This is a genomic window from Plantibacter sp. LMC-P-059a (assembly GCF_030209505.1).
GTDB lineage: Bacteria > Actinomycetota > Actinomycetes > Actinomycetales > Microbacteriaceae > Plantibacter.
In genome coordinates this window covers 57511-169409 of record NZ_JARVRZ010000006.1, presented here as the reverse complement: position 1 = coordinate 169409, position 111899 = coordinate 57511, and the positions used below count along the sequence as shown (strand labels likewise).

The window sequence follows — 111899 nt, the reverse complement described above, 5'->3', positions numbered from 1 at the left end:
TGAAGACCCCCAAGCTCCGGTTGCCGGGGTTCTCCTCCACACCGGAGGAGCGCGAAGCCAGGCGCGCCAAGCACGAGCAGGCGAAGCAGGAACGGGCTGCGAAGGCGGCGGCGTCCTCACCGCCCTCCGCCGCGGTGGTCGCCGCCCTGCAGCCCTCGGCACCGAGCGTCCGGATCAACGCGTTCCGGATCGGCCTCGTCGGCGGTATCGGTGTGCTCGTCGCGCTCGTGCTGGGCAGCATCGTCACCCAGTTGAGCACCACGCTCATCTACGTGGGCGTCGCCCTGTTCATCGCCCTGGGTCTCGACCCGCTCGTGTCGTGGCTGGAACAGAAGCTGCCCCGCGGCCTCGCGATCGCCGTCGTCTTCCTCGCGGTGATCGGTGCCTTCGTCGGGATCATCTTCGCCATCGTCCCGCTGCTCGTGACGCAGATCACCAACTTCGTCAACGACTACCCGCGGATCTCGCAGCAGTTCTTGAACAGCGACTTCGTCGGCTGGGTCCAGAACACCGTGGGCAACACCCTCGACATCGACTCCGCGCTGAACGACGTCTTCGCGTTCTTCAAGGACCCGAACAACCTGCTGAACATCGGCGGCGGCATCGTCGCGGTCGGCGCCGGCGTCGCATCGGGGATCACCGGTGCGATCATCGTCCTCATCCTGACGCTGTACTTCCTCGCGTCGCTCCGTTCGATGAAGGCGGTCACGTACCGCTTCCTCCCCGCCTACCGACGCGAGGGCTTCGCGCAGGTGCTCGAGGAGATCACCCAGGCCGTCGGACGATACGTCGTCGGCCAGGTCGGGCTCGCGCTCGTCAACGGGGTGCTGAGCTTCATCTTCCTCAGCATCATCGGCGCCCCGTTCCCGCCGCTCCTCGCGCTCCTCGCCTTCATCGGATCGATGATCCCGCTCGTCGGAACACTGAGCGCGTCGATCGTGAACAGCGCGCTGTGCCTCTTCGCCTCGCCGGTGACCGCACTCATCGCGATCATCTACTACCTGATCTACATGCAGCTCGAGGCCTACGTCCTCAGCCCGCGCATCATGAACAAAGCCGTCGCCGTGCCCGGCGCCCTCGTCGTCATCGCGGCGTTCGGTGGCGGTGCGCTCGGCGGCATCCTCGGTGCGCTCGTCGCGATCCCGGTCGCCGCGTCGATCATCATCATCGTCCAGAAGGTCGTCTTCCCGAGCCAGGACGCCAAGGTCGTCCCGGAGCAGAAGCTCGGGGACGCCGAGACGGCGGCCGTCGGCACGAGCGCGGCGGCCAAGTGATGGGGATCGCGACGTTCCCGGTCCTCGCCGCCGGCGCGCTGGTGCTCTCCAGCTCTACCGGTCTCGTGGCCGAGTCGCTCCGGACGGCCGGAGACCTCGACCTCCCGTCGATCTCCGTCACGCCGTACCAGGCCATCGGCATCCCGATCGCCCTCGTCGGCGCGTTCTTCCTCGCGGTGGGGACGCAGCTCCAGTCCCGTGGCGTCGGCAAGGTCGAGGCAGCATCCGCCGCCTTCGGTCTGAAGCAGCTGCCGCAGTTGCTCGGGCGTCCGTCGTGGCTCATCGGCACGGCGCTGCTGGGGCTGGCGATCGTCTTCCAGCTCGTGGCCCTGGCCTTCGCGCCACTCATCGTGGTCCAGCCGCTCGGCGCGATCGCCCTCGTGATCACGGCCCTGCTGAACGCCAGGGTGACGAAGGTCCGCGTCACGAAGGAGCAGACCCGCGCGATGGTGCTCTGCGTCGCGGGCATCGGGCTCTTCGTGATCGTCGCGGCCCTGTACGCGATCGAGGAACCCATCCGCCAGCCGCAGCTGATCATCATCCTGATCATGCTCGCGGTCGTGACGCTCGCGCTCGCCGGCGCCTACGCGCTGTGGCGCCGGAAGTTGCACACCGTGTTCTACGTCGTCGCGGCCGGGGTGCTGTACGGCTTCGTCGTGACACTCGCGAAGGTCGTCATCAACCGGGTCATCACGCAGAACTTCGAGGGCCTCACGGTGGTCGGCATCGTCGCGCTGCTCGTCGCGGCCGGCTTGGGCGGCTTCTTCGTCCAGAAGGCGCACCAGAGCGGTCAGCCCGACCTGGTGGTCGCCGGCCTCACCGTCGTCGATCCGCTCGTCGCCGTCGGTATCGGCATCGTGGTGCTCGGCGAGGCCTCGAGTGCCCCCTGGTACGCGCTCGTGCTGTTCGTCGTCGCCGGAGCGATCGCGGTGTTCGGTGTCTGGAAGCTCGCGATGCGTCCGGTGCCGGCTCCCGGAGAGACCCCGAAGCGCCCACGCGTGCAGTGACCGGTGGCATGAGAACGGGCCCGGCGGGTGGATGTCCACCCGCCGGGCCCGTTCGTCTGCGTTGCCCCGCTGCGGCTCAGAAGAGGTCGGGCGACGGCGTGCTGGCGTAACGGATCGAGACGTCCGCGTGGCGGTCGAAGCGGTAGCCGACCCCGCGCACGGTGCGCACGATGTCCTCGTAGCGGCCGAGCTTGGCGCGGAGACGGCGGACGTGGACGTCGATGGTCCGCTCGTTGGGTACCTCTTCGTCGTCGCCGGCCCGCCACAGGGACGAGATGAGCTCGGCCCGTTCGATGGTGCGACCCTCGCGGAGGACGAGGTACTGCAGGAGCTCGAACTCCTTGTAGGTGAGGGCCGCCGGCTCGTTGTCGAGCACGAGGCGCTTGCGGGAGATGTCGACGACGACGCCGGCGTGGGCGACGTCCTGCTCCTCCTCGTCGACCTCGTCGCGGTGGGCTGCGAGGGCCGACGGGTCCTGGAGGGCGAGGCGGACGACGTCGAGGTCGCGTCCGCCGGCACCGCGTGGTGCGAGGGCGACGGCGGCATGCGTCTCGGCGTCAGGGGCGAACTGGGCGGTCAGGGCCTTGATGGCTTCGACGATCTCGCCGAGGCTCGTACCGGCTGCCTGCGCCTTGGCCTCGTCGAGTCCGACGTAGAGGACGAAGCCGCGGGCTTCGGGCCCGGCCGGAACGGCGCGGACGTGCGGCGTCGCGGCACGAGGGGCGTCCTCGACGGCGGCGAGCTGGCGGGCGGGGCGGGTGGTCTGAACGGCTGCAAGAGACATGAGTGGGAAGTCCTCGGGGTGATGATGCTGCGGCGGATCGTGCGCGGTGCGCTCGGGGTGATCCCGCCTGCCGGTGGGCAGTGGCGGTCCCGCGATCCGGGAGGGTGGCGCGTCGGCCGGGTGCGGACGGGGTGCGTCCGGGAGTCGGCTCACCGGGTGGGGGAGCGGCGGACTCTGTCGTGCTGGAGCAGTGGAGCGGATCCTTCTGGACCGCTACCGATGCTGGAGGTGTCGGATCAGCGACACATTCGGCAGCACATGACCGCGCGGCCGGGCATCATCATGCCGGCGTCCCCAGGGGCCTCGAAGGAGGTCAGGGTGGGCGCGTTGGTCGTCATAGTCCGCAATACAACAGGAACGGCCCGGATCCTGTCAAGTATCTGCGCCAGATGACGGTTTGTTGCGTGGGGGTGTTGCAGGTGCCCGTGGAACGGTTCGAGGCGGACCGCCGCCCGTCAGGACGCCGATCCGCCTCGGATGAGCGGGAGGTCGCGGCTCAGACGACGCCGTAGAGGCGGTCGCCGGCGTCGCCGAGGCCCGGCACGATGTAGCCGTTCTCGTCGAGGCGCTCGTCGAGGGCGCCGAGGACGATGGTGACGTCCTTGCCGGCGGTCTCGGCCTCGAGGCGCTCGAGGCCTTCGGGTGCGGCGAGCAGGCAGATCGCGGTGACGTGGACCGCTCCGCGCTGGAAGAGGAAGTCGATCGCCGCAGCGAGCGAACCACCGGTGGCGAGCATCGGGTCGAGGACGAAGCACTGCCGGTCGGAGAGGTCGTCCGGGAGTCGCTCGGCGTACGTGGTGGGCTCGAGGGTCTCTTCGTTGCGCACCATGCCGAGGAATCCGACTTCGGCCGTGGGGAGCAGCTTCACCATGCCCTCGAGCATGCCGAGTCCGGCGCGCAGGATCGGGACGACGAGCGGACGCGGCTCACTGATCTTGACGCCGACGGTCTCGGTGACCGGGGTCTGGATCGTGATCTCTTCGACGGTGACGCCACGGGTCGCCTCGTAGGCGAGCAGGGTGACGAGTTCCTCGGTGAGGGCCCGGAACACGGGCGACGGTGTCGTCTTGTCGCGGAGCACCGTGAGCTTGTGGGTGATGAGAGGGTGGTCGGCTACGTGCACTCGCATACGATCAATCTAGTCGCTCGCGTGGTGACGAGGATTTCGGGGAGATGACGGATGCACGCACCGGCCGAGTTCGTCGCCTGGATGGACCTCGCCCTCGCCGAGGCGGAGGCGGCGCTCGAGACCGACGACGTCCCGGTCGGCGCCGTCCTCGTCGCTCCGGACGGAACCGTCGTCGCCGCAGGCCGCAACGAGCGGGAGCTGCACACCGACCCGACGGCCCACGCCGAGGTCGTCGCGATCCGCGCGGCCGCGAGCGCGCTCGGCGACTGGCACCTGACGGAACTCACGCTCGTCGTCACCCTCGAGCCGTGCGTCATGTGCGCCGGAGCGATCCTGGCGGCGCGGATCCCGCGCGTCGTGTTCGGTGCCTGGGACGAGAAGGCCGGAGCGGTCGGTTCGGTCTACGACGTCCTGCGCGACCGGCGGTTGCAGCACCGCGTGGAGGTCTACGCGGGTGTCGAGGCCGACCGCTGCTCGACGCTCCTCACCGACTTCTTCCGCGGGCCGAGCGGCGTCACAGCTCCCTGAGCCGCCTATGGTCCCTGAGCCTGTCGAAGGGCTCCCAGCACTTCCGGAGGCCACTGTCGGACGGTGATGGCAGGATCGCAGGATGCAACCCGGCGTGATCCTCGACATCGTCCTCGTCGTCATCCTGATCGTGTTCGTGATCCGCGGGTGGCGCGCCGGGCTCCTCGGGAGCCTCGGCGGACTGGTCGGGCTCGTGGCGGGTGGCGTCGGCGCGTTCTTCGCGATCCCCCTCGTCGCCTCCTGGGTTCCCGACACGGCCTGGCGGGGCTGGGCGGCCGTCGCCGCAGCCGTCGTGCTCTTGAGCATCGGGTACACGATCGGCGCCGTCATCGGTGGTGCCGTCGGTTCGGTCGTCCGGAAGACCCCGCTGCGTGGGCTGGAGCGACTCCTGGGAGCCGCCCTCAACCTGGTCGTCACCGCGCTCGTGCTCGTCACCGCGGCGCTCGGTGTGGGGTCACTCGGCATCCCGCTCCTCGCGCAGGCCGTGGGGTCCTCGGCCGTGATCGGCACGATCGACCGCGTCACGCCCGTCCAGGTGAAGAGCACGCTCGCGCAGCTGCGGTCCACGGTGGTCGACGGCGGTGCGCAGCGCGTCATCGAGGCCTTCGGTGGAACGGCGGACGTCCCGGCGGCCCCGCAGCTCGACACCTCGACGCCGGCGCTACAGACGGCGTCCGAGTCCGTCGTGCGCATCAGCGGCACCGCCGAGTCCTGCGCGCGGAGCCTCACCGGCAGCGGCTTCGTCTTCGCCGACGACCTGGTCATGACGAACGCGCACGTCCTCGCCGGTGTCAGCGAGCCCGTCGTCGAGGTGCCGGGGTCCATGCCCAAGCCGGGGCGGATCGTCTACTTCGATCCGGTCGACGACCTCGCCGTCATCCGCGTCGACGGGCTCGGCGCCCGGGTGCTGCCGCTCGCCCCGAACCCGGCGCCAGGGGCGAAGGCGGTCGTCGCCGGCTACCCGTTCGGCGGCCCGTACACCGCGGGCGGCGCGCAGGTCATCGTCGTGGGCCCGAGCCTCGTCGCCGACATCACCGGAGCGAACCCCACGAGCCGACAGGTCGTGACGCTGTCGGGGACGGTGCAGCCGGGGAACTCCGGTGGTCCGCTCCTCACCGAGTCCGGCGAGGTGGAGGGTGTCATCTTCGCCCGGGACGCGGACTCTGCACCGATCGGCTATGCCTTGGCGATGGACGAGATCCTGCCGGTCGTCGCGCTCGCGACCTCCCTCCAGTCGGCGGTGCCGTCGGGCGCGTGTCTCGCCGATTGAGCCGACCCGGGCAGGTGCCGACGAGCACGCGGGTCCCTAGACTCGCAGGGTGAGTGAAACGATCAGCCTGCCCAGCATCGCCATCCTCGGAGCCGGTTCGATGGGAGGGGCCGTGTTGCGTGGCCTCGTCCAACCGGGGGTCGAGGTCGACGGTGGCATCACCGTCACGAACCGGACGATCGCCAAGGCGGAGGCCCTGGCCGAGCTGCCGGGGGTCACCTCGATCGCGCTCGAGCAGGATGCCGACGGCAACCGCCGGGCGGCGGCCGCGGCGAAGATCCTCCTGATCGGCGTGAAGCCCTATATGGTCGCCGACCTCCTCGCCGAGATCGCCGACGCGCTGCAGCCGGGGACGATCGTCGTGAGCCTCGCCGCAGGCATCCGCGGAGCCGCGTTCGAAGCCGCCCTTCCGGCGTCGGTGTCCGTGCTGCGGTCCATGCCGAACACCCCGTCCTACGTCGGCCTGGGGGTCACCGGGCTCGCCCCGGGCACCCGCTCCTCCGACGAGGACCTCGCTGTGGTGACCTCGCTCTTCGAGACGGTCGGCCAGGTCGTCGTCATCCCCGAGTCGAAGATCGACGCGCTGAGCGCCATCTCCGGGTCCGGCCCCGCGTACGTCTACTACCTCGTCGAGGAGCTGACCCGCACGGCGATCGGCCTCGGCTTCACGCCGGAGCAGGCGTCGCTGATGGTCAACGGCACCTTCCGGGGTGCCACGGAGTTGCTCGCGACGACGGGGGAGAGCGCGGAGCAGCTGCGCATCAACGTCACGAGCCCGAAGGGGACGACGGAGCGGGCGCTCGCGGTCCTCGCCGAGGCGGGCTTCAGTGAGACCTTCGACCGTGCCGCGGCCGCCGCGATCGCACGTGCCGAGGAGCTTTCGGCTTCCTGACCCGCCGAGGACCCGATCAGTCCAGCGACCGCACGAAGCAGTCGAGGCCGGGTCTGTCGTCCCAGGAGGCGACCGCGACGAAGCCGGACCGCCGGTAGAGGGCTATCGCTGCGGAACGCCAGTGCCAGACGGAGAGACGCACCGTGTCGTCGCCCCGTCGCCTGGCGGCGGTCGTCGCAGCCTCGAGCAGGGTCCCGGCCACACCGCGGCGGCGGGCGCGGGGGTCGACCCAGAGGCGCTTGAGCTCCGGCGACGGGCCGTCGGTCAGCACGACGCAGCCGAGCACCTGATCGTCCTCGACGGCCAGGAGGATCTCGTCGGCGGCGAAGGCGGTGCCCGGTTCGGTGATCTCGGCCTGGTAGCGCGCGGGGAGCGTGGTCGTCGAGAGGGCCTCGTCCGCACGCGGCTCCCGGCCGAGGAGTTTCTCGTGCTCGGTCCGCCGGTGGTACTCCTCGAGGAGCTCGGCGAACCGTTCGCGGTGGTGGGCGGTAGCCTCCGCCCATCGGTGGACGACGATCATGCGTCGCTCAGCTCGTCGAGCCCGAGGGCGAGCAGCAGCCGGTCCAGCCCGGCGAGCTGGGCTGTGGCGTCGTAGTGGTCGTCGTCGGCCGTGCTCAGGGTGCTCACGCCCTCGATGAATCCGACGATGACGGTGGACGTCGCCGCGACCTCGTCCGCGCTCAGCTCGGGCCGGATCTCGGCGACGAGGCGCCGGGTGCGGGCGACGAACACCGCGTGACCCGCGCGATGCCGTTCGGCGAGCACGTCGTCGTCGAGCGCCGCTGCGAGGTACCCCAGCCAGACCCTGGCCTCCTGGCGGGTCTCCTCGGTGAGGGAGAGGGCTTGGCGGAGGACGGCACGCAGGGCGTCTCGGGGGGTGTCGGCGGCCGCTTCGAGCGCGGCGGTGCGCGCTGCGGTGCGTTCGTGGAGGAGGTCCCGTGCGTGCAGCAGCAGCGCGAGCTTGTCCGGGAAGCGGTGGAGGACGAGACCGGTCGTGCACCCGGCCCGGTCTGCGACGGCGCGCAGGGTCAGCCCCTGCGGGCCGTGTTCGCCCAACACCTCCCAGACCGCGTGGGAGATGCGCGCCTGCGCCTCGGGATCCTTCGTTCTGGCCATGTCCGTCTCACCTCGTGACAGATGTTACCGTAATGAACGTTACGGAATGACGGGATGTGGGATGACGATCACGATCGAGCGGGTCGACTGGGCCGACGAGGCCGGAACCGAACTGCGCCGAGCACAGCGCGCCGAGCTCGACGCCCGCTACGGCAGCGACGACCATGAGCCGGGAACACCGCCGTCGGTGGACGACATCGCGGTCTTCCTCGTGGCGAGGGATGAGGCGGGCACGCCGATCGGCTGTGGAGGCCTGCGGCTCCTCGGGGAGGGGCGTGCGGAGATCAAACGCATGTTCGTGGCTCCGCAGGCGCGTGGCGCCGGCGTCGCGGTCGCCGTGCTCCGGGCGCTCGAAGCCGAGGCAGGGTCGCTGGGCGTCGTGGAGATGCTCCTTGAGACGGGGACGGCGCAACCCGACGCGATGCGGTTCTACGAGCGCGAGGGATACGCGCCCATCGCCGTGTTCGGGCCCTATGTCGACGAACCCCTGTCGCGCTGCTACGCGCGTCGGCTCGACTGAGTCGTCACCCCTCGAGGGACGCGAACCGCTCGATGTCGGCCGAGGTGCCCGACACGATGATCAGATCGTGGTTCGACACGACGGTGTCCGCGGTCGCGTAGGTGAACGGCTTCCCGGGTGACTTCACGCCGACGACCGTGATGCGGTACTTCGTGCGGACGCCCGACTCCGTCAGGTTGAGGCCGCGGATGGGCTTCGGCGGGTACATCTTCACGAGGGCGAAGTCGTCGTCGAACTGGATGAAGTCGAGCATGCGTCCCGACACGAGGTGTGCCACGCGTTCGCCGGCCTCCCGCTCGGGGTAGATGACATGGCTCGCGCCCACGCGGGCGAGGATCTTGCCGTGCGACTGGGAGACGGCCTTGGCCCAGATCTGCGGGATCTTCAGGTCGACGAGGTTCGCGGTGATGAGCACGCTCGCCTCGATCGAGGACCCGACGGCCACGACGGCGACCGAGAAGTCCTGGGCGCCGATCTGGCGGAGGGCCTCGATGTTCTTCGCGTCGGCCTGCACGGTGTGGGTGACCCGGTCGGACCACTTCTGCACGAGGTCCGAGTTGTCGTCGATCGCGAGCACCTCGCGGTCGAGTCGGTCGAGCTCGCCGGCGCAGGCGGCGCCGAACCGTCCGAGTCCGATGACGAGGACCGGGGCGTCGTGCTTGATGCGGTCAACCAACGATGGGCCTCTCTTCGGGTCGCTTGAACAGCTGGCCGCTCTGGCTCGCGGCCACGGCTGCAGCGAGTGTCACTGTACCAACGCGGCCGAGGAACATGGTGACCGCGAGGACGTACACCCCGGCGTCGGGGAGGTCGGAGACGAGGCCGGTGCTGAGGCCGACCGTCGCGAACGCCGAGATGACGTCGAAGAGCACGTGGTCGAGCGGTGCCTTGGTCATCTGCAGGATGACGATGGTGGACAGGGCGACGATGGTCGCACCCCAGAGGACGACGCTGACCGCGACGCGGAGCACGTCCTGCGGGATCCGGCGCCGGAAGACCTCGACCCCTTCGCGGCCCCTCGCCTCGGCGAACGCCGCCAGGAACAGGACGGCGAGGGTGGTCACCTTGATCCCGCCCGCGGTGGAGGCGGAGCCGCCGCCGATGAACATGAGCATGTCGGCGACGAGCAGGGTGGAGCCGTTGAGGTCACCGATGTCGACGGTCGAGAACCCGCCCGACCGGGTCATCGCGGACAGGAAGAACCCTTGGAAGATCGTGTCCCACAGGTTCCACTTGTTCCACGTCTCGGGGTTGTTGAACTCGAGCAGGATGAAGGCGAGCGCGCCGGCGAAGAACAGGATGATCGTGGTCACGAGGGTGAGCTTGACGTGCAGCGACCACCGGCTCGGGCGGCGGAAGTTGCGGCTCAACGCGTAGATGACGGGGAAGCCGATGCTGCCGAGGAAGACCCCGAGCATGAGGATGCTCAGGAACCAGTAGTCGTTCTCGAAGGCCGCGAGGCCCTCGGCGTTCGGCGTGAAGCCGGTGTTCGTGAACGCCATGGCGGCGTAGTAGACGCTGTTCCAGGCGGCGTCCCACGGGTTGATGCCGTCGAGCAGCATCCGCGGGAACAGGAGGACCGCGAGCGCAGCCTCGATCACGAGGGCGCTGACGGCGACGGTGACGAGGAGGTTGCCGATCTCACCGAGGCGGACGGCCTGGCCCTCGGCCACCGGCCCGTGGTGCGACCGCAGCGGGTTGGTGTCGCTCGCGGCCATGAGCTTCTGGCGCAGTCCGAGTCGTCGCGCGATGACGAAGCCGAGGATCGAGGCGAGTGTCAGGACGCCGAGGGCTCCGATCTGGACGCCGATGAACACCAGGACGTGACCGAACAAGGACCAGTGCGTCGCCATGTCGACGGTGGAGAGCCCGGTGACGCAGATGACCGACACCGCGGTAAACAGGGCGTCGGCGATCGGGGTGACCTCGCGGTCCGCGCTCGCGATGGGGAGCGAGAACAGCATCGTGAACACGAAGATCAGGAAGCTGAACACGAGGATGGCGAACCGGGAGGTGGACTTCGCCGCGAAGTCGCTGACGGCCTCCCTGACCCGTGCGAGTCCGTGCCGGACGATGATCTCGGGACGACGACCCATGGCATTGCCGCTCATCTGACCCCTCAACACCTCAGGACTGCGCCGGAGGCAATGGTACTCCGCGCGATCGATCACTATCGTTGGACCATGGCCGACATTTTCGACGTGATCGCTGACACCACCAGGCGGGACATCCTCGCACTGTTGCTCCAACGGCACGGCGGAGCGGGGACGAGTGTCTCCGAGATCGTCGCGCAGCTCGGCCTCAGCCAGCCCACCGTGTCGAAGCACCTGAAGGTCCTCCGCGAAGCCGAGCTCGTCGAGGTCCGCGAGGAAGGCCAGCACCGCTACTACAGCCTGGACTACGCGCCCCTCGAGGACGTCGAGGACTGGCTCATCCCGTTCCTCAGCGTCGATTACGCGGACGACGACGTCGACTTCGCCGCCCTCTCCCTCCCCGAGCAGGCGAAGGCGGTCGCGGGCTCGGTCGGAAAGGTCGCGGCGGACGTCACGCACGCGGTCCAGTCGGTGACGAAGAAGCTGCGCCCGTAGATCTGCCGGTTCCATACCGTTCACCCAGGGGATGTACAGGTGGTCGTCGTCCCTCTAGAGTTGCCATGCGGCGATCCGGACCTCGGACCGCCGTTCCAGAGTGTTCCCAGGCGTACCGGAGGGGTTCGATGACGCAGGATGCTGCAGACGTCCGCTTCCTCACCGTGGCCGAAGTCGCCGAGATGATGCGCGTGTCCAAGATGACCGTGTACCGACTCGTGCATTCCGGGGAGCTCCCCGCCATCCGGTTCGGGAAGTCGTTCCGGGTTCCGGAGACGGCTGTCGAGGCGGTCAGGCAACGTCCCGTCGCCGACGTCGGCTGAGCGGTCTCCCGCTCCTACCAGCCTGCAGGCGAACGACGTGTGAACGACGCGCGCCGTAATCGGCTAGACTGGCCCCAAGACTTGTTCTCTTCGGTCGCGATCCCTGCGGCCAAGCCCCCCAATTCTGTGAGGTAAATCCGTGGGTTCTGTTATCAAGAAGCGCCGCAAGCGTATGGCGAAGAAGAAGCACCGCAAGCTGCTTCGCAAGACCCGTCACCAGCGCCGCAACAAGAAGTAGCGGGCCGCTCCGTCAGGAACGCTCAAGGACATCGCGTCCACCGGAAGCGCCGGCCCTCGAGGGCATGGCGCTTTCTGGCGTTGGCGTGGTGATCGGGCAACGCTCGCGCTGAGGGCGACGACGCTCCTCCACAAGCGAGCCAGGCAGCGACCGGTCCACAGCACGTCGCGGCACGCGGCCCCTCGGCCCGAGATCGTCGGCGGTCCTTCGTAGCGTCGTCCCATGACCCGTGAACTCCCGCCCATCGCCCGCCGCAACCGTCGCGAACCCGCCTACCGGGTGCCGTTCATCGTCGAGCGGGACGACGCCCCGCGCTACCGACTGCGGAACGTCAGCGACGAAGCCGTCCACTGGGTCGTCCTCCGGATGATCGGGCCGGGTTTCCTGTCACCGCTGCAGCCGTGCCGGTTGACGCCGGGCAGCGCGCTCGAGTTCGAGGTGCTCGGCAGCACGCTTGCGCGGGCGAGCAGTGTGCAGGTGTCGTGGTTCCGCCCCGGAGGTCACCAGTACCTGTGGCCCATCACCTTCTGACGGGCGTCACGAGGGTGAGTCCTCAGCGCTCCTGGTCCCGTCGTGCCGCGAGCAGGTCGCGCGCGGTCAGCTTGTGCGTCCGTCCCGGGTACATGTCGGCGTCCAGACCGGTGACGAACTGCGCCGGGTCGAGGTCGAGGGCGGTGCTCAGGCGGACGAGGGTCTCGACGCTCGGGTGCACCTGCCCGCGCTCGATCTTGCCGATGTTCGTCCAGTGCATGCCGGCGAGCACGCCCAGGTCCTCGAGGGTCAGCTGGCGCTCGTTGCGGGCGGCGCGGAGTCGCTCGCCGAGGATGGTCGCGGCTTCAGAGTGTGCAGGCATCACTCAATGACAACGGACCTCGACCGGCCGATGCCAGAGCGTCTGGCACCGATGCTTTCGACGCCAGTGCTTCCGTCGCTGTCCGTCTCCTCGCGTGGCACCCGAGCATCGTCGCAGACACCCGCCGAAAAAGCGACAGATGTCGTGGAAGGACCGCGGCCGGGCCGTGGGCCACCCCGTACAGTGGACGTGTGTCCTCTCTGCATCTCACGCTCATCGGCAAGCCCGGTTGTCACCTCTGCGACGATGCACGTGCCGTGATCGACGAGGTGGTCGCGGGCCTTCCCACCGACGCTCCGGCGATCGAGCGGGAGGAGCTGTCGATCCTCGACGACCCGATCCTGCACGACCGCCACTGGGAGGAGATCCCCGTCGTCCTCATCGACGGCAAGGTCCACAACTATTGGCGCATCGATCCCGACCGCTTGCGGGCGGCCCTGCTCGCCGGCTGAGTCGTCGGCCCAGCCGCAACCGTCCCGACCCATTGGAGTCCCCGTGACCATCCGCCACATCGTCAGCTGGAAGCTGGCCGCCACCGACGAGACCGAGCGCGACGCCGCCTTCGCCACGATGCAGGCCGAGCTGGAAGGCCTCGCCGCGGTCATGCCGGACGACATCGAGAGCCTGCAGGTCGGGCGCAACATCGCGTACCCCGAGAGCAACTGGGACGTCGTCCTGGTCGGCGACTACCCCAGCCTCGAGGCACTGGAGCGATACCAGGTGCACCCGGAGCACGTCCGCGTGGTGCAGATCGTGCGTCAGCTCGTCGTCGAGCGGTCCGCCGTCGACTTCGAACTCACGCGCCCCTGAGCCCTCAGCGACGGACCCCCTCGACGGCCGTGCCGTCGAGTTCATCGTCGCGCCGGATGACGGCCGAGTAGCCCGCCGACTCCATGAGTCCCGCCGTCCGCTCCGCTTGACGCGTGCTGGTCTCGACGACGAGGTGGGCGCCGACGGGGAGCCACTCCGGCGATGCTGCGATGAGTCGCCGCTGGACGTCGAGGCCGTCCGCGCCGCCGTCGAGTGCGATCGCCGCCTCGTGATCACGAGCCTCCCTCGGCATCAGGGCGATCGAGGCGCTCGGCACGTACGGGGCGTTCGCGACCAGGACGTCGATGGACCCGTGGAGGTGGTCCGGCAGGCCTCCGAAGAGGTCGCCCACCACCACGGTCCCGCCGAGCGGCTCCAGGTTGCGGCGGGCGCTCCGTACCGCGACCGGGTCGATGTCCGACGCCCAGAGCTTGAGGCGGCCCGGCCACTCCGCGAGCAGCGCAGCGCCGACCGGGGCGACACCGCAGCAGAGTTCGACCACCGTCGCGCCCTCGTGCAGGCGTGCCGACGCGAGCTCCACCAGGAGGCCCGTCCGCTGACGCGGCACGAAGACCCCCTCGTCGACGACGAGCCGATGGCCGCGGAACGCCACCCAGCCGAGGAGCTGTTCGAGCGGACGTCCGTCGACCCGGGCACGGATCATCGCCTCGAGCTGCTGCGGGTCACTCGCCTCGGCGAGGAGGAGAGCCGCCTCCTCTTCGGCGAACACGCAGCCCGCGTCGCGCAAGCGTCGGACGACGGCGTCGGTCGCTGCACCCATCACATCGCACCCCTCGATCAGATGATCGAGGTTACCCGGCCGACGGTGTCCGAGCCACGGTCGGGACCGTCGGACTCGTTGCGGCTGTGGTCAGAGCTGTTCGGCTGCCGCGAGCACGCCGGGCAACCAGGCGAGGGCGACGTCCTTCTTGCGTTCGAAGCCACCGTCGTCGTGGAGCCCGAACTCGCCGAAGCGGGTGGCCCCGTTCTCCGTCAGCAGGGCGTCGAGCAGGGAGCTGCCCTGGTTGTAGGTGTCCTCGTAGCTGCTGTCGCCGAGCCCGAAGATGGCGTAGCGGATCCCGTCGAGGTCGGTGCCCGACTCCTCGAGCGCCTCGTAGAAGATCTGGCCGGTCTCACCGAGCAGACCGTCGCCGTAGGTCGAGGTGATGAAGATGTGGATCTCGTCGGCCGAGAGTTCGTCTGGGGACACGTCGCCGAGGTCGACGACGCGCCACTCGTGCTGCGACCCGATGGCCTTGCCGAGGTCGTTGGCGAGCCGTTCGGCGTTGCCGGACTCGGTTCCGTAGAGGATGACGATCTTCATGGGTGTCCTCTCTACGGGGCGAGGCGGGTCGGGCCGCGGAACAGGTAGGTCACCTCGCGGATCGAGGTCTCGTGCAGCATGAGCATCAGCACGCGCGCGAGGCCCATGCCGAAGCCGCCGTGCGCCGGGACGCCGTAGCGGAAGAAGTCGAGGTAGAACTCGAGCTCCTCGGGCTCGAGGCCCTTCTCCTTCGCCTGCTCGATGAGCACCTCGACGCGGTGCTCGCGCTGTGCACCCGTGGAGATCTCGACGCCGTTGTAGATGAGGTCGTAGCTGTTGGTGAGCGAGCCGTCTTCGCTGTTGCGCATGTGGTAGAACGGCCGGATGCTCGAGGCGTAGTCGGTGAGGAAGACGAACTCGTGGCCGTAGGTCTCCTTGACGTAGGCCGCGATCTGGCGCTCGCCCTCGGGGTCCATGTCGTCGTCGGCGCGCGGCACCTCGTAGCCGCGCTCGGCGACGATGCGCTTGGCCTCGGCCAGCGGGATGCGCGGGAACGGGCGGGAGGGGACCTCGAGCTCGATGCCGAAGAGTTCGGCGATCTGCTCGCCGTGCTTGGCCTTGACCGCCGTGAAGCCGGCGACGAGGAGTTCCTCGTGCAGCGTCATGACGTCCTCGTGCGAGTCGATCCAGCTGATCTCGGCGTCGACGCTCGTGAACTCGGTCGCGTGACGGCTCGTGAACGAGGGGTCGGCGCGGAACGCGGGTCCGACCTCGAACACCTTGCCGAAGCCGGCGGACTGAGCCATCTGCTTGAAGAACTGGGGTGACTGCGCGAGGTACGCCTTGCCCTCGAAGTAGTCGACCTCGAAGAGCTCGGCGCGCGACTCGCTCGCGCTCGCCATGAGCTTCGGGGTGTGGATCTCGATGAAGTCGTTGTCGATCCAGTACTGACGCAGCGCGTGCTCGAACGTGGTCTGGATGCGGAAGATGAGGGCCTGCTTCGGCTGGCGCAGGTCGAGGAAGCGCCAGTCGAGGCGCTTGTCGAGCGAGGAGTCCGCTGCGATCGGCGTCTCGGGGTTCGCCGCGGTCACGACGTCCAGGGTGGCGACCTTGACCTCGATGCCACCGAGCTTGACCCGCTCGTCGTGCTTGAGCTCGCCGGTGACGGTGATGAAGGAGCCGTGCGCGAGGGCGGAGATGGCCTCCGTGGTGGCGAGGCGCTCCGCGGAACCCTCGACCTCGGGGTCGAGCTCCCGGACGGCCGGGTTCACCAGTTGCACGGCGCCGCTCTCGTCCCGGAGGACGACGAACTGCACCTTCTTCTGGTCGCGGACGGTCTCGACCCATCCGGAGACGGTGACGGGACCGTCGGACAGGGCGGCCAGGTTCTTCACAACGACGCGTTCACTCACCCCGACAGCTTAGCCGTCGCTCGTCGTTCGGATCCGGACGGAGGTCACGGTGAATCCGCAGCTTGGGGAAACGTACACTTGGAGGGTGGTAGCCGACCAGATCCATCTCGTGCGTCACGGCGAGGTGCACAACCCTTCTCGTGTGCTCTACGGTCGACTCCCCGCGTTCCGGCTGTCAGAGCTCGGCGAGCGCATGGCTCAGGCCGCTGCCGACGACCTCGTGGGCCGCGACCGCCCGATCGGCGCCCTGTACGCGTCGCCGCTGCAGCGCACCCAGGAGTCGGCCGCCCCGGTCGCCGCCGCCTTCGACCTCACGATCGTCGCCGAGCCCCGGGTCATCGAGCCGTTCAACGAGTTCGAGGGCAAGCGGATGAGCCGTGCGCTCAAGAACCCGCTCAACTGGTCCAAGCTCCGCAACCCGTCCCGGCCGAGCTGGGGCGAGCCGTACGCGTCGATCGTGAACCGCATGACGGCCGCGATCGAGGACGCCTGGCGGGCGACGCCCTCGGGCGATGTCGTCCTCGTCAGCCACCAGTTGCCGATCTGGATGATGCACAGCTCCGTGGTGGGTGCGCCGTACCGCCACGACCCGCGCCGACGCCGGTGCGCGCTGTCGAGCATCACCACCTTCGAACGCACCGAGCACGGCTTCCAGGAGGTCGGCTACGTCGACCCGGCAGCGCGTCTCGCGTCCGGCGCCACCGACGTCGGGGCCGTCTGATGGTGCGTAGATCGAGGACGTTCGCCGTCGCCGCCGTGTTGGCGGTCGGGGCACTCCTGCTGACGGCCTGCGGCAGCGACCCGCTCGCGGACCAGTACCGCGAGGGCAGCAGCAAGGGCTACGTCGCGGGTGACGGCAGCGTGACCGAGGTCGCCGTCGACGACCGCGGCGAGGCGATCACCTTCTCGGGTGTCGGCGAGGACGGCGAGCAGATCGCCTCCTCGGACTACGCCGGCCAGGTCATCGTCGTGAACTTCTGGTACGCCGCCTGCGCACCGTGCCGTGCCGAGGCGAAGGACCTCGAGTCGCTGAACGCCGACTACACCGGCAAGGGTGCGACGTTCATCGGCGTCAACGTGCGCGACACGGCCGACACCGCGAAGGCCTTCAACGGCACCTTCGGCATCACCTACCCATCCATCCTCGACGTCGACAGCGGCGAGGCGAAGCTCGCGTTCACCGGCAACGTCCCGCCGAACGCGGTGCCGACCACCATCGTCCTCGACGCCGAGGGGCGGGTCGCCGCGCGCATCCTCGGGCAGCTGCAGGACCGCACCATCCTCGACACCCTCATCCGAGACACGATCGCCGAGAGCTCCGCAGAGTGAGCCCGGGCGAGCTCGTCTACGGCGGCCAGCTCCTCGTGGCGATCCCGATCGCCATCGCGGCCGGTCTGCTGTCGTTCCTCTCCCCGTGCGTGCTGCCACTCGTGCCCGGCTACCTCGGGTACGTCGGCGGCATGACGACGGTCGAGGAGGGCCGGTCGGCGGCCGGCCGACGACGCGTCCTGCTCGGGGTCAGCCTCTTCATCCTCGGATTCACCGTCGTGTTCGTGGCGATCGCCGCGTTCGTCGGCACCGTCGGCGCGTGGGTCGTCGAATGGGAGGGCGTGATCACCCGCGTCCTCGGTGCGGTCGTGATCCTCATGGGGCTCATCTTCATCGGGCAGTTCTCCCGGCTCCAGCGCACGGTCCGCACGAGTTGGGCGCCGGCGACAGGCATCGCGGGTGCGCCCCTCCTCGGCTTCGTCTTCGCCATCGGGTGGACCCCCTGCCTCGGCCCGACGCTCACCGCGATCAGCGCCCTCTCGCTCTCCGGCGGCTCCGCCTGGCGAGGCGCCCTCCTCGGGCTGTTCTACTGCCTCGGTCTCGGCATCCCCTTCCTCCTCGTCGCGCTCGGACTCGGTTGGGTCACGGGGTCGTTGGCGTTCCTCAAACGGCACATCCGTACGATCAACATCGTCGGCGGCGTGCTCCTCATCGTGATCGGCGTGTTGATGGTCTCTGGTCTCTGGTCCGCATGGATGTACTCGTTGCAGGGGGTGATGAGCGGCCTTGTCACGCCCCTCTGATCACATCGATTCCGTCGCCCCGGCTCCGGCCGACGGCGTGAACCAGCCGAAGCTCGGCTTCGTCGGGTGGCTCCGGTTCTTCTGGCGCCAGCTCACGAGCATGCGCACGGCGCTCTTCCTGCTCCTCCTCCTCGCGATCGCCGCGGTGCCCGGCTCACTCGTGCCGCAGCGGTCGAGCGACCCGAACGGGGTCACGCAGTACTTCACCGACAACCCGGACCTCGCACCGATCCTCGACAAGGTCCAGGCCTTCGACGTCTACAGCTCGGCGTGGTTCTCCGCGATCTACCTCCTGCTGTTCATCTCGCTCATCGGCTGCGTGATCCCGCGGACGAAGCACCACTGGCAGGCACTCCGGTCCCGCCCGCCCCGCACCCCGGCGCGCCTGTCCCGCCTCTCCGCCTTCGAGCGCCGCAGTGACGACAGCGGGGCGACCCCCACCGAGCTCATCGACGACGCGACGAAGCAGCTGAAGCGCCAGGGCTACCGGGTCGAACGCTACGACGCCGAGGGCTCGGCGTCGGTGTCGGCCGAGCGCGGTTTCCTCCGTGAGACCGGCAACCTCGTCTTCCACTCGGCGCTCGTCGGCATCCTCGTCACGGTCGGCTTCGGTGGCGGCTTCGGGTTCTCCGGGCAGCGCGTGCTCGTCGAGGGGCAGACCTTCGTCAACACCCTGCTCGACTACGACTCGTTCAACCCGGGCCGCTTCTTCAACGAGTCGGAACTCGCGCCGTACAAGCTGACGCTCGACGAGTTCGGCGTCACCTACGAGACCGAGAACCTCGACGCCTACGGTCAGGCGATCGACTACCGTGCCAAGGTCACCGCGACCTCGCCCGGCGGGAAGCCGCAGGACGCGACGATCAAGGTCAATGACCCGCTGCGGTTCGAGGGCACCGACGTCTACCTCCTCGGCAACGGCTACGCGCCGACGATCACCGTCCGCGACCCCGAGGGCAAGGTCGTCTTCAGCGACTCCATCCCCTTCCTCCCGCAGGACGCGCAGCTCACCTCGCTCGGCATCGTCAAGATCCCGGACGGGCTGGCCGAGCAGCTCGGCATGATCGGCTTCTTCTACCCGACGCAGGCCGCTTCCAAGCCGCCGTTCTTCTCGTCCTACCCGGACCTCGCGTACCCGGTGCTGACGCTCAACGTCTACTCCGGCGACCTCGGTATCAACGCCGGCGCCCCGAAGTCGGTCTACGCGCTGGACGTCGACGACATGAAGCAGCTCACCGGTGGCGACACCGGGGTCGAATCCATCGAGCTCTCGCCCGGTCAGATCACCGATCTGCCGAACGGGCTCGGGACGGTGTCCTTCGACAACGTGGCCGCCAACCCGTCGACGGAGAACTACGCCGGCTCGGTCAAGCGGTTCGCCTCGTTCGACGTCCACCACGATCCGACCCAGCTGTGGGTCCTCGCGTTCGCCATCCTCGCGTTGTCCGGCCTGATCACCTCGCTGTTCGTCGCCAGGCGCCGCGTGTGGGTCAAGGCCGTGGCCGGCGCCGACGGCACGGTCTCGCTCGAATACGCCGGCCTCGCCCGTGGCGAGGACCCCGGCCTCGAGGCCGCCGTCGAAGCGATCGCGGAAGCCCACAGCCCAACGCCTGTCCCGTCCGAACCCGAAGGTAGAATCGCCCCGTGACCCTCGTCGAAATCTCGAACCTCTGCCTCTGGTCGGCTGTCGCCGTCTACGCGCTGGCGTTCATCGCCTTCACGTTCGACCTTGCGCGCCGAAGCGCCGAGGTCACCGCGGCGATCGACGCCGCTGAACGCGAGCACGTCGAGCAGGCCGCCGCCGCCCATGAGCGCGTCGGCGCCCTCGCCAACGCGAGCGGCGGCTCGGTCGCCCCGATCAGCACGAGCGACGGCGTCGTCCGCAAGTCCCGCCGCCCGGCGGACGAGCCCGAGCAGCAGGCGTCGCGCAAGTCGCCGAGCCTCCGGGTCGGCGTCTCGCTGACCGTCATCGCCTTCCTGCTCCATCTCGTCGCCGACGTCACGCGAGGAATCGCCGCCGGTCGTGTCCCGTGGGCGAACATGTACGAGTTCGCGATGACGGGCACGCTGCTCATCGTCGCCGTGTTCCTCGTCGTCATCACGCGCGTCGACCTCCGCTTCCTCGGCAGCTTCGTCATCGGTCTCGTCACGGTCCTGTTGGGCCTCGCGACAGCCAACTTCTACGTCGAGGTCGTCCCGCTGCCACCGGCGCTGCAGTCGGCCTGGTTGGTCATCCACGTCTTCGTCGCGAGCCTCGGCACGGCCTTCTTCGCGATCGGGTTCGCGCTGAGTGTCGTGCAGCTCCTGCAGGGACGCCGTGAACGCCGACTGGGGCTCGTGCAGCCCGCGCAGAGCTCAGGCCCCCTCCGCTTCCTGCTCACCCTGCCGAACGCGGAACGCCTCGAGAACCTCGCCTACCGCGTGAACATCATCGGGTTCATCTTCTGGACCTTCACCCTCATGGCGGGCGCCATCTGGGCCGAGCGGGCCTGGGGCCGGTACTGGGGTTGGGACACCAAAGAGGTGTGGACCTTCATCATCTGGGTGATCTTCGCCGGGTACATCCACGCCAGGGCGACCCGCGGTTGGCGCGGCTCCCGGGCGGCGACGCTCGCGATCATCGGCTTCAGCGCCGTGATGTTCAACTTCGTCGTGGTCAACGTCTTCTTCAAGGGCCTGCACGCCTACAGCGGCCTGTAAGCGGAACCGGTCGTCGGATTCACCCTTGACCGGTTCCTGATTCCCTCCACCGGTCCCTGATTCCGTCCACCGGTCCCTGAGCTTGTCGAAGGGCGGGCGTCAGCCCAGCAGTGCGTGCGTGCGTCGCAGGCGGTCGAGCCACCAGGCGGTGCGTTCCGGTGACGCAGTGAAGTGGTCGAGGAGGTCGACGTCCACCTCGACGCGTCGCACCGCGATGCCGCCGTCCACCGGGTCGAGCGGGCTGGTCGTCACATCGCCGCCGAGCAGCGCGGTGGTCGCGAGCCCGCAGTCGTAGTCGAGCTCGGGCAGTGCGGCTGCGAGGTGGGCGCCCATCGAGATCCCGACGGACGTGTCGAGCGCGCTGGACACGACGATCGGGAGCCCTGCCTCCCCGGCGATGCGGAGTGCCGCGTGGACGCCTCCGAGCGGCTGGGCCTTCACGACGAGCAGGTCGGCGGCTCCGGCCCGCGCGACGGCCAAGGGGTCCTCCGCTTTCCGCACGCTCTCGTCGGCCGCGATGGGGACGTCCAGCGAGGAGACGCGCTCGCGGATCTCGGCGAGCTCGGCGACGGTCGCGCAGGGCTGTTCGACGTACTCGAGGTCGAACGGTTCGAGGGCACGGATCGCGTGCTCGGCCTCGTCGACGTTCCAGTTCGTGTTGGCGTCCACCCGCAGCCGACCCTCCGGTCCGATGGCCTTCCGGACGGCCGCGACGCGCGCGACGTCGTCGGCGAGGACCTGGCCGCGTTCGGCCACCTTCACCTTCGCGGTCCGGCAACCGGGGAAGCGGGACAGGATCGCCGCGACGTCGTCAGCGCCGACGGCGGGGACGGTGGCGTTGACGCGGATGCGGTCCCGGTTGAGCGGCGGCGACGCCGACCAGCCGAAGTCGATGGCGGCTCGAAGCCAGGCGGTGGCCTCGTCGTCGTCGTACTCGACGAAGGGGGAGAACTCCGTCCATCCCTCCGGCCCGCGGAACAGGACGGCTTCGCGGGTGTCGATGCCGCGGAAGCGGACGCGCAGCGGGATCGAGACCACGCGGGCTGTGGCGAGGACATCGTCGATGGTGGCGAGCATGCCCCTATCCTGCACCCTCCGATGCGCGGCCCCTGGGGGAGCCGGTGGACGGTCGTGACACAATCGGACGCGTGCCGCTGTTCTCCCGACGCAAGCCGACGCCCGGTGGTGGCCGTGGTGTGCCCGCGGACGAGCCGGGGACGTTCAGCGTGCCGGAGCCGATCTTCGAAGCCGTCGCCGAGCCCGAGCCCGTCGAGGTGTCCGATGGACCGGTCGAGGTCGACGCCGAGGCGTCCGGGCCGCGCGACCCGAACGCCCCGCCGGTCCCCGACGGCTCGCCGGCCCCACCGCTGACGAGCCCGCCCGCCGTCGAGCCGGGATCCGCGTCCGAACCGACGGGGGAGGACCTCGAGGCGGCGACCGCCCGCTTCCGACGTCCGGGTTCGCCCGGGCGGCAGAAGCGCGCGAGCCCCTCGGCTCGCCGCGCTCGGAGGGCCGCTCGGTCGAAGGCCGCGCGCTCGAAGGCAGCCGTCGTCGTTCCGAAGGCCGTCGAGGCCGAGGAGGCGGCTCCGGGCCGGAGTGACGTGACGGCGCCCGGCGCGAGTGCGTCGCGGCCGACACGAACGGGAGGCTCGGCCTTCTCTCCACCGATGTTGCTGCTGGCGGTCGTCGCCGTCACGCTCCTCGCCGCTCTGCTCGCCGTCGTGTACCGACCGGGCGAGGGCGCTTGGGCGGTCGTCGCGGCACTCGTCGTCGTCGGTCTCGTCCAGCTCGTGCTGGTGTTCGCGAGCATCGTCGTGATCCGGCGGAGGGCGCGACGACTGGGCGTCCTGGCGCTCGTCCTGCTCCTCGTCGTGAACCCGGTCACGGCGATGACGGTCGGCGGTCTCGTGTTCGACCGGTCGGGCGACCAGTCCGCTGCCGGTGGAGCACGCGAGGAGGACCACGACCCCATCTGGGACACCTATCCCGGCTCCGCCTACGTGGACGCCAAGGAGACCCTCGACGGACCGAGCTACGAGGCGTTCGTCGACCGCTCAGAGACGATCCTCGCCGACATCCGGACCGCCCTCACCGCCGAGTTCGGCTTCGAGTGGGTGGAGCGACAGCCGGCCGAGAGCGAGCTCGACCACAACGGCTACGGCGGCGATTCGATGCTCTACGAGTACGCGGCGCCGGTGTGGCAGACGACCACGACCGTCCGCACCTTCGACGAGAAGTCCCGGGTCGTCGAGATCATCCGCGGGGTCCTGTTGCGCTCGGGCATCGCGAACCTCTACCTCCAGAACGCGCCGTCGTCGTGGCGCGAACCCGGCGAACTGACGGAGCAGTACGGCGGCGAGACGCTCGACACCCAGGCGCTCTGGGACCTCCACACCTACGGCGCCATCACGAGCGCTGGGAGCTTCAGCGCGAGCATCGTCGACCTCACCCTCGACAGCGCGGGGACGGTCGAGAAGGATCGCCAGTTCGACGTCACCTCCGGCATGGCCCTCGAGGGGATCGAGCTGCACCTCGACGCCTACGCGCTCCTCAAGGAGGCCGACCGCGCCGACTTCCTCGCGGCCCTCGAACCGTATGCGGACCTCGACAAGCCGAAGTAGTGCCTAGGCTGGACGCATGAGCGATCGTGTGTCCGAACTGTTCGACCCGGAGATCTGGGACGTCGTGCCGGGGTTCGAGGACCTCACCGATCTGACGTACCACGTCGCGCGGGAAGGCGGCTTCGTCCGCATCGCCTTCGACCGTCCCGAGGTGCGGAACGCCTTCCGCCCGCACACCGTCGACGAGTTGTACCGCGCGCTCGACCACGCCCGGCAGAGCCCGACCGTCGGGGTCGTGCTGCTCACCGGCAACGGGCCGAGCGCGAAGGACGGCGGCTGGGCGTTCTGCTCGGGCGGCGACCAGCGCATCCGAGGCCGCGACGGGTACCGCTACGCGAGCGACGACGCCGCCGACGACGAGACGGCGAGCGGCATCGACGCCGCACGCAACGGCCGACTCCACATCCTCGAGGTCCAGCGACTCATCCGGTTCATGCCGAAGGTCGTCATCAACCTCGTGCCAGGCTGGTCGGCGGGCGGCGGGCACTCGCTCGGCGTCGTGTGCGACCTGTCGATCGCGAGCCGCGAGCACGCGCGCTTCAAGCAGACCGACGCCGACGTCGGCTCCTTCGACGCCGGGTACGGCAGCGCCTACTTCGCCCGCCAGGTCGGGCAGAAGTTCGCGCGCGAGGTGTTCTTCCTCGCGCAGGAGTACGACGCGGAGCGGGCGCTGCAGGCCGGTGCGATCAACGCCGTGGTCCCGCACGCCGAGCTCGAGCAGACGGGCGTCGCCTGGGCACGGACCATCCTCGGCAAGTCGCCGACGGCGATCCGCATGCTGAAGTTCGCGTTCAACGCCGTCGACGACGGGCTCGTCGGCCAGCAGGTCTTCGCCGGGGAGGCCACCCGGCTCGCCTACGGCACCGACGAGGCGGTCGAGGGGCGGGACGCGTTCCTGGAGAAGCGCAGCCCTGACTGGGCGCCGTTCCCCTGGCAGTTCTGAGTCGGTCGCGCGACGCGGCACCCGGCGTACGCTGAGGGCATGACCCGTCCGCTGCACCCCGTCGAGGCGACCGCGTCGGCGATGTCCTCGGCGCTGGAAGCCGCGCTCGACGGTTCCGGACCGGCGGTCCTCCCGGTGCAGACCGGGGACGTCGCGCCGCCGCCCACCGCCGCACCGGTCTCGGTCGACGACCGGGTCGCGCTCGTCATCGAGACCTCGGGGTCGACCGGTGTCCCGAAGCGGGTGGCGCTCACGGCGGACGCCCTGCTCGCGAGCGCGAGAGGCTCCGCGGTCGCGCTCGGTGGAGCCGACGCCGACCGACGGTCCTCCCAGTGGATCCTCGCGCTGCCCGTGCACTACATCGCCGGCGTGAACGTGCTGCTCCGGTCCGTCGTCGCCGGGACCACACCGATCGAGCTGCCGGCCGGATCGTTCGACGCCCACGTGTTCTCGCGGCACGTCGAGGCGATCGCAGCCGACGCCGGCTTCGCCGCGCTCGTCCCGGCACAGCTGCGGCTCCTCGTCGAGGCGGCGGAACAGAGCGCCTCGATGCGCGACACCCTCCGTGGCCTCGCTGGGCTCCTCGTCGGCGGCCAGGCCACTCCGCGACCGCTGCTCGAGCGATCGGCGTCGCTCGGCCTGCGCGTCGTGCGGAGCTACGGCTCCAGCGAGACCGCCGGCGGCTGCCTCTACGACGGGGTGCCGTTCCCCGGCGTCGAGGCGCGCCTGTCGAACGGCGAACTCCTCCTCGCCGGGCCGGTGCTCGCAGAGGGATACCTCGGCGAGCCCGACCGCACGGCCGCCGCGTTCCCACACGAGGGCGGGCGCCGGTGGTACCGCACCGGGGACACGGCCGAGCTCGCGGACGGCGTCGTGCGGGTGACCGGTCGCGCGGACAACGTCATCATCAGCGGCGGCGTCAACATCTCCCTCGACCGCGTGCAGGCGGCCGTGCGGTCGGTGCCCGGCCTCGCTGAGGCGGTCCTCGTCGGCATCCCCGACGAGCGGTTCGGTCAGGCCTCGGTGATCGTCGCCGAGCGCGACACCGCCGTCGAGGGACGGACGGACGACGCGCTCCTCGAGGCAGCCAGGAGCACGGTGGCCGAGGCGGTCGGGCGCCCGGCACGTCCAGCGCGGCTGGTACGTGTCGACGAGCTGCCCCTCCTGGCGAGCGGCAAACCCGACCTGGTCGCGCTCCGCATACAGCTCGGCTGAGAGCGCTCCCCTGATCGCTCCCCGCCGCGCCGTGGCGACGGTTTGCGAGTGGTTCTCGCATACGGCAAGCTCTCCCATGCGCGTCGACGAGCGGCCGCAGCCGGGGGACGACGACAGGTGACATCGACGAGCGACACGGGCACCACGCCCACCAGACCGACGGCGGCGTTCCGCGCCGACATCCAGGGCATGCGGGCCCTCGCGGTGACCGCCGTGGTGCTCGCGCACGCGACCGGGTGGCCGACCGGTGGGTTCATCGGTGTCGACGTCTTCTTCGTGATCTCGGGGTTCTTGATCACCGGCCTGCTGCTCCGTGAGCACGAGCGGTCCGGGCGCATCTCGCTGCCGGCCTTCTTCGGTCGGCGCATCAAACGGATCCTGCCGGCAGCGCTCGTGGTCCTCGCTGCGACCGCCGCCTTGGCGTCGTGGCTGTTCAACACGCCCCGGGCGATGTCGACCTGGTGGGACGCGGTGTCGGCCGCCCTGCTCGTGTCCAACTGGCGGTTCGAGGCGTCGGGGACCGACTACTTCCACGCCACGGACGCGGCGTCACCGCTGCAGCACTTCTGGTCGCTCTCGATCGAGGAACAGTTCTACCTCGTCTGGCCGCTGCTCCTCCTCATCCTCCTGGCCGTCGCGGCCAAGGGCGCCCGGCCGGTGCTCCGCTCACGCCTCGTCGTCGGGATCGTCCTCGTCCTGATCGTCTCGGCGTCGTTCGCCTTCGCCGTCTGGCAGTCCGCGGCGGCACCGCAGGCCGCCTACTTCGCGACCGGTGCACGAGTCTGGGAGCTCGCGGCGGGCGCGCTCCTGGCGGTCTGCGCCCCGCTGCTCGCGCGCATCCCGATGGCGGTCCGCGTGGTCGCCGGGTGGGCCGGGCTCGCGGGCGTCGTCGCGTCCGCCCTGCTGATCACCGGGTCGATCGGCTTCCCCGGGCCCTGGGCGCTCGCCCCCGTCGCGTCGGCGCTGCTGCTGATCGCCGCCGGGACCGGAGCCGGGCCGGCCTACTCCCGATGGATGTTCCCCCTCGCCAACCCGCTGAGCCGCGGTCTCGGGGCCATCTCGTACTCCGTCTACCTCTGGCACCTGCCGATCCTCGTGTTCGTCCCGATGCTCGTGTCCGGCACCGCCCTGAGCACGGTCCCCGGGATGCTCGCGCTCATCGGCTGCATCTCCGTCCTGTCCTTCCTGCTCGTGGAGCAGCCCTTGCATCGGATGCCGCTCGTCGGCACGTTCCGCGGCGACGCCGAGCGGCGAGCGGCCGCCTGGACCGCGTGGCGGGACCGGTTCGGTCAGCAGTTCCTGTACTCGGCCGTCGGTCTGGTGATCGTCGCTGGACTGGCCGTCATCGTGCTCGGGCCCGCACTGCGCATGCCGGTGGCCGCCGGAGGGCCGGCGGCCGTGGCTGCACCGGTGGGGGATCCGTTGCAGAGCATCGCGGGGGAGCTGCAGCTCGCGACCGAGGCGACGAGCTGGCCGGACGACCTCTCACCGAGCCTCGACGACGCGATCAGCGCGACCTCGAGCACGAATCCGGCGCGGGCGTGCTTCGACATCGGCGCGACGCCCGACGCTGGATCCTGCACCTGGGGCGACGCCGGTGCCCCGAAGCACGTGTACCTCGTCGGTGACTCGACGGCGCTCGCCTACGCCCCGGCGTTCCGAGCCATCGCCGACCAGAGCGGTGGAGCGTTGCGGATCACCACGATGGGGCTCTACGGGTGCCGGTTCACGCAGGACCTCGTCCAGAACAGCGGCGCAGGCGTCATGGACGACTGCCCGACCCGGAAGCACGACATCGCCGAGCGCATCGCCGCGGACCAGCCCGACCTCGTGATCGTCTCGAACGCGTTCGCCGACGGCCGCTCGACCGACGGACGCGCCTTGGACGCGACGGCGATGGTCGCGTCGACGCTCGCCGAGACGACCGCGTACCAGGTCCCCGGCCGGGTCGTGCTCCTCGCGCCGCCGCCGCTCGGCGCCGAGCTCGGATCCTGCTACTCGCGGGTCTCGAGCCCGCAGGACTGCGCCGTGGGGGTGGACACCGCATGGACCGACTTCGCGACCGCCTCGGAATCGGCCGCGGCGGCAGCGGGCGAGCGGTTCATCTCATCGCTGCCCTTCAGCTGCGTCGACGGCGTGTGCCCGGCCTTCGCGGGGACGACGCCGACGAAGTACGACCGGGTGCACCTGACGCCGGCCTTCGCCGAGCACATCGCTCCGGCCGTCCTCCAGACGCTCCAGGCGGCCGGCGCGCTGTGACGAGATCCGCCGGAGGGCTCCGCGGGTAGACTCGCCGTCGTGGCACATGGAGCACGGCCGGCAGCGCCGAAACAGCAGAAGACGTCCGCACAGCGCCCGACCGCGGGACGCGGGGCGAACGGTGGACGATCCGGCAACCCGGCGCGTGGCGGCGGGCGCAAGGTCCCGCTCGCGAAGCCGGCGACGTTCCGCGACTGGGTCGGAGCGGCGCGGATCCGCACGCTCCCGATGGCGGTCGCGCCCGTCCTCATCGGTACCGGTGCCGCGTCGATCATCGCCGGCCCCGGCGTCTACCACCCGGTCCGTGCGCTGCTCTGCCTCGTCGTCGCCCTCGCGCTGCAGATCGGCGTCAACTACGCCAACGACTACTCCGACGGGGTCCGCGGGACGGACGACCAGCGGGTCGGCCCGAGCCGCCTGACCGGCTCCGGCGCGGCGAAGCCCAAGGCCGTCCTCGCCGTCGCGCTCGTGTTCTTCGGCATCGCCGCGGTGGCCGGCATCGTCCTCACGATCCTCACGCAGTTCTGGTGGCTGCTGCTCGTCGGCGCCGTCGCGATCGTCGCCGCCTGGTTCTACACCGGAGGCAAGCGCCCCTACGGGTACTTCGCGCTCGGCGAGGTCTTCGTGTTCGTCTTCTTCGGCCTCGTCGCCACGCTCGGCACGACGTTCGTGCAGGTCGGCCGCCTCAACCAGGAGGCGTGGTTCGGGGCGATCGGCGCCGGCCTCATCGCTTGCGCGGCGCTCGTCGTCAACAACCTCCGCGACCTCGAGCAGGACAGGGCGGTCGGTAAGCGCACGCTGTCCACCTTCATCGGTCGTATCGCGTCGAAGGTGCTCTACTGCGTGCTGCTGCTCGTGCCGTTCGTCATCGCCGGCTTCCTCGCGCTGTTCTACCCGGTCGCGTGGCTCGCGATGTTCGGCCTGCTCGCCGCGCTCCCGGCCTGCGTCATCGTGCTGTTCTCGACGACCGCGAAGGAGCAGATCCTCGCGCTCAAGCTGACGGGACTCGTGCAGCTCGTGTTCGGCGTCGTGCTCGGCCTGGCGTTCTTCTACACCCCGGGCATCGCCGCCTGACGAGGTTCGGACGCTAGCGTCCCTGCTGCTCCTCAGGCGTCGACGCCGATGGTGCTTCCGCAGCCGTGGCATCCTCGGCTCGGGGGGTGCGCACGGTGTCGGCGTCGAGCGCCGCGTCCTCGGCGTCCTCGTCGTCGTGCGGGACCGGCTTGTCGCCGTGCCGACGGGCGAAGAGTTCCTGTGCCACCGTCTCGCGCGGGGTGCGCAGGAAGATGTAGGAGACGCAGAGTCCGATGATCGCGGCGATGATCGCGGCGATCCAGGGCTGCAGGCCCGTGAGGAAGACGAGGAGCAGGAGCGGCACCGCGAACGCCAGCAGGCGGAGGACGGTGTACCGGACGGCGGCGGGAACGCGATTCACCAGACAAGTCTAGGCGTCGTCCCTGAAGGCAACCCCAGGCAATCACGTCACCTGGCGTTTACGATGGAGACATGGTTCGTCTCTGGATCGGCCTCGCCGTCGCGGCAGTCGTCTTCATCGTGTATTCGGTGGTCGACTGCGCAACGATGCCGCGGGACCGCGTCCGGGGCATCTCGAAGCCGTCGTGGATCATCGCCATCCTCCTGCTGCCGGTCATCGGCGGTCTGCTCTGGTGGATCATCGGCCGCGTCCGCGCCCAGAAGGCGGCGCCACGCGGCTCCGCTCCCGACGACGACCCCGACTTCCTCAAGAAGCTCGACGCGGAGCGCAACCAGGCGAAGCGCATCCGCGATCTTGAGGACGAGCTGAAGCGTTTCGACGACGAACCCGGTGGCACCGGTACCGGAAGCGGCTCCCACGACGACCCGGCACCCGAGTCCGACACCCCTGACGACGGCCCCGGTCGGAAGCCGCCCGGCGCACCGAGCGCCTCGTGACCCCGCCCGCAGCACCCGAGCCCGCGGGCTCGGCCCCTTCGGCGAGCCCGGCGAGCGCATCGGCGTCGGCGCTCCTCGGGGCGTTCGTGGCGGCTGGCGTCTCAGACATCGTGGTGTGTCCCGGGTCGCGCTCGCAGGCGCTCGCGCTCGCGGCGGCGGAACTCGCGGCCGCGGGACAGGTCGCCCTGCACGTGCGGATCGACGAACGGGTGGCCGGATTCCTGGCGCTGGGCCTTGGCGTCGAGACCGGCCGGCCGGCTGTCGTGATCACCACCTCCGGGACTGCGACCGCGAACCTGCACCCCGCCGTCCTCGAAGCGCACCAGTCGCGTGTGCCGCTCATCGTCCTCACCGCCGACCGGCCGACCGAGGCCCACGGGGTCCGCGCGAACCAGACGACCCGACAGGACGACCTCTACGGTTCCGCGACACGCCTCGCCGTGGTCGCCGAGGCCCCGACGGGTGCCGAGGGTGAGCAGCGGGCGGCGCGCGAGCTCGCGCGCGAGGCGTACGACGCGGCGACGGGCATCCTGGATCCCGGTCCGGTCCACCTCGACCTCGCGTACCGTGAGCCGCTGTCCGGTACCTTCGAGCCGGAGCCCGTTGTAGACGCGGAAGCCGAGCCGACGGCCGCCCCGAGCGCCACGGCCGACGACCACCCGCTCTACCCGGGACGTCCCCGGCTCGTGCTGGAGCGTGGACCGAGGACCCTGGTGGTCGCCGGGCACGACGCCGGCCCTTCGGCCGAGCAGTTGGCGGCAGACGGCGGCTGGCCGCTCATCGCCGAGGTCTCGAGCGGGGCCAGGTTCGGACGCCAGGTCATCGCCGCCTACCGCGAGCTGCTGCGGGAGGACGAGTACCGCGAGGCGGTCGAGCGGGTCGTCGTGTTCGGCCACCCGACCCTCAGCCGTGAGGTCCCGCTCCTCCTGCAGCAGGACCGGGTCGAGACGATCATCGTCGCCCCCGCGGGAGCCGAGGTCTACAACCCCGGGCGACGTGCCGACCACATCGTCTCCTCCGTCTCCGTCGAGCCCGGTCCCGCCGACCGCGCCTGGCTCGGTGCCTGGGTCGTCGGATCCCGGGAGCGCGTCGTGGACCCGTCGCCCGCGGCACCCGACCTCGCGGGCCTGCATTCGACGACGCCGTCCGAGCGCCTCGCCTCGGTGCGGGCCGAGCTCGATGCGGTCCGTCTGCCGGTCACCCGCGAGGTCCTCGTCGACGCCGTCTGGCGCGCGACCTGGCCGCACGACCGCCTCGTCGTCGGTGCGTCGCGACTCATCAGGGTGGCCGACGGGCTGGTCCCGGGACGCAAGATCAGTGTCCATGCCAATCGCGGTCTCGCCGGGATCGACGGCACCATCGCCACCGCCACCGGGATCGCGCTGGCGAGCCAGGCCGACGGCGGACCCGGTGTCACGCGCGTGCTCCTCGGCGACCTCGCGTTCCTCCACGACGTCGGCGCACTGTTGCTCGAGGACGGCATCGCGCCGCGCCTCCAGGTGATCGTCGGGAACGACGGCGGCGGCACCATCTTCGACGGGCTCGAAGTCGCGCGAAGTGCGCCGAGTGAGCTGTTCGACCGGGTGCAGTACACGCCGCAGCGGGTCCGCCTGGAGTCGCTCGCGACCGCGTACGGCTGGGAGTACCGCTCGGCGACGACGCGGGCGGAGCTCGACCAGGCGTTCACCGCCCCGGTGACCGGACCGGTCCTCATCGAGGTTCCGCTGCCGCGAGCCTGAACTGGCCGCCTGCGGGAGGGTCGACTTCCGAGCCGAGGTCCGGCCACAATGGGCGGATGAGCGCATCGAAGCACGCATCGACCTGGACGGCACCCCCTCGAGACACGCTCCGCGTGGGGGAGGGCTTCCGGCTCGCCGACGTCGACCCCGCATCGACGCCCGGGTTCGACGGTGACAAGCGCCAGGGGGTGCACGAGCTGGCCGCAGGGGTGCCCGAGCTGTCCGAGCTGCAGGAGCGGCTCTTCGCGGCGAGCACGCAGGGAGCCCCGGACGCCGTGCTGCTCGTTCTGCAGGCGATGGACACGGCTGGCAAGGGCGGCATCGTCAAGCACGTCGTCGGTTCCGTCGATCCGCAGGGGGTGCATCACCATGCCTTCAAGAAGCCGACGGACGAGGAGCGCGCCCACGACTTCCTCTGGCGGGTCGAGTCCCAGGTCCCGATGCCGGGGCAGATCGGGGTCTTCGACCGCTCGCACTACGAGGACGTCCTCATCGGCCGGGTGCGGCAGCTGGCGGAACCTGCCGAGATCGAACGCCGCTACGGGGCGATCAACGACTTCGAGGCCGAGCTCGTCGCGGGCGGCACGCGCATCGTGAAGGTCATGCTGCAGATCAGCTCCGACGAGCAGAAGGCCCGTCTCGCGGAGCGTCTCGAGCGGCCGGACAAGCACTGGAAGTACAACCCGGGCGATGTGGACGAGCGGGAACTGTGGCCGGCCTACCAGGAGGCGTACCAGACGGTCTTCGAGCGGACGAGTACTGACGCCGCTCCCTGGTTCGTCGTGCCGGCGGACCGCAAGTGGTACGCGCGGATCGCCGTGCAGCGCCTGCTCCTCGACGCCCTCGAGGACATCGACCCGCAGTGGCCGGCGGCCGACTACGACATCGCCGTCGAACAGGCGAGGCTCGCGGCAAGCTGACGCACGCGGCCTCGGTTCAGGCGCTGCTCCGGTTCAGGCGCGGCTTCGCCTCAGGCGAAGGCCTCGACGATCGGGCGGAACTTCATCTTCGTCTCCAGGAGCTCGGACGTCGGGTCGGAGTCGGCGACGATGCCGCACCCCGCGTACGCCGTGATGTCGCCGTCCGGAGCGATCTGCGCGCAGCGCAAAGCGACCGCCCACTCGCCGTCACCTGAGGCGTCGACCCAGCCGACCGGTCCGGCGTAGCGGCCGCGGTCGAACGGTTCCAGCTCGCGGATGAGCGCCACAGCGTCCCGGGTCGGCGTGCCTGCGACGGCGGCCGTCGGGTGGAGGCCGTCCATGAGGTCGAGCGACGAGGAACCGTCGGACAGGCGGCCCTCGATGTCCGTCGCGAGATGCCACAGGTTCGGCAGCTTCAGGGTGAACGGCGTCTCGCCGCTCCGCAGCTCCGGACTGTGCTCCCGGAGGGCGGACAGCACCGAACGGACGGCGAAGCGGTGTTCGTCCTGGTCCTTCCGGCTCGTCGCGAGCGCGAGCGCCTGATCGCGGTCAGCGTCGGCGTCGAGTCCGCGCGAGATCGTTCCGGCGAGGACGCGGGCTGAGACGGCTCCACGGTCCACCCGGACGAGCGTCTCCGGGCTGGAGCCGATGAACCCGTCGACCGCGTAGGTCCAGCAGTCTGGGTACCCGAGGGCGAGGTCGTGGAGGACCCGGCGGCGGTCGGCCTCCGCGGGGAGGTGTCCGGTGAGGTCGCGCGCCAGCACGACCTTGCTCAGCTCGCCGGCCTGGATGCGGGCGATCGCCTGCTCAGCCGCGCCGACGTAGCCGTCGCGGGACTGCTCGCCGGGGACCAACTGGATGCGGTACTCCGGGCCGTACCCGGTGGTGTGGGGTTCGACGTCGTCGGCGTCCCCGCTGAGTCGGACGCGGGTGATGAAGCTGGCGTCGGCGTACCGGCCGATGATGGTGCGTGGCACGATCAGGACGCTCGTCGCGGAGGACTCGTCGTCGAACGCGAACGTCCCGAACGCGACGAGGCCGGTGCCGGGTCGCCGCACCTCGTCGGTCACGTCCGCGGCGGCGCACACCTCGCGCCATGCGGCTGCGGCGCTCGCGAAGCGGTCGGGGCCGGAGAACTCGAGCCGCAGCGCCTCACCGAGTCCGACCAGGCCGTGGCCCTTTCGCACCCAGAGGAGCGGGGACGTCTGGTCGGCGAAGGGGAGGAGCTGGCGCGGGTCGTCGATGGCGACGGTCTGGGCGACCAGTGACGAGGTCAGGGGAATGGTCACCGTTCAACCCTACGCCTGTGGGCGGGCCGTCCCTCCCCGTCCACGGCGCTCGCTCGACCCCGTCCGGTCACGCCGGTCTCGGCCCGAGTTCAACCGGCCGACGGGGCGAGTTCCTGCAGGCCGGTCACCCCGAGGAGGGCGAGTTTCTCGGCGTCCCGACTGCCCGGGGCCGCCGTGTAGACGACGATGCGCAGGTCGGCGCCCGGCGTGGACAGGACGTCGCAGTCGACGGTGATGGGGCCGACCGCGGTGCGGGTGACCGTCTTGCGGCTCGCCCGATGCTCCGCGACCCTCGCCTCCGACCAGCGTCGCTCGAACTCGGGCGACACCGACCGGAGCCGCGTGACGAGGCGGCCGAGTTCAACGTCGTGGGGGTATCGGCCGACGGCGGCGCGGAGGTCTGCGGCCAGGTCGCTCGCGAACTCCTCCTCGTGCTGCTCGTCGAAGTCGGTCCCCTCGTGGCCGGACGTGAAGTACCGCCACACGAGGTTGCGGTCGGCGACGCTGAGTGCGGATGGGTCGCCGTTCACCGCGGCCCAGAGCGGGTTCCAGAGGAGGATGTCGTGGGCTGCGGAGAACACCGCCAGCGGGACGTCGGACAGGCGGTCGACGATGCGCTGGACGCCGGGGCCGATGTGCCGGGGGACGACGCCGGCCGCGGGTGGTGCCGCCCCGGCGACCCGGTAGAGGTGGTCGCGTTCCTGATCCGACAACCGGAGAGCGACGGCCAGCGCTCGCAGCAGCTGGGGCGACGGGTTCCTGGCGCGGCCCTGTTCGAGTCGGACGATGTAGTCCACGCTGATCCCCGCCAGTGCGGCCAGTTCCTCGCGCCGCAGGCCCGCGGTGCGTCGCCCCGGTCCGGCCGGGAGGCCCACCTCGGCGGGGGAGACGCGCTCGCGCCAGGCCCGGAGTACGCCCGCGAATTCATCCATCCCGCCATTGTGCCCCCGGTGGCGTCCCGCATCGTGGTACTGCCGGTCCTCCTGTCGACGGGGGCCTGGTGGGCCGGCGACCGCGGGCCCAGCATGGACGCATGACCACCACACTGATCACCGGGGCCAACAAGAGCCTCGGTCTCGAGACCGCCCGCCGACTCCTCGAAGCCGGCCACACCGTCTACGCCGGCATGCGTGACGTGAGCCGCGGTGACGCCGTCACCGCTCTCGGGGCGCACCCCGTCCAGCTCGACGTCACCGACCAGGCGAGCGTCGACACGGCGTTCGCCTCCCTCCCGGAGCTCGACGTCCTCGTGAACAACGCCGGTGTCCTCGGCACCTCCTTCGGCGTCGACGACCTCACGCCGGAGTCGATGGAGGAGGTGCTCGACACGAACGTCGTCGGCATCGTCCGCGTCACCCAGGCGGCGTTGCCGTTGCTTCGCCGCTCGGCACGCCCCGTCATCGTCAACGTCGCGTCCGGCGTCGGGTGGCCGCGCTTCCTCACGACCGAGGGCGCCGACGAGTACGCAGTCCCCACCATCCCGTACGCCGCGTCGAAAGCGGCCGTCATCGCGCTCACCGTCCAGTACGCGAAGAACCTGCCGACCTTCCGGGTGAACGTCAGCGACCCGGGTTACACGGCGACCGACTTCAACGGGCACGGCGGTCACCAGACGGTCACCGAGGGCACGGACGCCACGGTGGCGCTGGCGCTCCTCGGTCCGGACGGACCCACCGGTGAGTTCCACAGTCGGCACGGACGCATCGCCTACTGAGCACTTGTCTGGGAGCCGTTCCCGAACGGCCGGCTCCCAGGGCGGCGGACGTAGGATGGAGAGGTGAACCGCGCCGACCTCTCCAAGCAGCCCGAGCAGGTCTCGGCCATGTTCGACGACGTCTCGACGAAGTACGACCGCATGAACGCGGTCCTCTCCGTCGGGAACGACGCCCTGTGGCGGATCGCCACCACCCGCGCCGTCGGGCCGGCGGCCGGGGAGCGCATCCTCGACCTCGCTGCGGGGACCGGCACGTCGTCAGCGGCCCTCGCACGCAACGGTGCCGAGGTCGTCGCCGCCGACTTCTCGCCCGGCATGATCGCCGTCGGGCGCGAGAAGTACGCCGACCGGTCCGACATCCAGTTCGTGGAAGCGGACGCGACCGCGCTGCCCTTCGCGGACGAGGAGTTCGACGCCACGACCATCTCCTTCGGCCTGCGCAACGTCGTCCGCCCGAAGGACGCGCTCGCCGAGATGCTCCGCGTCACGAAGCCCGGTGGCCGGATCGTCATCTGCGAGTTCTCGACACCGACGTTCGCCCCCATGCGGGCCGCGTACAACCTCTACCTCGAGAAGGTCATGCCGATCGTCGCCGGTGTCGCGTCGTCCAACGCCGAGGCCTACACCTACCTCAACGACTCGATCCGCGCCTGGCCGTCCCAGCCGGAGCTCGCCGCCTGGCTGCGCGAGGCGGGGTACGAGCACGTCGCCTACCGGAACCTCACCGGTGGGATCGTCGCCCTGCACCGTGGAGTGAAGCCCGCCTGATCGACCGATCGGTCCGCGTGTTCCCGCGTCCCGGTCGATGAAACGGTACCGATCCCGCTGCCCAGGAGGGCGTTGATCGACGGATTCCGTCGTGCCCGCCCGAACGGGAGCATTGACACGCGGGTGCGCCCGGCCCTACCGTTCCGTCATGACAGCACAGGACACGGACCGCGCTTCGCAGTCGGGACCGCCCACCGGCGGGAAGGGGCTCGCCACCGGCACGCTCGGGCTGTTCGGCTCGGTGATCATCGGTCTGGCCTCGACCGCTCCGGTGTACTCGCTCGTCGCGACCCTCGGGTTCGTCGTCCTCGCCGTCGGGGCTCAAGCGCCGATCGCCTTCATCGTGGCCTTCATCCCGATGCTGTTCATCGCCTTCGCCTACCGCGAGCTGAACCGCGACGTGCCGGACTGCGGCACCACGTTCACCTGGGCGACGAAGGCCTTCAACCCCGTCACCGGCTGGATCGGCGGGTGGGGCGTTGCGCTCGCCGGCATCGTCGTGCTCGCCAACCTCGCGCAGATCGCCGGGCAGTACCTCTGGTTGCTCATCGGTGACGGCTCGCTCGCCTCGAACGTGCCGCTCGTCACGGCGACCGGCGTCGTCTTCATCGCCCTCATGACCTGGGTCTCGTACCGCGGGATCGAGCTCGGCGAGCGGATCCAGAACATCCTGCTGGCCGTGCAGTACCTCGCGCTCGTCCTGTTCGCCGTGTTCGCCTTCATCGGGGTCGCCAACGGGACGGCGCCCGACGCGACGCCGATCTCCCTCGACTGGTTCAACCCGTTCGCCTTCACCGACTACCACGGCTTCATCGAGGCCGTCCTGCTCGCCCTGTTCATCTACTGGGGCTGGGACACCTGCCTCGCCCTCAACGAGGAGACGAAGGACCCGCAGAAGATCCCCGGTCGCGCGGCCCTCATCTCCACGGTGGTCCTCCTCGTCACCTACGTCACCGTCACGGTGGCCGCCATGGCGTACGCCGGCCTCGGTGACACCGGCACGGGCCTCGGCAACGAGGACAACGCGAACGACATCTTCCTCGCGCTCAAGGACCTCGTCCTCGGGCCGTGGGCATGGGTGCTCGTCGTCGCCGTGCTGATCTCCGCGGTGTCCTCGACGCAGACGACGATCCTCCCGACCGCTCGCGGGACGCTCTCGATGGCGGCCTACAGCGCGCTGCCGAAGCGGTTCTCGACCGTGCACCCGACGTTCAAGACACCGTCGTTCTCGACGCTCGTGATGGGGATCGTGGCGATCGTGTACTACGTCGGCATGACGTTCGTCAGCGAGAACATCCTCGCGGACTCGATCCTCTCGCTCGGGCTCGCGATCGCGTTCTACTACGGCATCACCGGCTACGCCTGCGTCTGGTACTTCCGGAAGGTGCTGTTCCGCTCGGCGCAGGACTTCTTCTTCAAGGGGCTCTTCCCGCTCCTCGGCGCGCTGATGCTCACCTACGCCTTCGTGCAGAGCTGCATCGACATGTTCGACGTCGACTACGGCTACACGGTGCTGTTCGGCGTCGGTGGCACGTTCGTGATCGGCGTCGGGTCGCTCGCCTTCGGCTTCGTGCTCATGCTCCTCTGGTACACGCGGAAGGCCTCCCGTCCGTTCTTCCGCGGTGAGAGCCTCAATCGCGACACCGAGGTGCTCGTGCCGGAGGAGCCGATCGAGTACGGCCGCTCCGTCGACGGCGGCCTCACCTGACCTCCGGTCCCTGAGTCTCGGTTCCTGAGCTTGTCGAAGGGCGGTCCCTGAGCCTCCCTCCGGTCCCGGACCCTCCCTCCGGTCCCGGAGCCTCGGTCCCTGAGCCTGTCGAAGGGCGCATCACCCGGTCCCGTCCAGCCACGCCGGGCATACTGGTGGCATGTTGGACTCCCTGCCAGGCGGCCCGTGGATCTGGGGCATCGCGATCGTCGGTCTCGTGCTGGTCGTCATCCTCCTGAACGCGAGGCGCGCGAAGTCGGCGTTCGCGAAGCCGTACGAGCGGTACGACACGACCGAGATCCCACCGGACACCCCTGGCACGCGCGAGTTCATCGTGCGCGACGACGCCACCGGGGCCAGGCTCCAGTTCGTGGCGTCCGGTCCCTCCGCGAGGATCGCCCTGGTCGTCGTGCCGCCGAAGCACCTCGGTACCGGCGTCGAGGCGGGCCTCTTCCGTGCCGCGCTGCCGGCGGCGCCCGGGGTCGACGCCTGGACGTGGCCGCCCCTCAACACCGACGGGTACACGATGCTCCTGGACCTCGCGCATGAGTTCCCGCACCTGGCGTTCTACGACGCCGAAGGCGTGCGGCTCCGCTGATCGCAGGGCTGTGGTCGGACCACAGCTGTCAATCGGCTGTCCACCGCCGTGCATTCGAGCGCTCCGGCACCGGCGGCGGGCTGCCCCGGCTAGGCTAGAGCTGTGAATCCCAGCGCGACCCGACGTGTCAGCAGCCTGGCCAGCCAGGCCGGGCTTGCCGAACGCATGTTCGCGACCGGAGCGGACCGCAAGCTCGCCCGGACGATCGACGACGGCGTGGCACGCCTCGAGATCGGGCTGGAGGAGCAACTGGGCTTCACCGACGACCTCGTCGACGTGACGGCCCGCTATCTGCTCGAGGCCGGCGGCAAGCGTGTGCGCCCCCTCCTCACCATGCTCATCGCGCAGCTCGGTGACGGCATCACCGAGGACGTCCTGCAGGCGGCCGAGGCGATCGAGATCACGCACCTCGGCTCGCTCTACCACGACGACGTCATGGACGACGCGGACAAGCGCCGCGGTGTCCCCAGTGCGCACCAGGTGTTCGGGAACAACACGGCCATCCTCACCGGCGACCTCCTGTTCGCCCGGGCCAGCCAGATCATGGCCGACCTCGGTGAGCGCGCGATCCGCATCCAGGCCGCCACCTTCGAGCGCCTCGTCCTCGGGCAGCTCCACGAGACGACGGGGCCCCGCGAGGGTCAGGACGAGGTCGAGCACTACATCCAGGTGCTCGCCGACAAGACCGGTTCGCTCATCGCCGCCGCCGCTCGCAGTGGGGTCGTCTTCTCCAACGCACCGGCAGAGTTCGAGAGCGCGGTCGTGGAGTTCGGCGAGAAGGTGGGCATCGCCTTCCAGCTCATCGACGACGTGATCGACCTCTCGCCGCAGCCCGAGGAGACGGGCAAGGTGCCCGGTACCGACCTCCGTGCCGGTGTCGTCACCCTCCCGATGCTCTACCTGCGGCGCGAGGCCGCGACCGACCCCGAGGCGGCGGCGCTCGTCGCACGACTCGACGCCGAGGTCTCCGAGACGGACCACGACCCGGTCCGCTTCGCCGCCCTCGTCGCCACGCTGCGCGACCACGCCGTCACCGCCCGCACGTTCGCCGAGGCCCAGCAGTGGGCCAACGAGGCGATCGCCGCACTCGCGCCGCTGCCCGACGGCTCCGTGAAGAAGGCGCTCGTGCACTTCGCGAAGGCGATCGTCGACCGCAGGAGCTGACGCCGCCGCCGCTCCGGCACGACCGGGGTGGCACGGTGTCCGCGACGCGCACGCATCACGGTCGGAGTGTTCCTCCGGCCGGAACCGGAACCCCGCACGGGGACACGAAAGGAACCACCGTGACCAAGCTCAGGCTGGCCATCGTCGGCGCAGGACCCGCAGGCATCTACGCGGCGGACATCCTCCTCAAGGCGGAACGGAAGTTCGACGTCTCCATCGACCTCTTCGAGCAGCTCCCCGCCCCTTACGGACTCGTCCGCTACGGCGTCGCGCCGGACCACCCGCGGATCAAGGGCATCGTCAACGCCCTCCGCGACGTCCTCGACCGCGGCGACATCCGCATCTTCGGCAACGTGCGGTTCGGGGTCGACATCACGCTCGACGACCTCAAGCACCACTACAACGCCGTCATCTTCTCCACGGGAGCCGTCGAGGACGCCCCGCTCGACATCCCGGGGATCGACCTCGACGGGTCCTACGGTGCCGCGGAGTTCGTGAGCTGGTTCGACGGTCACCCCGACGTCCCGCGCACCTGGCCGCTCGAGGCGCAGTCGATCGCCGTCATCGGCAACGGCAACGTCGCACTCGACGTCGCCCGCATGCTCGCGAAGCACCCGGAGGACCTCCTGCCGACGGAGATCCCGGCGAACGTCCACGAGGGTCTGCAGCAGTCGCCCGTGACCGACGTGCACGTCTTCGGCCGTCGCGGACCAGCGCAGGTGAAGTTCACGCCGCTGGAGCTGCGCGAACTCGGCGAGCTCAACGACGTCGACATGATCCTCCACGACGAGGACTTCGACTACGACGACGCGTCGAAGGCCGCGGTGGCGAGCAACAAGCAGGTGATGGTTATCGACCGCGTCCTGCAGCAGTGGCGCACCCGCGAGGTCGGGCAGGCGTCCCGTCGCCTGCACCTGCACTTCTACGCGAAGCCGCTCGAGCTCGTCGACGACGGAACCGGCAAGGTCGCGGCGTTCCGGTACGAGCGCACCCGTCCGGACGGTCAGGGCGGCGTCGAGGGCACGGGCGAGGTCCGCGAGCTCCCCATCCAGGCGCTCTACCGTGCGGTGGGGTACTTCGGCAGCCCGCTGCCCGGCGTGCCCTTCGACGCACGGCACGGCGTCATCCCCAACCACGAGGGCAAGGTGCTCCACCCCGAGAGCAACGAGCGCGTCCCCGGGGTCTACGCGACCGGGTGGATCAAGCGCGGGCCGGTCGGTCTCATCGGCCACACGAAGTCGGACGCGATGGAGACCGTCGCCCACGTCATCAACGACCAGGCCGACTGGTGGTCGCCGGCCGAGCCCGAGGAGGAGGCCGTCGTCGCCCTCCTCGAGTCGCGCGGGGTGGCCTACACGGACCTCGAGGGCTGGCACCTCCTCGACCAGCACGAGATCGCACTCGGCGAGCCGCAGGGTCGGGCGCGCGTCAAGGTCGTCCCCCGCGAGGAGATGGTCGCCATCTCCCGTGCGCAGGATCCCGAGGGCGGCGTGCCGACCGTCTGATCGCTCGTCGAGCATGACGCAGCCCGATCGATCGGGCTGCGTCAACCCGGGCGTCCAGACCATTGTCCGAAGTGTGTCGGTCACTATGCTGGACCAATGACCGACCCCAACGCGCCCCAGAACGTCCCGTCGGACCAGCCGACGTCCGTCCCGCCGTCCGACCCGCCGGCATTCGTCGCCGACGGCCAGCAGCAGCAGTCGCAGCAGCAGCCGCGGTACGGCGAGATGCACCCGGACCCCGTGCAGCAGCAGTGGAACCAGACCGGCCAGCAGACGCCGGCGCCGCAGCAGGCGGGGCAGTGGAGCCAGCCGCAGCCCGGTGACCAGGGTGGCCAGTGGGGTCAGCCGCAGCAGGGCCAGTACGGTCAGCCGAACGACCCGTCCGCCGCGACGCAGCACACCGGCCAGTACGGCCAGGAGACCGGCCAGTACGGTCAGTCGCAGACCGGTCAGTACGGCCAGCCGCAGCACACCGGCCAGTACGGTGCGCCCCAGGCTCCGTACGGTCAGTCGCAGACCGGCCAGTACGGCCAGCCGCAGCAGCAGTACGCGCAGGCTCAGCCGAAGGCTCCGAACCCTCGGGCGCGCGAGACCCGTCTCGCACTCATCTCGGTGGGCATCGCGGGCGGCATCGCCGCGGCCGTCGCCCTCGTAGGTCTGATCGGCTCCTTCTTCAGCATCTCGGAGTACTTCCCCGTGGGTGACGTCCTCCTGAGCTTCGGCGCCAACCTGGTGAACATCGCCCTGTGGGGTGCCGGCGCAGCGCTCATCCTGATCCTCGTCCGCCCCCTGACGCGGGTCCGCACGGCCCGAGACCTCGTGCAGACGGTCGGCATCGCCGCCGCGGTCGGCACCGGTGTCATGCTGCTCATCGTGCTGATCGTCACGATCGTGCGTGGAGTGGTCGAGCAGTACGGGACCGCGACGTTCATCGTCAACCAGGGCTTCCTGTCGCCGCTCCTCTACGGTGTGACGCTCGCCGGCTTCCTGACGATCGGTGCGCTGCTCGCAACGCGCTTCGTCGCACCCGAGGGGCTCGCCGATGCTCCGCGAGGACAGCACGACCAGCACGGCCAGGGTCAGGGTCAGCACGGTCAGCACGGTCAGCACGGTCAGCACGACCAGGGCCAGCACCAGCAGCAGCAGCACGGTCAGCACCAGCAGGGTCAGCACCAGCAGGCGCCGCAGCAGCCCTACGGGCAGCAGCCGCAGGGCCCGCAGCAGCACAACCCCTACCAGCAGTAGTCGACGACCGGATGGTCCGCGCGCAAGCCGGACCATCCGGGGTCCGGCTGCTCGCGCACGGTAACGTGGCGGCATGGCGGGATCTCGAGGCTGGACGGACGACATCCTCGGCGAGGGGTTCCAGCAGCGGACCCTGACGCTCGAACCGGACGACGAGGGCGACGTCGTGGCGACGCTCGTCCGCTACCGGATGCCTCCGCTCGAGCAGCTGGGCGAGTTCCTCCTCCCCGACGTCGCGGACGGGATCGACGTCCTGTACGTCCACGGCTGGTCGGACTACTTCTTCCAACGCCATCTCGCCCGCTTCTGGGCGAGACTCGGCGCACGGTTCTACGCACTCGACCTGCGCAAGTACGGACGAAGCTTCCGGCCGCACCAGACGCCCGGGTATGTGGACGACCTCCGTACCTACGACGAGGACATCGAGGCCGCGCTCACCGTCATGGGGCACGGCGCGGCGGATCACGTCGCCGGACGCCGCACCCGTCGCCGACTCGTCCTCCTCGGACATTCGACGGGTGGTCTCACGCTGAGCCTGTGGACGGCGAGGAACCAGGACCGGGTTGCCGGGCTCGTCCTCAACAGCCCCTGGCTGGAGTTCCAGGCGCGACAGTTGGGCCGGCTCGCCATCGCCCCGCTCATCCAGGCCGGTTCGCGGATCGATCCGCGGGCCCAGCTCCCCGTCGTCGACCTCGGGTTCTACACCCGGTCCGTGTCGAGCACGATGGACGGCGCGTGGGACTACGACCTCGCGTGGCGGCCCCTCCAGGGGTTCCCGTTGCACCCCGGTTGGCTGAACGCCATCCTCACCGGGCACCGTCTCGTCGACGCGGGTCTGCACCTCCGCGTGCCGGCGCTCACCCTGTTGTCGGCGCGGAGCGTCCTCCTTCCGCGCTGGAACGACGCGATGATGCGGAGCGACACGGCGTTGGACGTCGATGCGGTCGCCGAACGCGCACTCGACCTCGGTGAGACGGTCACGATCGTCCGTCTCGACGGAGCGCTCCACGACGTGTTCCTCTCGGAGGAGCCGGTCAGGGAGCGCGCGTTCGACCAGATCGTCGCGTGGGGCCGCGGATACCTGGCGGCGCCCGTCACGCGTCAGCGCTGAGTCGGAGGGTGGCGGCGTCGCGGACCGGCCGGGCGCCGCGGATCCGGGCGACCGAAGGCGAGCCACTCGGCGTAGCTGTGGTTCTGGCCGATCGAACACCAGCAGGGTACGCCGACCTCCTGGTCTGCGTTCGATGTCCGGAAGACTTCGAGGTGCGACCCGTCCGAGGGCCTCGAGTGATCCACGTGTGCTCCAACGACCGGGCCCCGCGGTGTGCGGGGCGGGCATCGTCCGGCCGAGGGCCGGACAGAGCGCGGTGCGCTCCACTGGAGAGAGCGGATCAGTCGTCGTTCATGACGCGGTCCGCCGAAGCGCCGCGCCCGGCCGGCTCAGCGGTAGTTGACGAACTGGAGGTCGATGTCGAGGTCGGCGCCCTTGAGTAGCGCCATCGTGGCCTGGAGGTCGTCGCGGCTCTTCGAGGAGACGCGCAGTTCGTCGCCCTGGATCTGCGACTTGACCGACTTGGGGCCCTCGTCGCGGATGAGCTTGTTGGCCTTCTTGGCGATCTCCTGGCTGATGCCCTCCTTGAGGGTCGCCTCGATCCGGTACTCCTTGCCGCTGGCGAAGGGGTCTCCGACCTCGAGGCTCTTCAGGGAGATGCCGCGCTTGATGAGCTTCGACTCGAACACGTCGAGGATCGCCTTCACGCGCTCCTCGGTGTTCGCCTTCATCAGGATCTTCTCGCCGCTCCAGGCGATCGAGGCACCGACGTTCTTGAAGTCGTAGCGCTGCTCGACCTCCTTGTGTGCCTGATTGAGGGCGTTGTCCGCCTCCATCTTGTCGACCTTGCTCACGACGTCAAACGAGGAATCTGCCATGTGGACCATGGTACCGCCGGTGTCGGTCAGGCGGGTGTGGTTGGCTGGGGGAGATGCACAGCCCAGGGATGCAGGACCGGCAGACGGCCACCAGACGACGGCGGTCCCTCGCGGGTGCCTCGATCCTGCTGGGCGCCATCCTGCTGAGTGGATGCGCACCGGAGCCGGAACCCGTGCCCTACGCCCAGCCCGTCGAGTTGCCGCCGAAGAGTGACGCGCCCGACGGCGGCGTTGCGAACGTCGACCTCGCCGACGAGGCGTGGGTGGCCGAGGTGTCGTCGTCGAGCGGCATTCCGGAACGAGCCCTCCGGTCCTACGCCGGTGCCGCCATCCGCAAAGCGGAGTTGACCCCGGAGTGCGGCATCGGGTGGACGACGATCGCCGCGGTGGGGTTCGCTGAGAGCGACCACGGTCGTCACGACGGTTCGAAGCTCGGCGAGGACGGCGTCGTGACGCCACCGATCTTCGGCGTCCCCCTGCAGGGTGGCGAGACGGAGGAGATCACGGACACCGACCAGGGCGTCCTCGACGGCGACCCGGTCCACGATCGGGCGGTCGGGCCGTTCCAGTTCATCCCGGAGTCATGGAAGAACTGGGGGACCGACGCGAGCGGCGACGGTGTGCTCGACCCGCAGAACCTCGACGACGCGGCGATGGCGGCGGCGAACTACCTCTGCCGGGCGAGCGACTACGACATGCGGACTGAGGCGGGATGGCTGAGCGGGATCCGGGCCTACAACTCGTCGCCCGAGTACCTTCGACGGGTCGCAGCCGCCGCGAACGAGTACGCAGAAGCGGTGCCGTCAGTGGGGAAGTGAGGGGCCTGACGACGGGTCCTGATCCTGATTTCGCGTCCGGCCATCTGGCGGCTATATTGGTCAAGCGCTTTCGGTTGGCTGTTCGAAAGTCGGTCGGGCGCGCTTGGCGAGTTACCCTAGCGGCCAAAGGGATCTGACTGTAAATCAGACGGCTCAGCCTTCGGGGGTTCGAATCCCTCACTCGCCACAGAACGATTGCCTCACCCCCGCGGGTGGGGCAATGTTCGTTTCTGGGCCTTGTGCCTGTGGCTGCCGCCGAGGGTCGTGGGTCGCCGCCGCCGCTGAACGCCGCCTCAGTTCTCAAGCCCGCCATGGTGGCCGAACCCGACCGGGATGCCGAGGGTGTGCCAGACCTGGTCACTGAGCCTGTCGAAGTGCTCACCGAGGCACCTCCGCACCGGGCCGAGCCTTGGTCGCCGGGTTTGTCAAAGTGTGCGGAGCGGCAGGCGCACGTCCCGACCGAATCCCGCCCACCAGACCCGGTCACTGAGCTTGTCGAAGTGCTCACGGAGATGCCTCCCCACCACCCCGGACTCGGCATCTGGAATGTCAGTGGTCCATGGTGGACTGGAGTCATGACCGAGAGCACCGCCACCGCGATCCGCGCGAGCGATGAGTACGCCGCGCAGCTCGCGGAGTTCTCGGACGAGTATGCGGACATCTGTCGGCAGCAGGCGGTCTTGGAAGCGCGCGCGGCACGCCTCCTCGCACGCTCCGCTGCGTACGCGGACGCGCTCGCGGACACCGTCGTCCCCGCGATCTATCCGCCCGCGGAGCGGCGCGCGCTGTCGCGACGCTCGACGTGCGCGATGCTCGCGATGGCGACGCGTTCCTCGGAACAGACCGTCCTGCACGCCACCGACGACGCAGAGCGCCTCGTGAACGAGGCGCCCACGGTGTTGGCGGCGCTCGAGGTCGGCCGCATATCCAGCCGGCATGCGCGCACGATCACGGACCAACTCCGCGAAGTCCCGACGGCTGGTCGCGCGTCGTTTCTCGCCGAGGTGCTCCCGATGGCCGAGCGATTCACCGCCGCGCGGCTCAAGAAGCGCGCGAAAGACCTGCGCGAGCGGCTGCACCCGGAGTCCATCACGGCGCGTGCAGCGCGTTCCGAGGCCGACCGCCGCATCGAGTTTGAACCCGCCTCGGACGGTATGGCGTGGGTGCACCTCTTCACCACGGCACCCATCGCGCAGGGCATCGTCGAGCGCCTCGAGAGCGCAGCATCCGAGGCGCGTCGCGCTGGCGACCAGCGCACCTGCGGCCAGTTGCAGGCCGATGCCCTCGCGGCGCTCGCCCTCACCGGCGTCACGCCGGACGACGTCGCGTCGAACCCGGTACTCCCGCATCCGATCGAGGTGCAGGAGCACATCAAGCCCACCGTGCAGATCACCGTTCCGGCGCTGAGCATGGCCGGCGTCTCCGACGCACCCGCCACGCTCGACGGATACGGGCCGATCGACCCCGAGACCGCAGCGCGCATTGCGGTGAACGCGCCCTCCTTCACCCGCATCCTCGTCCAGCCGGAAACCGGAGCCGTCCTCTCCGTCGGCCGAGGCCAGTACCGAGTCCCGGCCGACCTACAACGGGCGGTGCGGCTTCGGGACGGCAGCTGTCGCGCACCCGGGTGCGGGCGGAGGGCTAGGGCCTGCGACCTCGACCATTCGGTCGCCTGGCAGGACGGCGGGACAACGGATGTCGGGAATCTCGCCTGTCTCTGCCGACATCACCACCGGATGAAGCACCTCCCCGGCTGGAACCTCGAACACGGCCCGGGCGGTGTCCTCGACTGGACGACACCCGACGGCAAACACCACCGAACCGCGCCAGAACCAGCGCCCTTCTGACCACTTCCGCTCGCTGAGCTGCGCCGCACTGAGCCTGTCGAACTGTTGAAAGGGTTCCTCGTGCGCACTTCGACAGGCTCAGTGACCGGACTCGAGCGCGCGCACAGGCAGGACGCTGCCTGTGTCCCTCGACACTTCGACAGGCTCAGTGACCGGTGGAGATGTATCCGCAATGTCTCGGTCCCTGAGCTTGTCGAAGGGTTTCTCATGCGCACTTCGACAGGCTCAGTGACCGGAGTCGAGTGCGCGCACAGGCAGAACGCCGCCTGTGTCCCTCGACACTTCGACAGGCTCAGTGACCGGTGGAGGCGTGCCTGGAACTCCTCGGGCACTTCGACAGGCTCAGCGACCGGGCGAAGTGTGGCCGGATCAGTTCGGTCCCTGAGCTTGTCGAAGGGTGCCCACGCCTCGACGACCAGGCCGGCCATAGGGTGGTGGGGTGACCGGCCACGAAGAGCTCCTCAAGATTGCCACCGACATCGCCACCGACGCGGGGGAGTTGATCCTGCGCCGACGACGCGAGGGCGTCGAGATCGCTGCGAGCAAGTCCTCGATCGAGGACGTCGTCACGCGAGCCGACCGCGAGTCCGAACAGTTCATCCGCGATCGACTCCTCGCGGCCCGGCCCGACGACGGCTTCCTCGGTGAGGAGACCGGCGCGGAAGGCGGCTCGACCGGCACCTCCGGCCTCACCTGGGTGGTCGACCCCATCGACGGCACCGTCAACTACCTCTACGACATCCCCGCCTACGCCGTGAGCATCGGGGTCGTCGAGGGCGAACCCGATCCTGCCACCTGGACCACGCTCGCCGGTGCCGTGGTGAACCCGGTGCTGGGTGAGACCTACACCGCCGCCCGTGGATCGGGATCGCACCTCAACGGCCGCACCCTCGAAGTCAACCGAGGTGTCGCTCCGAACGTCGCCCTGCTCGGCACCGGCTTCTCGTACACCGCGTCACGGAGGATGGAGCAGGCCGCGGTCCTCGGCGCCCTGCTCGGTACGTTCCGCGACGTCCGCCGGATCGGTTCCGCGGCCCTCGACCTCTGCAGTGTGGCGTCCGGCCGCCTGGACGCCTACTACGAGAGCGGACTGAAGCCCTGGGATCAGGTCGCCGGGGCGCTCATCGCGGCAGAAGCGGGCGCGACGGTCGCCGGGTTCGACGGCGCCCCCGCCACCACGAAGCTCATCATGGCCGCAGACGCACCCCTGCTCGACGTCCTCGAGCGCTTGCTCGTCGAGCAGGGCTTCGCCTCGTCCATCGGCTGAAGCGTCGGCCCGGCGCCGACGGACGCCCCGAAACGCTCCGGTGGCGACTCGTTCATAAGAGAACTCTCATATGGCCTCTGACCAGGGTTTTCCACAAGAAAACCGAGCACTGCCATGGCTTTTTCAGGCTCCCGTTGCTAGCATTTATCTATTCGTTACGTCCGCGTTCCCCCGCGTGGACGGACTTCACGCCCTATCTGCTAGCCCCATTGAAAGGCCCCCGCCCCCTTGTCACGCCATGCAAGCCCTGAGGACACCCCTGTGCTTCCCGACCCTCAGGACCCGCAGAACACGTCCGCCGAGCGAGACACTGCACCCGTGCAGACGCCTCCCCTCAGCCGTCGTGAACTCCGCGAACGTGAGCGTCAGGCGGCGGCAGCCCTCGAGCAGCAGGAGTCCGTGCTGCAAGACCCGACCCACGAGGCCAACGTCACAGAGCCCGAGGCCGCTCCTGCCGTCGACCCGGTCGACGAGATGATCGCCGAGGCGATCGACGCGGTCCACACCTCCGACGTCGCCGACCTCGCGCCGGCCGAGACCGAGTCGCTCATCGCCGAGCCGAGCCTCGCCCCCGACACGACGACGCCGACGTCCTCGGTGCCCGTCGACACCGACATCCCCCTCGCGGCCTCGCGTCCGCGCCGGTCGGCCCGGACAGCCTCCGCTCCCGCGTCGACGACGAAGCCCCGCAACACAAGCCGTCCGGCGTCCGCGCCCGCCGCTCCTCGCCCCTCGGGCATCGCCCGCAAGCGCCGCATCACCACCAAGATCTTCGCCGGTGCCGCGATGGGGTTCGTCGCCCTCATGGCCGTCGCGACCTCCGTCCCGGCCAACGCGCTCCTCACCGCAGAGGACGTCGCGACGTCGGTGGCCGAGGCCTCCCAGGCCGAGCTCGGCGACGGCAACGGACTCAGCAACCAGGCCTCCCAGTCGCTCGACAGCGAAGGCTCGGCGGAACTGACCTTCACCCGCGACGACTACACGACGAGCACCGTCGAAGAAGCCGCCGCCGCGATGGGCATCCGCCCCGCCAACACCTTCACCAACAACCCGAACGGCACCATCCAGTGGCCGTTCGCGGTCGGTGTCACCATCGGCGACCGCTTCGGTGCTCGCGACTGCGCAGGCTGCTCCAGCGACCACCACGGCCAGGACTTCAACCCCGGCAACGGTGCACCGATCCAGGTCATCGCCGACGGCGTCGTCCGTCACGTCGAAGACGGCGAAGGCTCGCTCGGCGTCAACGTCATCGTCGACCACACCATCAACGGCCGCCTCGTCTCCAGCGTCTACGCGCACATGCAGCACGGTTCCGTGCGGGTCACCGAAGGGCAGGCCATCAAGGTCGGCACCATCCTCGGCCTCACCGGCTCCACCGGCATGTCCACCGGGCCGCACCTCCACTTCGAGATCCGACTCGACGGCGTCACCTGGGTCGACCCGCTCGAGTGGTTGTACGCCAACGTCAACTGACGACGCGGATCCCGCCACACGTCGAACGCCTCGCCCGATACCGGGCGGGGCGTTCGTGTTTCTGCCGACAGGAGGTGGCCGGAGCGCCCTTCGACAAGCTCAGGGACCGGGGAGGCGCGGCGCGGGGACGGGGCCCTTCGACAAGCTCAGGGACCGGGGAGGCGCGGCGCGGGGGATGGCGCCCTTCGACAGGCTCAGGGACCGAGCGGGGCGTGGGGTGCCGGGGCTCGGTCGGCTCCACGGACCAGGGGCCCTTCGACAGGCTCAGAGACCGGGGGAGGCCAGGTCAGGGGTCCGGACCTGCACGACGAAGGCCCGCCGGCTGATGCCGGCGGGCCTTCGTTCGTGACGGGGAGGGTTACTGACCCTGCTCCTGGTACTTCGCCTCGGTGGCGGCCTTCTGCGGCTTCCACCAGGACTCGTTGTCGCGGTACCAGGCGATCGTGTCGGCGAGGCCGGCCTCGAAGTCGCTGAAGGCCGGGGTCCAGCCGAGTTCGGTGCGCAGCTTCGAGGAGTCGATCGCGTAACGGAGGTCGTGGCCCGGGCGGTCGTTCACGTGGTCGTAGGCGTCGGCCGGCTGACCCAGCTGCGTGAGGATGAGCTCCACGACGTCCTTGTTGTTCTTCTCACCGTCGGCACCGATGAGGTACGTCTCGCCGATGACACCCTTGTCGAGGATGGTGAGGACGGCGGAGGAGTGGTCGTTCGCGTGGATCCAGTCGCGGACGTTCTCGCCGGTGCCGTACAGCTTCGGACGCTCGCCACTGAGGACGTTCGTGATCTGACGCGGGATGAACTTCTCCACGTGCTGGTACGGACCGTAGTTGTTGGAGCAGTTCGAGATGGTCGCCTTGACACCGAAGGAGCGCACCCACGCGCGGACGAGGAGGTCGCTGCCGGCCTTCGTCGACGAGTACGGGCTCGACGGGTTGTACGGGGTCTGCTCCGTGAACCGCTCCGGGTCGTCGAGCTCGAGGTCGCCGTAGACCTCGTCCGTCGAGATGTGGTGGAACCGGGTCCCGTGCTTCCGGGCGGCCTCGAGCAGCGTGTACGTGCCGATGATGTTGGTGTCGAGGAACGGGCGGGGGTCGTGCAACGAGTTGTCGTTGTGCGACTCGGCCGCGTAGTGCACGACGGCGTCATGGCGAGCGAAGAGCTCGTCGACGAGCGTCGCGTCCTGGATGTCGCCGACGACCAGCTCGAAGCGATCGGCCGGGAGGCCGTCGAGCGAGGCGCGGTTGCCCGCGTAGGTCATCTTGTCGAGGACGGTCACCGAGTGATCGGTGTTGTTCAGGACGTGGTGGACGAAGTTCGAGCCGATGAATCCGGCGCCGCCGGTAACGAGAAGTCTGGACACGAGAACCGAGTCTACCCGGCGGTCTCTGGAAGCCGGGGGAGAATCCTGCTCCGGAGCCGGCCGGTGTCCGCCCCGCCGCGGCTCAGTGTCCGGGCAGGATCCGGCGCAGCAGGTTCGTGTTCGCGAGGTCGAGCAGTTCGTCGCCCCGACCCGACATGACCGTGCGGAGCGCGTACAGCGTGAACCCCTTCATCTGCTCCGCCGTGATCGTCGGCGGGATCGACAGCTCCTGCCGCGCCGTCACGACGTCGACGAGCGCCGGGCCGTCGTGCTCGAAGGCGCGCCGGATGGCACCCTCCAAGTCGCTCGCCCGCTCCACGCGTTCTCCGTGGATGCCCATCGCCTCGGCGACGCGGGCGAAGTCGGGGTTCTGGAGGTCCGTGCCGTAGTTCACGAAACCCGCCGCCTTCATCTCCAGCTCGACGAAGTTCAGCGAGGAGTTGTTGACGACGACGACCTTGACCGGGAGCCGGTTCTGCGTGAGCGAGATGAGCTCGCCGAGCAGCATCGTGAGGCCGCCGTCTCCGGCGAGCGCGACGATCTGCCTGCCAGGCTGCGAGGCCTGGGCGCCGAGGCCCTGCGAGACCGCGTTCGCCATGCTGCCGTGGCTGAAGGAGCCGATCAGCCGGCGTCGCCCGTTCATGGTGAGGTACCGCGACGCCCAGACGACGGGCGAACCGACGTCGGGGATGAACACGGCGTCGTCGGTGGCCAGCTCGTCGATGACCTTCGCGAGGTACTGCGGGTGGATGGCCTGGCGGTCGTGGTCGGCGGTCGCGAGTTCGTCGAGGCCCTTCCGGGAGCTGCGGTAGTGCTTCAGCGCCTCGTCGAGGTGCTTGCGGTGCGTCTTGCGTTCGAGCTTCGGCAGGAGGGCGTCGAGGGTGTCGCGGACGGTGCCGACGAGCGGAAGGTCGACGGGGTGCCGTCGGCCGATCTGTTCGCCCCGGATGTCCACTTGGATGACGGTCGCGTCCTCCGGGAAGAACTGGGGGTAGGGGAAGTCGGTACCGAGCATCAGGAGCACGTCGCACGACAGCATGGCGTGGTAACCGCTGGCGAAGCCGAGGAGTCCGGTCATGCCGACGTCGAAGGGGTTGTCGTACTCGACGTGCTCCTTGCCCCGGAGCGCGTGCACGATGGGGGCGCCGAGGGCGTCCGCGGTCGCGATGAGCTGCTCGTGGGCGCCCTTGACGCCCGCGCCGGCGAGGATCGTGACGCGCTTGCCGGCGTTCAGGAGACGGGCCGCCTCATCGAGTTCGTGGGCGGCGGGCAGGATGCGCGGCTGCGTCGCGCGGATCGCCGAGACGTGCTCGGAGACCGCGTGCTTCAGCATGACGTCGCCCGGCACGACGACGACGGCGACCCCGCGACGTTCGACCGCCGTGCGCATCGCGATCTCGAGGACCCGGGGCAGCTGCTCGGGCATGGAGACGAGCTCGACGTAGACGCTGCACTCACGGAACAACTCCTGCGGGTGTGTCTCCTGGAAGTAGGTGGTGCCGATCTCGGAGCTCGGGATGTGCGCGGCGATCGCGAGCACCGGGACGCGCGATCGGTTCGCGTCGAACAACCCGTTGATGAGGTGCAGGTTGCCGGGTCCGCAGCTGGCGGCGACGACGGCGAGTTCCCCCGTCAGCTCGGCCTCGGCCGCCGCGGCGAACGCGGCCGCCTCCTCGTGGCGCACGTGCACCCACTCGATCGTTCCGCCGGTCCGGAGGGCGTCCGTGAACCCGTTCAACGAGTCGCCGGGTAGTCCGTACACACGCTGCACCCCGCTGGCCTCAAGGGTGGCGACGACGGTTTCGGCGACAGTGGACATGGGTGCTCCTCGCAGCTGGCGGCTCTCGGTCCGGGGTTCCCGGTGCTTCCATGCTCCTCGGGTGGTCCGAGCGTCACAAGGGAGTGACTCGGCCTTGCAGAGCCCTACCAGGTGCGGTAACGCTTCTCAACACTCCGGCGACAATCCACCTGAACGACGAACGCCTTGTAGCGTGGATCTTGGAACAGCCTGCCGACGACGCGGTGGCGCGGCCAACATCGACTGCACCGTGAAAGGGGCGGCCGTGAGCGACTCCCTGCACCGACCGCCGGCACACGCGGGATCGGTGACCGATCCCGCCGCCATGTTCACCGAGCACAGCGAGACGGTCGTCTCCGGTGTGAGCCTGTCCAACGGCCGCTACAGCATCGGCGAGCAGCTCGGCTCCGGCGGTTCCGCGAACGTCTACCGGGCGCGCGACGAGCTCCTGTCACGCCCGGTGGCGGTGAAGCTCTTCCGCGACGAGGCGGCGACCGCGAACGACCGACTCCGCCAGGAGCGCGAGATCCGCCTGCTCGGCGAACTGCGCCACCCGGGTCTCGTCGAGCTGTACGACTCCGGATCCGTCGTCCATCGTGGCGTCGAGCACCGCTTCCTGGTGATGGAGTACATCCCGGGCGCCACCCTCACCGACAAGCTGCAGGCGGGCCCGATGCTGCCGCGGGACGCCGCCGCGCTCGGCGCGCAGGTGGCCGACGCGCTGTCCTTCATCCACACGCGTTCGATCGTCCACCGCGACATCAAGCCCGACAACATGTTGTTCAGCGACATCGCCGCCTTCGGGCACGCGAACCTCGTGAAGCTGTCCGACTTCGGGATCGCCCATTTCATCGGCGGCTCCCGCCTGACGAACACGGAGGCGATCTCCGGGACGGCGAACTACCTCTCGCCCGAGCAGGCGCTCGGTGACACGGTCAGCACGGAGACGGACATCTACTCGCTCGGCCTCGTGCTGCTCGAGGCGATCACGGGCCGCCGGGAGTTCGACGGCGGGCTCGTCGAGTCCGCGATCGCCCGGTTGCACCGTGATCCCGTGATCCCGCCCGAGCTGCCGGCCGCCTGGCACCCGCTCCTGCGTTCGATGACGGCCCGTCGCCCGGAGGACCGCCCAGCAGCCCACGAGGTCGCCTCGACCCTGCGCGAGATCTGGTCTGAATCCCGTGTCCGGCGCGTCCGACGCGTGCGCGCACGCCTCGGGCTCGTGACCGAGCGGGGCGTCGACCCGCGGATCGCCCTGCTCCTCGCCGGCGCGACGGCCGCTGCCGGTCTCGCCATCGGCGTGGCCATCGGCATCTTCGCGTTCTGACCCCATCAGCACGCGCTTTACCATGTTTCCCGTGCTTCCGGGGAAGTCAGCCGGCCGGTGTACGGTCTGATCAACGATCGATTCCTTCGAGTGAAAGGGCGCCATGACGCTCTCGACCCCCTATCCGCTCGGCGTCACCCTCCGGGGCGATGGTGCGAACGTCGCCATCTACTCCGAGACCGCCGACTCCGTCACCGTGTGCCTGTTCCCCGAGGGCGGTGAGGAGCAGCAGACCCGCCTCGAACGACGGACCGGTCACGTGTTCCACGGCCTCGTCGAGGGCCTCGTGCCCGGCACGCGCTACGGCGTCCGGGTCGACGGCCCGTGGGACCCGGCCAACGGACTCCGGCACAACCCGGCGAAGGTGCTGCTCGACCCGCACGCGACGGCGATCACCGGGCGCTACGACCTCGGCCAGGCGCAGTTCAGCCATCGTCTGGACGCCCCCGAGTCGATGGACGACACCGACTCGGCCGGCCACGTCGCCCTCGGCGTCGTCACCGACCCGTCGTCCTTCGACTGGGATGCCGACGGCGCGGACGTCGCGCCACGGATCCCGCTCGCCGAGACGATCGTGTACGAGGTGCACGTCAAGGGCTTCACGAAGCAGCTCGCCGAGGTGCCCGAGGAGATCCGCGGCACCTACGCCGGTCTCGCGCACCCGGCCGCCCTCCGGTACCTCACCGACCTCGGCGTGACCGCGGTCGAACTGCTCCCCGTGCACCAGTTCGTGCAGGACAGCCACCTCGAGGAGAAGGGCCTCCGCAACTACTGGGGCTACAACTCCATCGGCTTCTTCGCCCCGCACGGCGAGTACGCGGCCGCGGGCGACACCGGCGGTCAGGTCGACGAGTTCAAGGCGATGGTGAAGGCGATGCACGCCGCCGGCCTCGAGGTCATCCTCGACGTCGTGTACAACCACACCGCCGAGGGCAACCACATGGGCCCGACGCTCTCGTTCAAGGGCATCGACAACGCCGCGTACTACCGCCTCGTCGACGAGGACCGCGAGCACTACTTCGACACCACCGGCACCGGCAACAGCGTCAACGTCGGCCACCCGGCGGCGCTCGGCCTCATCATGGACTCGCTCCGCTACTGGGTGACCGAGATGCACGTCGACGGCTTCCGCTTCGACCTCGCGACGACCCTCACCCGGCAGGACGGCTCCGCCGAGATCCACAGCGCCTTCCTCTCGCTCATCGAGCAGGACCCGGTGCTCGCACCGATCAAGATGATCGCGGAGCCGTGGGACACCGCGGGGTACCAGGTCGGCGGGTTCCCGGCGAGCTGGTCGGAGTGGAACGGGAAGTTCCGCGACGACGTCCGCGACTTCTGGAACGGCGCCGACAGCGTGCTCGGCACCATGTCGCAGCGCGTCCTCGGCAGCCCGGACGTCTACGAGGCGTCACGTCGGTCGCCGCTGTCGAGCGTCAACTTCGTCACCGCGCACGACGGCTTCACCCTGGCTGACCTCACGGCGTACTCCGTCAAGCACAACGCGGCCAATGGCGAGGACAACAACGACGGCGAGAGCGACAACCGCTCGAGCAACAACGGCGCCGAGGGCCCCACCGAGGACCCCGCGGTCAACGCGCGCCGCAACCGTCAGCGACGCAACTTCCTCGCGACCGTGCTGCTCTCGGCCGGTGTGCCGATGATCCTCGGCGGCGACGAGATCGCCCGTACCCAGGGCGGGAACAACAACGCCTACTGCCAGGACAACGAGGTGTCCTGGTTCGACTGGGAGAACGCCGACCAGGAGCTCCTCGCCTTCACCAAGCGGATGATCGCGCTGCGCACGGCCGAGCCGGCCCTCCGACCGGACTGGTTCCGTCAGGGTCCCGGCTCGAAGGCGGACGACCGCGTGTTCATCACTCGGTCCGACGACGAACCCTTCTCCGAGGACGACTGGGAGAACCCCGACGCCCGCTCGATCACCTTCGTGTTCCGGCACGCCGGGTCGGCGTCGTTCGCGCTCCTGCTGAACGCGGCCGAGAACGGCGTCGAGTTCACCCTGCCGAAGGCTCCCGGCCAGCCGTGGACCCTCGTCGAGTCGAGCGACCCCGAGCAGATGCTCGCCGAAGGGTCGACGACGGTGATCGTGCAGGGCACGTCCTTCACCCTGCTGCGATCGGGGGTCACGTCATGACCACCGTGCCCGTCTCCACCTACCGGCTCCAGCTGACCGCCGACTTCCGCCTGCAGGACGCAGCCGACCTCGTCGACTACATCCGCACGCTCGGAGCGGACTGGGTGTACCTCTCGCCCATCCTCCGTGCCGAGCCCGGATCGACGCACGGGTACGACGTCGTCGACCACACCACGGTCGACCCCGAGCGTGGCGGAGCCGAGGGGCTCACGGCGCTCGCCGAAGCCGCGCACGCCGCAGGGCTCGGCGTGCTCATCGACACGGTCCCGAACCACATGGGGGTCGCGACGCCGGTCGAGAACGCCTGGTGGTGGGATCTGCTCAAGCGCGGCCGCGAGGCCGAGCACGCCGCCGCCTTCGACGTCGACTGGGAGGCCGGAGCCGGCAGGATCCGCATCCCGATCCTCGGTGACGACGAGGGTGATCACAGCGCCCTCGACGACCTCACGATCGAGGACGGCGAACTGCGGTACTTCGACAACCGCCTGCCCATCGCTCCCGGCACGGCGGACGACGGCGCCACGCCGCGCGAGGTTCACGACCGTCAGCACTACGAGCTCGTCAACTGGCGTCGGGCGGACGCGGAGCTCAACTACCGTCGCTTCTTCGCCGTGAACACGCTTGCGGCGATCCGCGTCGAGGACCCCGCGGTGTTCGACGGGTCGCACGTCGAGATCGGCCGCTGGTTCGACGAGCAGATCGCCGACGGCATCCGCGTGGACCACCCGGACGGCCTGCTGGATCCGGGTGCCTACCTCGACCGCCTGTCCGACCGCATCGGCGGGGCGCCGATCTGGGTCGAGAAGATCCTCGAGGGCGAAGAGGACCTCCCGGCCGAATGGGCGACGCTCGGCACGACCGGGTACGACGCGCTCGGCGACGTCGACCGGGTCCTCGTCGACCCCGCCGGCCTCCCGGCCCTCGCGCAGCTCGCCGGGGTGGAACTCACACGCGACGCGTGGGACGAGCTCGTCCACACCACCAAGCGCGGCATCGCGGACGGCATCCTCGGTTCCGAGGTCCGGCGGCTCGCCCGGCTCGTCCCCGAGGTCGACGAGGCCGTCGACGCGCTGGCCGAGATCCTGACGGCGTTCCCGGTCTACCGCTCGTACCTGCCGCTCGGCGACGAGTACCTGGACGCCGCGCTGGAGACCGCCGAGACCCGCCGCCCGGAGCTCGCCGAGGCGTTCGCCGCCCTCGCGCCGCGGCTCCGGAACCCGGCCGACCCACTGGCGGCACGCTTCCAGCAGACCTCCGGCATGGTCATGGCCAAGGGCGTCGAGGACACCGCGTTCTACCGGTACACCGCGCTCACCTCGCTGACCGAGGTCGGTGGCGACCCCGCGGAGACCGACATCAGCGTGGCCGAGTTCCACCACCGTCAGGCCCGGCGGCAGGCGGAGTGGCCGTCGTCGATGACGACGCTCAGCACCCACGACACGAAGCGTAGCGAGGACGTCCGCGCCCGCATCGACGCGCTGAGCGAAGTGGCGGACCGATGGGCCGAGCACGCCGTCGCCCTGCACACGAGCAACGGCTTCCCCGACCGACAGCTCGAACAGCTCGTCTGGCAGGCCGCCGTCGGCGCCTGGCCGATCGAACGCGAGCGCCTGCACGCCTACGTGGAGAAGGCGGCCCGCGAGGCCGGCGACTCGACCACGTGGACCGCGCCGGACGAGGCCTTCGAGGTCGCCCTGCGCGCTGCGGTCGACGGGCTCTACGACAGCCGTCGTGCGAACGCGGCGCTGCTCGACGCCGTCGCGGACGTCGAAGCGGCCGGTTGGACCAACAGCCTGGTGGCGAAGGCCGTGCAGCTCACGATGCCGGGCGTGCCCGACGTCTACCAGGGCAGCGAACTCTGGGACCGGTCCCTCGTCGACCCCGACAACCGCCGACCCGTCGACTACGCCGAGCGCCGCGAGCTCCTGGCGAGGCTCGACGACGGGTGGCTCCCGCCCGTCGCCGCCGACGGCGCCGCGAAGCTCCTCGTCACCTCACGGCTCCTCCGGCTGCGCCGGAGCCACCCCGAGCGGTACACGGAGTACACGGCGCTCGCCGCGGAAGGTGCGGCCTCCGAGCACGTCCTCGCCTTCTCCCGCGGTGGTGTGCTGACGGTCGCGACCCGGCTGTCCCTCCGTCTCGCCGAGCGCGGCGGGTGGAAGAACACCAACGTCGAGCTTCCGGAGGGACGCTACGTCGAGGTGCTGACGGGCCGCGAGGTCTCGGGTGGACCGGTCTCCGTCGCAGCGCTCCTCGAGCAGTACCCGGTCGCCGTCCTCACCATCGCCGACGGCGACGAGCACGCCCAGCCGACCGACGACCAGTCGTCGGCCACCGCCACGTCTGGAGACGAGGAGTCATCGCGATGACGAGTACGACCACCAGCCCCGCCGACGGCTTCCGGGTCTGGGCACCGATCGCCGAGCGCGTCGAGTTGGTGCTCGGCGACGAGCGCTTCCCGATGAGCCGCGACGCGGTGGCGGAGGGATGGTGGGTCGCGCTCGACGGCGACGCCCCGCGCGCCGCGGTCGTCGACACCGACTACGGCTACGTCCTGGACGGCGACGGCCCGATCGCCGACCCGCGGTCGCGTCGTCAGCCGGACGGCGTCCACGGCCTGTCCCGCGTCGTCGCATCCGACCCCGCTCCCTCCGACGGCACGGGCTGGCGGGGACGACCGCTCATCGGTGCGGTGCTGTACGAACTCCACATCGGAACGTTCACCGAAGCGGCCACCTTCGACGGCGCGATCGAGCGGCTCGACGACCTCGTCGAACTCGGGGTCGACGCGGTCGAAGTGCTCCCCGTCAACGCCTTCAACGGCGTCTGGAACTGGGGCTACGACGGCGTGTTCTGGTCGGCCGTCCACGAGGCCTACGGCGGACCAGAAGGCTATCGGCGCTTCGTCCGGGCCTGCCACGAGCGTGGACTCGCCGTCATCCAGGACGTCGTCTACAACCACCTCGGTCCGTCCGGCAACGTCCTACCCCGCTTCGGTCCGTATCTCGCCGACGGCGCCGGCAACACCTGGGGCGACAGCGTCAACCTCGACGGCCCCGACTCGGACGAGGTGCGCCGGTACATCATCGACAGCGCCCTCATGTGGTTCGAGGAGTACGGTGTCGACGGCCTGCGGCTCGACGCCGTCCACGCCCTGCACGACACCCGTGCGGTCCACCTCCTGGAGGAACTCGATGCGGCCGTCGACGCGCTCGCTGCGGATCTGGACCGGCCGCTCACGCTGATCGCCGAGTCGGACCTCAACGACCCGAGACTCATCACCCCGCGCGGTCCGGGCGGCTCCGGCGGCTACGGGCTGGACGCCCAGTGGAGCGACGACTTCCACCACGCTCTTCACGTCGCCCTCACCGGCGAAGTCTCCGGGTACTACGCCGACTTCGCGCCGCTCGGTGCGCTCGGCAAGGTCATGGAGGAGGGGTTCTTCCACAACGGGACCTGGTCGAGCTTCCGGAAGCGGCACCACGGCCGACGGATCGACCTCGAGCGGACGCCGAGCTGGCGCCTCGTCGTCTCCGACCAGAACCACGACCAGATCGGCAACCGTGCCGTCGGGGACCGGTTGGCCGCGAGCCTCGACGACGGTCAGCTGGCGATCGCCGCCGCCCTCACCCTGCTGGGGCCGTTCACGCCGATGTTGTTCATGGGCGAGGAGTGGGCGGCGTCGACCCCGTGGCAGTTCTTCACCTCCCACCCCGAGCCGGAGCTCGGTGAGGCGACGGCGAAGGGTCGCATCGCCGAGTTCGCCCGCATGGGGTGGAACGAGGCCGACGTGCCCGACCCGCAGGACCCGGAGACGTACCGGCGGTCGATCCTCGACTGGTCCGAGCGGTCCCAGGGACGCCATGCGCGGCTCCTGACCTGGTACCGGCGCCTGATCGAGCTGCGGCGCACCGTGCCCGCGTTCACCGATCCGGCGTTCGCCGACACCACGGCGGTCGCCGACGAGTCGACCAATTCGTTCGTGCTGCGTCGTGGCTCGGCCACGCTGGCGGTGAACTTCGGGACGGTAGCCGTGGAGTTGCCGCTGCGGGTCGATGATCTGCTCGACAGCTTCGGCGAGGTCGTCACCTCGGACGGTTCCATCCGTCTCGGCGCGCACTCGGTCGCGATCCTCCACCACTGAGCCGGATCCGCTCCTCGTGTGCCGTCGCCGCGGCGCACGAGGAGCGTGCAGGGCTGGACCCTTACGGCGTCGTGAACCAGACCGTCGTGTCGCCGTGGATCGTGGTGCCGTCGAACGGGCCGCTCGCGACGAGGACGGACGACTCCGCGAGTGACGACGGGACCGGCACGTCGTCCGCGCCGGTGTTCGCGACGACCGTCACCGTGCCGTTGGTGAGCGCGAGGATGCTCTCCGGAGCGCCCTCGACCCAGGCGATCGACCCGAGGCCCAGCCCGTGCTCGCGCCGCAGGCGGAGGAGCGTGCGGTAGAGCTCGAGCGTCGATCCGGGGATGCCGGCCTGGGCGTCGCGCGAGTAGTCGTTCCAGTCGTCGGGCTGCGGCAGCCAGGAGGCTCCCGTCGTGTTGAAGCCGTACGCGGGGTGGCCTGCCTCCCACGGGATCGGCACGCGGCAGCCGTCGCGCCCGTAGCGCTCGTGGTTCGTGCGGAACCAGGTGGGGTCCTGGCGGGCGTCGTCAGGGAGGTCGATGACCTCCGGAAGGCCCAGTTCCTCGCCCTGGTAGAGGTAGGCACCACCGGGGAGACTCAGCATGAGCGCCGTCGCGGCGCGAGCACGCTGCAGGCCGAGTGCGCGGTCCGGCTTGCCGGGGGTGTTCGGTCCGACGCCGTAGCCCTGCGGGTTCTCCTCCGTGAGTGCGAGGCGCGAGGCGTGGCGGACGACGTCGTGGTTCGACAGCACCCAGGTGCTCGGTGCGCCGACCTGGGCGAAGGCCCGCAGCGACTCCGAGACGACCGTCTTGAGTGCCGCAGCGTTCCAGGGCGTTTCGAGGTACGGGAAGTTGAACGCCTGCTGCATCTCGTCGGGTCGCACCCAGAGCGCCATCTTGTCGAGCGGGTCGACCCAGGCCTCGGCGCAGAGGACGCGGTCACCCTCGTACGTCGCGAGCAACTCGTGCCAGTCGCGGTAGATCTCGTGCACGCCGTCCTGGCCCCAGTACGGTGCGGTCTCGGGCCACGACTCCGGCCCGGTGCCGGCGGCCTCGAGCGACGCGTCCACGGAGGCGCCGCCCATGCTGCCACCCTCGGCGGGCGGGGTGTAGTCGGGCAGCCCGTCGGCCTTGATCATGCCGTGCGCCACATCGACGCGGAACCCGTCGACACCGCGGTCGAGCCAGAAGCGCAGGACCCCGCGGAACTGCTCGCGCACCCACGGGTTCGTCCAGTCGAAGTCCGGCTGCGAGGAGTCGAAGATGTGGAGGTACCACTGACCGGGGGTGCCGTCCGCCTCGACGACGCGCGTCCAGGCCGGCCCGCCGAAGACGGACTCCCAGTTGTTCGGGGCCTGCTCCCCGTGTTCGCCCTTGCCGTCGCGGAACATGTAGCGGGCGCGTTCCTCGGACCCCGGTCCGGCCGCGAGCGCCTCCTGGAACCAGCGGTGTGCGGTCGAGGAGTGGTTGGGGACGAGGTCGACGATGACCCGGATACCCGCGCTGTGGGCCGCGGCGGTCATCGCGTCGAAATCGGCGAGGGTGCCGAAGATGGGGTCGACGTCGCAGTAGTCGGCGACGTCGTAGCCGGCGTCCTTCTGCGGACTCGTCATGAAGGGGGACAGCCAGATGGCGTCGACTCCCAGTTCCTGCAGCGCGCCGAGGCGGGAGGTGATGCCGGGCAGGTCGCCGAGGCCGTCACCGTTCGCATCGGCGAAGGAGCGGGGGTAGATCTGGTAGATGACGGCGGAACGCCACCACTCCGATCCGGGGGTGGAGCCTCCTGCGGGGGAGGCGTGCTGAGCTGCGGTCGCCGACGAGGTCGGGAGGGCGGAGTCCATGTCGCTACCCTAGGCCATCGCCGAGTCCTCGCGCCGCGCGTCGACCGGGGCCCGATTCGCACCGGATTCCCGGTGTCGGCCCGTCAGGTGCTGCCTAGAGTGGGGACATGACGACGGAATCGGACAGCACCGCCCGCAGCACGGCCAAGCGCGTCGGAGCGCAGGCGGGGCGGGTCGCAGGTTCGGCGGCCCGGACCACCCGCGGGATCATCCGCCGGAACCCGACGGCGAACCGTGTCTACCGCGCAGGTGTCGGGGTCGTCGGCGGTGGCACGGTCGCCCTCGGCGTCGCGCTCATCCCGCTGCCCGGCCCGGGGGCACTCATCGCCGTCGGCGGGCTCGCCGTCCTCGCCTCCGAGTTCGACGGCGCCAAGCGGGCCAGCACGAAGGCGAACGCCGCCGCCAAGAAGGGTGTCGCCGTGGCGAAGGACCTCCGGGCGAAGCGCCAGGCCAAGAACGCTGCGAAGGCCGCACCACAGCCCTGACGAGTCGACCGGTCGCCGCCCTCGGTTACGGTGGACGGGTGGTGACGTCGGCGAAGGGGAACAGTCGACGCCGGCCCGCCGGATCGACGCCGAAGCCCTCCTCGCGTACCCGGACCAGTGCTGCCCGCTCGGCTCCCAAGCCACGTTCGCGCGCCGTCAGCTCGCGCGGTGCCACCAAGCCGCCGAACCGAAGGTCAGCCAGCAAGCGCCAGCGACTCGCCCCGATGGGGTGGGTCGTCGCCTTCGCTGCCGTTGCCGTGGGGCTCGCGGTCATCGTCGCCGTCGTCGCCTGGGGGCCGGAGCTCGTCAGGCAGGCGCAGGTGCGGGACTCGACCCTCGGCACCGCACCCCACGCCGCGGTCGAGGGGCCCGGTATCCCCGCGGTGGGCTCTGCCGGCACGGCGCCTGCCGCCATCACCGACCGCGTCGACGCCGCCTGGGCTGCGGCAACGGCACAGCGCCTCGGCATCCCGGAACGCGCCATGTCCGCCTACGCTGGGGCGGCGCTGGCCACCGCGCAGACGCGACCCGGGTGCGGGATCGCATGGAACACCCTCGCCGCGCTCGGGAGCGTCGAGTCCGGGCATGGGACCATCTTCGGTGGCGCCCTCGACGCCGCCGGTCGAGCGACCCCGCCGATCATCGGACCCGCGCTCACCGGGACCGAGTTCGACGCCGTCACGGACACCGACGGCGGCGCTTTCGACGGGGACGCCCGGTGGGACCGCGCGGTCGGTCCGATGCAGTTCATCCCCTCGACCTGGGAGCGGTGGGGAGCGGACGGGAACGGCGACGGCGTCGCGGACCCGCAGCAGATCGACGACGCGGCGCTCGCCGCTGCCGGCTACCTCTGCCACGGCGGACGGGACCTGCGGATCGAGGCGGACTGGGTCGCCGCGATCGGCTCGTACAACGGTGCCGCCTCGTACCTCGCGAAGGTCGTGCACGCCGCCGACACCTTCGCGGCCAAATGATGCGCGAGCGTGTACGAAGCACGCCTCCGGGGATGCTAGTCTCTACTGGTGCCATTTCCGCGTGAGCGGTCTGGTTCGCGCTCCGATAGCTCAGTGGTAGAGCACTTCCTTGGTAAGGAAGAGGTCGCGGGTTCAAGTCCCGCTCGGGGCTCGTTCTCTCCGTCACTGCTCTCGCCGGCATACGGAGAGACGTGGCAGGGTAGCTCAGTTGGTGAGAGCGCACGACTCATAATCGTGAGGTCGAGAGTTCGAATCTCTCTCCTGCTACGCAAGGCCCGGGTTTCCGGGCCTTTTGCGTTTCCGGAGGCAGCCTGCGGTGCCGAGGAGTTCATCCTCGTCGAGCGTCATCGTCTCAGTGGGTCCCGGTGAGGGCGCCCCCGAGCATGATGGCAGCGGGCACCAGCAGGCCGAGCAGCACACCGCCGACCGCCGCCCAGATGCCGATGCGGGCATGCGGCGCCATCCGGGGGCGGAGGCCGAGTTCCTCGCCGATCTCCCGGATCCGTGCGCGCTCGTTCTCGGGACTGAACGCGACCTCGAACCCGCCGGGTGCGATGCCGAGCATGATGACCCGGCCGTAGCGGACCCGACCCGACTGCCAGGAGAACGACCACGACAGGCGTGGGACGAATCCGGCGGCGCCCGCCGACCAACTCATCCTGCGCAGGGTGTCGGTGATGCTGAAGCGCCGTCGCCGTTCGTCCACGCGGACCGTGTACGTGATGCTGTCGGATACCTCGTTCAGCTGGAGGACGCTCAACCAGTGGGAGTTCGCAAGGTCGAAGCCGACCTGGAACCCGCCCGGGACCGTGGTGACGATGAACGGGGTGTTCTGGAGTTCAGCCTCGACGGTCCAGCGGTACTCCTCGAGCACGCCGGTGGAGGTGCTCTCGGTTCCGTTCACGGGTTCAGTATGGCAAGAGGCCACCGTTCGGAGGGGTGAGCCGCATGGGCAGCGCTCCCCATCGTCGAACGCGACGCCGGTCGCCTGGACCGGACCAGCCGCGTCACCGGTCCCAGATGCTGCGGTACCCCGGGGAGAAGGCGATCATCGCCGCGAGCAGGGTGCCGATACTGAGGAGCGGGAGCGCCGGCCCGAGCTCCCAGGGCGAGTCCGCGAAGATACCGATCAGCATCACCATCCAGGCTCCGATGTTGCCGAGGATGAGCACGATGATGACGGTCACGGCCGTGGCACCCGCCCGGGCGGAGGTCCGGTTCCCCCGGAACACCGGTGTGGTGCAGATCGCCGCGATGATCACCAGGATGAGCACGAGGAACGCACTCGCGAACAGGATCGAGGCGGCCTCCGGATCGCCGTCGTCGTCGCGATCGGCGAACCCGCCGAGGAAGAAGAAGAGGTTGAAGACCTCCGTGCCCTCGTCATCGGTCGTCTGACTGGCGAACGGGACGAACAGCGAGAGGATGAGCGCGATCTCCAGCAGCAGCATGGGGATCGTGATCAGAATGGATTCGATGCTCGCCACACGCTGTTCGAGCCGGGTGCGCGCCGCCTGTGCCGCGACCGACTCTGTCGGGACCGCCGGCCCCTGGCTCTCGGATGCACTCATCGCTGACCCCCGTCTCGGCTACCACGAAGGCGGGCCACCGGTTGTGTCCTCGACCTCCGACCTGGTCATGGTAGCCGCGAAGGACCGACAGCGTCGAAACCTGGCCGAGCGCGTCAGGCGGCGTCCAACTCCGCCGGACGCTCCTCGCGCAGGGCCGGGCAGTGCTCCGGCGTCGGGTGGAGCGTGATGTCGATGACTGCTTCGAGGCGTGCGCGCGCGGCCTCGAGGTCCGCCAGCTGCGCCGTGATGCGATCGCGTTCGGTCCGAAGCAGCTCGAGGGACTCCGGCGTCGCGACTCCGGCGTCGACGCAGGGGAGGAGCTGCACGATGGTGCGGCTCGGGAGGCCGGCCGCGAAGAGCTGCTGCACGAGCTCGACCCGTTCGACCGCCGCCCGTTCGTAGCTCCGTTGGCCGCTCGTCGTGCGCGTTGCGGTGAGTAGCCCCTGCTCCTCGTAGTAGCGGAGCGAGCGGACGCTCACCCCGGTCCGAGCCGCGAGATCCCCGATGCGCATCGATCTTCCGTTCCTGGCTTGCACCTGACATTGATGTGAGGTCTTAGCCTAACCAGGCTGCTGCGGGATCGCCCCGCACGCGGAAGGGAATCATGGACATCGCAGGATCCGTCGCACTCGTCACCGGCTCGAACCGGGGCATCGGGCGTCGATTCGTCACCCAGCTGCTCGAGCGCGGCGCATCGAAGGTGTACGCGACCGCGCGCCGCCCCGAGCTCGTCGACATCCCCGGCGTGGAGGTGCTGCAGCTCGACATCACCGACCAGGCCTCCATCGAGGCGGCGGCCGCGATCGCGACCGACGTCACCCTGCTCGTCAACAACGCCGGCATCGCCACGCAGGGCTCGATGCTGACCGGCGACCTCGCCGACGCACGTCGCGAGATGGACACGCACTACTGGGGCAACCTCGCCATGGTGCGCGCGTTCGCTCCGGTGATCGAGGGGAACGGGGGCGGGGCGATCGTCAACGTGCTCTCCGCCCTGAGCTGGTTCGCCCACCCCGGCTCCGGCGGGTACGCCGCGGCCAAGGCGGCCGAGTGGAACATGACGAACGCGGTCCGCCTGGAACTCGCCCCGAAGGGTGTCTCGGTGCAGGGACTCCACCTCGGTGCAGCCGACACCGACATCATGGCGGGGTACGAGGGGCCGATGGTCGATCCGGCGGACGTCGCCCGCGCGAGCCTCGACGGTGTCGAACAGGGTGTCGCGGAGGTCGTCGTCGACGACTGGAGCGCCATGGTCAAGGCCTCGCTCGCCAACGCCCCCGAGGGGTTCTACGCGCAGTTCGCTTGAGTCCCGCTCCGGTGAGCGGTGTCCCGTCCGGCTTTGCCGGCTCCGGGACGCCGCCGCAGGGGAGCGCGCATACTGGATGCCATGAGTGACGACACGGGGGCGCAGCGGCAGGGCCGGGGAGCCGTCGACGACGCCGTACTCGAGTCGACGATCTTGGACCTCCTCGGCAAGCGTGCCGTCACCTCGTCCATCTGCCCGTCCGACGCCGCTCGTGCCGTCGGCGGCGAGGAGTGGCGCGAGCTGATGGACGACACCCGCCGGGTCGCCTGGCGTCTCGTCGACGCCGGCCGGGTGCGGATCACCCAGGGCGACGAGGCGGTCGACCGCGAGACCGTCCGTGGCCCCATTCGGATCCGCTGGGCGACGGAAGCCGGGAGCGACACCGAACAGTAAGAGCGTCCGGCGCCGGCCGGTGGTCCATGCCCCGTCGGCGGTTAGGCTTGGGGCATGACCATCGCCCTCGTCCGTCACGGACAGACCGCCTGGAACTTCGAACGACGGTTGCAGGGGACGACGGACATCCCGCTGAACGACACGGGGCGGGAGCAGGCGGCCACGGTCGCCCCTCGCCTCACCGGCACCTGGGACGTCGTGGTCAGCTCCCCGCTCGGACGTGCCCGCGAGACGGCGCAGATCATCGCCGACGCCCTCGGGCTGGAACTCGGCGGCACCTACCCCGACATGGTCGAGCGGCACTACGGCGATGCGGAAGGCGCGACCGCGCAGATGGTGCTCGAGAACTGGCCCGACCACCAGTACCCGAACCTCGAGACCGAGGAGTCGGTCATCGAACGCGGCATGCGCGGCATCGAGGAGATCACTCGCGACCACCCGGGCAAGAACGTGCTCGTCGTGAGCCACGGCACGCTCATCCGCCTGACCCTCAGTCACCTGTCGGGCACCACGGTCCCGCCGCTCGAGAACTGTTCCGTGTCGGTCATCGAAGCCACCGACACCGGCTGGTCCCTCCTCGACGCCGGGACCGCTCGCACCACCCCGTCGCTCGAGACGGCGCTCTCCGGCCCCACCGCACGGTGACCGGAGACGACACGACCGGCCGTCCGGTCCGATCCGCGTCCGGCATCGCCTGGCTCATCGGGATCGGCCTGACCGCCGGGTTCCTGTCGGGGCTCTTCGGCGTCGGCGGCGGCATCCTCATCGTCCCGGCCGTGGTGTTCCTCCTCGGGTTCGGGCAACGGCTCGCCGCCGGGACCTCGCTCGCCGCGATCGTCCCGACCTCGCTCGTCGGGGTCATCTCCTACGCGGTGAATGGGACGGTCGACTGGGTGGCGGCGATCCTGCTGGCGGCCGGCGCGATCGGAGGCGCCCAGCTCGGCAGTTATCTGCTGGCGAAGCTCCCCAAGAGGGCGCTCCAGTGGGGCTTCATCGGCTTCCTGCTCGTCGTCGTGGTCTCCCTGTTCCTCATCGTCCCGTCCCGCACCGCCGAGATCGATCTGCACGTCGGTTCGATCATCGGCCTCATCCTCCTGGGCTTCCTGACCGGCGTCCTGTCGGGACTCCTCGGGATCGGCGGCGGGGTCGTCGTCGTGCCGATGCTCATCCTGCTGTTCGGAGCGAGCGACCTCATCGCCAAGGGCACGTCGTTGCTCATGATGGTGCCGACCGCGATCTCCGGCACCGTCGGCAACGTGCGGCGTGGCAACGTCGACCTCCGGGCGGCGGCGATCATCGGGGTCGCGGCGTGCACGACGACCGCGCTCGGCGCCATCGTCGCGTCGGTCGTCCCGCCATTCGTCGGCAACCTGCTCTTCGCGGCGTTCCTCGTGGTCGTCGCGATCCGCATGGTGCTCCAGGCGCTCAAGCGCTCCTGATCACCCCGATCGTCGATCCGGCTCCAAGACCCCCTCGCCGGGCCAGCGGGTAGGCTGGAGGGCGTGTCAGTGAACCCAGAGCTCGCCGGTCGGGTCTTCCCGCCCGTCGCCCCGTACCTGGTCGGACGCGAGAAGATCCGCGAGTTCTCGCGGGCCGTCTTCGCGACGAACCCCATCAACCTCGACCCGGAAGCGGCACGCGCCGCAGGCCACGCCGACGTGGTCGCGCCGCCGACGTTCGCGGTCGTCGTCCAGGAGCACACGCTGCAGCAGCTCCTCGCCGAGCCGGACGCCGGCATCGACTTCAGCCGGGTCGTCCACGGCGATCAGCGGTTCGTGCACCACCGCCCGATCGTCGCAGGTGACGAACTGACCGCGCAGCTGACGGTCACCTCGATCAAGTCCCTGGGCGGCCACTCGATGGTCACGTGCGACTCGGTCATGACCGACGCCGCCGGCGAGCCCGTGGTCACCGCGACCTCGACGCTCGTGGTGCGAGGAGACGAAGGATGAGCGACGTGCAGCAGACGACTCCCGCCATGCCCGCCGTCGGCGACGTCGTCGCCGAGCGGACAGTCCACCTCACCCGGGACGCGCTCGTGCGCTACGCCGGTGCCTCGGGCGACTTCAACCCGATCCACTACCGCGACGACGTCGCCGCGTCCGTCGGGCTGCCCGGCGTCCTCGCCCACGGCATGCTGACGATGGGGATCGCCGCGCAGCCGGTGGTCGACTGGATCGGCGACCCCGGCCGAGTGCTCGACTACCAGGTGCGGTTCACTCGCCCGGTCGTCGTCGACCCGGAGACCGGCGCCGAGCTCCACATCGTCGCAAAGGTCGGCAAGCTCGACGCCGACGCGCAGACCGCACGCATCGACCTCACCGTCACCTTCGCCGAGCAGACGGTGCTCGGCAAGGCGCAGCTCGTCGTCGGCTTCGCCTGAGCTGCGGAGCGCCATGACCGACACCATCAGTCTGCGTGAGCTCACCACCCTGCAGGTGGGTGGGCCTGCCGCGGCCTTCGTGGAATGCACGAGCGAGGCCGAGCTGATCGACGCCGTGCTCGACGTCTGGAACACCGACCAGCCGTGGCTGCTGCTCGGGGGTGGCTCGAACCTCCTCGTCGGTGACGAGCCGCTCGAGGCCACCGTCATCAGAGCGGCGAACCGCGGCATCGAACGGCTCGATGCGCCGGCTGGCCGCGTGCGGTTGCGGGTACAGGCAGGCGAGGACTGGGAAGCGCTCGTCGCCTACACGGTGGAGCACGGCTTCGCGGGCATCGAGGCGCTCTCCGGCATCCCGGGATCCTGCGGGGCGGCCCCCGTCCAGAACATCGGCGCCTACGGACAGGAGATCGTGTCGTCGCTCGTCGCGGTCGATCTCCTCGACGAGGAGTCGCAGACCGTCGAGCGCGTGCCCGCCGCCGAGCTCGGCCTGGGGTACCGGACGTCGGTCCTGAAGCGGCACGGCGGCGGGGAGCCCGAACGGTCGGGCGTGGTCGTGGCGATCATCATCGAGCTCGACGACGTCGGTGTCGACGGTCTCGCCGCACCGATCGCCTACCAGCAGCTCGCCTTCGCGCTCGGCGTGGAAGTCGGTGAGCAGGTCCGTCTGGCCCAGGTGCGCACGACGGTGCTCGCGCTCCGTGCCTCGAAGGGCATGGTGCTCGACCCGGACGACCCCGACACCGCCAGCGCCGGATCGTTCTTCACAAACCCGATCGTGTCCGAGCACATCGCCCGCTCGCTCCCCGGTGACGCTCCCTGGTGGCCCGTCGACCCGCCGGCCGACGACGACACCGAGTACGTCTTCCCGCTCGGCGAGGTCGTCAACCCGCCCCGGCCGGCTCTCGTGGAGCGGCTGGCGAAGCTCTCGGCCGCCTGGCTGATCGAGCGGGCCGGTGTCCGTCGCGGGTTCGCGCTCCCCGGATCACACGCCGCGGTCTCCACGAAGCACACCCTCGCGCTGACGAACCGAGGCGGCGCGACCGCCACCGAGATCGCCGAACTGGCCCGCTTCGTGCAGGCGCGGGTCCACGCCGAGTTCGGCGTCCTCCTGCAGCCCGAACCCGTGGTGGTCGGCGTCACGATCTGAGCCGCACCGTCGGCCGTCGCCGAGCGTCCGCCCACCGACCGTCCGCCCGCCCGCCGAACGCCGGCGGGCGGACGACGGATCAGGACGCGAAGAGGCGCTGCAGCCGCTGGACGCCCTCGAGGAGCTGGTCGTCGCCGAGCGCGTAGCTGAACCGCAGGTACCCGGACGGCCCGAACGCCTCGCCGGGGACGGCGGCGACCTCGGCCTGGTCGAGCATGAGGTCCGCGAGCTCGAGCGAGGTCGTGGGCGTTACGCCGCCGAACGTCCGGCCGAGCAGCGCCGTCACGTCGGGGTAGACGTAGAAGGCGCCCTGCGGGGTGGGGGTCGCGAAGCCGTCGATCGTGTTGAGTTCCCCGACGATGAGCTTGCGGCGGCGGTCGAAGGCCTCACGCATGGACTCTGCAGCGTCCTGCGGGCCGGTGAGGGCCGCGATCGCCGCGCGCTGCGCGATGTTGTTCACGTTGCCGGACAGGTGCGACTGCAGGTTGCCGAGCGCCTTAATCGCGTCCGCCGGACCGACGGTCCACCCCACGCGCCAACCGGTCATCGCGTAGGTTTTCGCCACCCCGTTGACGAGGAGGGTCTGCTCCGCGAGCTCGGGGACCGCCTCGACGATGGACGTCGCACGGACGCCGTCGTAGGTGAGGTTCTGGTAGATCTCGTCGGAGATGACCCAGATGCCGTGCTCGAGCGCCCACTCGCCGATGGCCTTCGTCTGCTCGGGGGAGTAGACGGAGCCGGTCGGGTTCGACGGGGAGACGAAGAGGAGGACTTTGGTGCGTGGGGTGCGGGCCGCCTCGAGCTGCTCGACGGTGACCTGGTAGTTCTGCGAGGCGTCGGCGAAGACGTCGACCGCGACACCGTCGGCGAGGGCGATGGCCTCGGGGTAGGTGGTCCAGAACGGCGTCGGCACGATGACCTCGTCGCCGGGGTTCAGCAGCACCTGGAACGCCTCGTACACCGACTGCTTGCCGCCGTTGGTGACGATGACCCGGCCGGGGTCGACCTCGAGACCGGAGTCGCGGAGCGTCTTCTCGGCGATCGCGGCACGGAGATCGGGCAGACCGGCGGCCGGCGTGTACCGGTGCGCCTTCGGGTCGCGCGCGGCGACGAGGGCGGCCTCGACGATGTGCTCCGGCGTCGGGAAGTCGGGCTCGCCCGCCGCGTAGGAGATGACGGGGCGACCCTGCGCCTGCAGGGCCTTCGCCTTCGCATCCACCTTCAGCGTGGCGGACTCGGCGATCGCTGCGATCTTCGTGGACAGGCGGGGCATGGAGGTCGATTCAGGCACGACTCCGAGCGTACCCAACCCGGTGTCGCGAGGACAGTGCGTGACGCGGACCTGACCTGTCGGGAACGGACCCTATCGGGACCGGGCGCCGTCGACGGCCGCTGCCGCCCAGGCCACGCCGACGCCGATGGCGGCGGAGAACGCCGTGAGCAGGTCGTCGCGGGTGATGCCCGACAAAACGGTGTCACTCAGGCGCTCGGTCAGCAGTGGGACGGCGGCGAAGGCGAGCAGCAGGACGAAGGTCGGCAGGGATCGCCCACGGACGATCAGCCAGACGGCGGCAGCGGTGACGGCGCCGAGCGTGACCGACATCGATCCGTAGAGCAGGAACGGCGGCGTCGCGATGGTCGCCGTCGCCGACCCGAACGCATGGACCGCGAGACCGGCCACGACGACGACGGAGGCGAGCACGCGTCGCGCCAGAGAGGCTGGGGCGATCAGAGCGCCGGCCACGAGGACCGCGCCGCCCACGAAGAACTGGAGGAGCAGGGTGGCGATGACATCGGCGTCCGACTGGAGCCACATGACGTTCAATCCGGCGCGCATGGCGAGGTAACCACCCAGGACGACGGCCACGAGTGAGGCGCCGTAGCGGCTCGACGCGTTCCAGCGCGGCACCGTCGACGGCTCCGGCGAGGTCGTGCCGAGGGACGGGAGACGGGTGGGCGTCGCTTCCTGCACGTTCTGGGTCATACGCCCGACTCTACGGTGCCCGCTGCGGGTCGGCCAGAGCACGGATGCACCGCCGCTCGCCGTCAGGCCCCCGGAACGATTCCGGGCGACGTCCGACGACGAGCGGCGGGCGGGAGTGCTGGACGTCGCGCACCTACGCCGGGTCGACCAGGTGACGGGTGTACGCCGGCACGGTGAGGAAGGTCGGGAACTCGTCGCGGAGCGCCACCTCGCGGAACAGCTCGGCGGCGTCGTCGAAGCGGTCCTCGGCGGTCCGCGGGAGCGAGCCGAGCAGCTCGTCGAGGAGGCCCTCGACCCGCTCACGGGTGATCGGCCGGCCGTCGTCCGTCACGACGTCCTGGTGGATCCACTGCCAGATCTGCGAGCGGCAGATCTCCGCCGTCGCGGCGTCCTCCATCAGTCCGTCGATGGCCGCCGCGCCGACCCCGCGCAGCCAGGAGTCGAGGTAGCGGACCGTGATCGACACGTTGTCGCGGAGGCCGGCGTCGGTGACCGCGCGACCGATGCGCACGTCCAGGAGCTGCGCCGCGGTGACGGACACGTCCTCCCGCAGTCGCTCGAGTTGGTTGGGGCGTTCGCCGAGGACCGCGTCGAACTCGTCCCTCGCGGCCCGGATGAGTCCCGGGTGGGCCACCCAGGTCCCGTCGAACCCGTCGGCCGCCTCACGACGCTTGTCGGCGGAGACCTTCTCGATGGCCCGCGCCGTCGCCTCCGGGTCCCGGCTGTTCGGGATGAAGGCCGACATGCCGCCGATCGCGTGCGCGCCGCGGCGGTGACAGGTCTGCACGAGCAACTCGGTGTACGCCCGCATGAACGGCACCGTCATCGTGACCTCGCTCCGGTCGGGCAGGACGAAACGGGCTCCGCGACCGCGGTAGTGCTTGATGATCGAGAAGATGTAGTCCCACCGTCCGGCGTTGAGGCCGGCGCAGTGGTCCCGGAGCGCGTACAGGATCTCGTCCATCTCGAACGCCGCCGGCAGCGTCTCGATGAGGACGGTCGCACGGATCGTGCCGTGCACCAGTCCCAGGCGCTCCTCCGTGAAGGTGAAGACGTCGTCCCAGAGCTTCGCCTCCTCGCTCGACTCCAGCTTCGGGAGGTAGAAGTACGGCCCCCGACCCGAGGCGATAAGGGCCTCGGCGTTGTGGAACACGTACAGGCCGTAGTCGACGAGGCTCCCCGACGCCGCCATGGAGGCGCCCGTGCGGTCGACGAAGCGCAAGTGCTTCTCGACCAGGTGCCAGCCGCGTGGGCGCATGACGATCGTGGGTGTCTCGGTCGCCGTGACGCGGTACTCCTTGCCGGCCTCGTTCGTGAACGTCAGCTCGCCGCGGATCGCGTCGCGGAGTGAGAGCTGCCCGCCGATGACGTTGGCCCAGGTCGGGCTCGTGGCGTCCTCTTGATCGGCAAGCCAGACGTCCGCCCCGGAGTTGAGCGCGTTGATGGTCATCTTCGGGTCGGTCGGTCCGGTGATCTCGACCCGGCGGTCCTCGAGTCCTGGTCCGGCACCGGCGACCCGCCAGGAGGCGTCCTCTCGGATCGCGGCGGTGTCGTCGCGGAACTTCGGGTCACGGCCGTTGCCGATCTCGAACCGTCGGCGCATGCGCTCGGCGAGGCGATCGTGTCGGGCGCCCGCGAACCGCTGGTGCAGCTCGGCGAGGAAGGCGAGGGCGTCCGATGTGAGGATCTCCTCGGAGCGGTCCAGGCGTCGACCGACGACCTCGATGGCGGGGCCGGTGCGCTGCGTCGGAACCGGTCCGGTCGTGGGCGCGGGCGGGGAGGCGAGGATGGTGTTCATGGGATGACTCCGTTTCGGATGGTGGCCCTTCGACAAGCTCAGGGACCGGGTGTGTGTCGCAGGGACCGGGTGTGTGTCGCAGGGACCGGGTGTGTGTCGCGGGGACCGGGTGTGGGTGTCGGGGACCGGGTGTGTGTCTCAGGGCTCGCGGGTGGACTGGGCTCAGTGGAACTGCTGTTCCTCGGTCGATCCGGCGAGCGCGAGGGTGGCGCTGCCGGGGTTGAGGGCGGTCGCGACCAGGTCGAAGTAGCCGGTGCCGACCTCCCGCTGGTGCTTCGTGGCGGTGTAGCCGTGGGCGGCTGAGGCGAACTCGGCCTCCTGGAGGTCGACGTAGGCGCTCATCGCCCGCTCCCGGTAGTCGCTCGCCAGGGTGAACATCGAGTGGTTGAGGGCGTGGAAGCCGGCGAGGGTGATGAACTGGAAGGCGTACCCCATGGCGGCGAGTTCGCGCTGGAAGGATGCGATCTGCGCGTCGTCGAGGTGCGACCGCCAGTTGAACGAGGGGGAGCAGTTGTAGGCGAGTTTCTTACCGGGGAACCGCTCGTGGACGGCCTCGGCGAAGCGGCGGGCGAGGTCGAGGTCGGGCCCAGCGGATTCGACCCAGAGGAGGTCGGCGTATTCCGCGTAGGCGAGGCCGCGGGCGAGCACCGGACCGATGCCGTTCTCCACCTCGTAGAAGCCCTCCGGGGTGCGGTTCCCGTTCAGGAACGGCTGGTCACGTTCGTCGATGTCGCTCGTGATCAGCGTGGCGGCGAGTGCGTCGGTGCGGGCGATGACGACCGTGGGGACACCGGCGACGTCTGCCGCGAGCCGCGCCGCGTTGAGCGTCCGGATGTGCTGGCCGGTCGGCACGAGGACCTTGCCGCCCATGTGGCCGCACTTCTTCTCGGCCGCGAGCTGGTCCTCCCAGTGGACGCCTGCCGCGCCGGCCTGGATCATGCCGGACATGAGCTCGTAGACGTTCAGCGGGCCGCCGAAGCCCGCTTCCGCGTCGGCGACGATCGGGGCGAGCCAGTCGATCGCCTCCTGTCCCGGGGCCCCGCCGAGAGGTGCCTCGGCGAAGTCGATCTGTTCGGCTCGCAGGAGCGCGTTGTTGATCCGGCGGACGACCGCGGGCACCGAATTCGACGGGTAGAGGCTCTGATCGGGGTAGGTCTGTCCCGACAGGTTCGCGTCGGCGGCGACCTGCCACCCGGAGAGGTAGATGGCCTTGAGGCCCGCCCTGACCTGCTGGACGGCCTGGTTGCCGGTGAGGGCTCCGAGAGCCGGCACCCACTCCTCGGTGTGGAGGAGATTCCACAGTCGCTCGGCGCCGCGACGGGCGAGGGTCGGTTCCTCGCGGACACCGCCTCGGATGCGGATGACGTCGGCCGCGGTGTAGTCACGGCGGACGCCGTCCCAGCGCGGGTCGGTGTCCCACTCTTCCTGCAGCTCCTCGGCGGTCTGCGTCTGGTCGCCGGCACGGAGCGGGCTGCGGTGGTCGGATGGGCTGGTGGCGGCGGTGCTCACGGTGGCTCCTGAGGGTCGGATGCGGTCGGTCTGGAGATGCTGTGGGACCGATCCTGTGCCCGCCGGAACCCCGACGGCCGTGATCCGTGAGCAGAAGAACGGCCGACCTTCTGGTTGCCGGAACAATCGGGCCGTGTGAGCATGATCCCCATGACCAGCACCGTCGCTGCTCCACCCGGCTCCGCCTCCCCTGGTGACGCCGCCCCTGACCACGCCGACGCCCTCGTCCTCGGGCGCCGGATCCGCGACGCCCGCCTGCGCGCCGGCCTCACGCTCGACGACCTCGCCCGCGCGATGGACCGGGCTCCGTCGCAGGCGTCGGCCGTCGAGAACGGGCACCGCGAGCCGAGCCTGGCGACGCTGCGCCTCATCGCGGCGGCCGTCGGCACCTCGGTCGACGACCTCCTGCGCGAGGAGCCACCGAGCGAGCGGGCCGCCCTGGAGATCGCCGTCGAGCGGGCACAGCGGGGGCCGGTCTTCTCCGCGCTCGGGATCGCCCCCATCCGTGTTTCGCGCGGCACCGCCGACGAGACCCTGCGGACCGTCCTCGCGCTCCACGACGAGGTCGCGAGACTCCACCGTGAACGTGCGGCGACGCCGGAGGAGGCGCGCCGGGCGAATGCGGCCCTGCGAGCGGACATGCGGGCCGCCGACAACTACTTCCCCGAGCTCGAGGCCGTCGCGAAGGGGCTCCTCGACGCCGTCGGCTACACCGGCGGGCCGGTCTCGCACCAGACCGTCTCGGAGATGGCGCAGTACCTCGGGTACTCGCTCCACTCGGTCTCCGACCTGCCGCATTCGACCCGGTCGGTCACCGATCGGCGGAACGGACGGATCTACCTGCCGACCGAGCCGTCGGTGTCGCGTGACTCGCGGTCACCCATCCTGCAGGCCTTCGCCAGCCACGTCTGCGGACACGAGGAACCGAGAAACTACGCCGACTTTCTGCGGCAGCGCGTCGAGACCAACTACCTGACGGCCGCGCTGCTGCTGCCCGAGCGCGACGCCGTCCGGGTGCTCGGCGCGGCGAAGCAACTGCGACGCATCTCGATGGAGGACCTGCGCGACGCGTTCGCCGTGTCCTACGAGACGGCGGCGCACCGGTTCACGAACCTCGCGACGAAGCACCTCGGCCTCCCGGTGCACTTCATGAAGGTGCACGAGTCGGGGACGATCATCAAGGCGTACGAGAACGACGGGGTGACCTTCCCATCCGACGTCCTCGGCGCGGTCGAGGGCTCACCCGTCTGCCGCAACTGGACGGCCAGGACGGTCTTCGACGTCGAGGACCGCTTCAGCCCCTGGTACCAGTACACCGACATGGACACCGGTACCTTCTGGTGCACCTCGCGCATCGAGCGGGCGAAGGAGGGGGAGTACTCGGTGAGCGTCGGCGTGCCGTTCGCGCACGTCAAGTGGTTCCGAGGCCGCGAGACGCCGCACCGGGCCACGTCGAACTGCCCGGACGAGCGGTGCTGCCGACGCGCGTCACCGGCGCTCGCCGAACGCTGGGCGGGGCAGGCGTGGCCGGCGGCGCGGACCCCGACGAGTCTGCTCGCGGCACTGCCGACGGGGTCGTTCCCCGGGGTCGACCCCGTCGAGGTGTACGAGTTCCTGGAGTCTCATGCCCCACCTGCAGCGGAGTGAGCTGAGGCGCCCCGTCACACCGCAGTCCGCGGGGTGACGAGGCGCCTCAGGTCGAGTGGATCAGCTGGCGAGGCGCGGGTAGTCCGTGTAGCCCTCGGCGCCCGGGCCGTAGAAGGTCGCCGGGTTCGGCGTGTTCTCCTCGTGCTCGCCCGCCCAGCGCTCGACGAGGTCCGGGTTCGCGATGGCCAGACGGCCCACGGCGACGGCGTCGGCGTGGGCGTGCTCGACGAGCGCGATCGCCTCCTCGCGGGTCGTGACCGTGCCGAAGCCGCTGTTCACGATGAGGTTGCCGCCGAAGTGACCGCGGAGGTCCTGCACCAGGGCACCGGCCGGCTCCTCGTGGAGGATGCTGAGGTAGGCGAGCCCGAGGGGGGCCAGGGCGTCGAGCAGCGACCCGTAGGTGGCACGGACGTCGGCCTCGTCGGTCTCCGCCGTGTCGCCGGCACCGTTCATCGGGGAGATGCGGATGCCGACGCGTGCTGCGCCGACGGCCTCGGCCACGGCGCGGACGACCTCCGCGACGTACCCGGCGCGGGCCTCCGGGCTTCCGCCGGCGCGGTCCGTGCGGACGTTGGAGACGGGGGAGAGGAACTGGTGCAGCAGGTAGCCGTTGGCGGCGTGGAGCTCGACGCCGTCGAGCCCGGCCTCGATCGCGTTCCGGGCGGCCTGGACGAACTCGTCACGGACCGTGTCCAGCTCCTCCGTCGTCAGGGCGTGCGGCACCGGGTAGGGCTGTGCGCCGGCCGGGGTGCGGACCTCGCCGGCGATCGCGATGGCGCTGGGCGCGACGATGCGGTCGGTGCCGGTGATGTCGGTGTGCGAGACACGGCCGCCGTTCATGAGCTGCATGACGATGAGGCCGCCGGCGCCGTGCACGGCGTCCGCGACGCCGCGCCAACCGGCGACCTGCTCGGGGGTGACGATCCCCGGCTGCCCCGGGTAGGAACGCGACTCGGCGCTCGGGTAGGTGCCCTCGGTGATGATGAGCCCGAGGCCCGCGCGCTGTCCGTAGTGCTCCGCGACGAGGTCGCCGGGGACGCCGTCCGCTCCGGAACGCATCCGCGTGAGCGGTGCCATGACGACGCGGTTGGCGAGCTCGAGGTCGCCGAGACGGACGGGGGCGAAGAGATCCATACGGGTGGTGCCTTTCGTGGGGGTGCGGTGCGCGCGGACGACGCAGCCTCAGGAGGCAACCGTCGATCGTCGACGGGTATTCCGATGAGGCTTTTGAACCTTGTGCTTCTCGCATTCCAGTCGCTAAGATCAATGCGTGCTCGTCAAGCTCTGTCCCCGCAGCTCGCGGCGAGCACGGCCCGGTACCGACGAATCCGAGGGGGAGGCGTCGGTGCCGGGTCCCATCGGGGCATCGACGCGCGGGCGATCCTGACGAAGCCTGTCAGGATACGGACATGCCAGCTTCCCGATTCGGCCTCGCCTCGGATCTCCGCCGTCCGGAATCCGGGGAGCGCGCCGAGCGCGTGACCTTCGTCGAGCTCTTCTTCGACCTCGTCTTCGTCTTCGCACTCACCCAGTTGAGCAAGCTCATCGCCGACGACCAGAGCGTGATCGCGGCGCTCGAGTCGGTCGTCCTCATCCTCGCGCTGTGGTGGTCGTGGGTCTCGACGAGCTGGGTCACGAACTGGCTCGACCCGGAACGCCTCGCCGTGCGGCTCGCCCTCATCGGCTTCGGACTGCTCGCCTTCGTGGCCGCGGTCTCCGTCTCGGCGTCCTTCGCGGATCGTGCCTTGGCGTTCGCGGTCGCGTACGTCGTGCTGCAGCTCATCCGCACCCTCTTCATGGTGGTCGCGACCTGGCGGCATGACCGCGACGTCGCCCTGAGTTTCGCCCGAGTGTTGGTCTGGGCGGCGCTCGCCGGGGTCTTCTGGATCGCGGGAGCGCTGGTGCCCACCGAGTGGCAGCTCCCGTTCTGGGTGGCGGCGGTCGCCATCGAGTACGGCGGTGGGGCGCTCGGCTTCCGCCTCCCGGGCATGCAACGGTCGGAGGTCGAGAGCTGGGACCTCTCCGGCGCGCACCTCTCGGAGCGGGCGTCCCTGTTCATCATCATCGCCATCGGTGAATCGCTGCTCGTCACCGGGTTCGCGTTCGTCGAACTCGAGACGTCACCCGAGGCGGTCGTCGCCATGCTGAGCGCCTTCGTCTCCGCCGCCGCCCTGTGGTGGCTGTACTTCCACCGCACCGAGGCCGTGGGGCGACACGCGGTGGAGGCCGCCGAGGAGGAGGCCGACCGAGCGAAGGACCACCTGCCCGAACGCCGCGGTCCGGGTCGTCTCGGACGCATTGCGCGAGACGGCTACAGCTACGCCCACGTCGTGATCGTGGCCGGGATCGTGCTCGTCTCGGTGGGCGACAAGGAGATCCTGGACCGGCCCGCCGCCGCGGTCGAACTCGCCGGAGGTGTCGTCATCGTCGGTGGCCCGGCGCTCTACCTCGTCGGCCTCCTGCTCTTCCGCTTCGTCGTCGACCGGGCCCTGCCCGCCGCCCCGCTCATCGGGCTCGGTGCGCTCACCGTCTGTGCGCTCGCCGCCGTCCTCGTGCCGAACCTGGGCGAACTCGCGCTCGGGTGCCTCTGCACCGCGGCGCTCGTCGTGGCCGCGCTCGCCGACACGGTCCGCCCGGCGCGCCAGGTCACTGCGGAGGAGTCGGCCTGATCTGCTCGGCGTCACGGTGCGGCCCGGTGTCGTACCGTGCGCCACCCGCGTCGCTCGGCTGTGCCGCGAGCCAGATGAAGAAGAACCATCCGAAGATCGGGACCAGGGCGATCAGCTGCCACCACCCGCTGTGATCGGTGTCGTGCATGCGTCGGGCGCCGAGTGACAGGCCGGGGATGATCGTCGCGAGTCCCCAGAGCCCGTACAGGACGCTCTGGGCACCCCAGGGCGGCCCCTCGGAGAGGTCGCCCTCCCAGAACGCCGAGGTCATGCCGGTGGAGACGTCGACGGCCCGCCCGATGGCGAGGAGTGCCAGGGCGATCACCGCGTTGAGGAGCGTCCACCACCAGAACTCACTGCGGCTCGCGCGTCCCGTGAAGATCGGGTAACGCGCCCAGAATCGACTGAAGGCCTGCAGTGCCGAAGCGCCCGGAAGCGGGCTGTCGTCCGCGAAGCGAGCGGGGATCCTGCGGTCGTCCTTGCCATCCGCGCCCATCGTGGTCGGTCGGTGTTCGTCTGCGCTGCTCATCGTCCCCCCTCGTTCGCGTCCGTCTGGTCGACCTCCACGCTATCAAATCTCCGTCAGGTGTTGTATTTCAGTTGCAGATGTGAAATATTACGTAGGTCAACCCACGCCGATCCCGGCCCGACTCTGGAGAATCACATGACCACCGTTCTGTCCCCCCGCTCCCGCCGCCTCGTCCGCTGGGCCGCGCTTCCCGTCGCCGTCCTGGCGAGCGGCGTCATCGTCTCGACGGCGTCCTACTCCGCGTTCACGTCCTCCACCGACAACACCGGCAACGCCTGGAGCGCAGGAGCGATCTCCCTCGCCGACGACGACTCCGGCGCGGCCATGTTCGCCGCCGAGGACCTCCAGCCCGGTTCGACCGGCGAGAACTGCATCGCCATCACCTCCGACGGATCACTCGAATCGGACATCCGCCTCTACACCGACAACGCCGCCCAGGAGCAGGGCCTCGACCGGTACCTCCAGCTCGAGATCGTCCAGGGCGCCGGCGGCGGGTACGGGTCCTGCGAGGACTTCGTCCCTGCGGCGTCGGGCGCCACCGTCTACAGCGGCACGCTGGCCGCTCTCGCCTCCGCCGCCGTCGACCACGCGTCGGGTGTCGGCTCGTGGGCATCCGACGGCGGCGGGGAGGAGCGCGTCTTCAAGGTCTCCTACACGCTGACCGACGACGCCCCGAACACGGTCCAGGGCGGATCCGCGACCGTCGACCTCGTCTGGGAGGGTCGCACGGCCACGTCCTGAGCCGACCGGGGTGCCCTTGGTCCGAGACCGAGGGCATCCGCCGTCGCCTCCTCCACCCGCCGCCCTCGACACCCCTGGAGTCCTCGTGAACGACACATCGTTCCGTCAGCGCCTGTGGCCGCAGGTGCTGGCAGCCGTCGCGCTCACCGCTCGCGTCCTCGCACTGCTCGCCCTGTGCCTCCTCGCCTGGGCCGCGGTTCCGAGGCTCGCGGGCTGGATCCCGACGACCGTCGCCTCCGGGTCGATGGAACCGCGCATCCTCACGGGCGACGTCGTCGTCTCGATGCCGATCGACGGTGACGAGGTGGGCAGCGGCCAGGTGGTGCTCGTCGATGATCCGGCCACCGACGGGTCACTCCTCCTCCACCGCCTGGTGGAGCGGGAGTCCGGAGGTCTGCGCTTGCAGGGTGACGCCAACCGGCAGCCGGATCGACTCCTGGTCGACGACGCGGCCGTGCGTGGTGTCGGCGTCCTCCGGGTGCCGTTCATCGGTCTCCCGATCGTCTGGGCACGAGCGGGGGACTGGCTCCCGCTCGTGCTCTCGGGGCTCCTTGCGGTGGCGGTCGGCTCAGCGGTCCTCAGGACGCGCCGGCTCCTGGGCGACGACTCCGCACCCCGATCGCCGGAGGGGCCACTCCGCGCCGCCCTCCCCACCGCGGGCGTGGTGCTCGCCGCGGCGCTCGCCGTCTCGTCCGTCCTGCCGACGGCTGGAGCGAGCTGGGCGGCGAGTACCGAGGCGGCCGGCAACCGCCTCGCCGCGGGCACGTTCTCCTGCTTCAACGCGCCGTTCAGCTCCCCGCTGATCGACTTCGACTTCAACGAGCCGGAGGGTACCGCGGTGGTCAACCACGGCACGGGTCCCTGGACCGCCTCGCTGGGAAGCGCAGCCTCGCGGGTTGCGGGTGGCTGCGGCGACAGTCCGTTCGTGCGACTCGACGGCTCAAGCGGCACGCAGATCACGACGGCTCCAGCGACCGTGACCCCCATCGCCTTCACGCTCGAGGCATGGTTCCGGACCACTCGCGCGCAGGGGCAGGTGCTCGGCCTGGGGAACGAGCAGGCGGTGGGGTCGGTCATCAGCGACCGGCACGTCTACATCGGGCCGGACGGGCATCTGAGCTTCGGCATCCTGGACACGAGCATGCACGCCATCACCACCTCGGAATCCGTCGTCGACGGCGCATGGCACCACGTCGCCGCGACGTCCTCGCCGGAGACGGGCATGGCGCTCTACCTCGACGGCGACCTCGTGGGGACCGACCCGGCGGCCATCACGCAGGAGACGCTGGGCTACTGGCGCATCGGCTTCGACGAGGTCCCCGCGGACTGGCCGAACGCCCCGACGTCGTCCTGGTTCGTCGGAGACCTCGATGCGATCGCGATCTCCTACCAGGTCCTCTCGGCTGGGGAGGTGCACGATCACGCCGCCGCCGGCCGTCACTGACCCGCACCCGGAGGGCGGCCGCTCGCCGGTTTTACAGCCGGGCAGCCGTGCCGTACACTGGATGGAGGTAGTTGAAATCTGCCATGATTTTCTGCGCCTGTTTTCCATCCTCGCGATGTCAGGCACGGTGCAGCAAGTCGGGGTAGATTCGACCCCTCCAGTGCAACAGCACTGAAGGGCGGTGGCTCAATTGGTAGAGCAGCGGTCTCCAAAACCGCAGGTTGCAGGTTCAAGTCCTGTCCGCCCTGCGAGTCGGTGCATATGCACCGGCACACGAAAGGTGTAACGAGTGGCCCCGAAGAGTACCGACACGCCCGGTGAGGACGTCGTCGTCAAGGCGAAGGCGGACCGTGCCGAACGGCGCGGCTTCTTCTCGGGCATCGTCCTGTTCCTGAAGCAGGTCTTCGCGGAACTCAAGAAGGTCGTCACGCCGACGCGGAAGGAACTCCTCAGCTACACGGCTGTCGTGCTCATCTTCGTCTGCATCATGATGGCCCTCGTCTACGGCATCGACTTCGTCTTCGCCTGGGTCGTCACCCTGGTGTTCGGCACCGCGAGTTAGTCCCGCTCAGGTTCCGGTGCTCCGGCCCGGTACCCGGGCTCCATCATCACCGACGGCGACACCGCCGTCACGCGCCAGCCTCTGGCGCCGCGGCCGGGATCAACCGTGATCCGCACTACAGAAACGGAATGGAAATCAGTGTCTGAGCGAAACTCGAACGACGTCGACTGGGCAACCGCTGCCGAGCAGTCCTCGGAGGACGACGAGGCCCAGGAGGGCAACGTGCTCTCGGCCGACGAGCACTCCGTCGACCCCGCTGAGCACAACGCCGTCCACGTCGAAGGGACCGGCGACACCGAGGTCGACCTCGACGCCATGCTCGACGCGATGGCCGAGGCCGTCGACCCCGAGGCCGACGCCGTCGTCGACGACGCCCTCGAGCTCGACGAGGCGGCCGAAGTCGAAGCCGCAGCAGAGGCCATCGCCGAGGAGGAGGCCGAGCCGCTCGACGCCGACACCGAAGCGGACGCCGAGCCCGCTGAAGAGACCGAGGAAGACCCCTACGACGCCTTCCGCAAGGAACTCCGCTTCCTGCCGGGCAAGTGGTACGTCATCCACTCCTACGCCGGATTCGAGCGCAAGGTGAAGGCCAACATCGAGCAGCGCAAGTCGACGCTCGAGGTCGCGGACTACATCTACCAGGTCGAGGTCCCCATGGAGGACGTCGTCGAGATCAAGAACGGTCAGCGCAAGATGGTCACGCGCGTCCGGATCCCCGGCTACGTGCTCGTCCGCATGGACCTCAACGAGGACAGCTGGTCGGTCGTCCGTCACACGCCTGGCGTCACCGGCTTCGTGGGCAACGCCCACAACCCGACGCCGCTCCGCTTCGAAGAGTCCTTCAACATGCTGAAGTCGCTCGTCGAGGTCAAGGAGACCGCGCCCGCCAAGGGCTCCGGCACCAAGGGCAGCGCCACGCAGCAGCGTGTCATCCCCGCCGAGGTCGACTTCGAGATCGGCGAGACGATCACCATCAAGGAAGGCTCGTTCGCGGGTCTCCCCGGATCGATCAGCGAGATCAAGCCCGAGAGCGGCAAGCTCACGGTGCTCGTCTCCCTCTTCGAGCGCGAGACCCCGGTCGAGCTCAGCTTCGACCAGGTCACCAAGCTCTAGCCCACCAGGCTCCCCAGTCCACCGCCGCCCGACGGGCGCGCGGGAGAGCACACATCATCCGATGGTGCTCGAACCCCAGAAGAAGGAAGAAACATGGCACCGAAGAAGAAGGTCACGGGTCTCATCAAGCTGCAGATCCAGGCCGGCGCCGCGAACCCCGCTCCCCCCATCGGCCCCGCCCTTGGTCAGCACGGCGTCAACATCATGGAATTCTGCAAGGCGTACAACGCGGCCACCGAGTCGCAGCGCGGCAACGTCATCCCCGTCGAGATCACCGTCTACGAGGACCGTTCGTTCACCTTCATCCTGAAGACCCCGCCCGCAGCGGAGCTCATCAAGAAGGCCGCCGGCGTCGCCAAGGGCTCCGGTACCCCGCACACCGTCAAGGTCGCGAAGCTCACCAAGGAGCAGGTCCGTCAGATCGCCGAGCAGAAGGCTCCCGACCTGAACTCGAACGACATCGACGCAGCCGCGAAGATCATCGCCGGCACCGCCCGCTCCATGGGCATCACGGTCGAGGGCTAGTCCTTCCGATCCGCACCGGGTGAGCCGCCAAGGCGACACCCACGCACGACTCTTTTTTCACTCGTGGCAGCGCCGGCCAGGCGCAGATGACCACATTTCTCATAGGAGAACGCACATGGCACAGAAGTCGAAGGCCTACCGGGCCGCAGTCGAGAAGATCGAGGCTGACAAGTTCTACACGCCGAACGAGGCAGTCGCTCTCGCCAAGGAGACCGGTTCCGCCAAGTTCAACAGCACCGTCGAGGTCGCCCTCAAGCTCGGTGTCGACCCGCGCAAGGCGGACCAGATGGTCCGTGGCACGGTCATCCTCCCGCACGGCACGGGCAAGACCGCCCGCGTGATCGTCTTCGCGACGGGCCCGGCAGCAGAGGCCGCCATCGCGGCCGGCGCTGACGAGGTCGGTGGCGACGAGCTCATCGCCAAGGTCGCCGAGGGCTACACCTCCTTCGACTCCGCGGTCTCGACCCCGGAGCTCATGGGTAAGGTCGGCCGTCTCGGAAAGGTCCTCGGTCCGCGTGGCCTCATGCCGAACCCGAAGACCGGCACCGTGACGCCGGACGTGGCCAAGGCCGTGTCCGACATCAAGGGCGGAAAGATCGAGTTCCGCGTCGACAAGCACTCCAACGTGCACTTCGTCGTGGGCAAGGCGTCGTTCGACGCCGCGCAGCTCGAGGAGAACATCAACACCGCGCTCGAGGAGATCCTCCGCCTCAAGCCGTCCTCCTCGAAGGGCCGCTACATCCAGAAGGGTGCCGTGTCGACCACGTTCGGCCCCGGCATCCCGCTGGACGTCAACTCCATCTAGTCACACCCGTACGAAGGCCCGGTCGCAGGAATGCGACCGGGCCTTCGTCGTTTCCAGCGTCAGCGTCGTCTCCGCCGGCAAGCGACGTCGTAGGATGCGGGGATGGTCTCCACCCGCCCCGCCACCGCCGACGACGCCGCGACGCTCGCCACCCTCGCCGCCGCGACCTTCGGACTCGCCTGTCCACCAGGGACGACGCAGGCGGACATCGACGCGTTCATCGCGGAACACTTCACCCTGGAACACTTCGAGGAGTACCTCCGCAGCCCCGACCGGGCGGTGCGGTTGCTGCTCGCCGATGACGGCACGGCTGTCGGGTACACGATGCTCGTGTTCGGCGAACCGACCGACCCGGACGTCATCGCCGTGATCACCCACCGGCCGACGGTGGAGCTCAGCAAGCTGTACGTGCTCGCCGACGGGCACGGTGGGGGCGTGGCCCGTGTGCTGATGGAGGCGACGCTCGACGACGCCCTCCAGCACGGCGCGTCCTCCGTCTGGCTCGGCGTCAACCAGCAGAACGCGAGGGCGATCCGCTTCTACGAGAAGAGCGGGTTCACGGTCGCCGGCCGCAAGACGTTCCTCGTCGGCTCTGAGCGGCACGACGACTTCGTGATGGAACGGGTCTCGGGGTGAACCACCCCGGTCCCTGAGCCTGTCGAAGGGCGGGCTCAGCCGTCGGCGACCTTCAGGACGATCTTGCCCTTGGCGTGACCGCCCTCGAGGACGGTGTGGGCTTGGTGCACCTCGTCGAGGTCGAACACCTGGTCGACGAAGACCCGCACGTCGCCGGACTCGAGCAGACGCCCGATGGTGTCGAGGGTCGAACCGTCCGGGGCGACCCGGAACGTGGTGGCCCGGACGCCGACGGCTCGGGCATCCTCCACGAGGGTCGGCCACGACCCGGTCGGCGCGTTCACGATGAGTCCCCCCGGGCGCAGGACGGACAGGGATCGCGTCCCCGTGTCGTCGACCGTGTTGCCGATGAGGTCGATGACGACGTCGACCTGCGACACGACGTCCTCGAACCGCACCGCGTCGTGATCGACGGCCTGGTGGGCGCCGAGTTCCCGCAACCAGCCGACGTTCCGGCCGGACCCGGTGGCGATCACCCGTGCCCCGAAGTAGGTGGCGAACTGGACGGCGAAGTGGCCGACCCCGCCGCTGCCCGCGTGGATCAGGATGCGCTGGCCCTCGTGCGCCTTCGCGACGTCCACGACCATGCCCCAGGCGGTGAGCGCCGCGAGCGGTACCCCGGCGGCCTCGACGTGCGAGAGCGTCGTCGGCTTCCGGGTGAGGCTCAGCGAGGAGACGGCGACGTACTCCGCGTAGCTGCCGCCGGTCCGCGGGAACGCGGTCATGCCGTAGACCTCGTCGCCCGGGAGGAGGCCGGACGCCGCGAACGGCGACTCCACGACGATGCCGCTGAAGTCGTAGCCGAGGACGGCCGGCATGGTCTCGATGGCCGAGGAGACCCCTCGCCCTGAGCGCGTCTTCGCGTCGATGGGGTTCACCCCGGCGGCGACGACACGCACGAGGAACTCCGCCATCACCGGCTTCGGCGTCGGCATCGTCTGCATGTGGAACACCTCAGGACTGCCGACCGTGTCGATCACCGCGGCCCGCATGTGCTCCGGTGCCGGCTTGACCGCATCGGTGGCGGTCGCCAGTGACCAGGAATGTCCGGCTCCTTGACGCATCGAGTACCCCTTCGTCGTTCGTCCCCCGAACACTCCACCCGACGGAGGTCGGCTCGGCGACGAGTCTCGCTCCGGCACGTGGTCCGGCTCTGTTCTCATCAAAGCCGCCGAATGAGTCGGCGCTGTTACGGCGGTGTCAATTGGGTGGAAACGATTCCCCCACGTCGAGGGACACGACGGGTGTGGAGTACTGCGGGGCCGCCCGGTCGGTCCGATACAGTGGCGCCATGCGCGCACTGTTCGGAGTCATCAGGATCCTCGCCGGCGGGCTGATCATCGCCGCGATCGTCGGACAGTTCGTCTACACGCTGTCCTTCGGCGATGCCCCGGCGGACTTCGTCGTGAACTTCTTCAGCTACTTCACGATCCTCTCGAACGCGTTGAGCGCGATCGTGCTCCTGATCGGTGCAGGCTTCTGCTTCCGGATGCGACGCGATCCCGCCTGGTACAACCTGCTCCTCGGCAGCGTCGTCACCTACATGGCGACCACCGGCGTGGTCTACAACCTGTTGCTCCGCGGCATCCAGCTCGACCAGGGACACACCCTCGGGTGGTCGAACGAGGTGTTGCACCTCATCGCGCCCATCTACCTGGTGGTCGTCTGGATCGTCACGCCCGGGAAGTCCCGGCTGGAGTGGCGACAGGTGTGGGGGATCATCGCGTTCCCGCTGGTCTGGACCGTTTACACGATGATCCGCGGCTCGATCGTCGGCTGGTACCCGTACCCGTTCCTCAACCCGGCTCAGCCCGGCGGGGTCGGCGCGGTGATCGTGTACATCATCGCCATCGCGGGATTCATCGGCCTCATGGGGTGCGCGGTGATCGCCCTCAGTCGGACCCGGTTGATCCGAGGGTGAGCCGCACGATGTCGCCCGCACCGGGTCTCGGCGCGGACACCCGGTCACGAGACCGTCGTAGACCCGCCCTCGTGTTCGCCGCCGTGGGTGGCGTCCTCGTCGTGGTCGCCGCGATCCTGATCTGGGCCGCACGGCTCAGCCTGGCCAAGAACAGCTATGTGAGCGGGCTCGGTGCCACCGGTGAGGTGACGGCCCCCGTGTTCAACGCGGCGCTCCTCATGGTGGCGGTCGGCGGTCTCAGCATCGCGGTGGCACTGCAGCGCGCGGCGCGCCCTGGCAACGGGAGCCCGAAGCCGTCCCGGGTCGCGGGCATCCTCGTCCCCTGGCTGCTCGTGGCCGGCTCGAGCGTCTGCTTCTTCGTCGCCTCGCAGGTGACCTGCACCTACGAGTGCCCGATCCCCTCGAGCCCGCTGTTCACCGTGCAGGACGCGGTGCACATCTCCTTCGCGGTGCTCGGGTTCACGCTCGCCTGCCTCGCCATGATCGGCTCCGCGATCGGCGCCCGGCTCCGGGTCGTCCGACGCGTGTCATGGATCGCCGGGGCGGCCGTCGCGGTCGTCGCCGGCATCGGCGGTCTGCTGTCGCTCGCCGAGATCGGGCAGCAGGTCGGCAGTTGGTTGGAGTTCGCGGCGATGACGATCGCGTTGCTCTGGCTGGTCGGGTACGGCCTGGCCGAGGCCCTCACGGTCGGTCGGTCGGACGACGGCGCGGGTGTCGTCGCAGCCGGGGAGGATGCGCGTCAGCTCGATGCGGCGTCGACCGGGCTCCGCGGCTGAGTCATCGCATCGATGGCGGGGGCCGACAGCGCTTCGCGGAGCACCATGATCGCGGCTCCCAGCACGCCGGCCTCCTCGCCGGCCGTCGAGGTGACGATGCCGAGGTGTCCGGTGGCGAGGGGCATGGACCGACGGTAGACGACTTCGCGGACGCCGGTGAGGAGATGCCCGCCCGCCCGGGTCATGGTGCCGCCGAGGACGATCACGGACGGATTCAGGAGGTTCACGACGACGCTGAGGACCTCGCCGATCTCCCGGCCGGCCTGCCGCGTCGTCTCGATCGCCGCCCGGTCTCCCGCGTGGATGAGGGCGGCGACGTCGCGGCTGCTGGAGGCCTCGACCCCCTGGGCTCGGAGCGCCGTGGCGATCGCGGGTCCGCTCGCGATGGCTTCGAGGTCGCGTTCGTCGTCGACCGGGCGGGGCGAGTCGCGGCCGACGGGAACCTGGACGTGCCCGATGTCGCCCGCGGCACCGAGCGCGCCCCGCTGGAGTTCGCCACCGGCGATGATGCCGGCGCCGATGCCGGTCGAGACCTTCACGTACACGAGGTCGTCGGTGTCCGGCCAGGAGATCGCGTGCTCGCCGAGGGCGAGGACGTTGACGTCGTTGTCGACGAGGACGGGGACGTCGATCGTCCGGCGGATGTAGGCGGGTACGTCGAAGCGGTCCCATCCGGGCATGATGGGCGGATTCGTCGGGCGGCCCGTGGAGTGCTCGACCGGACCCGGCAGGCCGACGCCGATGCCGATGACGAGCGGGGTGGTGGGTTGCGGCGTCGTCCAGGCGAGCGGGTCGGCGAGGAGCGCGGTCGCCGCGTCGACGACCCAGTCCAGGACAGGTTCCGGGCCGGCGGAGATCTCGAGCTCTGCCCGACTCGTCGCGAGGATGGAACCGGCGAGGTCGGTGACGGCGACCGTCCCGTGCGTCGCGCCGAGGTCGACGGCGACCACGACACGCGCGAGCGGGTTGAACGCGATCCGGGCCGGCGGACGGCCGCCTGACGACGCCGCTTCTCCGGCCGGGCGGAGGAGGTCGGCGTCGACGAGGGCGTCGATGCGCAGTGACACGGTGGATCGTGCCAGCCCGGTGAGGGTGCAGAGCTCGGACTTCGTCCGCGCCTCACCGCTCCGGAAGAGCTGGAAGAGGTCACCGGCGCCCGGTGCTCCGGGGGAGGGGCGTTGCGGCTCGTTCATGGGGCACAGTCAACCATCTCGACCGACTTCTGTCGACTCGCCGTCAGAAGTCGAGGCTGAGCAGCGGCTCCCGGACGGCCGGTGCGGGCTCCGGCAGGACCGGGCGCCGGGCGGCCGGATTGGTGCGGTGGTACAGCTCGTCGATGAGCGCGTTCGCCAGGCCGACGAGCTTGGCGATCTCGGTGTCGTCGCGTTCCACCCACCGGCAGAGCGGCTCGTCGTCGATGGGGACGAAGTCCTTGTGCTCCTCCCACACCACGAGGGTGCGTTCGGCACCGATCACGTACTGCTGCCACCACACCTGGCGGAGGTAGTTGCGCGGGATCGAGCGCCAGGACTTCGTCGTGGTCTTGATCTCCGCGAGGACGACCGCGCCGCGTTCGGTGACGGCGATGCCGTCGGGCGTGGCGAGGTGGCGGTGCTCGACCTCCGCGCGGAAGAGCGCCGAGGAGGGGTTGATCCCGTGGGTCGCCGCGACCCAGCGGGCGATCTCGGGTTCGCGGGCGCGACCGTGGTCGGTGAAGGCGTTCCCGGAGAACCCGGTGCCGCCGAGCTTCGCGTCGGCCGCGCGCTGGATGGAGGCCGGGGTGGAGAGGGTCGCGACGTCGGTCGCGGTGATCCCGCGAGACCGGGCCCGCAGCCACGAGATGCGGTCGCTGGAGTCAGCGACGATCCGGGAGAGCAGGGCTGAGTTCACACCTCCATTGTCCCGCACACTTCGGACTCCGGCGGTATTCGTCGCCGAGGGAGCGACGATGGCCGATGGACTTTTGTTTGACCACCGACAGAAGTGTGGCTAGCCTGGATCACGCAGCAGCGGCTGCCTGACACCATCATCATTGAGGAGCATCGTGTCGACTTCCCACCTCTCCGTCCAGCTTTACTCGGTACGGGAGCCGCTGAGCGCGGACCGTGCCGCTGCGCTGCAGCGCCTCACCGAGATCGGCTTCCGCCAGGCGGAGCCGTTCGGCTTCGGTCCCGGCGTGAGTCTGCAGGACATCCACGATGCGGGCCTCGTCACCCCGAGCGCGCACGGCAAGGTCATCGACGACGGAATCGACCTGTCGGCCGTCTTCGGCGCGGCCGCCGAACAACAGGTCGGCGTCCTCATCGACCCCGCGATCGCCGTCGAGCGGTTCGCCACGGCGGACTCGGTCGCTTCGATCGCCGACGACCTGAACGCGGCGGCCCAGGTCGCCGCCGGCCACGGGGTGCAGGTCGGGTACCACAACCACTGGTGGGAGCTCGAGGGCGACGTCGCGGGTACGAGCCCGCTCGAGCACCTCGCCGCCATCACCGACCCGGCGGTCGTGTTCGAGGTCGACACCTACTGGGTCGAGGTCGGCGGACGCCGCGCCGTCGACGTCCTGGCGTCCATCGGTGACCGGGTGCGGTTCATCCACGTCAAGGACGGAGACGCCTCGCGCGACACGATGAAGCAGCTGCCCGCGGGCGCCGGCGTCGTCCCCGTGCTCGACATCATCGACGCAGCACCGCAGGCGTTGCGCGTCGTCGAGTTCGACGCCTTCGACGGCGACATCTTCCAGGGGCTCGAACAGAGCTTCACCTACCTCACCACGAACGGAGTCCAGGCATGAGCGACAACACCGGAACGGTCGGTGTCGGCCTCATCGGCGCCGGCGTCATCAGCGACCAGTACCTCAGCAACCTCGTCACCTTCCCCGACCTCGACGTCCGCTTCGTCGCCGACCTCGACCTCGAGCGCGCGAAGACGCAGGCCGAGAAGTACGGCGTCCCCGGCCACGGCTCGGTCGCCGAACTGCTCGCCGACCCGGAGATCGAGATCGTCGTCAACCTGACGATCCCGAAGGTGCACGTCGAGGTCGCCATGCAGATCCTCGACGCCGGCAAGCACGTGTGGAGCGAGAAGCCCTTCGCGCTCGACCGCGAGAGCGGCCAGGCGCTGCTCGAGGCAGCGAACGCCAAGGGACTCCGCGTCGCGACCGCCCCCGACACCTTCCTCGGTGCCGGCATCCAGTCCGCCCGCCGTCTGGTCGAGGCCGGCGGCATCGGCCAGCCGCTCACGGCCCTGACGCTCATGCAGAGCCCCGGCCCGGAGTCCTGGCACCCGAACCCCGACTTCCTGTTCCAGGACGGCGCCGGCCCGCTCTTCGACATCGGCCCGTACTACATCACCGCCCTCGTGCAGCTGTTCGGCCCGATCGCCCGCGTCACGGCGTTGGCCTCGCAGGCGTTCCCGCAGCGCACCATCGGCTCCGGCCCGCGCGCCGGGCAGTCGTTCGACGTGACGGTACCGACGCACGTCAGCGCCCTGTTCGAGTTCGAGAGCGGCCAGCTCGCGCAGAGCGTCTTCAGCTTCGACTCGAAGCTCGGACGGACGCAGTTCGAGGTCGCGGGTTCCACCGGGACGCTCGTCGTCCCCGACCCCAACACCTTCGAGGGCGAGCTGCTCGTCTACGGCGGTGGCGAGGAGCCGGAGTCCATCCCGTCGACCGGCCCGACGCAGGGTCGTGGAACCGGTGTCGTCGAACTCGCGCAGGCGATCCGCGCCGGACGCCCGGAACGTGCCTCGGGTGAGCTCGCGTACCACGTGCTCGACGTCATGGTCTCGACCGCCGAGTCCGGCCTCAGCCGCACCTCGGTGGACGTCGTGAGCACCGTCGAACTCGCTCCGGCGCTGCCCGAGGCGTGGACCCCGGCGGACCGTTCCCTCGGAGCATGACCGTGACGGCTCCCGGCATCGCGGTGGTGGGCGGTGGCTTCATGGCCACCGTCCACAGCCGGGCGGCTCGCGCAGCGGGTGCCCGGTTGGTGGGCGTCGTCGCCTCGACGCCCGAGCGGTCACGTGAGGTCGCCGGCGAGCTGGGGTTCGAGCGCGGATACGACTCGCTCGACGCCGCGCTCGCCGATCCGGCGGTGGACGTGGTCCACGTCTGCACGCCCAACGCCCTCCACGCCGAGCAGACCCTCGCGGCGATCGCCGCCGGCAAGCACGTCGTCTGCGAGAAGCCGCTCGCGACCGACGCCGAGACCGCGCAGCGGCTCGTCACCGCCGCCGCGGAGGCCGGCGTCGTCGGCACGGTGCCCTTCGTGTACCGTTTCCACCCGCTCGTCCGCGAGGCCAGGGCGCGCGTCGCGGCGGGTGACCTCGGGACGCTGCTCACGATCAGCGGGTCCTATCTGCAGGACTGGCTGCTCGCGCAGACGGACGACAACTGGCGCGTCGACTCGGCTGCCGGAGGGCGCTCGCGCGCCTTCGCGGACATCGGGTCGCACCTCGTCGACCTCATCGAGTTCATCACCGGGGCGCGCATCACGGAGCTGAGCTCCACGGTCCGCACCTTCTTCGCCGAGCGCGCGAACACCCCCGAGGTCACCACCGAGGATGCCGCCGCGGTCGTCATCCGGCTCGAGGGTGGCGCCATCGGCACCCTGCTGGTCTCCCAGGTCGCGCCCGGCCGGAAGAACCGCCTCCACCTCGAGGTCGCCGGCACCGAGCTGAGCATCGGCTTCGACCAGGAGGCCCCGGAGACGCTGTGGTTGGGACGCCGATCCGGCACGCAGGTGCTCCCGCGCGACGCCGACCAGCTGCACCCGGACGCCGCACGGCTGTCGATCGTCCCGGCGGGCCACCCGATGGGCTACCAGGACGCGTTCAACGCCTTCATCGCGGACAGCTACGCCGCGATGGCCGGGCAGGCCCCCGACGGGTTGCCCGTCTTCGCGGACGGCCTGCGTGCCGCCCGCATCACCGAGGCGGTCCTGAACGCCGCCGACTCCGGCGATTGGACCCCGGTCGCCACCTCCACCGATGACGAGACGAGGATCACCGCATGACCGACACCACCGACAAGCAGTACGCGAGCCGACTTCCCGTGACGCTGTTCACGGGGCAGTGGGCCGACCTCCCGTTCGAGGAGGTCGCGAGACTGGCGGCGTCCTGGGGCTACGACGGGCTCGAGATCGCAGCCTCCGGTGACCACCTCGATCTGAAGCGAGCCGACGAGGACGACACCTACCTGCAGTCGCGCCTCGACATCCTCGACCGGCACGGGCTCGAGGTCTTCGCGATCTCCAACCACCTCACCGGGCAGGCGGTGTGCGACGACCCGATCGACTTCCGCCACCAGGCGATCGTCCGCGACTACACCTGGGGCGACGGCGACGCGGAGGGCGTCCGGCAGCGCGCGGCCGAGGACATGAAGCGCTCGGCCCGCGTCGCCCGCAAGCTCGGCGTCGACACGGTCGTCGGCTTCACCGGCTCGAAGATCTGGCAATACTCGGCGATGTTCCCACCCGTCCCGGCCTCGGTCATCGATGCCGGCTACGAGGACTTCGCGACCCGGTGGAACCCGATCCTCGACGTCTTCGACGCCGAGGGCGTCCGCTTCGCCCACGAGGTGCACCCCTCGGAGATCGCCTACGACTACTGGACGAGCGTCCGCACCCTCGAGGCGATCGACCACCGCCCCGCGTTCGGCTTCAACTGGGACCCGTCGCACATGATGTGGCAGGGCGTCGACCCCGTCGGCTTCATCGTCGAGTTCGCGAACCGCATCTACCACGTCGACTGCAAGGACACGCGGATCCGGCCGGCGACCGGGCACGCCGGCATCGTCGGCTCGCACCTGCCCTGGGGTGACCCGCGTCGTGGCTGGGACTTCGTGTCGACCGGTCACGGCGACGTGCCGTGGGAGGACGCCTTCCGCGCCCTGTCGAGCATCGGCTACGCCGGGCCGATCTCCATCGAGTGGGAGGACGCCGGCATGGACCGCCTGCACGGGGCCGAGGAGGCCGTCGGGTACATCCGGAACCTGCTCTGGAAGCTCCCCGAGCAGTCCTTCGACGCCGCGTTCAGCACGCAGTAGGGCGCGGTCCCCGAGCTTGTCGAACGCCGGTCCCTGAGCCTGTCGGAGGGCGGTCGCCTGGTTACAGGGCCTTCGCCGCGGCGACGAGCACCTGGTTGAGCGTGGGTGCGCCAGTCGCGCGGAACACCTCGGTGCCGTCGTCGCTCGTGATGATGACGGTCGGCGTGGACCGGATGCCGTCGGCTTCGGCTTCCGCGGACCGGAACGCTACGTCGCGTTCCTCGACGACGGCGCCGGGGACGAGCGCGGGCACCTCCGCCAGGACAGTACGCGCCTGCATGCAGGGGGCGCAGAACGCGGAGGTGTACAGGGTGAGCTTCACGCTTCGTCCAACACCCACCGGGCGTCCCTCATTCCGTCCCGGTGGCCGGTTCCTGGGTGATCGGTCAACCCGTCGCCTCTTTCCGGGCCGATGCACCAGGATGGGCGCATGAGAATCGCAGTGACGGGAGGCTCGGGCAAGCTCGGGCGAACAGTGGTCGGCCATCTTCGGGAGCACGGTCACCTGGTGATCAACTTCGACCAGGCGGGGGAGCGAGGGGACGGTTTCGTCCGCATCGACCTGCGTGACGCGGGCCAGGTGTTCGACGCCCTCACCGGTGTCGATGAGCAGGCGCCGGACGGGTTCGACGCGGTCGTCCACCTGAGCGCGATCCCCGCGCCCGGGCTCTCGACGAACACGGCGACCTTCCAGAACAACATCATCGGCACCTACAACGTGTTCAACGCCGCCATCAAGGCCGGCATCACGAACATCGTCACGGCGTCGAGCGAGACCGTGCTCGGTCTCCCGTTCGACACCCCGCCGCCGTACATCCCCGTCGACGAGGCCTACGCCGCCCGACCCGAGTCGACCTACTCGCTCTCGAAGCACCTCGAGGAGCAGCTCGCGATCGAGCTGACCCGTTGGCACCCCGAGCTGAAGATCATCGCCCTCCGCTTCTCGAACGTGATGGACGAGGCCGACTACGCGGCGTTCCCGTCGTTCGACGACGACGCCACGCTCCGCAAGTGGAACCTGTGGGGCTACATCGACGGCCGTGACGGCGCACAGGCCGTGCGGCTCGCGCTCGAGCACCAGGCCGCCGGGTTCGACCGCTTCATCATCGCGGCGGCCGACACGGTGATGTCGCGTGACAACACCGAGCTCGTCGCCGAGATCTTCCCCGGGGTCCCGGTGAACGGCGACATCTCGGGCAACGGGACGCTCCTCTCGATCGACCACGCCCGCGAGGTCCTGGGCTACGACCCGAAGCACAGCTGGCGCGACACGGTCGACCCGGCCTGACCCACGTGTGATTCATTCCCTAACTCAGGAAGCGCCCGGCGTGTCGCCCGGCTCCTGCGATGGGCCGCGTCGACACGCCGACGGCGTCCTGAGTTAGGGAGAACAGAATGGGTCGGTGTGGTCGGGGTGTCACGGGAGTGAGCGGCTCACGGGACGAAGCGACTCGGGTCAGAGGGTGTCGTTGAGTTTGGCGAGCAGTTCGGCGAGGCGCCGCACCTCCGCCTCGTCCCAGGACGAGAGCTGCTGGTAGAGCATCGCCTGGTCGCTCGCCTTCGTCGACTCCATGCGTCGCTCACCCTCCGGCGTCGCGACCACGAGACTCGCACGGCCGTCCTCCGGGTCCGGTGTCTTCGTCACGAGGCCGAGGGTCTCGAGCTGGTGGACGAGCCGACTCACGGCACTCTTGTCGATCGCCAGCATCTCGGCCAGGGCGCCCGCACGCACCGCTCCCGAACGCGACACCATGCTGAGCAGCTTGTAGCCGGCCGGCTGGAGCCCGGGGGAGATCCGTTCGGCCCGCTCGCGGATGCCGTTGCGGATGCGGTTGATGAGCAGCGCGAACTGCTCCTCCACCGCGCCGATCGCGAGGTCGTGCGCGGTGCCGGCCGCTGCGTCGTCGGCAGCGGCCGGCCCGGCCTGGGCGTCGTGATCGATGGACATCGTTCGCATTGTACGGACTAGCGACCGTGGCGGGCAGTGTGCGCCTCGGTGCCTGTGTCGGCACGCGGGTCGACGTCCTCGTCGCGTCCGCGCTCCAGCCGCGTGTCGGCCTCGCCACCGATCATGGCCTCGGCCACGTCGAGCGCACCGGTCGCGAACGACTGGGTCGACGTCGAGGCGGTCGCGGTCGAGACGGAACCGGTGGCTGTACCGACGAGGGCGGGTTCTCCATCGCCTTGCTCGGCCATCCGCTGCACGGCGTTCTTCGAGCCGAGCTTCTTGTTCGGCAGGAAGATCACGGCGAGGATCGTGAGGATCGCGAGCGGCGCGGCGACGAGGAAGATGTCGGCGACCGCATCCCCGTAGACCGACTCGATGATCGTCCGCACCGACTCGGGCAGCGTGCTCACCTTGGGGATCGTGCCGCTCGACAGCGTCTCGGCGATCTTGGCGCCCGGAGCACCGAGGGCGACGATGGCCGCCTGCAGGTCGTCCTGGCGGTCGGACAGCATGTCGGTCACCTTCGTGGCCAGCACCGAACCCATCACGGAGACGCCGATCGTTCCACCGAGGCTCCGGAAGAACGCGACACCGGCGCTCGCCGTGCCGAGCTGCTGCGGCAGGACGTCGTTCTGGACCACGAGCACGAGGTTCTGCATGACCATGCCGACGCCCGCGCCGAGCACGAACATGTAGACGGAGACGAGCAGGTAGTTCGAGTCGTAGTGGATCGTGCTCATGAGGAACAGTCCGACGGTGAGCAGGATGGAACCGACGATGAGGTACGGCTTCCAGTGTCCGAAGCGGGAGATGAACTGCCCGACGACGATGGAGGCGATCAACAGACCGCCGATCATCGGGAGGGTCAGCAGGCCGGACTCGGTCGGCGTGGCGCCACGCGCCAGCTGCATGTACTGGCTGAGGAACACCGAGGTGCCGAACATCGCGACACCGACCGAGATGCTCGCGACGACCGCGAGGGTGAAGGTGCGGTTCTTGAACAGCGACATGGGGATGATCGGCTCGTCGACCTTGATCTCGACGATGACCGCCGCGGCGAGCAGGAGGACGGAGACACCCACCATGACGAGCGTGGTGAAGCTCGCCCACTCGAACTGAGTGCCGGCCAGCGTGACCCAGATGAGCAGCAGCGAGACGCCGCCGGCGATGAGCGCGGCGCCCAGGTAGTCGATCTTGACCTTGCCGACGTTCCGCTTCGGGAGGTGGAGCGTGCGCTGCAGGAGGAAGATCGCCGCGATCGCGAAGGGGACGCCGACGAAGAAGTTCCAGCGCCAGCCGAGGGAGTCGGTGAGGAGACCGCCGAAGAGCGGGCCACCGACGGTGCCGACGGCCATCACGGCGCCGAAGAGGCCCATGTACCGGCCGCGTTCACGCGGGCTGATGATGTCGGCCATGATGATCTGGCTGAGCGCGGTGAGTCCGCCGGCGCCGAGGCCCTGGAGCACGCGGAAGCCGATGAGCGTGCCCGTGTCCTGCGAGAAGCCGGCGAGTGCCGAACCGAGGACGAAGATCCCGAGGGCGAGCTGGATGAGCAGCTTGCGGTTGAAGAGGTCGGCGAACTTGCCCCAGATCGGGGTGGAGACGGTCGTCGCGAGCAGGGTCGCCGTGACGACCCAGGTGAACGCTGTCTGGTCGCCGTTGAGGTCGGAGATGATCCGGGGGAGCGAGGTGGAGACGACGGTTCCGGCGAGGATGGAGACGAACATGCCGAGGAGGAGGCCGGAGAGGGCCTCGAGCACCTGGCGATGCGTCATGCCGTTGTCCGCCCGCCCGGGCGTGACGGTTGCAGTGGTGTAGGTAGACATGGGCTCCGCGATCGTGATGGCGTCAGGTAGTTGATATGCGTCAACTATATGACAAGTAGTTGATCAGTGTCAACCAATCACATCGGCGGGGTATTCCCGTCGCCCTTCGACAGGCTCAGGGACCGGAGAGGGGCGGCTCAGGGACCGGACCGGGGGCGGCCCAGGGACCGGTGGGGCGGCTCGGGGACCGGATGGGAGTCGCTCCCCGAGCCAGCCGAGCGGTCAGCGCCGAGTCGTGATGTCCTTGAGCTTCCCGTCACCGATGTGCAGGCGCCGCTCGGCGCGCTTCGCGACGGCCGAGTCGTGCGTGACGATGACGACGGTGAGCCCGCGGTCGCGCCAGAGGCCCTCGAGGAGGTCCATGATCTCGTCGCGGGTCTCCTCGTCGAGGTTGCCGGTGGGTTCGTCGGCCAACAGCACCCGCGGTTCCTTCACGAGCGCGCGGGCGATCGCGACCCGCTGCTGCTGCCCGCCCGACAGCTCGGTGGGGAGGTGCGAGCCCCGCTCGGCGAGTCCGACGGACGCGAGTGCCGCCCTGGCCCTTGTCTCACGTTCGGCCCGCGGGGTGCCGATCGGCACGAGGGCCATCTCGACGTTCTCCTGTGCCGTCAGCGTCGGGATGAGGTTGAAGCCCTGGAACACGAAGCCGATCTCCGTGGCACGGATCCTCCCGAGCTTCGTCTCGCTGAGTGTCGAGAGGTCGTCGCCGGCGAGCGAGATGCCACCGGCGGTCGGTCGGTCCAGCGCCCCGAGCATCTGGAGGAGCGTCGACTTGCCGCCGCCGGTCGGGCCTTGGATGGCGACGAGCTGGCCGTCGGGGATCTCGAGGTCGACGCCGTCGAGCGCCGTGACGGAGCGCTTCGCCTGGCGGTACTGCTTGGTGAGGCCGGTGATCGTGTACATGGGGGTCCTTCGTTCTGCTGGCTGGAGTGTACGGAGTGGGGCCGCAGGGTGGTCGAGAGGTGCGACCACCCGGCGGCGTCTGGTGCGTCGCCTAGGCGACGGAACGGAGCGCCTCGGCCGGACGGAGTCGTGACGCGCGCCACCCACCGACGGCACCGGCGAGCAGCCCGCCGAGGATGGCGATCCCGACGGCGATGACGATGATCCAGGCGGTCACGGGAGCCTGGAGGACGATGTCGGTGGTGCTTGCGGCCGCGGCGCCCGGGGCACCACCGAACCCACCGGTCGCTCCCGCCGCCGCGTCCGACGGCATGCCGGCGGCACCGCCCGGGCCGCCGAGTCCGCCGCCGGCCGAGGTCGTCGCCGCGGCGCTGAGCGTCGGGGCGACGAGGTTCACGACGAGGATGCCGACGAGGCCGACCGCGACACCGACGACGCCGCCGATGAGTGACTGCACGACGGACTCGCCGGCGACCTGGCCGACGATGCGGCGGTTGCTCCAGCCGATCGCCTTGAGCGTGCCGAACTCGCGGGTCCGGCGGGTGACGCCCGAGATCGTGAACAGGATCGCGATGAGGAACGCGGCGGCGAGCACGATGAGCGACAGCCAGGTGCCGAGGTTCGACACGAGCGTCGATGCCGAGGCGAGCGAGCCGGACACGGTGGACGCGAGGTCCTCCTGGGTGCTCACGGTCGCGTCGGGCAGCGCCGCCTCGATGTCCGTCTGGACCTGCGCGATGTCGGTCGACGAGGCGGCCTGCACGTACACGTCACTGACCTGGCCGTCGAGCCCCGCGAGCGTCTGCGCGACGTCGAGGGGGATGTAGACGTTCGACGCGGTCGTGGCGTCGGCTCCGGAGGCGGTCACCGTGCCGACCACACTGAATGTGGTGCCCGCGAGGTCGATCGTGTCGCCGGTGGCGATCCCGGCCTCGGTGGCATAGGACGCGTCGAGGACGGCGACGTCCGTTCCCGCGTCGTCGGCTGCGAGCGAGCGACCGTCGCTGAGCGTGACGGCCGAGAGCGGACCCACCGCGTCGCCCGAGGGGTCGAGACCGAGGACGGTGAAGGAGTCGACACCGAACGAGCTCCCGCCCGCGCCGTCTGGACCGCCCTGCGGCGGGGTTCCGCCGGTTGCGCCGCCGGGGACTCCTGCCGTCCCGTCGGAGCCCTGCGCCTGCGAGAAATCGGGCAGCTCGCCGGTGAAGGTCGTGTTCGTGAGCGACAACGTGGCCGCGGCGGCCTCGACGTTCGCGACGTCGGTGATCGTGCCGAGCGCCGTCTCGTCGAAGGTCGACGTGCCGCGCGCCGCCTCGAGCCGCGACTGGTCGACGGTCGTCGTCCCGTCGCTCGTCGACCCGTCACCCGAGCCGAAGTCGAAGGTCTGGCCGGGGCCGCCACCCTCAGCCGGTGCCTCGGCGGCCTGGCTGACCGTGATGTCCGTGCCGACGCCGTAGACGGATTCCAACACGGACGCCTGTGCCGTCTTCACGCCGGCGGCGACCGAGTTGACGATGATCACGAGGGCGATGGCGAGCGCCATCCCGATGGCGATGATGACCGTCTGTTTGCGACGGCCGACGAGTTCCCGCCGGAGATACGTTCCGAACATGTCTGCGTTTCCTTCTGCTCTGGTCCACGTGCCGGCGTCCCGCTTGCACGGCGCCGACGATCCGCACGTCGCGGATGACTGGGACCGGACGCTACGGAGGGCTACTTGGCCTGCGCCTCGGCGACCCTATGAATCGGCCCAGGCCCCGGGCGGCGCTTCGTCGGCTCCAAGCAGGCTCAGCATCCGTCTGGCCGGTTCATGGACAGCTCATAGGGTCGGGGCGAATACTGAACGCGTGAACATGCAGACCCAGGCGTCCGGTGCGGCGCGAAGCGTACTCAAGCGGGCCGACGGCACCGCCGTGCGGGTGCTCGTCGTCGACGACGAGGCGACGCTCACGGATCTCCTGCAGATGGCCCTCCGGTACGAGGGCTGGGAGATCCGGACGGCAGCCGACGGTCGGGAGGCGCTGACGATCGCCCGCGATTTCCGACCGGACGCCGTCGTGCTCGACATCATGCTGCCCGACCTCGACGGGCTGCAGGTGCTCAACCGGCTGCGCACCTCGGGAAGCGACGTGCCCGTGCTGTTCCTGACCGCCAAGGACTCGCTCGACGATCGCATCGCCGGCCTCACCGCCGGGGGAGACGACTACGTCACGAAGCCCTTCAGCCTCGAGGAGGTCGTCGCCAGACTCCGCGGGCTCATCCGCCGATCGACCCTCCTCGCGGCGGACGAATCCGGCCCCGACATCATCGTCGGCGACCTCGTGCTGAACGAGGACAGCCATGAGGTGACGAGGGACGGCGAGTCCATCGAGCTCACCGCGACCGAGTTCGAGCTGCTGCGATTCCTCATGCGGAACCCGCGCCGGGTCCTCAGTAAGGCGCAGATCCTCGACCGGGTGTGGAGCTACGACTTCGGCGGTCGGGCGAGCGTCGTCGAGATCTACATCTCCTATCTCCGGAAGAAGATCGACGCCGGGCGCGAGCCCATGATCCACACCGTACGCGGCGCGGGCTACATGCTGAAGATCCCGACGGTCGGTTCGTGACCACCAGCGCCCCGGCCGCCGACCCGGCAGCGACGACCGTCGGCTCCGTCCACCCGAAGCGGGCGCCCTGGACGCTGCGTCGACGCCTGATGGTCGTCGTCGTCGGACTGCTCGCGCTCGGCAGCGTCGTCGTCGGCGTCGCGAGTGCCGTGGCGGTGAGCGGCCTGCTCACCGAGGGCGTCGACAACCAGCTCACGAAGGCCGCCGAGCGGATCGTCGACTACGGCCGGAACGGCCAGCTGTCGACCCCCGACGCGGCGCCGGACTCCCAGCTGCCCGGCGGGTACGGCGGCGGAACCCGCGAACCTCCGGCATTCATCGGCGCGCCGGGGCTCGGGCCGGGGGCGCTCGGAGCGATCGTCGTCGACGGCACGATCGTGAACGCCGGCTATCTCAACGCCGACGGCAGCACCGTCCCGTGCACGGAGAGCCAGGACGCGATGATCCTGACGGTCTCCGCCGGTGGCCGCCCGTCCACCATCGACCTCGGTACCTACCTCGGCGAATACCGGGTCGTCGCCGTGACCGACGCGAGCGGCGCGACGCGGGTCATCGGCCTCCCGCTCTCCGAGGTCACGTCCACGGTCATGCAGCTCGTGACGCTCATAGCGATCATGAGCGTCGTGGTCCTCCTCCTCGCCGGCCTGGCCGCGTTCGCGATCGTCCGGTACTCGCTCCGCCCGCTCGACCGGGTCGTCGCCACGGCGGCCGTCGTCGCGGAACTCCCGCTCGACCGCGGCGAGGTCGCGCTGGCCGTCCGGGTGCCGGACTCCGACACCGACCCGCGGACCGAGGTCGGCCGCGTGGGTTCGGCGATCAACCGCATGCTCGGCCACGTCTCCTCCGCGCTCAACGCGCGGCAGGCGAGCGAGAACAAGGTCCGCCGGTTCGTCTCCGACGCGAGTCACGAGCTGCGGACCCCGCTCGCGTCCATCGCCGGTTACTCGGAGTTGGCAGCGCGGAGGTCCGACACCCTCCCGGACGACGTGACGCACTCGCTCGGCCGCATCCGCTCCGAGGCCGGACGGATGACGACGATCGTCGAGGACCTGCTCCTGCTGGCTCGTCTGGACGAGGGGCGGGAGCTCGCCAAGCGCCCCGTCGACCTCACCGAACTCGTCATCCACACGGTCGGCGACGCCCACGTCGCCGGCCCAGGGCACGTCTTCGAACTCGACTTCCCGGAGGAGCCCGTGCTGGTCACGGGGGACGCGTCGCGCCTGCAGCAGGTGATCGTCAACCTGCTGGCGAACGCGCGGACGCACACCCCGGCCGGGACGACCGTGCGGACCGGGCTCGCGATCGAGAGCGGCCCCGGCGGCGAGCTCGCGGTCCTGACCGTCGCGGACGACGGACCGGGGATCGACCAGGCGCTCCAGCCCAACCTCTTCGAACGCTTCGTCCGCGGCGACGACTCGCGGTCGCGGGCCACCGGGAGTACCGGCCTCGGGCTGGCGATCGTGCACGCCGTCGTGACCGCGCACCACGGTTCGGTCTCGGTCGAGAGTGTCCCCGGACGCACGGTGTTCCGGGTCGAGCTGCCGGCCGCCGCGGCGCCGGCTGGGCCGGTCCAGTCGGGGGAGTGATGCGCGTGCGGCCGGGTAGCGTGGTCCCCATGTGGGTGAAGGTGTGCGGACTGTCGGAACCGTCGAGCGTCGCAGCGGCGGTCGAAGCGGGGGCCGACGCGATCGGGTTCGTCTTCGCACCCGGCTCGCCCCGCACCGTCGAACCGGAGCTCGTCGCATCGCTCGTGGCCGACGTCCCCGAGCACGTGCTCACCGTCGGGGTCTTCCGGCGGCAATCGGTCGAGGAGGTCTCGCGCATCGCCGGCGAGGCCGGGGTGCAGGCGGTCCAGCTCCACGGAGACGAACCGCCCGAGGCGTTCCACGAGCTGCAGGCGATGGGGTGGCGGACCCTCCGGGCGACCTCGGCCGTGCGCTACGCCTCGGAGAACGCCGCCGAGCGCGCCGCGTATGCGGAGGAACTGCTCCTCCTCGATGCACCCGACCCTGGCGCCGGCAAGACCTTCGACACGATCGCCCTCACTGCGAACCCGCCCGCCCGCACCTGGATCCTCGCCGGCGGCCTGACTCCCGAGAACGTCGCCGGGCTCGTCTCGGAACTGCGCCCCTGGGGGGTCGACGTCTCGAGTGGGGTCGAGTCGTCGCGCGGGGTCAAGTCACCCGAGCTCATCCGCTCGTTCGTCCGCGCCGCCCGCGGGCGCTGAACCGCTGACGGTCGACCGCCGTCGGCTGGTCCCCGCTGTCCCGTGCACGCTACATTCGTCGGGTGAGGCGGTCGGTCGACCGCGACGACGACGAGGAGCGCCACCACCGTGATCGACACCATCCTGCTCGCCGCGGACGACAACGGTCGTGCCGCCATCGAGTTCATGAACGCCCCCGCCAACGTGTTCGGCGGCCTCGTCGGCTACCTGCTCTTCGTCGCGTCCGTGTGGGGCATGTTCGAGAAGTCCGGCCGCGCGGGCTGGACCGCGCTCATCCCGATCTACAACTGGTACGTCGTCGTGAAGCTCGCCGGCTTCACGGGTGCCGCGACGATCCTCTACTTCATCCCGCTCGTGAACATCGTCTTCGGCTGGGTCGTCGGTTGGCACATCGGCAAGCAGTTCGACAAGAGCACCGTGTTCCGCGTCTTCGGGCTCATCCTCTTCCAGCTGATCGGCTTCTTCATCCTCAGCTACGGCTCGGACCGCTTCCTCGGCAAGCAGGCCGACCGCTCCTAGACGCCCAGGGGCTGGCGCGACGGCGTCACCGGGACGGCCAGGCCCATGGCGGCGTGGACAACAAGCCCTGGTCCGCGACCAGGGTCTCGCCGAGCTGCTTCACCAGGCGGTGCTCGTGCACGTCGCCGGCCTCGAGCATCGCGTCGATGAGCGGACGGGCGTGTGAGACGACGATGAGCTGCGTGTCGGCGCTCGCCGCGGTGATGAGCCTGGCGAGGTGCGGCAGGAGTTCGCCGTGCAGGCTGGTCTCCGGCTCGTTCAGCACCATGAGCTCCGGCGGACGCGGGGTGAGCAGTGCCGCGACGAGCAGCAGGTAGCGCAGCGTCCCGTCGGACAGTTCGCCGGCCGACAGGGGTCGGAGCATGCCGGGCTGCTCGAACTCCAGGCGGAACACCGCGTCGTCGGCGCGCACCCGGAGTCGACTGCCGGGGAAGGCCTCGTCGACGGCGGCGTCGAGTCGGTCGACACCACCGGACTCGATGATCGTCTCCACGGCGGCCGCGAGGTCCGATCCGTCGTGCCCGAGCACCGGGGTGCGCGTGCCGACTTGCGGGGCCCGGGCCGGGGCATCGCGGTCGGTCCGGAACTGGTCGTAGAACCGCCAGCCGCGCACCTGGCTCCGGATGCGCAGGACCTCGGGCGTGGCGTCGGCGTCCGAGAACTCCGTGAGGATGCTCTCCGACACTCCGAGCGCCCGGCCGGCCGGCCGCCAGGACCCGTCACGGACGCGGACCGCCGGCCCCTGCCGGTCGACGAGCAGGCTGCTCGGCTTGGCCAGCGCACCGGCGAAGATCTGCTCCCGTTTGATCTCGGGGTCGCGACCGAACAGCGTGCAGGAGGGCTGCGGGATGCCGAGGTCGACGAGGTAGCCGAGCGTGTCCGTCGCGAAACCGAGGAGGAGGCTGACCGGACCCGAGCGTCTCGTCCCACGGATCGGGGTGCCGCCGTCGACCGCGGCGTGCTGCACGTGCTCGGGTCCAGCCCAGAGGGTCGAGGAGAGTCCGCCGTCGCGAGCGAGGGAGCCGACCACGTCGCCGTCGCCCGCACTCGCGAGGAGTCGGAGCGCGCGGTAGAGGTTGGACTTGCCCGAGCCGTTCGATCCGGTCACCACGTCGAGGCCGTGCAGGGGCAGGACCGTGTCGCGGATGGACCGGTAGCCGGCGATGGCGAGTGTCTGGAGCATGCCTCCATGATGTCGGCCACCTGGGACATCGTCCTGTGGGGCGGTCCGCCGTGCGCCGATCGTCTCCGCCGTGCTTCCGCGTGTGCTACGGTGGTGGAAACCAAAGACCGCCGGTCACTGTCGCGTGCAAACGAGACAGTCGAAGGTTCTCATGACGAGACGTCCAGCGCAGGTGTATGAAGATCTGATCGAGGCTCGCCTCTCCCCAGCTCCGTGCGCTTGCGCCGGAGCTTTTTTCATGCCCGAACCCTTCGCCGGCCCGGCGGTTGATGCGTGCGGCCTCCGCTGCACGCATACAAGATTCGAAAAGGAGTGGCCATGGCGAACAAGGAAGCCTCGGTTGCCGAACTCACGGAGAAGTTCCAGAGCTCGACCGCCGTTCTGCTGACCGAGTACCGCGGCCTCACTGTTGCTCAGCTCAAGAACCTGCGCAAGAGCATCAGTGCGGACGCAACCTACGCCGTGGTGAAGAACACGCTGACCAAGATCGCGGCGAACAACGCCGGCATCTCGTCGTTCGACGACGAGCTCGCCGGTCCGTCCGCGATCGCATTCGTGCACGGTGACCCGGTCACCGTCGCGAAGGCTCTTCGTGACTTCGCCAAGGCAAACCCTCTCCTCGTGGTCAAGGGCGGTTACTTCGACGGTAACCCGCTGACCGCTGAAGAAGTCGGCAAGCTCGCCGACCTCGAGTCCCGTGAAGTGCTGCTGGCCAAGCTTGCCGGCGCCGTCAAGGCCTCGCTGTTCGGAGCTGCCTACCTCTTCAACGCACCGCTCTCAAAGGCCGTTCGCACGGTCGAGGCGCTGCGCGAGAAGCAGGAGTCCGCGGCCGAGTAATTCGGTTCCGCGAACAATCAACCCCGTACCTGTACGCCGCGTGAAGCGGTTGCAGGGCATGAAACAAGGAGAACAATCATGGCAAAGCTGTCAAACGAAGAACTGATCAACGCCTTCAAGGAGCTCACGCTCATCGAGCTCAGCGAGTTCGTCAAGCTGTTCGAGGAGACCTTCGAGGTCACCGCTGCTGCTCCCGTCGCCGTTGCCGGCCCGGCTGCTGCAGGCGCTGCTGTTGAAGAGGTCGAAGAGAAGACCGACTTCGACGTCATCCTCGAGGCTGCTGGCGACAAGAAGATCCAGGTCATCAAGACGGTCCGCGAGCTCACCTCGCTCGGCCTCGGCGAGGCCAAGGCTCTCGTCGACGGCGCTCCGGCTGCCGTCCTCGAAGGCGCCAACAAGGAAGCCGCTGACAAGGCGAAGGAAGCCCTCGAGGCTGCCGGCGCCACCGTCACGCTCAAGTAGTCGGTCCCCTACGGGGGACAACCACTGGGCTGGCGCCCGACTCCGGTCGGTCGCCGCTGACGATCGCGGATCTTCCTGACGAGTGCTGCACGCACTCAGCAGAGACATCCGTGATCGGAGGGCATCGCCCCCGATCCGTTCGGGAGCGATGCCCTCCGTCCGTTAACCGGAGGGCCGCGATTCGTCGTACCGCTCTCCGCACACACCCGCGGATGCTCTGCACCCGTCGACGACGTTCGTCGACGGTTCACGCAGGCATCCGCGTCGTCGTCCCACTCCCCGTGAGTGTGGTGTTCGATGCGGTGCCCGAATCGGGAGAACCCATCACCATGAACACCCGTGCACGCTGGCGTGCCGTCACCACCTGGATCCGAGCCCGGCTCGCATCCGTGCCCGACCGACCGGAGCGGGCCGTCGACGCCCACCCTCCGGATCCCCGGGTCACCGTGTCCTTCACCACCTGGATGCGCTGACCCGACGACGAGCCCGTCCCCGGCGTGATCCTGCGTCGGGGACCGGCCGGTGGTAGATGCATAGCTGAGCTATGTATACTGGTCTCATCATGACCGAGAACACTCCGCATTCCCCCCTGCACACGATCCTCGGCGACCTCATCACGGCATCGCACCGGCTCACCCGCCTTGCCGCCCAGGCCACCGGATCCTCCGAATCACCAGCCGTCTGGCGCACGCTCTCCGTGCTGACCACGGTCGGGCCGGTCCGGGTCGGCGAACTGGCCCGACAGAGCCGGGTCTCGCAGCCCACCATGACCAAGCTCGTCCAGAGCCTCGACGAGCGCGACTGGATCAAGCGCATCGCAGACGTCGACGACCACCGTGCCTGGCTCATCGCCATCGCCCCCAAGGGGACCGCCGCCTTGCTCGCCTGGCGCGACGAACTCACCGACGCGCTGGAGCCTGCCTTCACCGATCTGGGCGACGAGGACCTGGCCGCCATCGCGCGAACGGTCGAGATCATCCAGGAACGAGTGGCCGTCGAGGTCGCCTCGGAGCTGACCGCATGAGCCGGGACACCGCTGCACACCCCGTCGCCCCGATCGCCACGTCGAACGCCGCCGGTGGCCACGGTCACGGCGGAGGGCTCGCCGGGATCCTCCACCAGCCGAAAGCCGTCTGGGCCGTCGCCTTCGCCAGTGTCATCGCGTTCATGGGCATCGGCCTCGTCGACCCGATCCTCCCAGCCATCGCCGAAGACCTCCAGGCCACCCCGACGCAGGCCGAGATGCTCTTCACGAGCTACCTGCTGGTCACGGGCGTCGCGATGCTCTTCACGAGCTGGCTCTCGAGCAGGATCGGCGCCAAGCGCACCCTGCTGATCGGCCTCGCGCTCGTCGTGGTCTTCGCCCTGCTCGCCGGGCTGTCGGACTCCGTCGGCGCCGTCATCGGCTTCCGCGCCGGCTGGGGACTCGGCAACGCCCTGTTCATCTCGACCGCGCTGGCGACCATCGTCGGTGCGGCCAGCGGTGGTCGTGCGAACGCGATCATCCTCTACGAGGCGGCGCTCGGGCTCGGCATCGCCATCGGCCCGCTCCTCGGCGGCCTCCTCGGCGGGATCGGCTGGAAGTGGCCGTTCTTCGGCACCGCGACCCTCATGGCCGTCGGCTTCATCGCCATCGTGGTCCTGCTGAAGACGGAGGGGCCGAAGCCGTCGCCGCTGAAGCTGTCCGCGCCGTTCCGTGCCCTGGCGATCCCGTCGCTGGGCATCCTCGCCGCGGCGGCGCTCTTCTACAACATCGGCTTCTTCACCCTCCTGGCCTACTCGCCGTTCCCGCTCGGGCTCGACGCGATGGGGCTCGGGTTCACCTTCTTCGGGTGGGGCGTCGCGCTGGCGATCACGAGTGTGTTCGTGGCGCCGTTGCTCACCGCCCGGATGCGCCGGACGTCGGTCATCAAACTGGTGCTGCCCCTGCTCGCGCTCGACCTCGTGGTCGGCGGCCTCCTCGTCGACTCGACCGCGGGCCTCATCGTGTGCATCGTCGTCGGCGGGCTCCTGCTCGGTGTGATGAACACCGTCCTCACCGAGGCCGTGATGGAGGCGACGGACCTGCCGAGCAACGTCGCGTCCTCCGCCTACTCGTCCGTGCGGTTCCTCGGGGGAGCGATCGCCCCACCCGCTGCCGCGGAGATCGCGAAGCTCGTCTCGCCCGCCGCGCCGTACTACGTGGCCGCCGGGTCGATCGTGATCGCCCTGCTCATCGTCGTCATCGGCCGCAGGCACCTCGCCCGGGTCGACGGGCCCGTGGAGAGCGACGTCGACGAGGCCATCGCGATCACGGCAGCAGACGCGAGCTGACCGCTGCGGCCGGCTCGAAGGGACGTCGGAGCGTCACTCCGCCCCTTCGGGCCGCGTCGTGGTCTGCCTGATCATGAGCCGCGTCGGCCACTGCACCTCGGTGACCGCGTCGCCACCCATTTCGTCGTCGGGGTCCTGGGTGCGGCGGCCCTCCTCGAGGTCCTGGAGCAGGATCTCGACGGCGCGACGACCCTGCGCCCGGGGCTCCTGCTCGAAGGTCGTCAGCGCGAACATCTCCGCGTAGGAGTGCCCGTCGATGCCGATCACCGAGAGCTCCGCCGGAACGGTGATCCCGAGGCGTCTGGCGGCGATGATGATGCCGATCGCCACCTCGTCGGTCGACGCGAAGACCGCCGTCGGGCGGATCCGTGCGTCCCGCAGCAACTGGGCCGCAGCCTCGTACCCGCCGGGCAGCGAGTGGACCGCCGGCAGGACGTGCACGGTGGAGGCGAGGCCGGCCTCCTCCATCGCAGCCAGGTAGCCTGCGAGGCGTCGGCCGTGGACGGTGTCCGTCTGCAGCTCGGCGTCGTGGCCGGTGATGTGCGCGATGCGGGTGTGTCCGAGCGTGATGAGGTGCTCCGTCGCCTCCCGCCCGATCGCCTGGTCGTCGATGTTGATCGAGTGCGCGCCCCGGATGTTCCCGCCGATCGAGACCAGCGGCCTCGGGTTCGCGAGCAGGCGGGCGATCTCGTCCTGCGAGGCCTCGATGCCGATCGAGATCATGCCGTCGAAGCGCTTGTTCGTGAGGTACGAGTCGAAGATGCGGTCGCGCTCAGCGGCGTCCGGCGGCAGGTGGTGCAGGGTCAGGTCGTACCCCCTGGCGCGCAGTGCGCCCTCGGCTCCCTCGAGCACCTCGCCGAAGTACCAGCGGTTGAGGAACGAGGTCAGGACGCCGATCGCCAGGGTGCGTCCTGTGGACAGGCTCGCGGCGATCGGCGACGCGACGTAGCCGATCGTGGCCGCCGCCTGGACCACGCGTTCGCGGGTCTCGGTCGACACGTATCCGCGTCCGGTGAGCGCTCGCGAGGCCGTCGCTTTCGAAACGCCGGCGAGGGCCGCGACATCGCTGATGGCACCACTCATGCCGAATCCCTCCGTTGGGTAGCACCACCATAGCGAATCTGGAACAGACCTGGAACACGCACCTGGAACCGATCCATAACGGCTCGGCCACGATTCCTCCGCAAATCCGCGTGATTTCGGTGGGAGCGCTCTCACTGTCTATTTCGTTATGTTCTCGTGCTTGCATCCTGGTCCGCGGTGAAGTACTTTGACGCATGGAAACGGTTCCGCATCCGGAACGATTCCGCACCAGTGCATCATCGGAACGGCTCGACCCTGGAGCCGTTCGAACCTGCAGCACTCAATGAGGAGGACACAGATGAGTTTCATTCGGACCCGCCGGACGGCCCTGCCGCTGGCCGTCCTGGCCGTCGCGGGCGTCGCGCTCACCGCCTGTTCAGGCGGATCCGGCAGCAGTGGCGGTGGCGACGACGACAAGACCGTCACCATCTACGGCACGATCGCCGACACCGAGGCGGAGCTGCTCGAGCAGAGCTGGGCCGACTTCGAGAAGGAAAGCGGCATCACGATCAAGTACGAGTCCTCCAAGGAGTTCGAGTCGCAGATCGGTATCCGCGCGCAGGGCGGCAACCCGCCCGACCTCGCGATCTTCCCGCAGCCCGGCCTCCTGGCCGACCTCGCCAAGCGCGACTACCTGAAGCCCGCGCCCGAGGGCGTCACGGCCAACGTCGAGAAGTACTGGTCGAAGGAC

113 protein-coding genes and 4 tRNA genes (2 of these 117 only partly in view) are annotated in these 111899 nt (G+C 69.8%); 80 read left to right on the top strand and 37 right to left on the bottom strand.

What is annotated here, in order from left to right:
- A protein-coding gene (locus QRN27_RS14130) for an AI-2E family transporter (RefSeq protein WP_285042765.1) crosses the window boundary here: on the top strand, nt 1-1274 show its 3' portion. Its footprint begins 1 nt before the window's first position; only the last 1274 of its 1275 coding nucleotides appear in the window; only part of the start codon is in view: it crosses the left edge, with 2 bases visible at nt 1-2; it ends in the stop codon at nt 1272-1274.
- Entirely contained in the window at nt 1274-2281 is a 1008-nt protein-coding gene (locus QRN27_RS14125) for a DMT family transporter (RefSeq protein WP_285042764.1), read from the top strand. Before QRN27_RS14130 ends, QRN27_RS14125 begins: the two co-directional genes overlap by 1 nt.
- 76 nt (nt 2282-2357) lie before the next feature.
- Here the strand turns inward: QRN27_RS14125 and QRN27_RS14120 are convergent, their stop codons facing one another.
- Both QRN27_RS14120 and upp read right to left on the bottom strand, forming a co-directional pair.
- Complete coding sequence (locus tag QRN27_RS14120) at nt 2358-3065, bottom strand: winged helix-turn-helix domain-containing protein (protein WP_285042763.1); 708 nt, start codon at nt 3063-3065, stop codon at nt 2358-2360.
- Between the two features lie 496 nt (nt 3066-3561).
- A complete protein-coding gene (gene upp, locus QRN27_RS14115; RefSeq protein ID WP_056013869.1) occupies nt 3562-4194 on the bottom strand; it encodes a uracil phosphoribosyltransferase in 633 nt (210 codons plus the stop codon).
- A gap of 51 nt (nt 4195-4245) precedes the next feature.
- Between upp and tadA the strand changes: the two genes are divergently transcribed.
- The 3 genes from tadA to proC all read left to right on the top strand — a co-directional run bounded on the left by tadA (nt 4246) and on the right by proC (nt 6884).
- Nucleotides 4246-4722 carry a tRNA adenosine(34) deaminase TadA gene (tadA, locus tag QRN27_RS14110; RefSeq protein WP_285042762.1) on the top strand — a complete coding sequence of 159 codons (477 nt, stop codon included), beginning with the start codon at nt 4246-4248 and terminating at the stop codon, nt 4720-4722.
- Nucleotides 4723-4804: 82 nt separating this feature from the next.
- Nucleotides 4805-5992 carry a MarP family serine protease gene (locus tag QRN27_RS14105; RefSeq protein ID WP_285042761.1) on the top strand — a complete coding sequence of 396 codons (1188 nt, stop codon included), beginning with the start codon at nt 4805-4807 and terminating at the stop codon, nt 5990-5992.
- Nucleotides 5993-6041: 49 nt separating this feature from the next.
- Nucleotides 6042-6884 (top strand): pyrroline-5-carboxylate reductase, encoded by an 843-nt coding sequence (gene proC, locus QRN27_RS14100; protein ID WP_285042760.1) that lies wholly within the window; start codon nt 6042-6044, stop codon nt 6882-6884.
- Between the two features lie 16 nt (nt 6885-6900).
- Here proC and QRN27_RS14095 read toward each other — a convergent pair whose 3' ends face one another.
- Both QRN27_RS14095 and QRN27_RS14090 read right to left on the bottom strand, forming a co-directional pair.
- On the bottom strand, nt 6901-7404 hold the full coding sequence (locus QRN27_RS14095; RefSeq protein ID WP_285042759.1) for a GNAT family N-acetyltransferase: 504 nt from the start codon (nt 7402-7404) through the stop codon (nt 6901-6903).
- Complete coding sequence (locus QRN27_RS14090; protein ID WP_285042758.1) at nt 7401-8000, bottom strand: TetR/AcrR family transcriptional regulator; 600 nt, start codon at nt 7998-8000, stop codon at nt 7401-7403. Before QRN27_RS14090 ends, QRN27_RS14095 begins: the two co-directional genes overlap by 4 nt.
- A gap of 61 nt (nt 8001-8061) precedes the next feature.
- Here QRN27_RS14090 and QRN27_RS14085 point away from each other — a divergent pair, with 61 nt between their 5' ends.
- Nucleotides 8062-8520 (top strand): GNAT family N-acetyltransferase, encoded by a 459-nt coding sequence (locus QRN27_RS14085; protein WP_285042757.1) that lies wholly within the window; start codon nt 8062-8064, stop codon nt 8518-8520.
- Nucleotides 8521-8524: 4 nt separating this feature from the next.
- Here the strand turns inward: QRN27_RS14085 and QRN27_RS14080 are convergent, their stop codons facing one another.
- Together QRN27_RS14080 and QRN27_RS14075 are read right to left on the bottom strand one after the other, a co-directional pair.
- Nucleotides 8525-9196 (bottom strand): potassium channel family protein, encoded by a 672-nt coding sequence (locus tag QRN27_RS14080; RefSeq protein ID WP_056013885.1) that lies wholly within the window; start codon nt 9194-9196, stop codon nt 8525-8527.
- Entirely contained in the window at nt 9189-10631 is a 1443-nt protein-coding gene (locus QRN27_RS14075; RefSeq protein ID WP_056776751.1) for a TrkH family potassium uptake protein, read from the bottom strand. Before QRN27_RS14075 ends, QRN27_RS14080 begins: the two co-directional genes overlap by 8 nt.
- A 72-nt stretch (nt 10632-10703) precedes the next feature.
- On the opposite strand from QRN27_RS14075, the gene QRN27_RS14070 reads away from it, so the two are divergent.
- The 4 genes from QRN27_RS14070 (at nt 10704) to QRN27_RS14055 (ending at nt 12200) form a co-directional block, all read left to right on the top strand.
- The gene (locus QRN27_RS14070) at nt 10704-11108 is read left to right on the top strand and encodes an ArsR/SmtB family transcription factor (protein WP_285042756.1); all 405 of its coding nucleotides are present in this window, start codon (nt 10704-10706) and stop codon (nt 11106-11108) included.
- 128 nt (nt 11109-11236) lie between these two features.
- On the top strand, nt 11237-11431 hold the full coding sequence (locus QRN27_RS14065) for a helix-turn-helix domain-containing protein (RefSeq protein WP_056776748.1): 195 nt from the start codon (nt 11237-11239) through the stop codon (nt 11429-11431).
- Between the two features lie 139 nt (nt 11432-11570).
- The gene (locus QRN27_RS14060; RefSeq protein WP_003792170.1) at nt 11571-11669 is read left to right on the top strand and encodes a 30S ribosomal protein bS22; all 99 of its coding nucleotides are present in this window, start codon (nt 11571-11573) and stop codon (nt 11667-11669) included.
- 222 nt (nt 11670-11891) lie between these two features.
- Nucleotides 11892-12200, top strand: coding sequence for a hypothetical protein (locus QRN27_RS14055; RefSeq protein WP_285042755.1), 309 nt, complete (start codon nt 11892-11894; stop codon nt 12198-12200).
- 22 nt (nt 12201-12222) lie between these two features.
- Here QRN27_RS14055 and QRN27_RS14050 read toward each other — a convergent pair whose 3' ends face one another.
- Nucleotides 12223-12522 (bottom strand): helix-turn-helix domain-containing protein, encoded by a 300-nt coding sequence (locus QRN27_RS14050; RefSeq protein WP_056013896.1) that lies wholly within the window; start codon nt 12520-12522, stop codon nt 12223-12225.
- Between the two features lie 191 nt (nt 12523-12713).
- Here QRN27_RS14050 and QRN27_RS14045 point away from each other — a divergent pair, with 191 nt between their 5' ends.
- Both QRN27_RS14045 and QRN27_RS14040 read left to right on the top strand, forming a co-directional pair.
- Nucleotides 12714-12974, top strand: a complete 261-nt coding sequence (locus QRN27_RS14045) for a glutaredoxin family protein (RefSeq protein ID WP_285042754.1) — start codon at nt 12714-12716, stop codon at nt 12972-12974.
- 43 nt (nt 12975-13017) lie between these two features.
- Nucleotides 13018-13332 carry a Dabb family protein gene (locus QRN27_RS14040; protein WP_285042753.1) on the top strand — a complete coding sequence of 105 codons (315 nt, stop codon included), beginning with the start codon at nt 13018-13020 and terminating at the stop codon, nt 13330-13332.
- A gap of 4 nt (nt 13333-13336) precedes the next feature.
- Here QRN27_RS14040 and QRN27_RS14035 read toward each other — a convergent pair whose 3' ends face one another.
- The 3 genes from QRN27_RS14035 to aspS all read right to left on the bottom strand — a co-directional run bounded on the left by QRN27_RS14035 (nt 13337) and on the right by aspS (nt 16008).
- A complete protein-coding gene (locus QRN27_RS14035; protein WP_285042752.1) occupies nt 13337-14113 on the bottom strand; it encodes a putative protein N(5)-glutamine methyltransferase in 777 nt (258 codons plus the stop codon).
- A 90-nt stretch (nt 14114-14203) separates the two neighbouring features.
- Nucleotides 14204-14656 (bottom strand): flavodoxin domain-containing protein, encoded by a 453-nt coding sequence (locus QRN27_RS14030; RefSeq protein ID WP_056013909.1) that lies wholly within the window; start codon nt 14654-14656, stop codon nt 14204-14206.
- An 11-nt stretch (nt 14657-14667) separates the two neighbouring features.
- Nucleotides 14668-16008: an aspartate--tRNA(Asn) ligase gene (gene aspS, locus QRN27_RS14025; protein ID WP_056013912.1), complete on the bottom strand. Its 1341-nt coding sequence runs from the start codon at nt 16006-16008 to the stop codon at nt 14668-14670.
- 85 nt (nt 16009-16093) lie between these two features.
- On the opposite strand from aspS, the gene QRN27_RS14020 reads away from it, so the two are divergent.
- From QRN27_RS14020 to ccsB, 5 genes are read left to right on the top strand one after another with little or no spacing between them, the layout of a single operon-like run.
- Nucleotides 16094-16729, top strand: coding sequence for a histidine phosphatase family protein (locus QRN27_RS14020; protein ID WP_285042751.1), 636 nt, complete (start codon nt 16094-16096; stop codon nt 16727-16729).
- Entirely contained in the window at nt 16729-17337 is a 609-nt protein-coding gene (locus tag QRN27_RS14015) for a TlpA family protein disulfide reductase (RefSeq protein ID WP_285042750.1), read from the top strand. Before QRN27_RS14020 ends, QRN27_RS14015 begins: the two co-directional genes overlap by 1 nt.
- Nucleotides 17334-18080 (top strand): cytochrome c biogenesis CcdA family protein, encoded by a 747-nt coding sequence (locus QRN27_RS14010; protein WP_056013922.1) that lies wholly within the window; start codon nt 17334-17336, stop codon nt 18078-18080. Before QRN27_RS14015 ends, QRN27_RS14010 begins: the two co-directional genes overlap by 4 nt.
- Nucleotides 18064-19728 carry a cytochrome c biogenesis protein ResB gene (gene resB, locus QRN27_RS14005; protein ID WP_056013925.1) on the top strand — a complete coding sequence of 555 codons (1665 nt, stop codon included), beginning with the start codon at nt 18064-18066 and terminating at the stop codon, nt 19726-19728. The genes QRN27_RS14010 and resB overlap by 17 nt, the downstream gene beginning before the upstream one ends.
- Nucleotides 19725-20780, top strand: coding sequence for a c-type cytochrome biogenesis protein CcsB (gene ccsB / locus QRN27_RS14000; RefSeq protein ID WP_285042749.1), 1056 nt, complete (start codon nt 19725-19727; stop codon nt 20778-20780). The genes resB and ccsB overlap by 4 nt, the downstream gene beginning before the upstream one ends.
- 99 nt (nt 20781-20879) lie before the next feature.
- On the opposite strand, the gene QRN27_RS13995 is transcribed toward ccsB, so the two are convergent.
- Nucleotides 20880-21857: an o-succinylbenzoate synthase gene (locus QRN27_RS13995; RefSeq protein ID WP_285042748.1), complete on the bottom strand. Its 978-nt coding sequence runs from the start codon at nt 21855-21857 to the stop codon at nt 20880-20882.
- Between the two features lie 71 nt (nt 21858-21928).
- On the opposite strand from QRN27_RS13995, the gene QRN27_RS13990 reads away from it, so the two are divergent.
- The 5 genes from QRN27_RS13990 to QRN27_RS13970 are packed head-to-tail and all read left to right on the top strand — an operon-like array spanning nt 21929 to nt 28892.
- Nucleotides 21929-23401 (top strand): hypothetical protein, encoded by a 1473-nt coding sequence (locus QRN27_RS13990; RefSeq protein WP_285042747.1) that lies wholly within the window; start codon nt 21929-21931, stop codon nt 23399-23401.
- A 16-nt stretch (nt 23402-23417) separates the two neighbouring features.
- Nucleotides 23418-24344 (top strand): 1,4-dihydroxy-2-naphthoyl-CoA synthase, encoded by a 927-nt coding sequence (locus tag QRN27_RS13985; protein ID WP_056013937.1) that lies wholly within the window; start codon nt 23418-23420, stop codon nt 24342-24344.
- Between the two features lie 39 nt (nt 24345-24383).
- The gene (locus tag QRN27_RS13980) at nt 24384-25559 is read left to right on the top strand and encodes an AMP-binding protein (protein ID WP_285042746.1); all 1176 of its coding nucleotides are present in this window, start codon (nt 24384-24386) and stop codon (nt 25557-25559) included.
- 48 nt (nt 25560-25607) lie between these two features.
- Nucleotides 25608-27818 (top strand): acyltransferase family protein, encoded by a 2211-nt coding sequence (locus tag QRN27_RS13975; protein ID WP_285042745.1) that lies wholly within the window; start codon nt 25608-25610, stop codon nt 27816-27818.
- A gap of 39 nt (nt 27819-27857) precedes the next feature.
- Nucleotides 27858-28892, top strand: coding sequence for a 1,4-dihydroxy-2-naphthoate polyprenyltransferase (locus QRN27_RS13970; RefSeq protein ID WP_056013943.1), 1035 nt, complete (start codon nt 27858-27860; stop codon nt 28890-28892).
- Nucleotides 28893-28905: 13 nt separating this feature from the next.
- On the opposite strand, the gene QRN27_RS13965 is transcribed toward QRN27_RS13970, so the two are convergent.
- Nucleotides 28906-29253, bottom strand: a complete 348-nt coding sequence (locus tag QRN27_RS13965) for a DUF4229 domain-containing protein (RefSeq protein WP_285042744.1) — start codon at nt 29251-29253, stop codon at nt 28906-28908.
- Nucleotides 29254-29324: 71 nt separating this feature from the next.
- Here QRN27_RS13965 and QRN27_RS13960 point away from each other — a divergent pair, with 71 nt between their 5' ends.
- Genes QRN27_RS13960 through QRN27_RS13950 form a run of 3 tightly spaced genes read left to right on the top strand, consistent with a single transcriptional unit; the run spans nt 29325 to nt 32409 of the window.
- Nucleotides 29325-29750, top strand: a complete 426-nt coding sequence (locus QRN27_RS13960) for a PLD nuclease N-terminal domain-containing protein (RefSeq protein WP_285042743.1) — start codon at nt 29325-29327, stop codon at nt 29748-29750.
- Nucleotides 29747-31489, top strand: coding sequence for a 2-succinyl-5-enolpyruvyl-6-hydroxy-3-cyclohexene-1-carboxylic-acid synthase (menD, locus tag QRN27_RS13955; RefSeq protein WP_285042742.1), 1743 nt, complete (start codon nt 29747-29749; stop codon nt 31487-31489). Before QRN27_RS13960 ends, menD begins: the two co-directional genes overlap by 4 nt.
- 56 nt (nt 31490-31545) lie before the next feature.
- Nucleotides 31546-32409: a polyphosphate kinase 2 family protein gene (locus QRN27_RS13950; protein WP_285042741.1), complete on the top strand. Its 864-nt coding sequence runs from the start codon at nt 31546-31548 to the stop codon at nt 32407-32409.
- A gap of 50 nt (nt 32410-32459) precedes the next feature.
- Here the strand turns inward: QRN27_RS13950 and QRN27_RS13945 are convergent, their stop codons facing one another.
- Complete coding sequence (locus QRN27_RS13945; protein ID WP_285042740.1) at nt 32460-33698, bottom strand: isochorismate synthase; 1239 nt, start codon at nt 33696-33698, stop codon at nt 32460-32462.
- Nucleotides 33699-33787: 89 nt separating this feature from the next.
- On the bottom strand, nt 33788-34630 hold the full coding sequence (locus QRN27_RS13940; RefSeq protein ID WP_285042739.1) for a helix-turn-helix domain-containing protein: 843 nt from the start codon (nt 34628-34630) through the stop codon (nt 33788-33790).
- A 101-nt stretch (nt 34631-34731) separates the two neighbouring features.
- Here QRN27_RS13940 and QRN27_RS13935 point away from each other — a divergent pair, with 101 nt between their 5' ends.
- From QRN27_RS13935 to QRN27_RS13900, 8 genes are all read left to right on the top strand, one after another.
- Nucleotides 34732-35412, top strand: coding sequence for an SDR family NAD(P)-dependent oxidoreductase (locus QRN27_RS13935; RefSeq protein ID WP_285042738.1), 681 nt, complete (start codon nt 34732-34734; stop codon nt 35410-35412).
- 108 nt (nt 35413-35520) lie between these two features.
- Nucleotides 35521-36180 (top strand): bifunctional demethylmenaquinone methyltransferase/2-methoxy-6-polyprenyl-1,4-benzoquinol methylase UbiE, encoded by a 660-nt coding sequence (gene ubiE / locus QRN27_RS13930; protein ID WP_502929536.1) that lies wholly within the window; start codon nt 35521-35523, stop codon nt 36178-36180.
- Between the two features lie 148 nt (nt 36181-36328).
- Entirely contained in the window at nt 36329-37888 is a 1560-nt protein-coding gene (locus QRN27_RS13925) for an APC family permease (protein ID WP_194671095.1), read from the top strand.
- Between the two features lie 160 nt (nt 37889-38048).
- Complete coding sequence (locus QRN27_RS13920; protein WP_285042736.1) at nt 38049-38486, top strand: hypothetical protein; 438 nt, start codon at nt 38049-38051, stop codon at nt 38484-38486.
- Between the two features lie 102 nt (nt 38487-38588).
- Complete coding sequence (locus tag QRN27_RS13915; RefSeq protein WP_285042735.1) at nt 38589-39650, top strand: polyprenyl synthetase family protein; 1062 nt, start codon at nt 38589-38591, stop codon at nt 39648-39650.
- A 119-nt stretch (nt 39651-39769) separates the two neighbouring features.
- The gene (locus tag QRN27_RS13910) at nt 39770-41155 is read left to right on the top strand and encodes an FAD-dependent oxidoreductase (protein WP_285042734.1); all 1386 of its coding nucleotides are present in this window, start codon (nt 39770-39772) and stop codon (nt 41153-41155) included.
- Between the two features lie 96 nt (nt 41156-41251).
- Nucleotides 41252-42400 carry a hypothetical protein gene (locus tag QRN27_RS13905; RefSeq protein ID WP_285042733.1) on the top strand — a complete coding sequence of 383 codons (1149 nt, stop codon included), beginning with the start codon at nt 41252-41254 and terminating at the stop codon, nt 42398-42400.
- A gap of 73 nt (nt 42401-42473) precedes the next feature.
- A complete protein-coding gene (locus QRN27_RS13900; protein ID WP_285042732.1) occupies nt 42474-43511 on the top strand; it encodes an alpha/beta hydrolase in 1038 nt (345 codons plus the stop codon).
- A 329-nt stretch (nt 43512-43840) separates the two neighbouring features.
- Here QRN27_RS13900 and QRN27_RS13895 read toward each other — a convergent pair whose 3' ends face one another.
- Nucleotides 43841-44329: a YajQ family cyclic di-GMP-binding protein gene (locus tag QRN27_RS13895; protein ID WP_056014685.1), complete on the bottom strand. Its 489-nt coding sequence runs from the start codon at nt 44327-44329 to the stop codon at nt 43841-43843.
- 53 nt (nt 44330-44382) lie between these two features.
- On the opposite strand from QRN27_RS13895, the gene QRN27_RS13890 reads away from it, so the two are divergent.
- The 5 genes from QRN27_RS13890 to QRN27_RS13870 all read left to right on the top strand — a co-directional run bounded on the left by QRN27_RS13890 (nt 44383) and on the right by QRN27_RS13870 (nt 49734).
- Nucleotides 44383-45147, top strand: coding sequence for a lytic transglycosylase domain-containing protein (locus tag QRN27_RS13890; RefSeq protein ID WP_285042731.1), 765 nt, complete (start codon nt 44383-44385; stop codon nt 45145-45147).
- 105 nt (nt 45148-45252) lie between these two features.
- Nucleotides 45253-45334 (top strand) — tRNA-Tyr (locus QRN27_RS13885).
- A 388-nt stretch (nt 45335-45722) separates the two neighbouring features.
- The gene (locus tag QRN27_RS13880; RefSeq protein ID WP_285042730.1) at nt 45723-46994 is read left to right on the top strand and encodes an HNH endonuclease signature motif containing protein; all 1272 of its coding nucleotides are present in this window, start codon (nt 45723-45725) and stop codon (nt 46992-46994) included.
- A 439-nt stretch (nt 46995-47433) separates the two neighbouring features.
- Nucleotides 47434-48261, top strand: coding sequence for an inositol monophosphatase family protein (locus QRN27_RS13875; RefSeq protein ID WP_285042729.1), 828 nt, complete (start codon nt 47434-47436; stop codon nt 48259-48261).
- A 318-nt stretch (nt 48262-48579) separates the two neighbouring features.
- A complete protein-coding gene (locus tag QRN27_RS13870) occupies nt 48580-49734 on the top strand; it encodes a M23 family metallopeptidase (RefSeq protein WP_285042728.1) in 1155 nt (384 codons plus the stop codon).
- 358 nt (nt 49735-50092) lie between these two features.
- Here QRN27_RS13870 and rfbB read toward each other — a convergent pair whose 3' ends face one another.
- Entirely contained in the window at nt 50093-51091 is a 999-nt protein-coding gene (rfbB, locus tag QRN27_RS13865) for a dTDP-glucose 4,6-dehydratase (protein ID WP_285042727.1), read from the bottom strand.
- Between the two features lie 82 nt (nt 51092-51173).
- Nucleotides 51174-52910, bottom strand: coding sequence for a ubiquinone-dependent pyruvate dehydrogenase (gene poxB / locus QRN27_RS13860; RefSeq protein WP_285042726.1), 1737 nt, complete (start codon nt 52908-52910; stop codon nt 51174-51176).
- A gap of 244 nt (nt 52911-53154) precedes the next feature.
- Between poxB and QRN27_RS13855 the strand changes: the two genes are divergently transcribed.
- From QRN27_RS13855 to treZ, 4 genes are all read left to right on the top strand, one after another.
- Entirely contained in the window at nt 53155-54216 is a 1062-nt protein-coding gene (locus QRN27_RS13855) for a serine/threonine-protein kinase (protein ID WP_285042725.1), read from the top strand.
- A 103-nt stretch (nt 54217-54319) separates the two neighbouring features.
- Nucleotides 54320-56368: a glycogen debranching protein GlgX gene (gene glgX, locus QRN27_RS13850; RefSeq protein WP_285042724.1), complete on the top strand. Its 2049-nt coding sequence runs from the start codon at nt 54320-54322 to the stop codon at nt 56366-56368.
- Complete coding sequence (gene treY, locus QRN27_RS13845) at nt 56365-58737, top strand: malto-oligosyltrehalose synthase (protein ID WP_285042723.1); 2373 nt, start codon at nt 56365-56367, stop codon at nt 58735-58737. The genes glgX and treY overlap by 4 nt, the downstream gene beginning before the upstream one ends.
- On the top strand, nt 58734-60512 hold the full coding sequence (gene treZ, locus QRN27_RS13840) for a malto-oligosyltrehalose trehalohydrolase (RefSeq protein ID WP_285042722.1): 1779 nt from the start codon (nt 58734-58736) through the stop codon (nt 60510-60512). Before treY ends, treZ begins: the two co-directional genes overlap by 4 nt.
- A 61-nt stretch (nt 60513-60573) precedes the next feature.
- Here the strand turns inward: treZ and QRN27_RS13835 are convergent, their stop codons facing one another.
- Entirely contained in the window at nt 60574-62337 is a 1764-nt protein-coding gene (locus tag QRN27_RS13835) for a glycoside hydrolase family 13 protein (protein ID WP_285042721.1), read from the bottom strand.
- 107 nt (nt 62338-62444) lie between these two features.
- Between QRN27_RS13835 and QRN27_RS13830 the strand changes: the two genes are divergently transcribed.
- The 4 genes from QRN27_RS13830 (at nt 62445) to QRN27_RS13815 (ending at nt 64063) form a co-directional block, all read left to right on the top strand.
- A complete protein-coding gene (locus QRN27_RS13830; RefSeq protein WP_056014019.1) occupies nt 62445-62822 on the top strand; it encodes a PGPGW domain-containing protein in 378 nt (125 codons plus the stop codon).
- A gap of 224 nt (nt 62823-63046) precedes the next feature.
- The gene (locus QRN27_RS13825; protein ID WP_285042720.1) at nt 63047-63796 is read left to right on the top strand and encodes a lytic transglycosylase domain-containing protein; all 750 of its coding nucleotides are present in this window, start codon (nt 63047-63049) and stop codon (nt 63794-63796) included.
- 79 nt (nt 63797-63875) lie between these two features.
- A tRNA-Thr gene (locus QRN27_RS13820) sits at nt 63876-63947 on the top strand.
- 42 nt (nt 63948-63989) lie between these two features.
- Nucleotides 63990-64063: transfer RNA gene (locus QRN27_RS13815), tRNA-Met, on the top strand.
- An 85-nt stretch (nt 64064-64148) separates the two neighbouring features.
- Here the strand turns inward: QRN27_RS13815 and QRN27_RS13810 are convergent.
- The 3 genes from QRN27_RS13810 to QRN27_RS13800 form a co-directional block, all read right to left on the bottom strand.
- Nucleotides 64149-64700, bottom strand: coding sequence for a hypothetical protein (locus QRN27_RS13810; protein WP_285042719.1), 552 nt, complete (start codon nt 64698-64700; stop codon nt 64149-64151).
- A 103-nt stretch (nt 64701-64803) separates the two neighbouring features.
- Nucleotides 64804-65367, bottom strand: a complete 564-nt coding sequence (locus tag QRN27_RS13805; RefSeq protein WP_285042718.1) for a hypothetical protein — start codon at nt 65365-65367, stop codon at nt 64804-64806.
- A 113-nt stretch (nt 65368-65480) separates the two neighbouring features.
- Nucleotides 65481-65879, bottom strand: coding sequence for a MerR family transcriptional regulator (locus QRN27_RS13800; RefSeq protein ID WP_285042717.1), 399 nt, complete (start codon nt 65877-65879; stop codon nt 65481-65483).
- 92 nt (nt 65880-65971) lie between these two features.
- On the opposite strand from QRN27_RS13800, the gene QRN27_RS13795 reads away from it, so the two are divergent.
- From QRN27_RS13795 to QRN27_RS13765, 7 genes are all read left to right on the top strand, one after another.
- Entirely contained in the window at nt 65972-66673 is a 702-nt protein-coding gene (locus QRN27_RS13795; protein ID WP_285042716.1) for an SDR family oxidoreductase, read from the top strand.
- Between the two features lie 81 nt (nt 66674-66754).
- Nucleotides 66755-67066 carry a DUF3253 domain-containing protein gene (locus QRN27_RS13790; RefSeq protein WP_285042715.1) on the top strand — a complete coding sequence of 104 codons (312 nt, stop codon included), beginning with the start codon at nt 66755-66757 and terminating at the stop codon, nt 67064-67066.
- A gap of 54 nt (nt 67067-67120) precedes the next feature.
- On the top strand, nt 67121-67711 hold the full coding sequence (locus QRN27_RS13785) for a histidine phosphatase family protein (protein WP_285042714.1): 591 nt from the start codon (nt 67121-67123) through the stop codon (nt 67709-67711).
- The gene (locus QRN27_RS13780; protein ID WP_285042713.1) at nt 67708-68505 is read left to right on the top strand and encodes a sulfite exporter TauE/SafE family protein; all 798 of its coding nucleotides are present in this window, start codon (nt 67708-67710) and stop codon (nt 68503-68505) included. Before QRN27_RS13785 ends, QRN27_RS13780 begins: the two co-directional genes overlap by 4 nt.
- Nucleotides 68506-68568: 63 nt before the next feature.
- The gene (locus QRN27_RS13775) at nt 68569-69018 is read left to right on the top strand and encodes a MaoC family dehydratase N-terminal domain-containing protein (RefSeq protein ID WP_285042712.1); all 450 of its coding nucleotides are present in this window, start codon (nt 68569-68571) and stop codon (nt 69016-69018) included.
- The gene (locus tag QRN27_RS13770) at nt 69015-69449 is read left to right on the top strand and encodes a MaoC family dehydratase (RefSeq protein ID WP_228507299.1); all 435 of its coding nucleotides are present in this window, start codon (nt 69015-69017) and stop codon (nt 69447-69449) included. Before QRN27_RS13775 ends, QRN27_RS13770 begins: the two co-directional genes overlap by 4 nt.
- Nucleotides 69450-69462: 13 nt before the next feature.
- A complete protein-coding gene (locus QRN27_RS13765) occupies nt 69463-70599 on the top strand; it encodes a UDP-N-acetylmuramate dehydrogenase (protein ID WP_285042711.1) in 1137 nt (378 codons plus the stop codon).
- A 79-nt stretch (nt 70600-70678) separates the two neighbouring features.
- Here the strand turns inward: QRN27_RS13765 and QRN27_RS13760 are convergent, their stop codons facing one another.
- The 4 genes from QRN27_RS13760 to aceA all read right to left on the bottom strand — a co-directional run bounded on the left by QRN27_RS13760 (nt 70679) and on the right by aceA (nt 75890).
- Nucleotides 70679-71872, bottom strand: a complete 1194-nt coding sequence (locus QRN27_RS13760) for a pyridoxal phosphate-dependent aminotransferase (RefSeq protein ID WP_285043114.1) — start codon at nt 71870-71872, stop codon at nt 70679-70681.
- A 90-nt stretch (nt 71873-71962) separates the two neighbouring features.
- Nucleotides 71963-72583, bottom strand: coding sequence for a hypothetical protein (locus QRN27_RS13755; protein ID WP_285042710.1), 621 nt, complete (start codon nt 72581-72583; stop codon nt 71963-71965).
- Nucleotides 72584-72716: 133 nt separating this feature from the next.
- Nucleotides 72717-74381 carry a malate synthase A gene (aceB, locus tag QRN27_RS13750; RefSeq protein ID WP_285042709.1) on the bottom strand — a complete coding sequence of 555 codons (1665 nt, stop codon included), beginning with the start codon at nt 74379-74381 and terminating at the stop codon, nt 72717-72719.
- A 162-nt stretch (nt 74382-74543) separates the two neighbouring features.
- Nucleotides 74544-75890 carry an isocitrate lyase gene (gene aceA, locus QRN27_RS13745; protein WP_285042708.1) on the bottom strand — a complete coding sequence of 449 codons (1347 nt, stop codon included), beginning with the start codon at nt 75888-75890 and terminating at the stop codon, nt 74544-74546.
- Between the two features lie 150 nt (nt 75891-76040).
- Between aceA and QRN27_RS13740 the strand changes: the two genes are divergently transcribed.
- Nucleotides 76041-77537 (top strand): helix-turn-helix transcriptional regulator, encoded by a 1497-nt coding sequence (locus QRN27_RS13740; RefSeq protein WP_285042707.1) that lies wholly within the window; start codon nt 76041-76043, stop codon nt 77535-77537.
- 60 nt (nt 77538-77597) lie between these two features.
- On the opposite strand, the gene QRN27_RS13735 is transcribed toward QRN27_RS13740, so the two are convergent.
- Nucleotides 77598-78671, bottom strand: coding sequence for an alkene reductase (locus QRN27_RS13735; protein WP_285042706.1), 1074 nt, complete (start codon nt 78669-78671; stop codon nt 77598-77600).
- 275 nt (nt 78672-78946) lie between these two features.
- Between QRN27_RS13735 and QRN27_RS13730 the strand changes: the two genes are divergently transcribed.
- A complete protein-coding gene (locus QRN27_RS13730; RefSeq protein WP_285042705.1) occupies nt 78947-80206 on the top strand; it encodes a low temperature requirement protein A in 1260 nt (419 codons plus the stop codon).
- Here QRN27_RS13730 and QRN27_RS13725 read toward each other — a convergent pair.
- Nucleotides 80184-80735, bottom strand: coding sequence for a DUF805 domain-containing protein (locus tag QRN27_RS13725; RefSeq protein WP_285042704.1), 552 nt, complete (start codon nt 80733-80735; stop codon nt 80184-80186). The two genes, QRN27_RS13730 and QRN27_RS13725, sit on opposite strands and share 23 nt — an antisense overlap.
- Before the next feature lie 135 nt (nt 80736-80870).
- Between QRN27_RS13725 and QRN27_RS13720 the strand changes: the two genes are divergently transcribed.
- The 8 genes from QRN27_RS13720 to QRN27_RS13685 all read left to right on the top strand — a co-directional run bounded on the left by QRN27_RS13720 (nt 80871) and on the right by QRN27_RS13685 (nt 86561).
- Nucleotides 80871-81476, top strand: a complete 606-nt coding sequence (locus QRN27_RS13720) for a hypothetical protein (protein ID WP_285042703.1) — start codon at nt 80871-80873, stop codon at nt 81474-81476.
- Nucleotides 81477-81561: 85 nt separating this feature from the next.
- The gene (locus QRN27_RS13715) at nt 81562-82920 is read left to right on the top strand and encodes a LamG-like jellyroll fold domain-containing protein (protein ID WP_285042702.1); all 1359 of its coding nucleotides are present in this window, start codon (nt 81562-81564) and stop codon (nt 82918-82920) included.
- A 175-nt stretch (nt 82921-83095) separates the two neighbouring features.
- Nucleotides 83096-83168: transfer RNA gene (locus tag QRN27_RS13710), tRNA-Trp, on the top strand.
- 41 nt (nt 83169-83209) lie between these two features.
- Nucleotides 83210-83482: a preprotein translocase subunit SecE gene (gene secE / locus QRN27_RS13705; protein WP_056014068.1), complete on the top strand. Its 273-nt coding sequence runs from the start codon at nt 83210-83212 to the stop codon at nt 83480-83482.
- 138 nt (nt 83483-83620) lie between these two features.
- A complete protein-coding gene (gene nusG, locus QRN27_RS13700; protein ID WP_285042701.1) occupies nt 83621-84595 on the top strand; it encodes a transcription termination/antitermination protein NusG in 975 nt (324 codons plus the stop codon).
- Between the two features lie 93 nt (nt 84596-84688).
- The gene (rplK, locus tag QRN27_RS13695) at nt 84689-85120 is read left to right on the top strand and encodes a 50S ribosomal protein L11 (RefSeq protein WP_056014074.1); all 432 of its coding nucleotides are present in this window, start codon (nt 84689-84691) and stop codon (nt 85118-85120) included.
- A 115-nt stretch (nt 85121-85235) separates the two neighbouring features.
- Nucleotides 85236-85925: a 50S ribosomal protein L1 gene (rplA, locus tag QRN27_RS13690; protein WP_056014076.1), complete on the top strand. Its 690-nt coding sequence runs from the start codon at nt 85236-85238 to the stop codon at nt 85923-85925.
- A gap of 102 nt (nt 85926-86027) precedes the next feature.
- Entirely contained in the window at nt 86028-86561 is a 534-nt protein-coding gene (locus tag QRN27_RS13685) for a GNAT family N-acetyltransferase (protein WP_285042700.1), read from the top strand.
- Between the two features lie 35 nt (nt 86562-86596).
- On the opposite strand, the gene QRN27_RS13680 is transcribed toward QRN27_RS13685, so the two are convergent.
- A complete protein-coding gene (locus tag QRN27_RS13680) occupies nt 86597-87553 on the bottom strand; it encodes an NADP-dependent oxidoreductase (protein WP_285043113.1) in 957 nt (318 codons plus the stop codon).
- 299 nt (nt 87554-87852) lie between these two features.
- Between QRN27_RS13680 and QRN27_RS13675 the strand changes: the two genes are divergently transcribed.
- Together QRN27_RS13675 and QRN27_RS13670 are read left to right on the top strand one after the other, a co-directional pair.
- The gene (locus QRN27_RS13675) at nt 87853-88482 is read left to right on the top strand and encodes a Pr6Pr family membrane protein (protein ID WP_285042699.1); all 630 of its coding nucleotides are present in this window, start codon (nt 87853-87855) and stop codon (nt 88480-88482) included.
- 71 nt (nt 88483-88553) lie between these two features.
- Nucleotides 88554-89258 (top strand): DUF998 domain-containing protein, encoded by a 705-nt coding sequence (locus tag QRN27_RS13670; RefSeq protein ID WP_285042698.1) that lies wholly within the window; start codon nt 88554-88556, stop codon nt 89256-89258.
- On the opposite strand, the gene QRN27_RS13665 is transcribed toward QRN27_RS13670, so the two are convergent.
- Nucleotides 89222-90451 carry an ROK family transcriptional regulator gene (locus tag QRN27_RS13665; RefSeq protein WP_285042697.1) on the bottom strand — a complete coding sequence of 410 codons (1230 nt, stop codon included), beginning with the start codon at nt 90449-90451 and terminating at the stop codon, nt 89222-89224. The two genes, QRN27_RS13670 and QRN27_RS13665, sit on opposite strands and share 37 nt — an antisense overlap.
- Nucleotides 90452-90494: 43 nt before the next feature.
- Entirely contained in the window at nt 90495-91148 is a 654-nt protein-coding gene (locus QRN27_RS13660; protein ID WP_285042696.1) for a YqaJ viral recombinase family protein, read from the bottom strand.
- Nucleotides 91149-91302: 154 nt separating this feature from the next.
- On the opposite strand from QRN27_RS13660, the gene QRN27_RS13655 reads away from it, so the two are divergent.
- Genes QRN27_RS13655 through QRN27_RS13640 form a run of 4 tightly spaced genes read left to right on the top strand, consistent with a single transcriptional unit; the run spans nt 91303 to nt 95301 of the window.
- The gene (locus tag QRN27_RS13655) at nt 91303-92049 is read left to right on the top strand and encodes a sugar phosphate isomerase/epimerase family protein (protein ID WP_285042695.1); all 747 of its coding nucleotides are present in this window, start codon (nt 91303-91305) and stop codon (nt 92047-92049) included.
- On the top strand, nt 92046-93155 hold the full coding sequence (locus QRN27_RS13650) for a Gfo/Idh/MocA family protein (RefSeq protein WP_056014096.1): 1110 nt from the start codon (nt 92046-92048) through the stop codon (nt 93153-93155). Before QRN27_RS13655 ends, QRN27_RS13650 begins: the two co-directional genes overlap by 4 nt.
- Nucleotides 93152-94270: a Gfo/Idh/MocA family protein gene (locus tag QRN27_RS13645; RefSeq protein WP_285042694.1), complete on the top strand. Its 1119-nt coding sequence runs from the start codon at nt 93152-93154 to the stop codon at nt 94268-94270. Before QRN27_RS13650 ends, QRN27_RS13645 begins: the two co-directional genes overlap by 4 nt.
- Nucleotides 94267-95301, top strand: coding sequence for a sugar phosphate isomerase/epimerase family protein (locus QRN27_RS13640; RefSeq protein WP_285042693.1), 1035 nt, complete (start codon nt 94267-94269; stop codon nt 95299-95301). The genes QRN27_RS13645 and QRN27_RS13640 overlap by 4 nt, the downstream gene beginning before the upstream one ends.
- A 61-nt stretch (nt 95302-95362) precedes the next feature.
- Here QRN27_RS13640 and QRN27_RS13635 read toward each other — a convergent pair whose 3' ends face one another.
- A complete protein-coding gene (locus tag QRN27_RS13635; RefSeq protein WP_285042692.1) occupies nt 95363-95623 on the bottom strand; it encodes a thioredoxin domain-containing protein in 261 nt (86 codons plus the stop codon).
- 108 nt (nt 95624-95731) lie between these two features.
- Between QRN27_RS13635 and QRN27_RS13630 the strand changes: the two genes are divergently transcribed.
- Nucleotides 95732-96589, top strand: a complete 858-nt coding sequence (locus QRN27_RS13630) for an NAD-dependent epimerase/dehydratase family protein (RefSeq protein ID WP_285042691.1) — start codon at nt 95732-95734, stop codon at nt 96587-96589.
- Nucleotides 96590-96757: 168 nt separating this feature from the next.
- On the opposite strand, the gene QRN27_RS13625 is transcribed toward QRN27_RS13630, so the two are convergent.
- From QRN27_RS13625 to QRN27_RS13610, 4 genes are all read right to left on the bottom strand, one after another.
- A complete protein-coding gene (locus QRN27_RS13625; protein ID WP_285042690.1) occupies nt 96758-97249 on the bottom strand; it encodes a MarR family winged helix-turn-helix transcriptional regulator in 492 nt (163 codons plus the stop codon).
- A gap of 17 nt (nt 97250-97266) precedes the next feature.
- On the bottom strand, nt 97267-99024 hold the full coding sequence (locus QRN27_RS13620; RefSeq protein WP_285043112.1) for an MDR family MFS transporter: 1758 nt from the start codon (nt 99022-99024) through the stop codon (nt 97267-97269).
- 273 nt (nt 99025-99297) lie between these two features.
- Nucleotides 99298-99978, bottom strand: a complete 681-nt coding sequence (locus QRN27_RS13615) for an ABC transporter ATP-binding protein (RefSeq protein WP_285042689.1) — start codon at nt 99976-99978, stop codon at nt 99298-99300.
- Between the two features lie 91 nt (nt 99979-100069).
- A complete protein-coding gene (locus QRN27_RS13610) occupies nt 100070-101590 on the bottom strand; it encodes an ABC transporter permease (RefSeq protein ID WP_285042688.1) in 1521 nt (506 codons plus the stop codon).
- Nucleotides 101591-101831: 241 nt separating this feature from the next.
- Here QRN27_RS13610 and QRN27_RS13605 point away from each other — a divergent pair, with 241 nt between their 5' ends.
- The 4 genes from QRN27_RS13605 to QRN27_RS13590 all read left to right on the top strand — a co-directional run bounded on the left by QRN27_RS13605 (nt 101832) and on the right by QRN27_RS13590 (nt 105330).
- Entirely contained in the window at nt 101832-102584 is a 753-nt protein-coding gene (locus QRN27_RS13605) for a response regulator transcription factor (protein WP_285043111.1), read from the top strand.
- A complete protein-coding gene (locus tag QRN27_RS13600) occupies nt 102581-104170 on the top strand; it encodes a sensor histidine kinase (RefSeq protein ID WP_285042687.1) in 1590 nt (529 codons plus the stop codon). The genes QRN27_RS13605 and QRN27_RS13600 overlap by 4 nt, the downstream gene beginning before the upstream one ends.
- A gap of 29 nt (nt 104171-104199) precedes the next feature.
- A complete protein-coding gene (locus tag QRN27_RS13595) occupies nt 104200-104811 on the top strand; it encodes a phosphoribosylanthranilate isomerase (protein ID WP_285042686.1) in 612 nt (203 codons plus the stop codon).
- Nucleotides 104812-104919: 108 nt separating this feature from the next.
- Nucleotides 104920-105330 carry a DUF5684 domain-containing protein gene (locus QRN27_RS13590; RefSeq protein WP_285042685.1) on the top strand — a complete coding sequence of 137 codons (411 nt, stop codon included), beginning with the start codon at nt 104920-104922 and terminating at the stop codon, nt 105328-105330.
- Between the two features lie 25 nt (nt 105331-105355).
- Here the strand turns inward: QRN27_RS13590 and QRN27_RS13585 are convergent, their stop codons facing one another.
- The gene (locus tag QRN27_RS13585) at nt 105356-106513 is read right to left on the bottom strand and encodes an AAA family ATPase (RefSeq protein ID WP_285042684.1); all 1158 of its coding nucleotides are present in this window, start codon (nt 106511-106513) and stop codon (nt 105356-105358) included.
- Nucleotides 106514-106831: 318 nt separating this feature from the next.
- Here QRN27_RS13585 and rplJ point away from each other — a divergent pair, with 318 nt between their 5' ends.
- From rplJ to QRN27_RS13560, 5 genes are all read left to right on the top strand, one after another.
- Nucleotides 106832-107350 (top strand): 50S ribosomal protein L10, encoded by a 519-nt coding sequence (gene rplJ / locus QRN27_RS13580; protein WP_079706724.1) that lies wholly within the window; start codon nt 106832-106834, stop codon nt 107348-107350.
- 78 nt (nt 107351-107428) lie between these two features.
- Entirely contained in the window at nt 107429-107812 is a 384-nt protein-coding gene (gene rplL / locus QRN27_RS13575) for a 50S ribosomal protein L7/L12 (protein WP_056014124.1), read from the top strand.
- Between the two features lie 329 nt (nt 107813-108141).
- A complete protein-coding gene (locus QRN27_RS13570; protein ID WP_285042683.1) occupies nt 108142-108285 on the top strand; it encodes a hypothetical protein in 144 nt (47 codons plus the stop codon).
- Between the two features lie 89 nt (nt 108286-108374).
- Nucleotides 108375-108836, top strand: a complete 462-nt coding sequence (locus QRN27_RS13565) for a MarR family winged helix-turn-helix transcriptional regulator (RefSeq protein WP_285042682.1) — start codon at nt 108375-108377, stop codon at nt 108834-108836.
- Nucleotides 108833-110125 carry an MFS transporter gene (locus QRN27_RS13560; protein ID WP_285042681.1) on the top strand — a complete coding sequence of 431 codons (1293 nt, stop codon included), beginning with the start codon at nt 108833-108835 and terminating at the stop codon, nt 110123-110125. Before QRN27_RS13565 ends, QRN27_RS13560 begins: the two co-directional genes overlap by 4 nt.
- Nucleotides 110126-110158: 33 nt before the next feature.
- On the opposite strand, the gene QRN27_RS13555 is transcribed toward QRN27_RS13560, so the two are convergent.
- Nucleotides 110159-111208 (bottom strand): LacI family DNA-binding transcriptional regulator, encoded by a 1050-nt coding sequence (locus tag QRN27_RS13555; RefSeq protein WP_285042680.1) that lies wholly within the window; start codon nt 111206-111208, stop codon nt 110159-110161.
- Nucleotides 111209-111506: 298 nt separating this feature from the next.
- On the opposite strand from QRN27_RS13555, the gene QRN27_RS13550 reads away from it, so the two are divergent.
- Nucleotides 111507-111899 carry the 5' end (the start) of an ABC transporter substrate-binding protein gene (locus tag QRN27_RS13550; protein ID WP_056014135.1) on the top strand. Its footprint extends 921 nt past the window's final position, so only the first 393 of its 1314 coding nucleotides appear in the window; the start codon lies at nt 111507-111509; its stop codon lies off the right edge, out of view.

Coding starts and splice junctions, on each gene's coding strand:
- QRN27_RS13725 (WP_285042704.1), bottom strand. CDS start 80,735: ATGAGCAGCGCAGACGAACACCGACCGACCACGATGGGCGCGGATGGC.
- QRN27_RS13830 (WP_056014019.1), top strand. CDS start 62,445: ATGACGACGGAATCGGACAGCACCGCCCGCAGCACGGCCAAGCGCGTC.
- QRN27_RS13560 (WP_285042681.1), top strand. CDS start 108,833: ATGAGCCGGGACACCGCTGCACACCCCGTCGCCCCGATCGCCACGTCG.
- QRN27_RS13960 (WP_285042743.1), top strand. CDS start 29,325: ATGGTTCGTCTCTGGATCGGCCTCGCCGTCGCGGCAGTCGTCTTCATC.
- rplK (WP_056014074.1), top strand. CDS start 84,689: ATGGCACCGAAGAAGAAGGTCACGGGTCTCATCAAGCTGCAGATCCAG.
- QRN27_RS13800 (WP_285042717.1), bottom strand. CDS start 65,879: ATGCGCATCGGGGATCTCGCGGCTCGGACCGGGGTGAGCGTCCGCTCG.
- QRN27_RS14035 (WP_285042752.1), bottom strand. CDS start 14,113: ATGGGTGCAGCGACCGACGCCGTCGTCCGACGCTTGCGCGACGCGGGC.
- QRN27_RS13640 (WP_285042693.1), top strand. CDS start 94,267: ATGACCGACACCACCGACAAGCAGTACGCGAGCCGACTTCCCGTGACG.
- QRN27_RS14075 (WP_056776751.1), bottom strand. CDS start 10,631: ATGAGCGGCAATGCCATGGGTCGTCGTCCCGAGATCATCGTCCGGCAC.
- QRN27_RS13895 (WP_056014685.1), bottom strand. CDS start 44,329: ATGGCAGATTCCTCGTTTGACGTCGTGAGCAAGGTCGACAAGATGGAG.
- glgX (WP_285042724.1), top strand. CDS start 54,320: ATGACGCTCTCGACCCCCTATCCGCTCGGCGTCACCCTCCGGGGCGAT.
- QRN27_RS14030 (WP_056013909.1), bottom strand. CDS start 14,656: ATGAAGATCGTCATCCTCTACGGAACCGAGTCCGGCAACGCCGAACGG.
- QRN27_RS13770 (WP_228507299.1), top strand. CDS start 69,015: ATGAGCGACGTGCAGCAGACGACTCCCGCCATGCCCGCCGTCGGCGAC.
- QRN27_RS13650 (WP_056014096.1), top strand. CDS start 92,046: ATGAGCGACAACACCGGAACGGTCGGTGTCGGCCTCATCGGCGCCGGC.
- QRN27_RS13570 (WP_285042683.1), top strand. CDS start 108,142: ATGAACACCCGTGCACGCTGGCGTGCCGTCACCACCTGGATCCGAGCC.
- QRN27_RS13735 (WP_285042706.1), bottom strand. CDS start 78,671: ATGGATCTCTTCGCCCCCGTCCGTCTCGGCGACCTCGAGCTCGCCAAC.
- QRN27_RS14065 (WP_056776748.1), top strand. CDS start 11,237: ATGACGCAGGATGCTGCAGACGTCCGCTTCCTCACCGTGGCCGAAGTC.
- QRN27_RS13980 (WP_285042746.1), top strand. CDS start 24,384: ATGACCCGTCCGCTGCACCCCGTCGAGGCGACCGCGTCGGCGATGTCC.
- ubiE (WP_502929536.1), top strand. CDS start 35,521: ATGTTCGACGACGTCTCGACGAAGTACGACCGCATGAACGCGGTCCTC.
- QRN27_RS13825 (WP_285042720.1), top strand. CDS start 63,047: ATGGGGTGGGTCGTCGCCTTCGCTGCCGTTGCCGTGGGGCTCGCGGTC.
- QRN27_RS13785 (WP_285042714.1), top strand. CDS start 67,121: ATGACCATCGCCCTCGTCCGTCACGGACAGACCGCCTGGAACTTCGAA.
- QRN27_RS13935 (WP_285042738.1), top strand. CDS start 34,732: ATGACCACCACACTGATCACCGGGGCCAACAAGAGCCTCGGTCTCGAG.
- QRN27_RS13920 (WP_285042736.1), top strand. CDS start 38,049: ATGTTGGACTCCCTGCCAGGCGGCCCGTGGATCTGGGGCATCGCGATC.
- QRN27_RS13950 (WP_285042741.1), top strand. CDS start 31,546: ATGAGCGCATCGAAGCACGCATCGACCTGGACGGCACCCCCTCGAGAC.
- QRN27_RS13925 (WP_194671095.1), top strand. CDS start 36,329: ATGACAGCACAGGACACGGACCGCGCTTCGCAGTCGGGACCGCCCACC.
- QRN27_RS13675 (WP_285042699.1), top strand. CDS start 87,853: ATGCGCGCACTGTTCGGAGTCATCAGGATCCTCGCCGGCGGGCTGATC.
- QRN27_RS13790 (WP_285042715.1), top strand. CDS start 66,755: ATGAGTGACGACACGGGGGCGCAGCGGCAGGGCCGGGGAGCCGTCGAC.
- QRN27_RS13620 (WP_285043112.1), bottom strand. CDS start 99,024: ATGACGCATCGCCAGGTGCTCGAGGCCCTCTCCGGCCTCCTCCTCGGC.
- QRN27_RS14085 (WP_285042757.1), top strand. CDS start 8,062: ATGACGATCACGATCGAGCGGGTCGACTGGGCCGACGAGGCCGGAACC.
- aceB (WP_285042709.1), bottom strand. CDS start 74,381: ATGAACACCATCCTCGCCTCCCCGCCCGCGCCCACGACCGGACCGGTT.
- QRN27_RS14090 (WP_285042758.1), bottom strand. CDS start 8,000: ATGGCCAGAACGAAGGATCCCGAGGCGCAGGCGCGCATCTCCCACGCG.
- QRN27_RS13940 (WP_285042739.1), bottom strand. CDS start 34,630: ATGGATGAATTCGCGGGCGTACTCCGGGCCTGGCGCGAGCGCGTCTCC.
- QRN27_RS13610 (WP_285042688.1), bottom strand. CDS start 101,590: ATGTTCGGAACGTATCTCCGGCGGGAACTCGTCGGCCGTCGCAAACAG.
- QRN27_RS13905 (WP_285042733.1), top strand. CDS start 41,252: ATGACCGACCCCAACGCGCCCCAGAACGTCCCGTCGGACCAGCCGACG.
- upp (WP_056013869.1), bottom strand. CDS start 4,194: ATGCGAGTGCACGTAGCCGACCACCCTCTCATCACCCACAAGCTCACG.
- QRN27_RS13765 (WP_285042711.1), top strand. CDS start 69,463: ATGACCGACACCATCAGTCTGCGTGAGCTCACCACCCTGCAGGTGGGT.
- QRN27_RS13585 (WP_285042684.1), bottom strand. CDS start 106,513: ATGCTCCAGACACTCGCCATCGCCGGCTACCGGTCCATCCGCGACACG.
- QRN27_RS13995 (WP_285042748.1), bottom strand. CDS start 21,857: ATGCTCGCCACCATCGACGATGTCCTCGCCACAGCCCGCGTGGTCTCG.
- QRN27_RS13625 (WP_285042690.1), bottom strand. CDS start 97,249: ATGTCCATCGATCACGACGCCCAGGCCGGGCCGGCCGCTGCCGACGAC.
- QRN27_RS13760 (WP_285043114.1), bottom strand. CDS start 71,872: ATGCCCCGCCTGTCCACGAAGATCGCAGCGATCGCCGAGTCCGCCACG.
- tadA (WP_285042762.1), top strand. CDS start 4,246: ATGCACGCACCGGCCGAGTTCGTCGCCTGGATGGACCTCGCCCTCGCC.
- QRN27_RS13805 (WP_285042718.1), bottom strand. CDS start 65,367: ATGAGTGCATCCGAGAGCCAGGGGCCGGCGGTCCCGACAGAGTCGGTC.
- QRN27_RS13795 (WP_285042716.1), top strand. CDS start 65,972: ATGGACATCGCAGGATCCGTCGCACTCGTCACCGGCTCGAACCGGGGC.
- treY (WP_285042723.1), top strand. CDS start 56,365: ATGACCACCGTGCCCGTCTCCACCTACCGGCTCCAGCTGACCGCCGAC.
- poxB (WP_285042726.1), bottom strand. CDS start 52,910: ATGTCCACTGTCGCCGAAACCGTCGTCGCCACCCTTGAGGCCAGCGGG.
- QRN27_RS13900 (WP_285042732.1), top strand. CDS start 42,474: ATGGCGGGATCTCGAGGCTGGACGGACGACATCCTCGGCGAGGGGTTC.
- QRN27_RS14015 (WP_285042750.1), top strand. CDS start 16,729: ATGGTGCGTAGATCGAGGACGTTCGCCGTCGCCGCCGTGTTGGCGGTC.
- QRN27_RS13605 (WP_285043111.1), top strand. CDS start 101,832: ATGCAGACCCAGGCGTCCGGTGCGGCGCGAAGCGTACTCAAGCGGGCC.
- QRN27_RS13880 (WP_285042730.1), top strand. CDS start 45,723: ATGACCGAGAGCACCGCCACCGCGATCCGCGCGAGCGATGAGTACGCC.
- treZ (WP_285042722.1), top strand. CDS start 58,734: ATGACGAGTACGACCACCAGCCCCGCCGACGGCTTCCGGGTCTGGGCA.
- rplJ (WP_079706724.1), top strand. CDS start 106,832: ATGGCGAACAAGGAAGCCTCGGTTGCCGAACTCACGGAGAAGTTCCAG.
- QRN27_RS13835 (WP_285042721.1), bottom strand. CDS start 62,337: ATGGACTCCGCCCTCCCGACCTCGTCGGCGACCGCAGCTCAGCACGCC.
- QRN27_RS13680 (WP_285043113.1), bottom strand. CDS start 87,553: ATGCGGGCCGCGGTGATCGACACGGTCGGCAGTCCTGAGGTGTTCCAC.
- QRN27_RS13720 (WP_285042703.1), top strand. CDS start 80,871: ATGACCACCGTTCTGTCCCCCCGCTCCCGCCGCCTCGTCCGCTGGGCC.
- QRN27_RS13615 (WP_285042689.1), bottom strand. CDS start 99,978: ATGTACACGATCACCGGCCTCACCAAGCAGTACCGCCAGGCGAAGCGC.
- QRN27_RS14120 (WP_285042763.1), bottom strand. CDS start 3,065: ATGTCTCTTGCAGCCGTTCAGACCACCCGCCCCGCCCGCCAGCTCGCC.
- QRN27_RS13555 (WP_285042680.1), bottom strand. CDS start 111,208: ATGAGTGGTGCCATCAGCGATGTCGCGGCCCTCGCCGGCGTTTCGAAA.
- rplL (WP_056014124.1), top strand. CDS start 107,429: ATGGCAAAGCTGTCAAACGAAGAACTGATCAACGCCTTCAAGGAGCTC.
- QRN27_RS14105 (WP_285042761.1), top strand. CDS start 4,805: ATGCAACCCGGCGTGATCCTCGACATCGTCCTCGTCGTCATCCTGATC.
- QRN27_RS13985 (WP_056013937.1), top strand. CDS start 23,418: ATGAGCGATCGTGTGTCCGAACTGTTCGACCCGGAGATCTGGGACGTC.
- QRN27_RS14070 (WP_285042756.1), top strand. CDS start 10,704: ATGGCCGACATTTTCGACGTGATCGCTGACACCACCAGGCGGGACATC.
- QRN27_RS13565 (WP_285042682.1), top strand. CDS start 108,375: ATGACCGAGAACACTCCGCATTCCCCCCTGCACACGATCCTCGGCGAC.
- QRN27_RS13755 (WP_285042710.1), bottom strand. CDS start 72,583: ATGACCCAGAACGTGCAGGAAGCGACGCCCACCCGTCTCCCGTCCCTC.
- QRN27_RS13685 (WP_285042700.1), top strand. CDS start 86,028: ATGGTCTCCACCCGCCCCGCCACCGCCGACGACGCCGCGACGCTCGCC.
- QRN27_RS14055 (WP_285042755.1), top strand. CDS start 11,892: ATGACCCGTGAACTCCCGCCCATCGCCCGCCGCAACCGTCGCGAACCC.
- rplA (WP_056014076.1), top strand. CDS start 85,236: ATGGCACAGAAGTCGAAGGCCTACCGGGCCGCAGTCGAGAAGATCGAG.
- QRN27_RS13595 (WP_285042686.1), top strand. CDS start 104,200: ATGTGGGTGAAGGTGTGCGGACTGTCGGAACCGTCGAGCGTCGCAGCG.
- QRN27_RS13730 (WP_285042705.1), top strand. CDS start 78,947: ATGCCAGCTTCCCGATTCGGCCTCGCCTCGGATCTCCGCCGTCCGGAA.
- QRN27_RS13890 (WP_285042731.1), top strand. CDS start 44,383: ATGCACAGCCCAGGGATGCAGGACCGGCAGACGGCCACCAGACGACGG.
- QRN27_RS14050 (WP_056013896.1), bottom strand. CDS start 12,522: ATGCCTGCACACTCTGAAGCCGCGACCATCCTCGGCGAGCGACTCCGC.
- QRN27_RS13645 (WP_285042694.1), top strand. CDS start 93,152: ATGACCGTGACGGCTCCCGGCATCGCGGTGGTGGGCGGTGGCTTCATG.
- QRN27_RS13665 (WP_285042697.1), bottom strand. CDS start 90,451: ATGAACGAGCCGCAACGCCCCTCCCCCGGAGCACCGGGCGCCGGTGAC.
- QRN27_RS14125 (WP_285042764.1), top strand. CDS start 1,274: ATGGGGATCGCGACGTTCCCGGTCCTCGCCGCCGGCGCGCTGGTGCTC.
- QRN27_RS14095 (WP_285042759.1), bottom strand. CDS start 7,404: ATGATCGTCGTCCACCGATGGGCGGAGGCTACCGCCCACCACCGCGAA.
- QRN27_RS13740 (WP_285042707.1), top strand. CDS start 76,041: ATGACCAGCACCGTCGCTGCTCCACCCGGCTCCGCCTCCCCTGGTGAC.
- QRN27_RS13630 (WP_285042691.1), top strand. CDS start 95,732: ATGAGAATCGCAGTGACGGGAGGCTCGGGCAAGCTCGGGCGAACAGTG.